The 110,596-nt window shown below is 65.0% G+C and carries 103 protein-coding genes, 2 tRNA genes, 3 pseudogenes and 1 other annotated feature (1 of these 109 cut by a window edge); of the genes and pseudogenes, 36 read left to right on the top strand and 72 right to left on the bottom strand.

Annotation, left to right across the window (positions count from 1 at the left end; genetic code table 11):
• The 14 genes from AC3WLE_RS20325 to AC3WLE_RS20260 all read right to left on the bottom strand — a co-directional run.
• Positions 1–213, bottom strand: partial view of a hypothetical protein gene (locus AC3WLE_RS20325; protein WP_492356493.1) — the 5' end (the start) only. It extends 222 nt beyond the left edge of the window; only the first 213 of its 435 coding nucleotides appear in the window; the start codon lies at positions 211–213; the stop codon falls past the left edge of the window.
• Positions 200–1,585 carry a phosphatase PAP2/dual specificity phosphatase family protein gene (locus tag AC3WLE_RS20320; RefSeq protein ID WP_492356492.1) on the bottom strand — a complete coding sequence of 462 codons (1,386 nt, stop codon included), beginning with the start codon at positions 1,583–1,585 and terminating at the stop codon, positions 200–202. Before AC3WLE_RS20320 ends, AC3WLE_RS20325 begins: the two co-directional genes overlap by 14 nt.
• On the bottom strand, positions 1,582–3,351 hold the full coding sequence (locus AC3WLE_RS20315) for a bifunctional alpha/beta hydrolase/class I SAM-dependent methyltransferase (protein ID WP_492356491.1): 1,770 nt from the start codon (positions 3,349–3,351) through the stop codon (positions 1,582–1,584). Before AC3WLE_RS20315 ends, AC3WLE_RS20320 begins: the two co-directional genes overlap by 4 nt.
• A gap of 4 nt (positions 3,352–3,355) precedes the next feature.
• Positions 3,356–3,982 carry a CDP-alcohol phosphatidyltransferase family protein gene (locus tag AC3WLE_RS20310; RefSeq protein ID WP_492351149.1) on the bottom strand — a complete coding sequence of 209 codons (627 nt, stop codon included), beginning with the start codon at positions 3,980–3,982 and terminating at the stop codon, positions 3,356–3,358.
• 233 nt (positions 3,983–4,215) lie between these two features.
• Positions 4,216–5,286: a M14 family metallopeptidase gene (locus AC3WLE_RS20305; protein ID WP_492317866.1), complete on the bottom strand. Its 1,071-nt coding sequence runs from the start codon at positions 5,284–5,286 to the stop codon at positions 4,216–4,218.
• Positions 5,287–5,349: 63 nt separating this feature from the next.
• The gene (locus AC3WLE_RS20300) at positions 5,350–6,111 is read right to left on the bottom strand and encodes a hypothetical protein (protein WP_492356490.1); all 762 of its coding nucleotides are present in this window, start codon (positions 6,109–6,111) and stop codon (positions 5,350–5,352) included.
• Between the two features lie 79 nt (positions 6,112–6,190).
• The gene (locus AC3WLE_RS20295; protein ID WP_492356489.1) at positions 6,191–7,009 is read right to left on the bottom strand and encodes a M55 family metallopeptidase; all 819 of its coding nucleotides are present in this window, start codon (positions 7,007–7,009) and stop codon (positions 6,191–6,193) included.
• Entirely contained in the window at positions 7,009–8,055 is a 1,047-nt protein-coding gene (locus tag AC3WLE_RS20290; protein ID WP_492356488.1) for a DmpA family aminopeptidase, read from the bottom strand. The genes AC3WLE_RS20295 and AC3WLE_RS20290 overlap by 1 nt, the downstream gene beginning before the upstream one ends.
• A gap of 17 nt (positions 8,056–8,072) precedes the next feature.
• Positions 8,073–8,987, bottom strand: a complete 915-nt coding sequence (gene gsiD, locus AC3WLE_RS20285; RefSeq protein ID WP_010814210.1) for a glutathione ABC transporter permease GsiD — start codon at positions 8,985–8,987, stop codon at positions 8,073–8,075.
• A gap of 7 nt (positions 8,988–8,994) precedes the next feature.
• Positions 8,995–9,915, bottom strand: coding sequence for a glutathione ABC transporter permease GsiC (gene gsiC / locus AC3WLE_RS20280; protein WP_010814211.1), 921 nt, complete (start codon positions 9,913–9,915; stop codon positions 8,995–8,997).
• 236 nt (positions 9,916–10,151) lie between these two features.
• Entirely contained in the window at positions 10,152–11,708 is a 1,557-nt protein-coding gene (gene gsiB / locus AC3WLE_RS20275) for a glutathione ABC transporter substrate-binding protein GsiB (RefSeq protein ID WP_492356487.1), read from the bottom strand.
• 38 nt (positions 11,709–11,746) lie between these two features.
• Positions 11,747–13,630, bottom strand: a complete 1,884-nt coding sequence (locus AC3WLE_RS20270) for a dipeptide ABC transporter ATP-binding protein (protein ID WP_492356502.1) — start codon at positions 13,628–13,630, stop codon at positions 11,747–11,749.
• A gap of 56 nt (positions 13,631–13,686) precedes the next feature.
• On the bottom strand, positions 13,687–14,661 hold the full coding sequence (locus AC3WLE_RS20265; RefSeq protein WP_492317871.1) for an isoaspartyl peptidase/L-asparaginase family protein: 975 nt from the start codon (positions 14,659–14,661) through the stop codon (positions 13,687–13,689).
• Between the two features lie 8 nt (positions 14,662–14,669).
• Positions 14,670–15,632 (bottom strand): MurR/RpiR family transcriptional regulator, encoded by a 963-nt coding sequence (locus tag AC3WLE_RS20260; protein ID WP_492317872.1) that lies wholly within the window; start codon positions 15,630–15,632, stop codon positions 14,670–14,672.
• Between the two features lie 284 nt (positions 15,633–15,916).
• Between AC3WLE_RS20260 and AC3WLE_RS20255 the strand changes: the two genes are divergently transcribed.
• A complete protein-coding gene (locus AC3WLE_RS20255) occupies positions 15,917–17,851 on the top strand; it encodes an ATP-binding cassette domain-containing protein (RefSeq protein ID WP_492356486.1) in 1,935 nt (644 codons plus the stop codon).
• Between the two features lie 101 nt (positions 17,852–17,952).
• Positions 17,953–18,262: pseudogene (locus tag AC3WLE_RS20250) on the top strand (Tn3 family transposase); the annotation flags it as partial.
• 227 nt (positions 18,263–18,489) lie between these two features.
• On the opposite strand, the gene AC3WLE_RS20245 reads toward AC3WLE_RS20250, so the two are convergent.
• The 3 genes from AC3WLE_RS20245 to AC3WLE_RS20235 form a co-directional block, all read right to left on the bottom strand.
• Positions 18,490–19,290 (bottom strand): class I SAM-dependent methyltransferase, encoded by an 801-nt coding sequence (locus AC3WLE_RS20245; protein ID WP_492356485.1) that lies wholly within the window; start codon positions 19,288–19,290, stop codon positions 18,490–18,492.
• A 382-nt stretch (positions 19,291–19,672) separates the two neighbouring features.
• Positions 19,673–20,692 (bottom strand): ATP-grasp domain-containing protein, encoded by a 1,020-nt coding sequence (locus AC3WLE_RS20240; RefSeq protein ID WP_492317947.1) that lies wholly within the window; start codon positions 20,690–20,692, stop codon positions 19,673–19,675.
• Positions 20,693–21,121: 429 nt separating this feature from the next.
• A complete protein-coding gene (locus AC3WLE_RS20235; RefSeq protein ID WP_492317875.1) occupies positions 21,122–21,778 on the bottom strand; it encodes a sugar transferase in 657 nt (218 codons plus the stop codon).
• A gap of 270 nt (positions 21,779–22,048) precedes the next feature.
• Here AC3WLE_RS20235 and AC3WLE_RS20230 point away from each other — a divergent pair, with 270 nt between their 5' ends.
• From AC3WLE_RS20230 to AC3WLE_RS20220, 3 genes and pseudogenes are all read left to right on the top strand, one after another.
• Positions 22,049–22,351 (top strand): hypothetical protein, encoded by a 303-nt coding sequence (locus tag AC3WLE_RS20230; RefSeq protein ID WP_492317876.1) that lies wholly within the window; start codon positions 22,049–22,051, stop codon positions 22,349–22,351.
• 3 nt (positions 22,352–22,354) lie between these two features.
• Positions 22,355–23,782 carry an NAD(P)-binding domain-containing protein gene (locus AC3WLE_RS20225; protein ID WP_492356484.1) on the top strand — a complete coding sequence of 476 codons (1,428 nt, stop codon included), beginning with the start codon at positions 22,355–22,357 and terminating at the stop codon, positions 23,780–23,782.
• Between the two features lie 68 nt (positions 23,783–23,850).
• A pseudogene (locus AC3WLE_RS20220) lies at positions 23,851–24,027 on the top strand (transposase); the annotation flags it as partial.
• Between the two features lie 113 nt (positions 24,028–24,140).
• On the opposite strand, the gene AC3WLE_RS20215 reads toward AC3WLE_RS20220, so the two are convergent.
• The 4 genes from AC3WLE_RS20215 to alr form a co-directional block, all read right to left on the bottom strand.
• A complete protein-coding gene (locus AC3WLE_RS20215; RefSeq protein ID WP_010810635.1) occupies positions 24,141–24,626 on the bottom strand; it encodes a disulfide bond formation protein B in 486 nt (161 codons plus the stop codon).
• A 144-nt stretch (positions 24,627–24,770) separates the two neighbouring features.
• Entirely contained in the window at positions 24,771–25,334 is a 564-nt protein-coding gene (locus tag AC3WLE_RS20210; protein WP_492317878.1) for a GNAT family N-acetyltransferase, read from the bottom strand.
• A 3-nt stretch (positions 25,335–25,337) separates the two neighbouring features.
• Positions 25,338–26,699 (bottom strand): DNA repair protein RadA, encoded by a 1,362-nt coding sequence (gene radA / locus AC3WLE_RS20205; RefSeq protein WP_492317879.1) that lies wholly within the window; start codon positions 26,697–26,699, stop codon positions 25,338–25,340.
• Between the two features lie 95 nt (positions 26,700–26,794).
• Positions 26,795–27,916, bottom strand: coding sequence for an alanine racemase (gene alr, locus AC3WLE_RS20200; protein ID WP_492317880.1), 1,122 nt, complete (start codon positions 27,914–27,916; stop codon positions 26,795–26,797).
• A gap of 569 nt (positions 27,917–28,485) precedes the next feature.
• Here alr and lplT point away from each other — a divergent pair.
• On the top strand, positions 28,486–29,805 hold the full coding sequence (gene lplT / locus AC3WLE_RS20195; protein ID WP_492317881.1) for a lysophospholipid transporter LplT: 1,320 nt from the start codon (positions 28,486–28,488) through the stop codon (positions 29,803–29,805).
• A 15-nt stretch (positions 29,806–29,820) separates the two neighbouring features.
• On the opposite strand, the gene AC3WLE_RS20190 is transcribed toward lplT, so the two are convergent.
• Genes AC3WLE_RS20190 through tsaB form a run of 4 tightly spaced genes read right to left on the bottom strand, consistent with a single transcriptional unit; the run spans position 29,821 to position 33,113 of the window.
• A complete protein-coding gene (locus tag AC3WLE_RS20190) occupies positions 29,821–30,957 on the bottom strand; it encodes a DUF1853 family protein (protein WP_492317882.1) in 1,137 nt (378 codons plus the stop codon).
• Complete coding sequence (locus tag AC3WLE_RS20185) at positions 30,932–31,801, bottom strand: uracil-DNA glycosylase (RefSeq protein WP_492356483.1); 870 nt, start codon at positions 31,799–31,801, stop codon at positions 30,932–30,934. The genes AC3WLE_RS20190 and AC3WLE_RS20185 overlap by 26 nt, the downstream gene beginning before the upstream one ends.
• The gene (gene rimI / locus AC3WLE_RS20180; protein ID WP_492317884.1) at positions 31,798–32,358 is read right to left on the bottom strand and encodes a ribosomal protein S18-alanine N-acetyltransferase; all 561 of its coding nucleotides are present in this window, start codon (positions 32,356–32,358) and stop codon (positions 31,798–31,800) included. Before rimI ends, AC3WLE_RS20185 begins: the two co-directional genes overlap by 4 nt.
• Positions 32,355–33,113 (bottom strand): tRNA (adenosine(37)-N6)-threonylcarbamoyltransferase complex dimerization subunit type 1 TsaB, encoded by a 759-nt coding sequence (gene tsaB / locus AC3WLE_RS20175; RefSeq protein ID WP_492317885.1) that lies wholly within the window; start codon positions 33,111–33,113, stop codon positions 32,355–32,357. The genes rimI and tsaB overlap by 4 nt, the downstream gene beginning before the upstream one ends.
• A 130-nt stretch (positions 33,114–33,243) precedes the next feature.
• Between tsaB and AC3WLE_RS20170 the strand changes: the two genes are divergently transcribed.
• Positions 33,244–33,513, top strand: a complete 270-nt coding sequence (locus tag AC3WLE_RS20170) for an acyl-CoA-binding protein (protein WP_492356482.1) — start codon at positions 33,244–33,246, stop codon at positions 33,511–33,513.
• A 25-nt stretch (positions 33,514–33,538) separates the two neighbouring features.
• Here AC3WLE_RS20170 and AC3WLE_RS20165 read toward each other — a convergent pair whose 3' ends face one another.
• The gene (locus AC3WLE_RS20165; protein ID WP_492317887.1) at positions 33,539–35,020 is read right to left on the bottom strand and encodes a DHA2 family efflux MFS transporter permease subunit; all 1,482 of its coding nucleotides are present in this window, start codon (positions 35,018–35,020) and stop codon (positions 33,539–33,541) included.
• Positions 35,017–35,487, bottom strand: a complete 471-nt coding sequence (locus AC3WLE_RS20160; protein WP_037024113.1) for an SRPBCC family protein — start codon at positions 35,485–35,487, stop codon at positions 35,017–35,019. The genes AC3WLE_RS20165 and AC3WLE_RS20160 overlap by 4 nt, the downstream gene beginning before the upstream one ends.
• A gap of 141 nt (positions 35,488–35,628) precedes the next feature.
• Here AC3WLE_RS20160 and AC3WLE_RS20155 point away from each other — a divergent pair, with 141 nt between their 5' ends.
• The 6 genes from AC3WLE_RS20155 to AC3WLE_RS20130 all read left to right on the top strand — a co-directional run bounded on the left by AC3WLE_RS20155 (position 35,629) and on the right by AC3WLE_RS20130 (position 38,770).
• Positions 35,629–36,303, top strand: a complete 675-nt coding sequence (locus AC3WLE_RS20155) for an SGNH/GDSL hydrolase family protein (protein ID WP_492356481.1) — start codon at positions 35,629–35,631, stop codon at positions 36,301–36,303.
• Positions 36,304–36,418: 115 nt separating this feature from the next.
• Positions 36,419–36,826 carry a VOC family protein gene (locus tag AC3WLE_RS20150; RefSeq protein ID WP_010810622.1) on the top strand — a complete coding sequence of 136 codons (408 nt, stop codon included), beginning with the start codon at positions 36,419–36,421 and terminating at the stop codon, positions 36,824–36,826.
• A 165-nt stretch (positions 36,827–36,991) separates the two neighbouring features.
• Positions 36,992–37,240 (top strand): AbrB/MazE/SpoVT family DNA-binding domain-containing protein, encoded by a 249-nt coding sequence (locus tag AC3WLE_RS20145; RefSeq protein ID WP_340526238.1) that lies wholly within the window; start codon positions 36,992–36,994, stop codon positions 37,238–37,240.
• Positions 37,234–37,554 (top strand): type II toxin-antitoxin system PemK/MazF family toxin, encoded by a 321-nt coding sequence (locus AC3WLE_RS20140; protein WP_492317890.1) that lies wholly within the window; start codon positions 37,234–37,236, stop codon positions 37,552–37,554. The genes AC3WLE_RS20145 and AC3WLE_RS20140 overlap by 7 nt, the downstream gene beginning before the upstream one ends.
• Positions 37,555–37,757: 203 nt before the next feature.
• The gene (locus tag AC3WLE_RS20135) at positions 37,758–38,570 is read left to right on the top strand and encodes a MetQ/NlpA family ABC transporter substrate-binding protein (RefSeq protein ID WP_492317891.1); all 813 of its coding nucleotides are present in this window, start codon (positions 37,758–37,760) and stop codon (positions 38,568–38,570) included.
• 113 nt (positions 38,571–38,683) lie between these two features.
• Positions 38,684–38,770 (top strand) — tRNA-Leu (locus tag AC3WLE_RS20130).
• A 74-nt stretch (positions 38,771–38,844) separates the two neighbouring features.
• On the opposite strand, the gene AC3WLE_RS20125 is transcribed toward AC3WLE_RS20130, so the two are convergent.
• Entirely contained in the window at positions 38,845–39,669 is an 825-nt protein-coding gene (locus AC3WLE_RS20125; RefSeq protein ID WP_492317892.1) for a substrate-binding domain-containing protein, read from the bottom strand.
• A 121-nt stretch (positions 39,670–39,790) separates the two neighbouring features.
• Here AC3WLE_RS20125 and AC3WLE_RS20120 point away from each other — a divergent pair, with 121 nt between their 5' ends.
• Both AC3WLE_RS20120 and AC3WLE_RS20115 read left to right on the top strand, forming a co-directional pair.
• Positions 39,791–40,696, top strand: coding sequence for a LysR family transcriptional regulator (locus AC3WLE_RS20120; protein ID WP_492317893.1), 906 nt, complete (start codon positions 39,791–39,793; stop codon positions 40,694–40,696).
• Positions 40,697–40,801: 105 nt separating this feature from the next.
• A tRNA-Leu gene (locus AC3WLE_RS20115) sits at positions 40,802–40,888 on the top strand.
• A 62-nt stretch (positions 40,889–40,950) separates the two neighbouring features.
• Here the strand turns inward: AC3WLE_RS20115 and AC3WLE_RS20110 are convergent.
• A complete protein-coding gene (locus AC3WLE_RS20110) occupies positions 40,951–41,169 on the bottom strand; it encodes a hypothetical protein (RefSeq protein ID WP_492352641.1) in 219 nt (72 codons plus the stop codon).
• 358 nt (positions 41,170–41,527) lie between these two features.
• Between AC3WLE_RS20110 and AC3WLE_RS20105 the strand changes: the two genes are divergently transcribed.
• On the top strand, positions 41,528–43,078 hold the full coding sequence (locus tag AC3WLE_RS20105; protein ID WP_492356480.1) for a serine hydrolase: 1,551 nt from the start codon (positions 41,528–41,530) through the stop codon (positions 43,076–43,078).
• 42 nt (positions 43,079–43,120) lie between these two features.
• Positions 43,121–43,990 carry a metal-dependent hydrolase gene (locus AC3WLE_RS20100; protein WP_492317896.1) on the top strand — a complete coding sequence of 290 codons (870 nt, stop codon included), beginning with the start codon at positions 43,121–43,123 and terminating at the stop codon, positions 43,988–43,990.
• Positions 43,991–44,004: 14 nt separating this feature from the next.
• Here the strand turns inward: AC3WLE_RS20100 and AC3WLE_RS20095 are convergent, their stop codons facing one another.
• The 5 genes from AC3WLE_RS20095 to AC3WLE_RS20075 form a co-directional block, all read right to left on the bottom strand.
• Positions 44,005–45,108, bottom strand: coding sequence for a mandelate racemase/muconate lactonizing enzyme family protein (locus AC3WLE_RS20095; RefSeq protein ID WP_492317897.1), 1,104 nt, complete (start codon positions 45,106–45,108; stop codon positions 44,005–44,007).
• 107 nt (positions 45,109–45,215) lie between these two features.
• A complete protein-coding gene (locus AC3WLE_RS20090; RefSeq protein WP_492317898.1) occupies positions 45,216–46,202 on the bottom strand; it encodes a tripartite tricarboxylate transporter substrate binding protein in 987 nt (328 codons plus the stop codon).
• A gap of 90 nt (positions 46,203–46,292) precedes the next feature.
• On the bottom strand, positions 46,293–47,711 hold the full coding sequence (pyk, locus tag AC3WLE_RS20085) for a pyruvate kinase (RefSeq protein WP_492356479.1): 1,419 nt from the start codon (positions 47,709–47,711) through the stop codon (positions 46,293–46,295).
• The gene (locus AC3WLE_RS20080; RefSeq protein WP_492356501.1) at positions 47,708–48,958 is read right to left on the bottom strand and encodes a glycerate kinase type-2 family protein; all 1,251 of its coding nucleotides are present in this window, start codon (positions 48,956–48,958) and stop codon (positions 47,708–47,710) included. Before AC3WLE_RS20080 ends, pyk begins: the two co-directional genes overlap by 4 nt.
• A gap of 58 nt (positions 48,959–49,016) precedes the next feature.
• Positions 49,017–50,105 carry a tartrate dehydrogenase gene (locus tag AC3WLE_RS20075; protein WP_492356478.1) on the bottom strand — a complete coding sequence of 363 codons (1,089 nt, stop codon included), beginning with the start codon at positions 50,103–50,105 and terminating at the stop codon, positions 49,017–49,019.
• A gap of 124 nt (positions 50,106–50,229) precedes the next feature.
• On the opposite strand from AC3WLE_RS20075, the gene AC3WLE_RS20070 reads away from it, so the two are divergent.
• Positions 50,230–51,153, top strand: a complete 924-nt coding sequence (locus tag AC3WLE_RS20070) for a LysR family transcriptional regulator (RefSeq protein WP_492317901.1) — start codon at positions 50,230–50,232, stop codon at positions 51,151–51,153.
• Positions 51,154–51,802: 649 nt separating this feature from the next.
• On the opposite strand, the gene AC3WLE_RS20065 is transcribed toward AC3WLE_RS20070, so the two are convergent.
• Both AC3WLE_RS20065 and AC3WLE_RS20060 read right to left on the bottom strand, forming a co-directional pair.
• Entirely contained in the window at positions 51,803–52,468 is a 666-nt protein-coding gene (locus AC3WLE_RS20065) for a response regulator (RefSeq protein WP_492317902.1), read from the bottom strand.
• On the bottom strand, positions 52,449–54,119 hold the full coding sequence (locus tag AC3WLE_RS20060; protein WP_492356477.1) for an MASE1 domain-containing protein: 1,671 nt from the start codon (positions 54,117–54,119) through the stop codon (positions 52,449–52,451). Before AC3WLE_RS20060 ends, AC3WLE_RS20065 begins: the two co-directional genes overlap by 20 nt.
• A 436-nt stretch (positions 54,120–54,555) precedes the next feature.
• Here AC3WLE_RS20060 and AC3WLE_RS20055 point away from each other — a divergent pair, with 436 nt between their 5' ends.
• Positions 54,556–54,813: a hypothetical protein gene (locus AC3WLE_RS20055; RefSeq protein ID WP_010810608.1), complete on the top strand. Its 258-nt coding sequence runs from the start codon at positions 54,556–54,558 to the stop codon at positions 54,811–54,813.
• Positions 54,814–55,040: 227 nt separating this feature from the next.
• Here AC3WLE_RS20055 and AC3WLE_RS20050 read toward each other — a convergent pair whose 3' ends face one another.
• The 4 genes from AC3WLE_RS20050 to AC3WLE_RS20035 form a co-directional block, all read right to left on the bottom strand.
• Positions 55,041–56,156, bottom strand: coding sequence for a CaiB/BaiF CoA transferase family protein (locus AC3WLE_RS20050; protein WP_492356476.1), 1,116 nt, complete (start codon positions 56,154–56,156; stop codon positions 55,041–55,043).
• Positions 56,157–56,290: 134 nt separating this feature from the next.
• The gene (locus AC3WLE_RS20045) at positions 56,291–57,796 is read right to left on the bottom strand and encodes a winged helix-turn-helix domain-containing protein (RefSeq protein WP_492356475.1); all 1,506 of its coding nucleotides are present in this window, start codon (positions 57,794–57,796) and stop codon (positions 56,291–56,293) included.
• Positions 57,797–57,965: 169 nt separating this feature from the next.
• Complete coding sequence (locus AC3WLE_RS20040) at positions 57,966–58,985, bottom strand: hypothetical protein (protein WP_492352722.1); 1,020 nt, start codon at positions 58,983–58,985, stop codon at positions 57,966–57,968.
• Between the two features lie 30 nt (positions 58,986–59,015).
• Entirely contained in the window at positions 59,016–59,603 is a 588-nt protein-coding gene (locus AC3WLE_RS20035) for a hypothetical protein (protein ID WP_492356474.1), read from the bottom strand.
• Positions 59,604–59,805: 202 nt separating this feature from the next.
• On the opposite strand from AC3WLE_RS20035, the gene AC3WLE_RS20030 reads away from it, so the two are divergent.
• Positions 59,806–60,084 carry a hypothetical protein gene (locus tag AC3WLE_RS20030; protein WP_492352723.1) on the top strand — a complete coding sequence of 93 codons (279 nt, stop codon included), beginning with the start codon at positions 59,806–59,808 and terminating at the stop codon, positions 60,082–60,084.
• A gap of 276 nt (positions 60,085–60,360) precedes the next feature.
• Here the strand turns inward: AC3WLE_RS20030 and AC3WLE_RS20025 are convergent, their stop codons facing one another.
• From AC3WLE_RS20025 to AC3WLE_RS20015, 3 genes are all read right to left on the bottom strand, one after another.
• Positions 60,361–60,825: a ferritin-like domain-containing protein gene (locus tag AC3WLE_RS20025; protein ID WP_492317909.1), complete on the bottom strand. Its 465-nt coding sequence runs from the start codon at positions 60,823–60,825 to the stop codon at positions 60,361–60,363.
• 65 nt (positions 60,826–60,890) lie between these two features.
• The gene (locus AC3WLE_RS20020) at positions 60,891–61,322 is read right to left on the bottom strand and encodes a universal stress protein (protein WP_010810581.1); all 432 of its coding nucleotides are present in this window, start codon (positions 61,320–61,322) and stop codon (positions 60,891–60,893) included.
• 132 nt (positions 61,323–61,454) lie between these two features.
• Positions 61,455–62,438 carry a Bug family tripartite tricarboxylate transporter substrate binding protein gene (locus AC3WLE_RS20015; protein WP_492356473.1) on the bottom strand — a complete coding sequence of 328 codons (984 nt, stop codon included), beginning with the start codon at positions 62,436–62,438 and terminating at the stop codon, positions 61,455–61,457.
• Positions 62,439–62,696: 258 nt separating this feature from the next.
• Here AC3WLE_RS20015 and AC3WLE_RS20010 point away from each other — a divergent pair, with 258 nt between their 5' ends.
• The 3 genes from AC3WLE_RS20010 to AC3WLE_RS20000 are packed head-to-tail and all read left to right on the top strand — an operon-like array spanning position 62,697 to position 63,753.
• A complete protein-coding gene (locus AC3WLE_RS20010) occupies positions 62,697–63,020 on the top strand; it encodes a hypothetical protein (RefSeq protein WP_492317911.1) in 324 nt (107 codons plus the stop codon).
• Entirely contained in the window at positions 63,017–63,229 is a 213-nt protein-coding gene (locus tag AC3WLE_RS20005; RefSeq protein ID WP_492317912.1) for a hypothetical protein, read from the top strand. The genes AC3WLE_RS20010 and AC3WLE_RS20005 overlap by 4 nt, the downstream gene beginning before the upstream one ends.
• A complete protein-coding gene (locus tag AC3WLE_RS20000) occupies positions 63,223–63,753 on the top strand; it encodes an efflux RND transporter permease subunit (protein WP_492352724.1) in 531 nt (176 codons plus the stop codon). Before AC3WLE_RS20005 ends, AC3WLE_RS20000 begins: the two co-directional genes overlap by 7 nt.
• Positions 63,754–63,845: 92 nt before the next feature.
• Here AC3WLE_RS20000 and AC3WLE_RS19995 read toward each other — a convergent pair whose 3' ends face one another.
• Complete coding sequence (locus AC3WLE_RS19995; RefSeq protein ID WP_492317914.1) at positions 63,846–64,763, bottom strand: LysR family transcriptional regulator; 918 nt, start codon at positions 64,761–64,763, stop codon at positions 63,846–63,848.
• A 243-nt stretch (positions 64,764–65,006) separates the two neighbouring features.
• On the opposite strand from AC3WLE_RS19995, the gene AC3WLE_RS19990 reads away from it, so the two are divergent.
• The 3 genes from AC3WLE_RS19990 (at position 65,007) to AC3WLE_RS19980 (ending at position 68,440) form a co-directional block, all read left to right on the top strand.
• Positions 65,007–66,770 carry an ABC transporter ATP-binding protein/permease gene (locus AC3WLE_RS19990; RefSeq protein WP_492356472.1) on the top strand — a complete coding sequence of 588 codons (1,764 nt, stop codon included), beginning with the start codon at positions 65,007–65,009 and terminating at the stop codon, positions 66,768–66,770.
• 75 nt (positions 66,771–66,845) lie between these two features.
• Entirely contained in the window at positions 66,846–67,883 is a 1,038-nt protein-coding gene (locus AC3WLE_RS19985; RefSeq protein WP_492317916.1) for a transporter, read from the top strand.
• Between the two features lie 74 nt (positions 67,884–67,957).
• Positions 67,958–68,440 (top strand): DUF4440 domain-containing protein, encoded by a 483-nt coding sequence (locus tag AC3WLE_RS19980; protein WP_492352727.1) that lies wholly within the window; start codon positions 67,958–67,960, stop codon positions 68,438–68,440.
• Positions 68,441–68,518: 78 nt separating this feature from the next.
• On the opposite strand, the gene phbB is transcribed toward AC3WLE_RS19980, so the two are convergent.
• The 4 genes from phbB to AC3WLE_RS19960 all read right to left on the bottom strand — a co-directional run bounded on the left by phbB (position 68,519) and on the right by AC3WLE_RS19960 (position 73,531).
• Complete coding sequence (phbB, locus tag AC3WLE_RS19975; RefSeq protein ID WP_035828351.1) at positions 68,519–69,262, bottom strand: acetoacetyl-CoA reductase; 744 nt, start codon at positions 69,260–69,262, stop codon at positions 68,519–68,521.
• Between the two features lie 266 nt (positions 69,263–69,528).
• Positions 69,529–70,086 carry a TIGR01841 family phasin PhaP3 gene (phaP3, locus tag AC3WLE_RS19970; RefSeq protein WP_492317949.1) on the bottom strand — a complete coding sequence of 186 codons (558 nt, stop codon included), beginning with the start codon at positions 70,084–70,086 and terminating at the stop codon, positions 69,529–69,531.
• A gap of 301 nt (positions 70,087–70,387) precedes the next feature.
• Entirely contained in the window at positions 70,388–72,466 is a 2,079-nt protein-coding gene (locus AC3WLE_RS19965; RefSeq protein WP_492317950.1) for a copper-transporting P-type ATPase, read from the bottom strand.
• Positions 72,467–73,093: 627 nt separating this feature from the next.
• A complete protein-coding gene (locus tag AC3WLE_RS19960) occupies positions 73,094–73,531 on the bottom strand; it encodes a YciI family protein (protein ID WP_035828342.1) in 438 nt (145 codons plus the stop codon).
• A gap of 153 nt (positions 73,532–73,684) precedes the next feature.
• Between AC3WLE_RS19960 and AC3WLE_RS19955 the strand changes: the two genes are divergently transcribed.
• Positions 73,685–74,050, top strand: coding sequence for an ArsR/SmtB family transcription factor (locus AC3WLE_RS19955; RefSeq protein ID WP_492356471.1), 366 nt, complete (start codon positions 73,685–73,687; stop codon positions 74,048–74,050).
• Between the two features lie 55 nt (positions 74,051–74,105).
• Here the strand turns inward: AC3WLE_RS19955 and arsB are convergent, their stop codons facing one another.
• Genes arsB through AC3WLE_RS19935 form a run of 4 tightly spaced genes read right to left on the bottom strand, consistent with a single transcriptional unit; the run spans position 74,106 to position 76,517 of the window.
• Positions 74,106–75,182, bottom strand: coding sequence for an ACR3 family arsenite efflux transporter (gene arsB / locus AC3WLE_RS19950; protein WP_492317920.1), 1,077 nt, complete (start codon positions 75,180–75,182; stop codon positions 74,106–74,108).
• A gap of 16 nt (positions 75,183–75,198) precedes the next feature.
• Positions 75,199–75,693: an arsenate reductase ArsC gene (locus tag AC3WLE_RS19945; protein ID WP_492317921.1), complete on the bottom strand. Its 495-nt coding sequence runs from the start codon at positions 75,691–75,693 to the stop codon at positions 75,199–75,201.
• Positions 75,694–75,706: 13 nt separating this feature from the next.
• Positions 75,707–76,189, bottom strand: coding sequence for an ArsI/CadI family heavy metal resistance metalloenzyme (locus tag AC3WLE_RS19940; protein WP_492356470.1), 483 nt, complete (start codon positions 76,187–76,189; stop codon positions 75,707–75,709).
• A 13-nt stretch (positions 76,190–76,202) separates the two neighbouring features.
• Positions 76,203–76,517, bottom strand: coding sequence for an ArsR/SmtB family transcription factor (locus tag AC3WLE_RS19935; protein ID WP_492356469.1), 315 nt, complete (start codon positions 76,515–76,517; stop codon positions 76,203–76,205).
• Between the two features lie 121 nt (positions 76,518–76,638).
• Here AC3WLE_RS19935 and AC3WLE_RS19930 point away from each other — a divergent pair, with 121 nt between their 5' ends.
• Positions 76,639–77,283, top strand: a complete 645-nt coding sequence (locus AC3WLE_RS19930) for a glutathione S-transferase family protein (protein ID WP_492317923.1) — start codon at positions 76,639–76,641, stop codon at positions 77,281–77,283.
• Between the two features lie 15 nt (positions 77,284–77,298).
• Here AC3WLE_RS19930 and AC3WLE_RS19925 read toward each other — a convergent pair whose 3' ends face one another.
• The 3 genes from AC3WLE_RS19925 to AC3WLE_RS19915 all read right to left on the bottom strand — a co-directional run bounded on the left by AC3WLE_RS19925 (position 77,299) and on the right by AC3WLE_RS19915 (position 80,958).
• Positions 77,299–77,994 carry a hypothetical protein gene (locus AC3WLE_RS19925; RefSeq protein WP_492352734.1) on the bottom strand — a complete coding sequence of 232 codons (696 nt, stop codon included), beginning with the start codon at positions 77,992–77,994 and terminating at the stop codon, positions 77,299–77,301.
• 100 nt (positions 77,995–78,094) lie between these two features.
• Complete coding sequence (locus AC3WLE_RS19920) at positions 78,095–79,480, bottom strand: alkaline phosphatase (RefSeq protein ID WP_492317925.1); 1,386 nt, start codon at positions 79,478–79,480, stop codon at positions 78,095–78,097.
• Positions 79,481–79,506: 26 nt separating this feature from the next.
• Entirely contained in the window at positions 79,507–80,958 is a 1,452-nt protein-coding gene (locus AC3WLE_RS19915; RefSeq protein ID WP_492317926.1) for an alkaline phosphatase, read from the bottom strand.
• A 227-nt stretch (positions 80,959–81,185) separates the two neighbouring features.
• Between AC3WLE_RS19915 and AC3WLE_RS19910 the strand changes: the two genes are divergently transcribed.
• The 5 genes from AC3WLE_RS19910 to AC3WLE_RS19890 all read left to right on the top strand — a co-directional run bounded on the left by AC3WLE_RS19910 (position 81,186) and on the right by AC3WLE_RS19890 (position 87,992).
• Positions 81,186–81,584: a hypothetical protein gene (locus tag AC3WLE_RS19910; protein ID WP_492317927.1), complete on the top strand. Its 399-nt coding sequence runs from the start codon at positions 81,186–81,188 to the stop codon at positions 81,582–81,584.
• A gap of 69 nt (positions 81,585–81,653) precedes the next feature.
• Complete coding sequence (locus AC3WLE_RS19905) at positions 81,654–82,955, top strand: TolC family protein (RefSeq protein WP_492317928.1); 1,302 nt, start codon at positions 81,654–81,656, stop codon at positions 82,953–82,955.
• Positions 82,952–84,490 carry an efflux RND transporter periplasmic adaptor subunit gene (locus tag AC3WLE_RS19900; RefSeq protein ID WP_492352737.1) on the top strand — a complete coding sequence of 513 codons (1,539 nt, stop codon included), beginning with the start codon at positions 82,952–82,954 and terminating at the stop codon, positions 84,488–84,490. Before AC3WLE_RS19905 ends, AC3WLE_RS19900 begins: the two co-directional genes overlap by 4 nt.
• Positions 84,487–87,657, top strand: a complete 3,171-nt coding sequence (locus AC3WLE_RS19895) for an efflux RND transporter permease subunit (RefSeq protein ID WP_492356468.1) — start codon at positions 84,487–84,489, stop codon at positions 87,655–87,657. Before AC3WLE_RS19900 ends, AC3WLE_RS19895 begins: the two co-directional genes overlap by 4 nt.
• Positions 87,654–87,992 carry a copper-binding protein gene (locus AC3WLE_RS19890; protein WP_492317931.1) on the top strand — a complete coding sequence of 113 codons (339 nt, stop codon included), beginning with the start codon at positions 87,654–87,656 and terminating at the stop codon, positions 87,990–87,992. Before AC3WLE_RS19895 ends, AC3WLE_RS19890 begins: the two co-directional genes overlap by 4 nt.
• Before the next feature lie 41 nt (positions 87,993–88,033).
• Here AC3WLE_RS19890 and AC3WLE_RS19885 read toward each other — a convergent pair whose 3' ends face one another.
• Complete coding sequence (locus AC3WLE_RS19885; protein WP_492317932.1) at positions 88,034–88,360, bottom strand: hypothetical protein; 327 nt, start codon at positions 88,358–88,360, stop codon at positions 88,034–88,036.
• A gap of 325 nt (positions 88,361–88,685) precedes the next feature.
• Here AC3WLE_RS19885 and AC3WLE_RS19880 point away from each other — a divergent pair, with 325 nt between their 5' ends.
• On the top strand, positions 88,686–88,940 hold the full coding sequence (locus tag AC3WLE_RS19880) for a hypothetical protein (protein WP_492356467.1): 255 nt from the start codon (positions 88,686–88,688) through the stop codon (positions 88,938–88,940).
• Between the two features lie 138 nt (positions 88,941–89,078).
• Here AC3WLE_RS19880 and AC3WLE_RS19875 read toward each other — a convergent pair whose 3' ends face one another.
• From AC3WLE_RS19875 to AC3WLE_RS19845, 7 genes and pseudogenes are all read right to left on the bottom strand, one after another.
• On the bottom strand, positions 89,079–89,657 hold the full coding sequence (locus tag AC3WLE_RS19875) for an elongation factor P (protein ID WP_492317934.1): 579 nt from the start codon (positions 89,655–89,657) through the stop codon (positions 89,079–89,081).
• Positions 89,658–89,852: 195 nt separating this feature from the next.
• Positions 89,853–91,433, bottom strand: a complete 1,581-nt coding sequence (locus tag AC3WLE_RS19870; protein ID WP_492317935.1) for an isocitrate lyase — start codon at positions 91,431–91,433, stop codon at positions 89,853–89,855.
• A gap of 253 nt (positions 91,434–91,686) precedes the next feature.
• Positions 91,687–92,409 carry an AraC family transcriptional regulator gene (locus AC3WLE_RS19865; RefSeq protein ID WP_492317936.1) on the bottom strand — a complete coding sequence of 241 codons (723 nt, stop codon included), beginning with the start codon at positions 92,407–92,409 and terminating at the stop codon, positions 91,687–91,689.
• A 28-nt stretch (positions 92,410–92,437) separates the two neighbouring features.
• The gene (locus tag AC3WLE_RS19860) at positions 92,438–93,286 is read right to left on the bottom strand and encodes a class I SAM-dependent methyltransferase (protein ID WP_492317937.1); all 849 of its coding nucleotides are present in this window, start codon (positions 93,284–93,286) and stop codon (positions 92,438–92,440) included.
• Between the two features lie 142 nt (positions 93,287–93,428).
• Positions 93,429–93,839: pseudogene (locus AC3WLE_RS19855) on the bottom strand (transposase); the annotation flags it as partial.
• Positions 93,447–93,561 (bottom strand) — a sequence feature (AL1L pseudoknot). It overlaps the preceding pseudogene by 115 nt.
• A 214-nt stretch (positions 93,840–94,053) precedes the next feature.
• Positions 94,054–95,640: a malate synthase A gene (gene aceB / locus AC3WLE_RS19850; RefSeq protein WP_492356466.1), complete on the bottom strand. Its 1,587-nt coding sequence runs from the start codon at positions 95,638–95,640 to the stop codon at positions 94,054–94,056.
• Between the two features lie 50 nt (positions 95,641–95,690).
• On the bottom strand, positions 95,691–96,392 hold the full coding sequence (locus tag AC3WLE_RS19845) for a haloacid dehalogenase type II (RefSeq protein ID WP_035821522.1): 702 nt from the start codon (positions 96,390–96,392) through the stop codon (positions 95,691–95,693).
• Between the two features lie 281 nt (positions 96,393–96,673).
• Between AC3WLE_RS19845 and AC3WLE_RS19840 the strand changes: the two genes are divergently transcribed.
• Complete coding sequence (locus tag AC3WLE_RS19840; protein ID WP_492319988.1) at positions 96,674–97,624, top strand: LysR family transcriptional regulator; 951 nt, start codon at positions 96,674–96,676, stop codon at positions 97,622–97,624.
• A gap of 176 nt (positions 97,625–97,800) precedes the next feature.
• Positions 97,801–98,235 carry a universal stress protein gene (locus tag AC3WLE_RS19835; protein ID WP_010810522.1) on the top strand — a complete coding sequence of 145 codons (435 nt, stop codon included), beginning with the start codon at positions 97,801–97,803 and terminating at the stop codon, positions 98,233–98,235.
• Between the two features lie 80 nt (positions 98,236–98,315).
• Here the strand turns inward: AC3WLE_RS19835 and loiP are convergent, their stop codons facing one another.
• The 9 genes from loiP to AC3WLE_RS19790 all read right to left on the bottom strand — a co-directional run bounded on the left by loiP (position 98,316) and on the right by AC3WLE_RS19790 (position 110,468).
• On the bottom strand, positions 98,316–99,077 hold the full coding sequence (gene loiP, locus AC3WLE_RS19830) for a metalloprotease LoiP (protein WP_492319987.1): 762 nt from the start codon (positions 99,075–99,077) through the stop codon (positions 98,316–98,318).
• A 199-nt stretch (positions 99,078–99,276) separates the two neighbouring features.
• Positions 99,277–100,281 carry a type IVB secretion system protein IcmH/DotU gene (gene icmH, locus AC3WLE_RS19825; RefSeq protein ID WP_492356465.1) on the bottom strand — a complete coding sequence of 335 codons (1,005 nt, stop codon included), beginning with the start codon at positions 100,279–100,281 and terminating at the stop codon, positions 99,277–99,279.
• Positions 100,282–100,326: 45 nt separating this feature from the next.
• Entirely contained in the window at positions 100,327–102,570 is a 2,244-nt protein-coding gene (locus tag AC3WLE_RS19820; protein WP_492356464.1) for a T6SS phospholipase effector Tle1-like catalytic domain-containing protein, read from the bottom strand.
• Complete coding sequence (locus AC3WLE_RS19815) at positions 102,567–103,325, bottom strand: DUF3304 domain-containing protein (RefSeq protein ID WP_492356463.1); 759 nt, start codon at positions 103,323–103,325, stop codon at positions 102,567–102,569. Before AC3WLE_RS19815 ends, AC3WLE_RS19820 begins: the two co-directional genes overlap by 4 nt.
• A 147-nt stretch (positions 103,326–103,472) precedes the next feature.
• Positions 103,473–103,841, bottom strand: coding sequence for a DUF3304 domain-containing protein (locus AC3WLE_RS19810; RefSeq protein WP_492356500.1), 369 nt, complete (start codon positions 103,839–103,841; stop codon positions 103,473–103,475).
• 10 nt (positions 103,842–103,851) lie between these two features.
• On the bottom strand, positions 103,852–104,796 hold the full coding sequence (locus AC3WLE_RS19805; RefSeq protein WP_492356462.1) for a DUF4123 domain-containing protein: 945 nt from the start codon (positions 104,794–104,796) through the stop codon (positions 103,852–103,854).
• Positions 104,797–104,817: 21 nt separating this feature from the next.
• Positions 104,818–107,268, bottom strand: coding sequence for a type VI secretion system Vgr family protein (locus AC3WLE_RS19800; RefSeq protein WP_492356461.1), 2,451 nt, complete (start codon positions 107,266–107,268; stop codon positions 104,818–104,820).
• A gap of 599 nt (positions 107,269–107,867) precedes the next feature.
• Positions 107,868–109,163: an isocitrate lyase gene (gene aceA, locus AC3WLE_RS19795; RefSeq protein ID WP_010810514.1), complete on the bottom strand. Its 1,296-nt coding sequence runs from the start codon at positions 109,161–109,163 to the stop codon at positions 107,868–107,870.
• Between the two features lie 336 nt (positions 109,164–109,499).
• Complete coding sequence (locus AC3WLE_RS19790) at positions 109,500–110,468, bottom strand: alpha/beta fold hydrolase (RefSeq protein WP_492319980.1); 969 nt, start codon at positions 110,466–110,468, stop codon at positions 109,500–109,502.
• Between the last annotated feature and the right edge of the window lie 128 nt (positions 110,469–110,596).

The raw sequence follows: 110,596 nt of genomic DNA, 5'->3' as shown, positions 1-110,596 counted from the left end.
GGCAACGCGCAGCAGCAGCCAGAGCTGGGGCAACGCCAGCAGCAGCGAAGCGGCCGCCAGCACGCGCGGGACCGGCGTGGCCACCCCCAGCCATGCCGTGGCCACGCCGAAAGCCAGCCCGGCCGCGCCGATCCACACGGCGCCCGACAGCGCGCCGGTGACGGCGTGTGCGATCCAGGCATCAGTGCCTTGCGTGAACTCAGCGTCCATCATCGGGCTCCGGCATGGCGGGACGGTCCAGCCAGCGTTGCAGCGCCTGCGCATGTTCGCGCCCGAGCACCACCGCCGGGCGATGCTCGCGCAGCAACTCCAGCGCAGCGCCGGCGTCGCGCAGTCCCTGCCGGCGCGCCAGCCATGCGGCGGCAACCAGCGCGCTGCGCGAATAGCCGAGCGCGCAGCTGACCAGCACGCGGCGGCCCTGCCGCTGCCAGGCGTCGAGTTGAGCCACGGCCTGGTCCAACTGTTCCGGCGTCGGCACGGTCAGGTCCAGCACCGGCACGCAACGATACGCAAGCGCCGGGTCGGTGGCTGCGCGCGGCAGTTCGGCGGTCAGGTCGAGGACTGCGTCCGCCCCGATCGCGCGCAGTCCGGCGCGGGTCGGGAAGCGGCCAACCCAGATGCCGTCCGCGATGGCACTGGGCTGCGGCGCGCGCCGCGTCCACCAGCGCGAATTGAGGAAGGCGCCCAGCAGGTACGGCGCCAGCACCCAGCGCGCGGCCGGGGCCATCATCCCATCGCCGTCCTTCTGGAACCACGCCGGCGCGGCCAGCGCGTAGATCCGGGCGACGCAGGCCAGCGCCAGCGCGGCCCACAGCAGCAGCAGCGCCAGCGTCACCGACGCACCCACCGCCAGCACCGCGCACAGCAACCCCACCAGCGCGCCCACGGTGTAGCGGCGCGACAGCTGGCGCGTGCGCGCGTCCGGCGCACCGGCAGCGGGCCGTTGCATCGGGAACAGGTAAACGCACAGCCAGCCCACCAGCGCGCCGGTGGGCACATCGATCAGGTGGTGCTGCCAGGTGGTCAGCACCGAGACCCCGATCAGCGCAAACCAGCCGTGCAGCAGCCAGCGCCAGCCGCCGCGCAGGTGCGCCGCAAAGGCGACCCACAGGATCACCAGCAGGCTGATATGCAGCGACGGCGCCTGGTTGAACGGCAGGTCGAAACCGCCCAGCAGCGTGAACAGCTGGCCCGGCAGGCCGTCGGCTTCGGGCCGGGCAAAGCTGAAGCGCAGCGGGAAGGCGATAAAGCACGCCACCGACACCAGCTGCGCCAGCACCAACCGCCTGACGTGCGTGAGCAGCGCCGCGCGCGTGCGCCACAGGAAGAAGGAGATGCCGTACAGCAGGTCGATCGACCAGTACGGCACGATGGTCCACGGCAGGAACGGGATCCCCTGCTCCCATTCGAAATAGATCGCCGGCACGTTGGCGCGCTGGCTCGCCAGCCAGTTGGCAAAGCCGTAGCTGGAGAAAAAGAACGCGCCGGCCAGCGCCAGCAGCAGGCAGGCCAGCCCCCAGGGCCGGTTGCCTGCAGGCAGCTGCGAATGCGCCCCGGCGTCAACCTCCGTCGGCACCGTGCTCATGCGCCGTGCCTGCGCGCCAGGCTGACGGTGAAGATGCCCCACGGGTCGATGCGCTGGGTCACCTTGTCAAAGCCAGCGGCCCGCACCAGTTCGTCCATCTCGGCCTGCGAGCGGCGGCGCATCACCCAGGCGGCGCCGGCGCGGTGGCTGGTGAGCGCGCGCGCGATGAATTCCAGCTGCGGATGCCAGGGCTGGCCGGTGTAGACCAGGTAGCCGCCGGGCGGCACCGCGCGCGCCAGGCCCTCGAGCGAGCGCCGCACCATTGCGTTGTCGGGGAACAGTTCGTACAGGCCGGAAACCACCGCCAGTGTCGGCGCCGGTGCCAGCGCCGCCAGGCTGTCGCCGTCGAAGGCATCGCCCTGCTCGAAGCGGGCCACGTCCGCGAGATCCTTGGCGGCGATCAGGGCGCGGCCCTGCTCGACGTTCAGCGGGCTGTAGTCGCGCAACAGGATCGACTCGACCGCCGCGGCGCCGCCATCCAGCGCGCCCAGCGCCTCAAGCACATAGCGCCCGTGCCCGGCGGCGATGTCGACGATCCGCACCGGCATGCCGGCCGCGCGCAGCCGCCGCACGGCCTCGGCGATCAGGGCCTCGGCGTGGACCTTGCGCTGGCGGATGCCGCGCCAGCCGATCGCGTCCAGGTACTGCTGATCGGCCAGCCGGCCCAGCTTGCCGCGGCCCGAGGGGGCGTTGCGGTAAACATAGTCGAGCGTCGAGCCCGAGTCGAAGCCGGTCTCATGGCCCAGCCGCACCCCGTCCGACAGTATTCCGCCCAGCTTCAGGTTGGCCCGCGCCGCGCGCCAGTACCAGGCGGCCAGCCCGACAGGCGCCGACGCCAGGCGGTCGGATTCCTCGCGGAACGGGCCGATCTGGTCGGCATCGAGCAGCGAGCGCGGCGCCGACGGCGTGTCGAACTCGCGCAGGATAAAGCGGCGCGCGGCATCGACCGCCAGCTTGCGGTCGCGCTCACCGAGCGTGTCGTGATAGAAGCCGTCCAGCACGATGCGCTCCTTGGTGCGCGAACCCAGGCGCTCATAGAAGCGGTCCTGCGGCCCGCGATGCACGACCCAGTCGGCGCCGGAGATCAGCAGCTGCGTCGGCACCGTGATCGCCGCGGCATCGGCGACGATGCGCTCCGCCGTGTCGTACAGGTCCAGCAGGATATTGACCGCGATCGGGCGCGTGATCAGCGGATCGCTGTCGTAGCTGGCGATGCGCTCGGGATCGTGCGTGAGGAACTTGGCCTTGACGTAGCTGTTGACGAAGAACTTGCCGCGCAGGCGCTGCATCAGCTTCAGCCCCGGCCGCGCAAAGGGCACGTAGAGCTTGACCTTGAACGCGGGCGAGGCCAGCACCAGCGCGCGGATCGGCGGCGCGTAGTCGTGCACCCAGGTGGCGGCCAGCACCGCGCCCACGCTCTGCGCGATCACCGCGGTGCGTTCCAGCGGGATGCCGTGGACCTCGGCGATATGGGTGGTGAAGGTCTGGATATCGCGCACCGAGTCCGCCAGGCTGGGGCTGTAGCCGCGCTCGCCGGGCGAACGGCCGTGGCCGCGCGCATCCCAGGCAAAGATCTCGTAGCCGGGCAGGTTCAGTTCGTCGGCCAGGTGGGCGACCCGGCCGGAATGCTCATGGCCGCGATGGAACAGCACCACGGCGCCGCGCGCCGGGCCCTCCACCGCCGGCCAGTGCCGATAGAACAGCGTCTGGCGGTCGTGGGTCTCGAATTGCCGCTCTTGCGGCTGGCGCGTCGACGGTCGGTCCATCTCGCTACTCCGCTGTGCGGGACTGGGCCTCGGCGACACCGCGGCGCACCCGGTTGGCAATCGTGAACAGCGACAGCAGCGACAGCACCAGCCACAGCCAGCTGGCGGCCGCGCCAAAGCCCAGGCCAACACCGGCCCACAGCGCGATCGCGCCGACCGCGAAGGCGCGGTCGCTCTTGCCCAGCGGGCCGTCGTAGCGCCGGCTGGCCCCGGCCAGCGGGCCGATCAACCCGGCGGCCTCGACGATCACCGCCAGTAGCGCGAAGGTGCCGACCTGGCCCAGGCTGAAGCCCGGCAGCGCGGCCAGCGGCAGGATCAGCGCCAGGTCCGAGGCAATGTCGCCAAGCTCGTTCAGGTAGGCACCCAGCACGCTCTGCTGGCCGTGCTCGCGCGCCAGCATGCCGTCGACGGCGTTGAGCGCCATGCGCAGGAACAACCATAGGGGAAACAGCAGGAACAGCGCCGGGGTCTCGGCCACCAGCATGCCCAGCGTGGCCAGCACCCCCACCGCGAGGGAGCCGGCCGCGGCGGCCAGCGTCACCTGGTTGGCAGTCACGCCGCGCTGCGCCAGGTCTTGCACCATGGGGCGCAACCGGGCCTGGAACCTGGGCTTCAGTTCATAGAGGGTCATCGCACCGGCCTCCCTGCCGAGCTGATGCCGGAAGCGACGCCGTGCGCCAGGCCGCGGCGACGCGCAGGGTCATGCGCCCGGGCCTGCCCGACCTCTTCCGTCTTGTTTCTGGTAGTTTTCTGACCGCGGCGCGGCTGCTGCTCGTGCCGGCCAAGGCATGGCGGCAGTGCCTGGCTCAGCACTCTACCGCCAACGTCGAGACATTACCAGAAGGCGCTTGCGGCCAGAACCGGCTAGGCCGAGGCAATGGTGTCCCGCACTGCGTCGGTCACCTGCGCCACCACGCCCTCGCGCCAGTCGTCGGTATCGCCATAGAAGGCACGCCACATCGCCTGGCGGACCAGCGCGCGCTGGTTTTCGTCGGCTTCCGGGTGCTGGTGCAGCCAGTGGTCGCCGCGCAGCGCGTCCAGCACCTCGCCCACCGGCAGCGTGCCGAACTCAAGCGCGATGCCGGCATAGTCCATGGTGGGCAGGGTCTGCAGCACCGCGTGCCAGGCCAGGCCGGTGAGGTTGGCCGAGGTCGACGAGCCATCGTAGATCGAGGTCACGCGCGCGCCCCAGATCGCGCGCGTGCGCGTGAGCGATTCCGGCGTGTCCGGGCCCATGTGGATGGGCTCGCCATAGCCCCAGGGGCCCAGCCCGGTATGGACGTCGATCCAGCGCAGCGCCTCGCGCCCGGCGCCGAAGCGCGCCAGGATGCGGCACAGCGTGTAGTTGCTCCAGGCAGCCTTGTCGCCGCCGTAGAACATGCCGCCCGGGTCCTGGTACTGGCCGCGGCTGACCGCGGCCTGGTACCACGGCATGCCGCGCTCGGCCACGGCCTTCATCAGTTGCGCCTGGTCGGTGTCGGACGGCGGCCATTGCGCCGGCACCAGCAGCGGCGCGATCTCGGCATAGGCCTCGTTGTACGGCAGCGGCTGGGTGAAGTCCATGAAATTGCGGTTCAGGTCGACGTTGTCCTCGTTGACCCGGCGCAGGTGGGAAAAACCGTAGGGATTGATCGCATGCACCAGCAGCAGGCTGGTGTCGGCGGCGGCGCAATCGGCAAGCAGCGCGGCGTCGTGCAGCATCGTCACCTGCGCGCCGGAGCCGGCAAAGCCTTCGGCGCCGTGCGTGCCCGAGGTCACCATCAGGCAGCGGCGGGCCTCGGCCGGGCCGGCCAGCGCCACGTCGATCGCGAGGTCCTCGCCGGCACTGCCGCGCTTGGTGGGGTGCGGGAACTGGGCCAGCGCGGCCCCGGCCGTGCGCGCGGCGTCAAGGAACTTCTGGCGGGCTTCGGCGTAGCTGCGAGAAAAATGGCTCATGGCGTGACCGGCGGATGCGATGCAGGCATTAGACGCCAAATCCGCAGGTCTTGCCACCCGCTGCTAGAACAGCGACCCGGACGCATACCCGGGCGCCGGCGCGGGCTCCGTCCCCGGCCCCCAGATACCAGGCGAAGTGAACGCCTGCGGATGCATCTCGATCCCGGCCGCGGCCAGCTGGCCGGCGGTCAGCACCAGGTGACGGGCCAGCCAGTCGTGCAGGCTGCGCAGGAAGCGGATGTTGTCGACGCTGTTGGACCCCGCGATCAGCCATTCCAGCTTGATATGCGCGGTATAGACGTCGAGCAGGTTGGTGGCGCGCAGCCGCGGCGGGGTGGACGGGCTGCGTTCGATCGCCAGGATGCGGCGCACCTGCGCCATGCCGATGTCGCCGGTGCGCTGGTACTGCTCGTAGACGCCCTCAAGCGCCGGGAAGCGCACTGTCGGCTGCACGCGCGGCACCGCGGCCACCTTCTCCATGCGCAGCACCAGGTAGCGGATCGCGGCGGCGCGCTCGGCGGCCTGTGCCTGGGCGGGATCGCGCCGGCGGGCCGGGGGCGCCGCCTCGGGCAAGGCCGTGCGCGGCACCACATCGCGCTCGGTGTAGTCCGGCACCTGCAGCAGCAGGCCCGGATGCGGCACCGCGGCACGCGCGCAGTCATCGCCAAAGGGATATTCATGCCCTGCGGCGTCGCGCAGGATATAAGCCTGCCCGGCCGGAAAGCCATGGTGGCGGCGGCTCGCGCCCCGCGCATGGCAGCGCGTGGCGGGGTCGACGAAGTCCTTGCGCACGGGGATCCAGCCCCCGTCGTGTGCCTGGGTCATGCGTTGCGGCTCATGCCTGAATTGCTAGACCCGCCATTGTCGCCGATCTGCGCGCTCGCCCCGGCGAATCTGCCCGGCCCTACTTCAGCATGAACGACATCGCCGACAGGCAGTTCAGCATGCGCACCGCCGCCTGGACCGAATCGGCCTGGAAGGACAGCGTCACGCCGTCGCGGCGCTCCAGCGCCGGCCACTGGCAGAACAGGTCCGCGTGCGCGGGCGTCAGGGTCTGCAGGGTGCAAGTCACCGGCGCGGCGATGCGCAGGCATTGCGCCTGCGCGCGTTCGCGCACCGCGGTTGCAGCCGCTACGGCAATGGCCTCGCGCGCCGCCGCCGGCGACAGCGAGGTGCCGCTGCCGAAGCCGTCCGCTGACTTGGTCTCGACATAGCGCACCCACGGCATCAGCGCATGGGTTTCCTGCACGAAGACATCGTCGCCGCTGGCCATCAGCACCGGCGCGCCAAACTCGCCGGCCAGCGCGGCGTACAGGCCCGCCTCGCCCAGTTCCTTGCCGTTGAGCCAGACCCGCGCGAAGGCGCCGCTGTTGATGGTGTGCGCCAGCACGCCGCGGCTCTGGGCGCGGCCGTGGTAGCCGATCATCAGCACGCCGTCGACTCCGGCCTCGACGCCGGCCATCATGCCAAGGTAGCGCGGCTTGCCCAGCACCACCCGCGCGCGCGGATCGAGCTGGTCCGGCAGCAGGTTGCGGAAGCCGCCGTGCGAATCGTTGACCAGTACTTCAGTCGCACCGCCGGCAAAGGCGCCTTCGACCGCGGCATTGGCTTCGCCGGTCATCCAGGCGCGGGCGCGTTCGTATTCGCCGTTGCCGGGGCGGGTCTGTTCGGCGTGGAAGACGCCAGCCACGCCTTCGATATCGGTGGAAACAAGGATCTTCATCAGGCGGTTTGGCCCAGTTCGGGCATCACGTCCAGCAGTGCGCGCCGGCCGTGGCCGTCGCGGCCCTGCACCGGTGCGGCATGCCACAGGGCATGCAGGATGGCTTGCTCGACGCTGTCGGCCGCGGCGCGGAACAGCGGGTCGAGATGGGTTTCATGCAGCATGGCGACGGCCGGCATCGGCCGGGCGGTGTCGTGCGGCACGGTATACGCGCTCGAGAACGCGACTGCGATATCGCCCGAGCCATGCCCGAACACCGAGCCGGTACGCGCCAGCCCGGCGCCGGCGCGCAGCGACAGCCGGCGCAACTGGCGCGCGTCCAGCGGGGCGTCGGTGGCGAGGATCATGATGATCGATCCCTTTTCCGGTTGCGCCGCTGTGTCGGGCTGCGCCAGGCGCTGGACCAGTTCCGGACCGACCAGGCGGCCGGCAACGGTCAACGATTCCGGCGTGCCGAAATTGGCCAGCACCAGCGCGCCCACGCGATAGCCACCGGCCAGGCGTGAAGCGGTGCCGATACCACCCTTGACGCCGAATGCCGACATGCCGCGCCCGGCGCCGACCGCGCCCTGCGCAACCTCCTGGCCGGCACCGGCCAGGGCCGCCTCATAGTGGCTGCCCTCCACCGCCATGCGCTGGATATCGTTCAGGTAGCCGTCATTGCACTCGAACACCAGCGCATTGACGGTCGGCAGCGCGCGGCCGATCTCCGGATTGGCCGCCACCGCCGCACGGATCTGCGCCTGCGCGACCGCGCCGACCGAAAAGGTATTGGTCAGCGCCAGCGGCGTTTCCAGCACGCCCAGTTCGTCCACCTGCACCAGCCCGATGCTCTTGCCAAAGCCGTTGAGCACGGTGGCCGCGGCGGGCACCTTGTCGCGGTACGGATCGCCGCCATGCGGACGGATCACGGTGACGCCGGTCTGCACGGCGCCATCCGCCAGCGTGCAATGGCCGACGGTCACGCCGGCCACGTCGGCAATGCTGTCCAGCGGACCTGCCGGCAGGCTGCCGACACGCGGCACGCCCGTTGTCGATGCGGTCATGTTCAGCGGCTCAGGGTTCAACGGCGGTCGATCTTGGGGTCGAGCGCGTCGCGCAGGCCGTCGCCCAGCAGGTTGAAGGCCAGCACCGTCAGGAAGATCGCCAGGCTCGGGAAGATCGCCACGTGCGGCGCCGTCACCATGTCGGCACGGGCTTCGTTGAGCATCGCGCCCCATTCCGGCGTGGGCGGCTGCGCGCCCAGTCCCAGGAACGACAGGCTGGCCGCGGTGATGATCGAGGTGCCGATACGCATCGAAAAATACACCACGATCGACGACACCGTGCCCGGCAGGATATGCCGCATCAGGATGGTCCAGTCCGATGCGCCGATGCTGCGCGCCGCCTCGATATAGGTCAGACGCTTGAGCATCAGCGTATTGCCGCGCACCAGCCGCGCGAACGCCGGGATGCTGAAGATGGCCACGGCGAAGATCACGTTGGTCATGCCGTTGCCGAGGATGGCCACGATGCCGATCGCCAGCAGGATGCCCGGGAAGGCGAAGAGCACGTCGGAAATGCGCATCACGATGCGGTCCCACCAGCCTTCGTAGTAGCCCGCCAGCAGGCCCAGCACGGTGCCGATCAGCGCGCCGATGATCACCGACAGGAAACCCGCCGCCAGCGAGATGCGCGCGCCTGCCAGGATGCGGCTGAAGATATCGCGTCCGAGCGAATCGACGCCCATCCAGTGCGCGGCCGACGGGCCGGCGTTGAGCGCGTCGTAGTCGAAGTAGTTCTCCGGGTCGTACGGCACGATATGCGGCGCCACGATGGCAATCACCACCAGCACCAGCACGAAGGCGCCGGCGCCCAGCGCCAGGTGCTGCTTGCGGAATTTGCGCCAGAACTCGGTCCAGGGCGTGCGCACGGCCTCCGGCACGGGGGCGGTGGCGGGTGCCGCTTGCGCTGCGGCGGGCGTGGAAAGCTCAGTCATGCCGGCCTCACTTGTAGCGGATGGTTGGGTTGATCACGGTGTAGAGCATGTCCACCACCAGGTTGATCAGAATGAATTCGAGCGAGAACAGCAGCACCTCGGCCTGGATCACCGGGTAGTCGCGCATCTCGACGGCATCGACCAGCAGGCGCCCCAGGCCCGGCCAGTTGAACACCTTCTCGACCACGATCGAGCCGCCCAGCAGGAAGCCGAACTGCAGGCCCATCATGGTCACCACCGGGATCATGGCGTTGCGCAGGCCGTGCTTGGCCACCACCAGCGTCTCGCGCACACCCTTGGCACGCGCGGTGCGGATGAAATCTTCTTGCAGCACCTCGACGAACGAGGCCCGCGTAAAACGCGCCATCACCGCGGCCACCGCCGCACCCAGCGTGATCGACGGCAACACGTAGTGCTTCCAGCTGTCGGCGCCGATCGACGGCAGCCAGCCCAGCTGCACCGAGAACACTTCCATCAGCAGCATGCCCAGCGCAAAAGCCGGGAACGAAATGCCCGACACCGCCAGCGTCATGCCGAACCGGTCCGGCCAGCGGTTGCGCCACACGGCCGAGCCGATGCCGATCGCCATGCCGAACACCACCGCCCAGGCCATCGACGCCACCGTCAGCAGCAGCGTGGGCATGAAGCGGTCGCCGATCTCCTCGCTGACCGGGCGCTTGGTGCGCAGCGAATGGCCGAACTCGCCGCGGACCGCATTGGAGAAGAAGTTGACGAACTGCTCGTGCATGGGCCGGTCCAGCCCAAGGTCCTTGCGCACCAGTTCGACCGTGGCCGAATCGGCCTCCGGGCCCGCCGCCAGCCGCGCGGGATCACCCGGCAGCAGATGGACGAACAGGAACACCAGCACTGCCACGATCAGCAGCGTGGGGATCACGCCCAGCACACGTTTGAGGAAGTAATTCAGCATGACACACCAGAAGGAAATGCAGCAGCAGAGGCCGCAGGCCGCCCGCCCTGCGACCCCGCGACGCGGGCAAGGCGGCCACCTCGGCTTACTGCTTTACTGCTTACTGCTCGTTGAGTGGAGAAGGCAAAGCGGCTGGCATTGGTCCTGCACGCGCCCGCCCTCACCCCCGCCCCTCTCCCGCTCGCGGGAGAGGGGAGCAAACCACCAGCGGGAGAAGCGCCGCTGGGGGTCTCTCATCACTGCTTGATATCGATCTCTTCAAAATTGAACGACCCATCCGGCATCACATACGCACCGGTCAACCGCTTGCTGCGCGCAAACAGCACCTTCTCGGTCACCAGGAAGGCCCACGGCGCATCCTTCCAGATGCGTTCCTGGGCGTCCTTGTACAGGCGCGCCTTTTCGCCACGATCGGTGGTGCGCAGCGCGCCGGCGATATCGGCGTCGACCTGGTCGTTCTTGTAGTACGCGGTATTCAGCAGCTTGGGCGGCATCGACTCCGAAGCCAGCAGCGGACGCAGCGCCCAGTCCGATTCACCGGTCGACGACGACCAGCCCACGTAGTAGATGCGCACGCCGGCATCTTCCGGCTTGGGCACGCTCTCGACCTTTTCCACGCGCTGGCCGGCCTCGAGCGCCTGCACCGAGGCCTTGATGCCGACCTGCTGCAGCTGCTGCTGCACGAACTGGATCACCTTCTGCGCGGTGGTGTGGTTGTAGGCCGACCACAGCGTGGTCTCGAAGCCGTTCGGATAGCCGGCTTCCTTCAGCAGCGCGCGCGCCTTGGCCGGGTCATACGGCCACGGGCCCAGCTTCTCGGCATAGTCCACGCCCGGCGGCACCACGCCTTCTGCCGGCACCGCGTAGCCAGCGAAGGCGACCTTGGCCAGCGCGTCCTTGTTGATGGCATAGTTGATGGCCTGGCGCACCTTGGGGTCGTTGAACGGCTTGACCATGGTGTTCAGCGACAGGTAGCGCTGGATGATCGACGGCGAGGCGATCAGATCCACCTTGGCGCTGTTCTTCAGCACCGCGGCCTGCTCGAACGGGATGCTGAAGGCAAAGTCAGCCTCGCCGGTCTGCATGATCGCGGCGCGGGTGTTGTTGTCGACCACCGGCTTCCAGGTAATGGTGTCGATCTTCGGGTAGCCGGTCTTCCAGAAGCCTGCGAATTTCTTGCCCTTCAGGTGGTCGGGCTGCTTCCATTCGACAAATTCGAAGGGGCCCGTGCCAACCGGGTGGAAGGCGATTTCCTTGCCGTACTTCTGCAGCGCGGCCGGCGAGATCATCACCGCCGACGGGTGCGCCAGCACGTTGATGAACGGCGAGAACGGCTCTTTCAGCGTGACCTTGACCGTATTGGCATCGACCACGTCAGTCCTGGCGACACGGTTGAACAGCGTGTAGCGCTTGAGCTTGTTGGCCGGGTTGGTGACGCGGTCCAGGTTGGCCTTGACGGCGCCGGCATCGAAGGTGGTGCCGTCGTGGAACTTGATGCCCTTCTTCAGCTTGATCGTATACGTGAGGCCGTCCTTGCTGACGTCGTAGCTGTCTGCCAGCACATTGACCAGCTTCATGTCCTTGTCCAGGCCGAACAGGCCCTGGTAGAAGCTCTTCCCAACCGCCTGCGACAGCGTGTCGTTCGAATCGTACGGATCCAGCGAGGTGAAGGTCGAACTCACCGCCATCACGGCATCCTTGGCGGCGAAAGCCGGGGCCGAAACCAGCATGCCCAGCGTGCCGGCGGCAAAGGCGCCGGCCACCCATCGGGGCGAAACCATACGTGCAGACATCGTCGATTCTCCTTGGTAACTTGGTGACTTCCAGGACTTCAATAGGCGCCGCCGACGGCATGCCGGGCGACATAGTGGCCGAGCGATCCGCTGCCGGCGACCTGCACCAGCGGTTGCACCACCGGCTCGTCGCCAACCGCGCGGATCGGGCTGGGGATCTCGTCGTTGAGCGGCTCGCGCCGCAGGTGGCGCCGCGCCGGGTCGGCGATCGGCACCGCCGACATCAGCTTCTTGGTGTACGGATGCTGCGGATTCTCGAAGATCGCGCGGCGCGGCCCGATCTCGACGATCTGGCCCAGGTACATCACCGCCACGCGATGGCTCACGCGCTCCACCACCGCCATGTCGTGCGAGATAAACAGGAAGGCGATGCCAAGCTCGCGCTGCAGGTCCAGCATCAGGTTGACGATCTGCGCCTGGATCGACACGTCCAGCGCCGACACCGACTCATCGGCCACCACCACCTTGGGGTTCAGCGCCAGCGCGCGCGCAATGCAGATGCGCTGGCGCTGGCCGCCGGAGAACTCGTGCGGATAGCGCGCCGCGTGCGATGCATCCAGCCCGACCTTGTCGAGCAGCCAGGCCACGCGCTGCTCTGCCTCCTTGCCGCTGGCGACCTTGTGCACCAGCAGCGGCTCCATGATCGAGTAACCCACCGGCACGCGCGGATCGAGCGAGGCGAACGGGTCCTGAAAGATGAACTGGATATTGCGGCGCAGGGTCTGCAGCGCCGGCCCTTCCATCTTGCTGATGTTCTGCCCGGCAAACTCGATGGTGCCGCTCTGGCTTTCCACCAGGCGCAGCAGCGAGCGGCCCGTGGTGGACTTGCCGCAGCCGGACTCGCCCACCAGCGCCAGCGTCTCGCCGGGATAGAGGTCGAAGCTGACCTTCTCGACCGCATGCACGCGCCGCGTGACGCGGCCGAACAGGCCGCCGGGGACGTCGAAGCGCGTCACCAGGTCCTGCACGCGCAGGATCGGCGCCACGCCCGGGGTAACGGTGTCCTGCGCTGCGACCGGTTCAGGGTTGGCGCTGCCCAGCTGCAGCAACGGGAACTTGGCCGGCAGGTCGGTGCCGCTCATGGCGCCAAGGCGCGGCACCGCCGACAGCAGCGCGCGTGTGTACGGATGGGCGGGGGCACGGAACACATCGTCCGAGGTGCCCTCTTCCACCTTCTCGCCGCGGTACATCACCAGCACGCGGTCGGCGACCTCGGCCACCACGCCCATGTCGTGGGTGATGAAGACCACGCCCATGTGCATCTCGGCCTGCAGGCCGCGGATCAGCTGGAGGATCTCGGCCTGGATGGTCACGTCCAGCGCCGTGGTGGGCTCGTCGGCGATCAGCAGCGCCGGCTTGCACGACAGCGCCATCGCGATCATCACGCGCTGGCGCATGCCGCCGGAGAGCTGGTGCGGATAGCGCTCCAGCACGCGGCGCGCCTCGGGGATGCGCACCAGCTCCAGCATGCGCAGCGCTTCGGCGCGCGCCGAAGCGCGGCTCTTGCCCTGGTGCAGGCGGATCGATTCAGCGATCTGCTCGCCCACCGGGAACACCGGGTTGAGCGAGGTCATCGGCTCCTGGAAGATCATCGCCACGTCGGCGCCGCGCACGCTGCGCAGGGTGGCGTTATCCGCGCGCGCCAGCTCGATCACCTCGCCGCCGCGCCGGCGCAGCGCCATGCTGCCGGAGGCGATCTTGCCGCCGCCATGCTCGACCAGGCGCATCAGCGCCAGCGACGTCACCGACTTGCCCGATCCCGACTCACCCACCACCGCCAGCGTCTCGCCGCGGTCGACATGGAAAGACAGGTTGCGCACGGCCTCGACGGTGCGCTCGGACGTGGCAAAGCGCACGGTCAGCCCGTTCACCGAGACCACGCGCTGCGGTGGCAGCACGATGCCGGACTGGGAGGCTTGCATAGAGGAAGTGGCCACTGGAACTCCTTGTATTGCCGGGTGATGCAGGGGGATGGCGCTCAGCCGTAGATCGACACGTTCACGGCCTCGCCCACCCGGGCGAAACCGCGGTACATGCCTTCGGTGTTGAAAGGCAGCGTGACGTTGCCGGCGCGGTCCACCGCGATCAGGCCGCCGCGGCCGTTGATGGCCGGCAGCTTCTCCATCACCACGCGCCGCGCCGATTCCTCGAGCGACAGGCCCGCATAGCGCATCTGCGCGGCCACGTCGTGCGCGGCCACGGTGCGGATAAACATCTCGCCGGTGCCGGTGGCAGACACGGCCGCCACGTCGTCCGCATAGCAGCCCGCGCCGATCACCGGGGTATCGCCCACGCGCCCCACCTGCTTGTTGGTCACGCCGCCGGTGGAGGTGGCCGCAGCCAGGTTGCCGCGGCCGTCGCAGGCCACCGCGCCGACAGTGCCGAACTTGCTGTCCGGATCGATCGGGTCGCGCGCCAGCGGCTTGCCTTGCGCCACCAGCGCAGCGGCATCGTGGTCCAGCAGCGCCATGCCGGCGTTGCCAAGCGCACGCTGCCACTGGTCATGGCGGGCCTGCGTGAAGTAGTAGTCCGGGCCCACCAGTTCCAGCCCCTGCGCCTGCGCAAAGGCCTCGGCGCCGGCGCCGGCAAAGAGCACGTGTTCGCTGTGGTCCAGCACCGCGCGCGCGGCCAGCACCGGGTTGCGCAGGCGCGTGACGCAGGCCACGGCGCCGGCTTCCAGCGTGGCGCCGTCCATCACCGCGGCATCGAGCTCATAGGTGCCGGCATGGGTCAGCACGGCACCCTTGCCGGCGTTGAACAGCGGGCATTCTTCCAGCAGGCGCACGGCCTCGGTGACCGCATCGAGCGCGCTGCCGCCCTCGGCCAGGATGCGCTGGCCGGCTTGCAGCACGTGTTGCAGCGCTTCGATGTATTCGCGTTCGCGGGCGGCGTCCATCGCCGCGCGGGTGATGGTGCCGGCGCCGCCGTGGATGGCAATGACTGCTGGTTGCATGTGAATGCTCAGGACTTGCGGGTGTTGGAGGATCGGCCGCGCTTGGCGCCGGCCGTGGGTTCGGTGGGCTGCGCGGTGCCGGGCGCGGCACGGCCGGCGGACTCCGCGGCCGGCGCGCCGTACAGCCACGGCAGCAGGAATTCGGTCATTTCGGCGGCGGCCTTGACCGGGCGCTCGGCCCGGTGCGCCACCGCGCCGCACAGCGCCTCGATCAGCGCCAGCACGGTGGCATCGGAGTTGGCCGAGAGCCGGTTGCCGGCCTGCGCGTAAAGCGCGATATCAGCGAGCGGCGCCAGCGGCGAGGTCGGCCCGTCGGTCAGCGCCAGCACCTGGCCGCCGCGCGACTTGGCCCGCTCGGCCAGTTCGATGGTGTCCGTGACGTAGCGCGGGAAGGCAATCACGATCAGCAGGTCGCTCGGCTGCTGCTTGAACAGCTGCCGCGCCGCATGCGAGGCGCCGCCGGCGCCCGCCACCGAGGTCACCATGCGGCAGTGCATTTCCAGCCCGTGCTGCAGCAGGCCAGCCAGGAAACCGCTGGCACCGAAGCCGGCCACGTAGACACGCTGCGCCGCCAGGATCGCCGAGACCGCGCGCTCGCAGGCCTCCGGGTCGATGCCGCGCCGCGTGGCTTCGGCGTTGGCCGCGGCATCTTCGAGCGAGGCGGCAAAGACTTCGGCCGCGGTCGCGGGCCGCTCCAGCTCGCTGCGCAACCGCTCCACCGGAGCCAGCGTGGCCTCGAAGCCGCGCACCAGCTCGGCCCGGAACTGCGGATAGCCGTCGAACCCCAGCGCCCGCGCAAAACGGTTGGCCGTGGCCACCGACACCTCCACCGCCGCGGCAAATTCGTCGATGCGCATGGTCGCCGCGCGGAACAGATTGGCCAACACGTATTCCGCCATGCGGCGGTGCGCCGGCGTCAGCGTCGGCAGGCTGCGCGCAATGCGGTCTGAGATCGAGTGGCCTTTTTGCATGGTGGAAGCGGTTGGTCTGGACGTCGTCTGGTGCACGCCGTGTTCGTGAAAATGAATTTACACGCAACGCACGAACAAGAAAATAGAGTTTTGCGAGACCAAGGGTAATCCCTGAATCGCCGCGGCACGAAGGCACATTGGCGGTGCACGTTGCCGAGCTGTTTTGCACCGTCAAGGCGTGCGGCGCACCGGAAACGCTACAATGCCGGCCAGCGCACCAGGCCCGGCGGTTGCCCGCTTTCTGCGCGCTTTTTCTGTTTTTCACTCAGGCATTTCCCCCTCCCGTGATCCGAATCGACCAGCTAGTCCTCCAGCGCGGCACCAAGGTGCTGTTCGACCACACCAGCGTGACGCTCAACCCGGGCGAGCGCGTGGGCCTCGTCGGCGCCAACGGCAGCGGCAAGTCGACGCTGTTCGCGCTGCTGCGCGGCGAGCTGCATCCGGACGGGGGCGACGTCATCGTGCCGGCGCAGTGGCGCGTCGCGCACGTGGCGCAGGAAACGCCTGCGGTCAGCCGCACCGCCGTGGATTACGTGATCGATGGCGACACCCGCCTGCGCGAGATCGAAGCCGCCATCGCCGCCGCACAGGCCAGCGGCGACGGGAGTGCCGAGGGCGAAGCCCACGCCGCCTTTGCCGACGCCGACGGCTACACCGCCCCGGCGCGCGCCGAGGCCCTGCTACTGGGCCTGGGTTTCACGCTGGCGCAGGTGTCGCAGCCGGTGGCCTCGTTCTCCGGCGGCTGGCGCATGCGCCTGAACCTGGCACAGGCGCTGATGTGCCCGTCCGACCTGCTGCTGCTTGACGAACCGACCAACCACCTGGACCTGGACGCCATCGTCTGGCTGGAAGACTGGCTGGCGCGCTATCCCGGCACGCTGGTGATGATTTCGCACGACCGCGAATTCCTCGATGCGATCTGCAACGTCACCGTGCATATCGAGAACCAGCAACTGCGCCGCTACGGCGGCAACTACACGCTGTTCGAGACCCTGCGCCTGCAGCAGATGGCACAGCAGCAATCCGCCTACGTGCGCCAGCAGAAGGAAATCGCGCACCTGGAATCGTTCATCACGCGCTTCAAGGCCAAGGCGACCAAGGCGCGCCAGGCGCAGAGCCGCGTCAAGGCGCTGGAAAAGATGGAGCGGCTGGCGCCGGTGCACGTGGCCGCCGGCTTCGCCTTCGAGTTCCGCGAACCCGACGCCGCGCCCAACCCGATGATGGTGCTCGACGGTGTCGACTGCGGCTATGCCGAGGCCGAGCCGCCCGTCACCATCCTGCACAACCTGGCGCTGTCGATCCAGAACGGCCAGCGCATCGGCCTGCTCGGCGCCAACGGCCAGGGCAAGTCGACGCTGGTCAAGACGCTGGCGGGCACGCAGGATCCGCTCAAGGGCAACCTGCGCCTGGGCAAGGGCCTGCAGATCGGCTACTTCGCCCAGCACCAGCTGGAGACGCTGCGCGACCACGACTCGCCGCTGCAGCACCTGGCGCGGCTGGCACCCGATACCCGCGAGCAGGAACTGCGCGACTTCCTCGGCAGCTTCAACTTCCGCGGCGACATGGCCACTTCGCCGATCGAACCGTTCTCAGGCGGCGAGAAAGCGCGGCTGGCGCTGGCGCTGATCGTCTGGCAGAAGCCCAACCTGCTGCTGCTCGACGAACCGACCAACCACCTGGACCTCGACACCCGCGAGGCGCTGACCATGGCGCTGGCACAGTTCGAAGGCACGCTGATCCTGGTGTCGCACGACCGGCATCTGCTGCGCGCGACCGCCGACCAGTTCATGCTGGTGGCCGACGGCACCATCAAGCCGTTCGACGGCGACCTGGACGACTACCGCGACTGGCTGCTGCAACAGGCCGCGGCCAAGCGCAATGCCGCCACTGCCGCGCACCTGGCAGAGAACGCCGGCGATGCCGCGTCGGCGGTCAACCGCAAGGACCAGCGCCGCGCCGAGGCCGACGAGCGCCAGCGGTTGTCAGCACTGCGCAAGCCGTTGACGAAGGAACTGGAAAAGGTGGAAAAGCGCATGGCGGTACTGCAGGCCGCCAAGGAGGAGATCGACCGGTTCATGGCCGATGAAAGCAGCTATGCCGAAGCCAACAAGACGAAGTTGATGGAGATGCTCAAGCGCCAGGGTGAGGTCAATGGCGAGCTGGAGACGCTGGAGGAGAAGTGGCTGGAGTTGCAGGAGCAGATCGAGCAGATTGCGTGAGGGGACGATAGCACTGATGCGCGATGCCTCGCGGTCTGGGGGGGCAGGAGTTTGGCGCTGCTTGTCACGGGAACGGCCATGGACGTTCTGGCCAACATTATTCTCTGCCGGCGGGTTACCACTTGCGCCACCGCAAGATGGGAGCGGTGGCCTACCGCCATGTTGCCGACAACTACATCGCCCGGCGTCGGCGTGTGGGAGGCCTACCTCATCGAGGGCCCGCTCAAGACAGGCTTGAGCGTGGAGGCCGGCACCGTGCATGCCGACACCCAGGCGCAGTCGGCCGCCGTTTTCGCCTTTACCTACCTGCTTGGCATCAAGCTGATGCCGTGGATTCGCAACTGGCAGGACCTGAAACTTTACCGAGCCGATCCCACCTCCAGGTATCGTAACAGTGACCGCCTCTTTTCGGGCGCAGTGGGTACACGCTCATCGGCACAGCCAGCTCAGCGGCCTCAGCACCGAGACTACCCGCGCCAAGTGCTGGGCCGCATCGCCGATCATCCAATTAACCGGACCCGAACTGCCGCCTGGGCCGTCGCTGCCGAGCTGCCGGCCCTCGAACCGGCCCTGGTCTCCTACGTCAAAATCCCTTGCCACCGTCAAGGACGGCACGTTACATCTTGGCAGAGGTTCAGTTAGGTTTGCCGAGGCAGTTCGTACGCCATGGTACGAATGACGCCTACGTTGTCCTGCACCTCGCAGAGTATCCGCGTCGACAAGGCTTTCAGCTCGAACGGCGGCTCCGTCACCACGATCCCGCTTGGTATAGCCCCCCAAATCCGGAGACCAGGACCGATCGGCTTGTCGAGATTTGGCGGGAAATCGGGTGCCAGAGGCAAGTACTCAGTCAGAATCAGGCTCTTGTATGGCGTCAGGCTGGCAAGCACGCCGGCAATGCGTGCGTTGTCCAGATGATCGAGCACCTGGCGCAGGAAAACGACGTCACCTCTCGGCCAGGGCTCGCTTGTGATGTCGAGGCACCGGAAGTCCACATCAAGACTGGAGAACCTGGTGCGGTTCGACTGGATGACTGCCTCGACCACGTCGCAAGCAATGTAGCGTGCGCAAGCCGGCCGGATACGGCTGCCGACATTGAAATCGCCGCAACCGAGGTCAACCACGTCTGGCCGGTATGGCAACGAGCCGAGGTAGGCCGTTACGGCTTCGACATAGGTGTCGACGATCGCCGGATCATGAGAACTGCTCCCGCTGTAGAACCCGGAGTGGTCCTTCGCCACGCCCCACCCCCCGGTTTCGTAGACATGGGAAAACACCTCGCGAAGCGCCTTTCCTTGATACAGGGCGCGGTCTTTGCGGATGGTCCGGTCGTGGTGGTATTTCAGCAACCAGGCTGGCGTGTACGGCTTGAGCCGTTGTTTCAGCCGTTGCATCAACACAGTGCGCAAAGGCTTGGTCGGTATGCTTGAAGTGTTCACAATATGCCTCCTGCAAAGAGTGGCGAAATGTGGACGGCCCGGGGCGGGCGGGTCGCGAGCCCTCAATCTATCGGGTGTGCAAACCGCACAATGTCTGGTTTCGCACATCGGAATGTCAAAAAGGTCCAGTGTATGGCGCGTCGGCAAGCATCTGACCGATGACGCTCTTCACGAGGGGACGCATTTGGCCGGCACCTGTCGCCTGGCGGCTCCCGGGCATCTGCCTCGCTGTGCTCAGCTGCCGAATTGACCCGGCGCGCCATGGAAATGAGCGCGCAACCGCTCACGGAAATCGCCGCGATTTGCCGACAGTCTGGTTCAAGATCCATCTCGGACGAGTGTGGCTGCTCCGTCCTGTTGCATTGCTCGTTATCGCCTGCCTTTATCCCTCCTCAACCCATGCTCCCACGCCGACCGGGTAGTCGCACTTGGCCAGTTCGATACCGGCCTGATAGCGGACTTCCTGCCCTTGCTGCCCGCCGCGCACGCAATTCAGCAGTATCCGCACCAGGTTGGCTCCCGCTATATGGGTAAAGGGATAGCCTCCTCCGAATCTTGGATTCATCTCCAGCAGGTACTGACGCCCGTCGCGCTCGATCACATCGCAGTCGACATTGCCGATGTGCCGCAATTCGCGACTGATTCGCGTGGCCAGGTCGTTGAATGGCGCGCTTTCGACAGTGATCGCCCGGTCCGTCTCCCCCGCCCGCATCGACAGCTTCTTGCGGACCGCAAACCCGATCGGCCTCGCCTCAAGATCGTTGAAGATATCGAGCCCGTACTCCTGGCCCGAGATCACTTCCTGGATCAGCACCTCCATCCCTGGCTGTCCCATCTTTGCGAAAATCGATTTCAGCAGGATCCGCTGGCAGTACGCACGGGCGAAGCGAAGCTCGTTCAGGTCCTCGACCACGAAGATGCCAAAACTTGCGCTGCCCCAGCGGGGCTTGACAATCAGAGGGAAGGCTACCGAGCCCGTCGCAATGGCATGCTCTGCGCTTTCGAGGGTCGCATAGCTGCGCGGCGTGCACAGCCCGATTGATTCGGCGAACTGCGCAGTCAGGAACTTGTCCGCGCAAAGGTTAATGACCCCTGCCGACGAGATGACCGGTATCGTTCCGATTTCCCGAAACCGTTGAGCGTGCTCTGCAATGAGCGGGAGCTCCAAGTCATTCAGCGACAGGAGGGCCGAGACCCGATGCACCCTGCATACATCGATCAGGAAGTCGATGTAGTTATCCGCTAAGACGTCGGGGCCTACCAAGAACATGTCGCATGCGCTCGCGGCCGGCGCGCCGCGTTGCATGTCCACCCCAAGCACCATGCCGGTCCCGCTTAGCTCCGACTTGAAATACTCCACCAGATAGCGCCGTCTACCTATGCAGGTCAAAAGAACGTTCATCTTCACCCCAATGTCATTCCAATCAAAATGACCCTGCCATAGCCTCACAGGTCTTTCGATGCTTTCGTCGGACCGGATTTCGGCCCTGCGGCTGGAGCGCCGGCACTTTCTTCCTTGCAGTCCTTGAACCTGGGTTCACCGATCGCGCGAAGCCGTCCCGCCAGAACTGCGGCCATTGTCCTGCGCCCAACCGTACCACGTACCATCTAATCAGAATCACCGGCAGGAAAGAAGCACGATACGTGCGCCAATTCACGTAGTGGCAACACGCCTTTGAGCACCCACCGGCACAGCCTCTCACCAACGGCCGTCCCCTCCTGGTCCGGTAGTTTGTCTTGTTCGAGCTGAACTGCCACGATACGGCATCGATCTCTTCGCGAGAGAAGCATGGTCACAAGGAGAACATGCGGTATTCAGCATGAACACTCGTCATGCCGTGCGAATCGGAACTTCTTCTTTCTGCGCGGCCTCGGACTCGCTGGCGACGTACTGGGTGCCTGGGCTGCCTGTAAATGAAGGCACGGTCAGATCCCCCGCGGCGTTGATGCCCTGGCGGTCCATGACAGTGCCCACCGTGAGCCAGAGGATCTTCAGATCCAGCCAGAAAGAGCAGTGGTCCACATACCAGGTGTCGAAGTGAAACTTATCTTCCCAGCTCAGAGAGTTCCGCCCGTTCACCTGCGCCCAGCCGGAAATGCCGGGACGGACCAGATGACGACGTGCCTGGTCCGGTGAGTAGAACGGCAGGTACTTCATCGGCAAAGGCCGTGGACCAATGACACTCATGTCGCCCACCAGAACGCACCAGAACTGAGGCAGCTCATCGAGACTGGAGCGGCGCAGAAAATTGCCGAACGGCGTGAGCCTGTCATCATCCGGCAAGAGCTCGTCATCAGGGCCTCGCTCTTCCGTCATGGTTCGGAACTTCACGACTTCGAATGGCCTGGCACCCAGGCCTGCACGTGTTGCACGAAACAGCACCGGACTGCCCAGCTTCCATCGCACTGCGCCAGCCAGGATCAGCAACGGAATGGCCAGCACGAGCAATGCCATGGAGGCGAAAACTATGTCGAACAAACGCTTCATGATCGATCCGCCCAGTTCGTCCCGCAGCGGCATTCATGGCCATCCCCTGACAGACAATGGATTTCCGCTCCGGCGTCTATCTAACCAAAGCCGAGCCTCCGTGTGAAGGACCAAAATGTGGTCGAGGCCACGTTGCGCCGCGCCACCGGTGCTGGAACGGTTGCATCGCCAGGAATTCGACTATGTCCGCCATGGCATACATGGCTCTGACGACCTGCGCCTGCGCGCAAGCCGTGTCCGGCCACCCGAAAGAGAATCAAGAAAGCGAGTGTGCGCGCCCGTACAGATGACACGGCGGCCTGGTTCTGGATTGCCTTAATCTGGCTGGACGGCACGATAGAAGCAATCGGAAATCGCTGTGCAGCACGCCACGCTGATCTATTGGACACGCTGAATAGGGCGATCGCAACTGTTCAATTGCTTGGATTGGCGCGCCCGATGGTCAATCGTGAAGTCAATAGTGCGGTTGATCTCTCAAGGCGCCGCACTATGGTCGCGCCATGCCTGTGGTTATTTGGTTCGCACTTTCAGTGGCATGATTTTATCGAAGACATGACAGCACCGGAAAAATGATTCATGAATGATTTTCTGCACCGCAGCATCATGCGGTGGTCCGTACTGCGCGGCTCCGCAAGCCAGGCAAGTTTAAGGGGAAGAGCAATAATGATCTCGTCGACGGATACGGTTATCATCGGAGCTGGTCCCTATGGCTTATCGGTTTCGGCCTACCTGACCTCAGCTGGCGTGCCTCATCAAATTCTTGGGAAACCAATGCATGCCTGGAGGAATTTCATGCCTCCAGGCATGCTGTTGCGCTCGGAAGGATTTGCCTCGAATCTCTATGCGCCGCGGGAAGGCTATACGATTGAAGAATATTGCCGTCGCAATCGTATTGAATATAAACCGATTGGTATGCACCTGCCGCTCGAGCTCTTCGTGGAATACGGGCTTTGGTTTCAGTCGCAGTTGGTCAGTCATGTTCGCGCAGTGGAAGTTGTCGATATGCACCGCAAGGATGCATTCTTCCGGCTGGCCCTGGGCGACGGCAGTTCCCTGGCGGCGCGGCGCGTGGTAATGGCTTTGGGTCTGAAGGGATTTTCGCAAATGCCTCCGGCACTACAGGGCATGCCGACACCTTACGTGGTTCACTCCAGCGAATTCGGGAGTCTGGAATGGGCTAAGAACAAGAACATCGTCGTTGTGGGCGGAGGTCAGTCGGCAATCGGGCTCGCAGCACTGTTGAGCGAGATCGGAGCGCGGGTTCGCTTACTCGTGCGCGGTGCGACTGTGAATTGGAGTAATGAACCGCGTACCTCCCGCGGGGGTATCTCAAGGCTACTGAGATCGCACGTCGGGATAGGACGCGGTTGGCAGTCGAATACTCCGAGCGCTCTTTTGTCTTCCTTCTTGGTGTCCGAGTACCCTATTGTCTTCCACATGATGAATCTTGAGCGCCGCATGAGAACTCTAGAGACTGGGTGGGGACCGTCGGGTGCCTGGTGGCTGCGCAATCGCGTGGATGGCAAGATTGATATCTTGACTCAGACTGAAATCAGGCAGGCCGAAGTCAAGAATGGTCAGGTAGTTCTGCAGGTCGCGACCAGGAACGAAACGTCCTGCATTAGCGCTGATCATGTTGTTGTCGCGACGGGGTTCAAGGTTGACATGGCCAGACATTCCTTCATTTCCCAGGAACTCTTGAATTCGCTTTCACTCATTGACGGCTCGCCAAGTCTGACGCGCAATTTCGAAACCAATGTACGCGACCTATATGTGGTTGGGCCGGCCGCCGCGCTGAGCTTTGGGCCTGCTCTGCGTTTCATCTATGGCGCAAAATATGCGGCTCCACAGTTGGCACGGCACATCAGTAGATGCTTCAAGAATGAAACCAGGATTTCCGTCGCCCAGTCACAGGCCCTCCCTTCGGAGCTGGTCGAGGGAAGTGGTGGCAGCGGCCTGCATGGACAAAGCATACTTCAGGCCCCGGGAAATAATATCGAATAGTTTCAGAAGGCGCTCTCAACTTGCTAAGAGCGAGACGGAGTAGTGGCAAGCCGGACCACTGCACCCGGGATATCCTGACTGCGGTGGCAGACGGCCTCAAGGGCATGGAACAGGCCCTGAACGCCGTGTTCCCCCAAACGAGGCTGCAGTCCTGCATCGTGCATCTGATCCGCAACAGCCTGGAATACGCCAGCAGGAAGGAGTGCCGGGCCGTGGCGGCGGCGATCAAGCTACTGTGGCTGGCCCTGCGCAACAGGTACTACCCGACTACGTCAAAGCAAACCAGCGCTGCTCGAAAATCCGTTGCATCAAACAAACACCGGCGCCTGGTGCGCCGGTTTCCTTATCAGTTCACCACTCAGCGGAAATTCTTCTCGCGCCGGATCAACCCCACCGCCAGCGTCAGCGTCAGGATAAACAGCCAGATCAGCGACCATGCCGGCACCGACAGCCCCAGCACCGGCGGCAGCGGCGCGGTGCACAGGCCATCCGCGTAGAACACCTGCGGCAGCGCCTTGGCAGTCGGCAGCGCGTTGACCCAGTTCTCCAGCGGATCGATGCCGCAGCTGGCCTTGGGATTGAGCAGCAGCGACACGTGGTAGACCGCCACCGCAATCCCGGCGATGCCGGACAGCATGCCCAGGCCCTGCCACAGCGAGCGCGTGTTCTGCGCCACCGCGGCCAGCAGCGAGAAGATGCCGATGCCGATAAAGGCAAAGCGCTGCATCACGCAGAGCGGGCAAGGCTGGTAGCCCTTTTCAAACTGCAGGTAGAGCGCAACGCCGACCAGGCCGAAGGAAACGAGGGCGATCAGCAGGAAATAGGCGCGAGAGTTGGCTTGCATAGTGGGTGATCAGGTAATCCGGTAAGCGCTGCCGTCGGTTGATGGCGCGGCATTGCTGCGCATTATTACCTATTTTGCAGCGCCTGCAGTTGGCGTCACACGCAGCGCAAGCCCCCTGCCCTGTGGCGGATTGACGCAGGTGTGCTATGCGCCGGCTGCCTGCCACGCCGTGCGCGGCAAACGGTACAGGCAGTGGGGCCGCAAGGGGTGCCCTTGCGGCAACGCGGGATGCTCGAAACCCACGGCATCCTCACGCATGCCGAGCCTTTCCATGACCGCCCGCGAGCGGGCGTTGGCGAGTGTCGTGAAGGACACGATCTCATCCAGCCCCAGCCGCTCAAAGCCCCAGGCAAGCGCGCCGCGTGCCGCCTCGGTCGCGTAGCCGCTGCCCCAGGCGTGCCGCGCCAGGCGCCAGGCGATCTCCACGCAAGGCGCGAACGGCAGCGCCGCGGTGGGTTCGTGCAGTCCGACAAACCCCAGGAAAACACCGTCCGCCTTGCGCTCCGCCACCCAGACGCCCCATCCCTTCGCTGCGATCAGGCTGCGGCAGCGGTCGGCCATCGCATCGCTTTCAGCACGCGCCAGCGGCGCAGGGAAATAGCGCATCACCTGCGCATCGGCATTGAGCGCGGCAAACGGCGCATAGTCCGCCTCGCGCCACTGGCGCAGCCGCAGGCGTTCGGTCTCGAAGGCGATGCCGTCGTCCATGGCTCAGTCCAGATGGCGCACGCGGTCGATGGCCTGCTCGATGCGTTCCACCGCGATCACTTCGAGCCCGTCGATCCTCTGTTTGGGCGCGTTCGCCTTGGGAATCACGGCGATCGTAAAGCCCAGCTTGGCGGCTTCCTTCAGCCGCTCCTGCCCGCGCGGGCTGGGCCGGATCTCGCCGGCCAGGCCGACTTCGCCGAACACCACCAGGCCGCGCGGCAGCGGCTTGTTGCGCATCGAGGAATGGATCGACAGCAGCACCGCGAGGTCGGCGGCAGGCTCGGTGATCTTGACCCCGCCCACCGCGTTCAGGAACACATCCTGGTCAAAGCAGGCAATGCCCGCGTGCCGGTGCAGCACGGCCAGCAGCAGCGCCAGCCGGTTCTGCTCAAGGCCCACCGCCAGCCGGCGCGGGTTGGGCACATGGGCGGTATCGACCAGCGCCTGGATCTCCACCAGCAGCGGACGCGTGCCCTCCTGCGTCACCAGCACGCACGAGCCCGGCACGGTCTCTTCGTGCTGCGACAGGAACAGCGCCGACGGATTGCTGATGCCGCGCAGGCCGCGCTCGGTCATGGCAAACACGCCCAGCTCATTGACCGCGCCGAAGCGGTTCTTGAAGGCGCGGATCAGCCGGTGCGACGAATGGGTATCGCCCTCGAAATACAGCACCGTATCGACGATATGCTCCAGCACGCGCGGACCGGCCAGGCTGCCTTCCTTGGTCACATGGCCGACCAGGATGATGGTGATGCCGCTGCTCTTGGCAATGCGCGTCAGCTGCGCCGCGCATTCGCGCACCTGCGCCACCGAGCCCGGCGCGGAGGTCAACGCCTCTGAGTACAGCGTCTGGATCGAGTCGATCACCGCGACTTCGGGCTTTTCCACTTCCAGCGTGGCCTGGATCTTCTCCAGCTGGATTTCGGCGAGCAGCCCCAGCGACGGGCTTTCCACGCCCAGCCGCTGCGCGCGCAGCGCGATCTGCGCACCGGATTCTTCGCCGCTGACGTAGAGCACGCGGCGCTGGCCCGCAAGGTTGGCCAGGGCCTGCAGCAGCAGCGTGGACTTGCCGATGCCGGGATCGCCGCCGATCAGCACCACCCCGCCCGACACCAGGCCGCCGCCCAGCACGCGGTCGAATTCATCGATGCCGCTGGAGAAGCGCGGCACGTCGGCGGCATCGATCTCCGACAGCTTGCGCACCGTGGCCGAGGCGGCCAGCGGCTGGAAGCGCTTGTTCGCGGCGGACTCGGCCACCGTCTCCACCAGCGTGTTCCACTGCTGGCAATGCGGGCACTGGCCGGCCCAGCGCGGCGTGGTGCCGCCGCATTCAGTACACGTATAGACAGTCTTGGTCTTGGCCAACGGATGTCCTTGCAGGAAAAAACGAGCCGGGCCCACAAGTGGCCCGGCCGGCAGATGGTAAGTGCGCGGGCCTGCGCCCGCACCAGCGCCCCGGATCAGGCCACGGCAGGCGCGGCGCTGTCCGAGGCCGTGATCGTCGCCACCGAGGTCGGCACGCGCGGCGCCAGCGCGCACATCAGCTCATAGCCCACCGTGCCGCTGGCCTGCGCCACCTCGTCGATCGGCAGGCCCTGGCCCCACAGCGTGACCGGGCTGCCGACCCTGGCCTTCGGGCACGGGGTCAGGTCCACGCACAGCATGTCCATCGACACGCGCCCGACCAGTTCGGTGCGCACGCCATCGACCAGCACCGGCGCGCGCTGCTCGCCCCAGCCCGACGCATGGCGCGGGTAGCCGTCGGCATAGCCGCACGCCACCACGCCGATGCGCATCGGCCGCTCGGCGGTGAACAAGGAGCCGTAGCCGACGGTATCGCCCGGCTGCAGGTCCTGCACCGAGATCAGTTCGCTGTGCAGCGACATGGCGGGCTGCAGGCCGGTGCCGGCAATATCGGCATCGCGCCCGGTCGGCGAGGCGCCGTACAGGATGATGCCCGGGCGCACCCAGGCGCGGTGCGCCTGCGGGTGCCACAGCACCGCGGCCGAGTTCGACAGGCTGGCCTCGCCCGGCAGGTTGGCCGTGGCGGCGTCGAAGGCCTCGATCTGGTGGGCGATGCCTCGGGCACTATCCGCATCGGAAAAATGCGTCATATGGACGATACTGCCCACGCAGGGCATGGCGCGTGCGCGCTCCCAGGCGGTACGGTAAGCGGCCGGATGGAAGCCGAGCCGGTTCATGCCGGTATTGAGCTTGAGCTGGATTGCCAGCGGCCCCTTGGCGCGTGCGCTTTCCAGCATGCGCAGTTGCTCGTCGCAATGGATCGCGGTGGTCAGGCGGTATTGTTCGATGACGGCAACGTCCTGCGGCTGGAAGAAGCCCTCCAGCAGCAGGATCGGGCCCTGCCAGCCAAGGTCGCGCAGCAGCACGGCCTCGTTCAGGTCCAGCAGGCCGAAACCGTCGGCGCCCCGCAGGGCGGCAAAGACGCGGCGGATGCCGTGGCCGTAGGCATTGGCCTTGACCACCGCCCAGATGCGCGACTCCGGCGCCTTGCGGCGGATGATGTCGAGATTGTTGGCCAGGGCGGGTTGGTGGATGACAGCGTGGATGGGTCTTGGCATGGAAGTCACATCTCAGGAAGCGGACGAGCAAGCAGGCGGCGCTGACGGCATGGGCGGCCGCGCGGGCGCTGGAAGGACGGCTCTGTCTCAGTATCGATGGCGCAAACGTCACCTGTCGGTGTGCAGCAGCATGTTGCGGCGACTGGCATGCGGGAATGTGCGGAATTGGCAGGCCCGTGTATCCCAGTCACCATATCGGTTCGACCACGCACCAGATCAGGGAAGACCTGGTCGGCTGGTCGCGATCGCAGTCGTTATTTGAACACATTCAGATGCCGTTGCCGGGGGTCATTGGGGAATCGGCGCGGCAATCCGCTGTCAAAAAGAGCCCTTGCCGGGGTTCGGGAATGTCATGTTTTCGTGATATAAAGCCGGACGCTCCGGCCATGTTCTAAAAGCGAAGCATTATGTCAATGACTGTCAGGCAAGCCTCAAGGCGCCGCAGCGCAGCACCACAGACACAATTCGACACGGCCGCGGCACAAGGTTCCCTGCAAACCATGGCCTCCCCGGTGGGCGCCAGCCTGGCCAACCTGAGCGGAGCTCGCGATGGAGAAAAAGTCGACAGCATGAAGAAGGGTTTTTACACCATCATGGCCGCGCAGTTTTTTTCTTCGCTGGCCGACAATGCCTTACTGATCGCCGCCATCGCCCTTCTCACCGAATTGCATTCCCCGCAGTGGATGACTCCGCTGCTCAAGCTGTTCTTCGTTCTTTCCTACGTCGTTCTCGCCGCCTTCGTCGGCGCCTTTGCCGATTCCATGCCCAAGGGGCGGGTGATGCTCATCACCAACGCCATCAAGGTGGTCGGCTGCGCCATCATGATGTTCGGGCTGCACCCGCTGCTGGCGTATGGCGTGGTGGGATTCGGCGCGGCGGCGTACTCGCCGGCCAAGTACGGCATCCTGACCGAGCTGCTGCCGCCGGAGAAACTGGTGCTGGCCAACGGCTGGATCGAAGGCCTGACGGTGGGCTCGATCATCCTGGGCACCGTGGTCGGCGGCGCGCTGATTTCCGTGCACGTGTCAGGCATGCTGCTGCAACTGGATGTGCCGTTCCTGAACACCGGGATCGACACCCCGGCCGAGGCCGCGATGGTGGTGATCATGCTGTTCTACGTGGTCGCCTCGATCTTCAACCTGTTTATCCCCGATACCGGCGCCCGCTATCCGGCGCAGGAAAAGAACCCGATCAGGCTGATCGCCGAGTTCGGCGACTGCTTCGTGGCGCTGTGGCGCGACAAGCTGGGCCAGATCTCGCTGGCGGTGACCACGCTGTTCTGGGGCGTGGGCGCCACGCTGCAGTTCATCGTGCTGAAGTGGGCCGAGAAATCGCTGGGCCTGAACCTGTCCCAGGGCGCGCTGCTGCAGGCCGTGGTGGCCGTGGGCGTGGCCGTGGGCGCGATCCTGGCCGCGGCGCGCATCCCGCTGCGCAAGTCGCTGTCGGTGCTGCCCTTTGGCGTGGCCATGGGCGCCACCGTGATGATCATGGCGTTCTACACCAAGGATGCGATGCCCAATGTCACGCTGGACGTGCTGGGCATGCATATGCCGCTGTACATGGCCATCGCCTATGTATTCCTGATGGTGGTGGGCGCCATGTCGGGCTACTTCGTGGTGCCGATGAACGCGCTGCTGCAGCACCGCGGGCACGTGCTGCTGTCGGCCGGCCACTCCATCGCGGTGCAGAACTTCAATGAGAACGTCTCGGTGCTGCTGATGCTGTGCCTGTATGCGCTGCTGATCAAGCTGAACGTGCCGATCGGCGTGGTCATCGTCGCACTGGGCCTGTTTATCTGCGTGACCATGGCGCTGGTGCTCAAGCTGCACAAGTACAACGCGCGCACCTTCAACTCGCTGGCGATGATCGGCGAGGACAAGCACCACTAGCCGGCGCAGCGAGGGTCAGGCCGCGTCCTGCGCGGCCTGCGGCCCTGGCCTTGGCGGCTCCGCCGCCCGCGCCAGCGCCCGCTCCTCCCACCCCGGTGGCACCACGAACCCGCGCGAGCATTCGCGCCACCAGCCCGGCGCCTCCGGCCCGGCCGGTTCCAGTTCGCACAGCATCACCGGCGATTCGCGCCGCCAGCCGTGGTCATGGCGCGGGTCGGCAAAGCGCTGCGCCAGCATCGCGCGCAGCGCGCCGACTTCTTCCGTGCCGGATTCGGGCACCAGCGCGCCCGACAGCCAGCCGGTACGCGGCAGGCGGCACCAGCGCAAGCCGGGCCGCGCGGCAGCGCGGGCGGCCCAGTCATCGAGCGTGGACCACCAGCCGTGCAAATGGTCTGGCGCGATGCCCAGCGCATCCAGCCCCGGCGGCACCCGGCCATCGCGATAGAACAGCCAGCCCAGCAGGTAGACCTCGCTGCGGTCCACCATATGTCCCAGCAGGGCCTGTGCCTCCGCGGTGCAGCCAAGGGGGAGCTGGCGGTGCACGATGTGGCCCAGCTTGTCGCCAAGGCGGTCGACCAGGTTCGGGCCGACGAAATCCTGCGCCCGCGCCACCTGGCTGTCGCCAGGCGCCATCAGGTAGAACTTGGCCGCCATCTCCCAGTGGACCACCGCGCCCGACGCCTGCTCGCGCCAGATAAAGTCCAGTTCGCCCAGCGTGCGGATACCCTGCCGCCCGGCGCGCCGCACCGGCACGTTGGCGGCCAGCAGCGACAGCCCCTGCATATGGCGCAGCGCAAAATGCAGCAGCCGCTCGGCATGGCGGCCCAGGCGCAGGCTGCGGCTGGCGGGGTCCTGGTCGGGATCGTCGGCGGAGGGGGCGGCGTGGCCGTCGGCCAGTTCGTCGATGGTGGCGGGCAGCGTGGCGGGGTCAGCGGCTTCCAGCCAGTGTTGCCAGGCGGCCAGCGTGCCGGCGGGCCAGCGCGCCGGGGCCGCGCCCGGCACCGCCGCCAGCAGCGGCGGCGAGAGCGTGGTCCAGGCCAGGTCGCGCGTGCGCGCCGACGCAGCGCGGCGCCACAGTGGCGGGCCCGACGGCCTGTTGCCGTCGCCGCCGCTGGTCAGGGAGAGATCAGGCCCCAGCTCCCGCACGGTCATGGACCTCCCTGGCCAGGCACAGGTCTTCCCAGGCGCGCGCCTTGTCGGTCAGGGTGCGCAGCAGGTAAGCCGGATGGTAGGTCACCACCACGGGGATGCCTTCATAGCTATGTACGGTGCCGCGCAGCTTGCCGATCGGGGTGGTGGTGCGCAGCAGCGACTGCGCCGCAAAGCGGCCCAGGACCACGATCACCCTGGGCTTCACCAGCGCGATCTGGCGGCGCAGGAACGGCTCGCACTGCGCCACCTCCTCGGGCTCCGGGTTGCGGTTGCCGGGCGGGCGGCACTTGAGCACGTTGGCGATAAACACATTGCGCCCGCGCGCCAGCCCGAGCGCGCCGAGCATATTGTCGAGCAGCTTGCCGGCCTGGCCCACGAAGGGCTCGCCCTGCAGGTCTTCGTTCTCGCCGGGGGCTTCGCCCACCAGCATCCATTCGGCCTGGCGGTCGCCCACGCCGAATACGGTATTGGTGCGGTTCTGGCACAGGCCGCACGCGGTGCAGCCGGCCACGGCGGCGTCCAGCGCCGGCCATTCCATGCTGGCGATGACGGCTTCGCGGTCTGCTTGCGCCGAGCCGGGTTCCGGGCCAGCGGGAACCAGAGCAGGCGCAACCGGCGCCCGGGAGACCGGCGGCGCCACTGGCGCCGGCACCGGCACGGCGGGTTCCGCAGCCGGGCCGGCAACCACCGCGGCAACCTCGGCCACAGGCGCCTCGGCCACAGGCATCGCTGCATGCGCCACGGCCACCTCCGGCGCCGCCTCTGCCTGCGCATCCGCGCGCTCGCGCGGCACCCATTCGGTCGGGATGCCCAGGACTTCCAGGAACTGTGCGCGGCGGCTCATGCCCTGCCCTCCGTGCCTTCATTGGCGGCGGACTCGGCCGGCCAGCTGCGGCGCAGCACCAGCGCGTCCTCGCGCTTGCTGCCCAGGGCCGGGTAATAGCCCTTGCGGCGCCCGATCTCGGCAAACCCCGCCGCCTGGTACAGCGCGATCGCGCCGGTATTGGACGGCCGCACTTCCAGCAGCATGGTATGGATGCGGTGCGCGTGCGAGGTGGCCAGCACCACCGCCAGCATCAGCCGCCCCAGCCCCTGGCGCTGGCGCCGCGGCTCGACGGTGATATTGAGCAGGTGCATTTCATCGACCACCGGCATCAGCACGGCGTAGGCCACCAGCGTGCCGGCCGGGTCGCGCAGCGTCAGGCCGAGATGCCCGGACTTGACCGAGTTCTCGAAATTGCCGCGGGTCCACGGATGGCTGTAGGCACGTGCCTCGATGCCCGCCACGGCCGCCAGGTCGAGCGCGCTCATGCGGCCCAGCGCCCAGCCGTCCGGCAGCACCGGCATGGCCGGCACGGTCGGCCAGTGGTTGCGGGGATCGAGCGGATAGGCTGCACTCACGATGCGCTCCCGGCCTGGGCCGCGGCACGGGCGGCAGCGGCGGCTTCGCGTTCGGCGATGGTCTGGGCGACCTTGTCGCGCAAGTAGATCGGCATGGCCTGGTCGGCGTCGATGGCCTCGCCGCGCGCCAGTGCGCGCAGTGCAATCGCGACCATCGGCTGCGCGTCGGGCATCGCCTCCGGCAGCACGCGCGCGGCGCGCGCCAGGCCCGCCAGCCGCTCGCCGAACACCGTCGAGGCGTTGCCGGCCAGCCAGTATTCGCCGTCGGGCAGCGGCACGGTTTCCGGCGCGCTGACCTGCATCGGCGTGACTTGTGCCCATTCCCGCGCGCTGGCATGCCAGCGGAAAGCAGCGGAATAGGCTTCATCCATGCGCGCATCCAGCGCCACCAGCACCGCGGTGTCGTCCGGCAGCGCCGGAGTAGCGGCGCGCGCGCGCTCGGCGCAGGTCATCAGGGTATTGACCGGAACCACCGGCAGCCCGGCGCCGAAGGCCAGCCCCTGCGCCACGCCGCAGGCGGTGCGCAGGCCGGTGAACGAGCCCGGGCCGGCGCCAAAGGCAATCGCGGCGCAGTCCGCCAGCGCGATGCCGGCTTCGGCCAGCAGCTCGCCGGCAGCCGGCAGCACGCGTGCCGACGAGCGTGCACCAGTGTGCTCATGGCGCACCAGGCACTCGACTCCGGCACCCGGCACCGCACGTCCGAGCGCGACCGAGCACCACTCTGTAGAAGTTTCAACAGCAAGAATCCAGGACATGGCGCGATTGTATCCGGTGACGCCCGGAATCGAGGGCTTCTTCGGTTTTATACGGACGGCGCGGCGCCGCCGGGCGGCTATCATCGGCCTGCACTTTCGCAATCCAGACAGCACACACGGAGGAACCCCCATGAGCGACCTGCCGGCACGCTTCGACCAGGCCCAGATCAACGTCAAGCAACTGAGCGAGCGCCCCAGCAACATGTCCCTGCTGCGCCTGTACGCCCTGTTCAAGCAAGGCAGCGAAGGCGATGCCCACGGCGACAAGCCCGGCATGACCGACTTTGTCGGCCGCTACAAGTTTGAAGCCTGGGAAGCCCTGCGCGGCACCGCGCGCGAACAGGCGATGGAGCAGTACATCGCACTGGTGGAAGAACTGCGCAGCGGCGCAGCCAGCTAAGCAAGCGCAGCCAGGCCCGGCGGCCTCAGGCCGCCGGCACCGGCCGCGGCCGGATCCGCCACGCCGCGATCATCGCACTGGCAATCACCACGCCCACGGCCAGGAAGGTTTCATCGAAGGCACGGATGCGCGCCGCCTGCACGGCGGCGTCGCCGGCCTGGCCCAGCACCGCGCCGTGCTCCGCCAGCCGCCATTGCAGGCCCACGCCCGCCAGGCTCACGCCGATGGCGCCGCCCAGCTGGCGCAGGAAGTTGATGCAGCTCGAGCCCTGCGCGATCAGCGTGAAGTCCACTCCCCGCATTGCCCCCAGCGTCAGCGACGGCAGGATGCAGCCCAGCCCGATCCGCCCCAGCACCGCCAGCGCCACCAGCACCAGATATGGCGTGGAGCGCGAGCCCAGCGCCATCAGCAGGAACGACAGCGACAGCAGCGCCAGCCCGAACGACACCTGGATATGCGGCGCGATCTTGTGGGTGAAGCGCCCCGATACGGCAATCGTCAGCGCCAGCATCACGCCCGCCGGGAACAGCACCAGGCCCGCGCGCGACGGCGTGTATTCCAGCGCCATCTGCATATAGACCGGCAGCAGGTAGGTCGAGCCGAACAGCCCCGCGCCGTAGATAAAGGCCACCACCGCGCCGGCAGCGAACTGCCGGTAGCTGTAGAGCCGCAGATTCATCAGCGGATGCGCCGCGCGTAGCTGCCACAGCACGAACGCCGCCAGCATCAGCACGCCGAAGCCCAAAAGCGCCAGGCCCGCGGGCACGCTGTCGCGCATCTCGACCACGCCGTTGAGCAGGCTGACCGTGGCAATGCCGGCCAGGCCCAGCCCGCGCCAGTCCAGCGGCTGGCGCTCGCCCATCATGATCGAGTCCACCGCCATGAAGCGCCGCGCCATCAGCACGCCGATCAGCGTCAGCGGCACCACCACGAAGAAGATCGAGCGCCAGCCGAAGGCCTCGACCAGGAAGCCGCCCAGGCTGGGCCCGAGCGCCGGCGCCAGCACCACGCCAAAGCCGAACATGCTGATCGCCTTGCCCTGCTCGCGCTCTTCGAACACGCGCAGGATCAGGATATTGGGCAGCGGCTGCATGATGCCCGCGGCGACGCCTTCGGCCACGCGCATCGCGATCATCACGCCGTAGGTCGGTGAAAAGCCGCCAAAGAGCCCGCCCGCGCCCAGCAGCAGCGAGGCCCCCAGGAAGGTGCGGCGCAGCCCGTAGCGGTTCAGCAGCCAGGGCGTCAGCAGCATCGACAGCGTCATCGCAATCATGAAGCTGGCCGCCACCCATTGCGCGCGCTCCTGCCCCAGCACGAAATGCCGGCTCAGGTCCGGAATCGCTACGTTGATGATGGTGGACGAGACGATCGACGAGATCGTGCCCAGCATCAGCGTCACCAGCACCAGCCAGCGCAGCCGCTCGCCGTAGCGCGCACGCAGCGCCAGCCGGGTCGGCAGACCCGGCCGCTGGCCGGAACCCTCCGGCGTGGCGGGACCCTCGCTCACCCCAGCCGTCCGGTGTCAGCGATCTCGCGGATCTTGCGCACGGTGTCGATATCGGCCTCGTGGTAGGCGGACTTGACGATCTCGGCATAGCGGTCATCGCCGCTGGCGTCGACCGCCGGCATGGTGGTGTTGTAGACAAAGCGCAGCAGCAGCGCGCCCGGGCCCGGGGTCTCGATCGCCATGGTCAGCGTGCCGCCGGCATGCTCGGCCGTGGCCGCGGTTTCATAGCGCACCTGCCGGCGCGGCTCGAACACCACATGGTCATGGATCGACGCCTCGCCAAAATGCAGCACGCGATCGATCCAGTTGTCGCCGCGGCCGACTACCTCGGCGCGGTCCAGCCCCAGCACGAAGAGTTCGGGCGACTCGGCGCGCAGCACCAGCCCTTGCCACAGCTGGTCAGGCGTCAGCGGATCCAGTTGAGGATTGCCTGGATCGTTGATCTCAACCAAGTGCTCGAAACGCAACTTCACTCTCCCGATCGTCAGTAAGTCGATATTATGAAGTCTCCGCGTATTCGGGAGACCTTTTTGTCTGCGCGGTGCAACATGGCTTGACACGGACCATTGCCCTTTATCGACCAATATCCACGCCAACTGGAGTCCCGCATGACCGCCGCGCCGCTGGCCGAAACCGATCCCCTGCAGATCCTTGTCTACGCCGACTCGCTGTCATGGGGCATCGTGCCCGGCACGCGCCGGCGCCTGCCCTTCCCGGTGCGCTGGCCCGGCCGGCTGGAGCTGGGCCTGAACGCCGACGGCGGCGCCCCGGTGCGCGTCATCGAAGACTGCCTGAACGGCCGCCGCACGGTCTGGGACGACCCATTCAAACCCGGCCGCAACGGCCTGCAGGGGCTGGCGCAGCGCATTGAAATCCACGCGCCGCTGGCGCTGGTGGTCCTGATGCTGGGCAACAACGATTTCCAGTCGATGCACCCGCACAACGCCTGGAACGCCGCCCAGGGCATCGCCACGCTGGTCCAGGCGATCCGCAGCGCGCCGATCGAGCCGGGCATGCCGGTGCCGCCGGTGCTGGTCGTCACCCCACCCCCGATCCGCACCCCGCGCGGGCCGCTGGCGCCCAAGTTTGCCGGCGGCGAACATAAGTGGACGGGCCTGCCGCAAGCCGTGGCCGAGGTCTGCACGCAACTGGGCTGTCCGCAGTTCGACGCCGGCACCGTGATCCAGAGCAGCGAGGTCGACGGCGTGCACCTGGATGCCGACGCGCACCTGGCACTCGGCGACGCGCTGCGCCCGGTGGTGCGGGAGCTGTTGCGCGGCTAGCGCGCCGTTCCTGGCACCTGCCTGGCCGGCTGAAACATCACTCCTGACAGCAGTTGTCAGGAGACCCGGCGCACAATGCGGCCGCTCTCACACGGAACGCCGCCAGGAGGCTGTCATGGAGTTGCTGATCAATATCGATGTCGACGATTTGCCGCGCGGCATCGACTTCTACGCGCAGGGGCTTGGCCTGAGGCTGAACCGCAAGCTGTTCGACGGCACCGTTGCCGAAATGCTGGGCGGCAACACCCCCATCTACCTGCTCGCCAAGCCCGCCGGCACCCGCCCCACCACCCGCGCCGATACCCGGCGCGACTACCGCCGCCACTGGACCCCGGTCCACCTCGACTTCGTCGTGGCCAACCTGGAACAGGCCATCGAACGCGCGCTGGAAGCCGGCGCCGAGATCGAGGACTGGCCGCAGGATTTTGACTGGGGACGGCAGGCAAGGCTGTCGGACCCGTTCGGCCATGGCTTGTGCTTTATCGAGTGGAAGGGCCAGGGATATGGGGCGGTGGCCGGCTGAGCCAGTGGCGCCGGCGGTGCGGGAGTCTTCGGACGATTCGCGTTCCCCTGGCGTCGCCAGGATGTCACATTTCCATGCGGCATCGCGCTTGCCTGTTTCCTTGACGCCCGCGCGGTAATAACATTGTGCTGACGTCAACACTGCTCACCACCATGAGGGACAAGCATGAAAGCGACGATCCGCAAGATGGGCAACTCACAAGGTGTCCTGATCCCCAAGGCAATCCTGGCACAGCTAGGTCTGGAGAATGAAGTGGAAATGGAAATCGTGAATGACGCGCTGGTGCTCCGGCGCCCCAAGCAAGCACCGCGGCAAGGCTGGGCGGAAGCCAGCCAGGCCATCGCCGCGGCCGGTGACGACGCCCTGGTACTGGGCGATTTCCCCAACACCGACGACGCGGAGCTGAAATGGTAGCGCGCGGCGACGTCTGGCTGGTTGCGCTTGACCCGACCGTCGGCAGCGAGATCGAGAAAACGCGCCCCTGCGTCATCCTCTCGCCGCCGGAGATGCACGACTACCTGCGCACCGTCACCGTGGCGCCAATGACTACCGGCAGCAGGCCGGCACCGTTTCGTGTCCCGGTAACTTTTCAGCGCAAAACTGGCCTGATCCTGCTGGACCAGCTCCGGACCGTGGACAAGTCCCGGCTGGTCAGGCGGGCCGGCGGCCTGAGTGACAGGCTCGTGGCAGACACCTTGCGGACATTGCGCGAAGCCTTTGCAGACTAAGCCGTGGCACAGAAGCATTTAATGCCGTCAATCTGGCGTCATTTAGATTCATAAGCATATGAAAAAGAAATAGACGCCAGATTCATTCCCGCTGCGCCATCTGAACGCAATTGCGTTAATCTGTGGCCCTCGCCCCGGTCAGGCGATCCCTGCCCAGGCGACTGTCTCACTCGCCACATAACCAGAATATTTCCAGAACTCCTATGCGCAGCACGTCTCTCATCAAGCGTCTGGCGGTTGCAGTGTCCGCCCTTGGTCTTATCGCCGCCGGCAGCGTCTCGGCCCAGGAACAGACCATCCGCGTCGGCACCGTCAGCGGCCCCGATGCCGAAGTCTGGCAAGTCGTCCAGAAGGTGGCCAAGCGCAATGGCCTGAACGTCAAGGTCGTCGAGTTCAACGACTACGTGCAGCCCAATGCCGCACTGGATGCCGGCGACCTGGACGCCAACAGCTTCCAGCACCAGCCCTACCTGGACAGCCAGGTCAAGCAGCGCGGCTACAAGATGCAGAGCGTGGGCTACACCTATATCTCGCCGCTCGGTATCTACGCGAAGAACCTGAAGTCGCCGAAGGACCTGCCGCAAGGCGCCAAGGTGGCCGTGCCCAACGACCCGTCCAATGAAAACCGCGCCCTGCTGCTGCTCCAGTCGCAAGGTGTGATCAAGCTGAAGGCGGGCGCCGGCACCAATGGTGTCAATGCCACCCCGCTGGACGTGGCCGAGAACCCGAAGAAGCTGAAGCTCGTGGAACTGGATGCAGCCCAGCTGGCCCGTGCCCTGCCCGACGTCAGCGCCGCCGTGATCAACACCAACTATGCGCTCGCCGCCGGCCTGCAGCCGACCAAGGACGCGATCGCGCTGGAAGACATCCACAGCCCGTACGCCAACATCATCGTCGTGCGCACGCAGGACAAGGACAAGCCGTGGGTCAAGAAGCTGGTGGCAGCGTACCAGTCTGAAGACGTGCGCCAGTTCATGAAGGCCCAGTACAAGGGCGCGATGGTGCCGTCGTTCTGATTGCCCGTGGCGCATCCGGATCGCCGTAACGCGGTCCGGCCAGCGATGCTGCGTGTGCCCGCCGGAGGTGCTTGCAAATTTGTGAACCTTCGGTAAAATGCGCCGCTCACCTTGCCCAGGTGGCGGAATTGGTAGACGCACTAGGTTCAGGTCCTAGCGGTGGCAACACTGTGGAGGTTCGAGTCCTCTCCTGGGCACCAAGTTTTAAAGCGAGAAGCCCGCACGAAAGTGCGGGCTTTTTGTTTTTGCGGCCGCCAACCGGTATTGAAGCGGCTTAGCGTTTTTGCGGCTGCCCCAGAACCGGGGGCGCCGGTGGCGGCAGCGGCGTGGCAACCGGCTCCAGCCCGGTCGTTCGCACGATGGTGGCTGCCGCCGGGGACGCCAGGAACTGAACAAACCGCGAAGCCGCCGCGCTCTGGTGGCCCGCCACCATCCCGGCGGAGAAGAAGACCCGCTGCTGCAGTTCGGCTGGCAGCGGGCCGACGAAATCCAGCTCCCTGAACGGCAGCAGCTCGCTGACTTGCTGAAAGCCGATTTCCGCATCGCCACGGGCCACCACGGCGCCGACGCGCTCGCTGTTGATCTTGCGGGCCTTGTCCTTGATCTGGTCCGCGACGCCGAGCCGGTGGAACAATTCACCGGACAGGTAAGTTCCGCTGGCGCTGGCTGAATACGCAATCGATTTAGCGTTGAGCAAGGTCTGCTTCAAGCCCTCTGCGGTGCTGATATCGGGCTTGGGCGTGCCCTTGCGGACCGACATGCCGATCAGCGACTGCGCCAGGTCCACCCGGCTGCCCGCTGCCACCTTGCCCTCCGATATCAGCTTGTCGAGACCCGAGTCCGCCAGGATCACCACATCGAAGGTCTCGCCGCGTGCCAGCCGGCTGGGGATGGAATCGGGTGCATTGCCCATCGACGCGCCGTAGGCGGTGATGATCCGGTCCTGCGTGGCGGCTTCATACAGCGGCACCAGTTGCTGGTATGCCGCGGTGAAACCACCCGAGGTAATCACTCGGATATCGTCGGCCCAGGCGGGCGCGGCCAGCCATAGCAGGAAAACCAGTGCGGCCTTTCTGGCGGCCAGGGCAGTCAGCTTCATTTTCGTCTCCGTGATCTCGTTGCTGGCGCCGCAAGAGCGCCAGTCTTCCTCGTTCTTCTGCGTTGCCAGAGTATTCTCGTAACACTATTCTGTGAATTGCAATGTTCTGATGGTTTCATGCATGTCACGCATCAATTTCGCCCTTGAGGATTTGCAGGCATTTATCGCCACGGCGGAGAAAGGCAGTTTCCGGGTGGCCGCCGAGACCCTGCATATCTCGCAACCCGCGCTGAGCCGCAGGATCGACAAGCTTGAAAAGACGCTCGGCTCACGCCTGCTGGAGCGCACCACCCGCCGCGTGGAGATGACACACGTCGGCAGGCAGTTCCTGGAGGAAGCGCGGACTGCCCTGGATATTCTCGACAGCGCCGTATTCCGCCTTGGTGACGAAGCCGCGCTCCGGCGCGGGCTGGTGACGGTGGCGGCGATACCGTCTGCCGCGGTGCATCTGCTGCCCGAAGCCATCAGCGTGTTTGCCGCCCGTCATCCTGGCGTGCGCGTGCGTGTGATCGACGAAAGCGCCAACGCGGTGCTGTCCAGCGTGCTGTCGGGCGAATCGGACTTCGGGCTCAACTTCATGGGTTCCCAGGAACCCAATATCGAGTTCCGCCCGATCCGTATCGAACCCTACAGGCTGGTGTTGCGGCGCGACCATCCCTGGGCCCAGCGCAAGTCGGTCGCGTGGGCGGACCTGGCGGGGCAGCGCATGGCCGGCGTGTCCAGGCAAAGCGGCAATCGCGCCCTGATCGAGAATGCCATCGCCCATCTTGAACAGCGCCCGACCATCTATTACGAAGCCAACCACGTGGTTGGCGTGCTGGCGCTGGTGGAAGCCCGCCTCGGCATGGCCGTGCTGCCGGGCCTGGCACTGCCACGCGATCATCCCCGCCTGTGCGCCATCGCGCTGACCGAGCCTGCCGTGGACCGTATCCTGGCGCTGATACGACGTCGCGACCGGGCGTTGCAGCCTGCGGCCAAGGCGCTGTTTGACATCCTCACTTCCGACGCTGACGTGTCCACCGATTGACCAGCAACAGCGGCCTCACCGCAGCTCAAACTGGATTTCTTGCGCCAAAGCCGGCCGAGGGACTTGCAAAATCCGCAGCGCGCTGTAAAATCCGGCGCTCACCTTGCCCAGGTGGCGGAATTGGTAGACGCACTAGGTTCAGGTCCTAGCGGTGGCAACACTGTGGAGGTTCGAGTCCTCTCCTGGGCACCAGAGATTCAAGCAGAAAGCCCGTACGAAAGTGCGGGCTTTTTGTTTTTGCCGCGGCGAATGCTTCAATCATCCGCGCACAGCTTTGCCGCCGTATGGTCCAGCTGCGCCTTCACCATTGCCAGCAACGAATACACGTTGTGGCAGCCCTCCGACCGTTCGCTCTCGATTTCAACCAGCAACAGGATGGCACTCAGCCCGGCGCTGATTTGCTCAAAGGACTCGATGGTGCCGGCCGGGACGATATGCCGGACATCTGCAGGGTGATGAGTAGACATTTGCATCGCGCTTTTCTCCTTTAGAGAACGCCCGCCTGCCCAAGTGTGAAGAAGGTGGCGGGCCAGACAACGGGGGTGACATTGCCGGTGCAACAATGACGGAAAACCGGCCAGCCATAAGGCTGCCCCGCCCGGCCCGCCGTGGAAAACGGCCTGCCCGCGGATTTTTTTACCTGGTCATTGTTGCTTTGCCGGGTTGTCACCCCCGCTCACCGAACCCTTCGGTGAGGCTTGCAGTTTCCCGCTCCCGCCATCGTGCTGCGATAAGACGTTTCGCATTCGCCACTCCCCGCCCTATCGCCTACAGTATTCCTATCCAAGGGCGCGGCCGAGCCGCCTGACCGAAGAACTGCGGAGAACCACCGTGGGCAAACTGCAAGAGCGTCGCCGTTTCCTGGGAGCCGCGCTGGGCGGCCTGCTGGTCCCTGCCCTGCCCGCCTGCGGCGGGGATGATGACGATCCGCCCAAACCGCCCGATCCAGTTCCCGAATCCCAGATCACCCAGGCCATTGCCCAGGTCGACAAGCTGGCCGCTGACCTGATGGCCAGTTCCGGCGTGCCGGGCATGGCCGTCGCCGTGGTGCGCGGCAATCAAACCGTTTACGCCAAAGGCTTTGGCCGCAGGCTGGTAACCGACCCCGCGCCGGTCGATGCCGACACTGTGTTCCAGCTTGCGTCGGTGTCAAAGCCTATCGGGGCAACCGTGGTGGCCCGGCAGGTCGGCCGCGGCGGCATCAGTTGGGATACGCCGGTGCGCGCGCACCTGCCGTGGTTCGCGCTCGCGGAACCGGAAGTCACGGAAGCCGTCACCATTGGCGATCTCTACGCCCATCGCTCCGGCCTGCCCGACCACGCCGGCGACCGCCTTGAAGACATGGGCTACGACCGCCAGCAGGTGCTGACGCGCCTGCGCTTCCTGCCGCTGCATCCGTTCCGGGCGGTCTATGCGTACACCAACTTTGGCATGACCGCCGCCGCCGAGGCCGTGGCCACCGCGGCCGGCATCGACTGGGCCACGCTGTCCGAGCAGGCCATCTACCAACCGCTGGGCATGGCGCGCACCAGTTCGCGCTACGCCGACTTTGCCGCGCGCGACAACCGCGCCCTCGGCCATATCAGGATCAACGGCGCCTGGGTGCAAGGCATGGGCACGATGCCGGATGCGCAGTCGCCCGCCGGTGGCGTCAGCTCATCCGTCAACGACATGGCGAAATGGCTGGCGATGCTGCTCGCCAAAGGCGAGTTCGCAGGCCAGCGCATCGTCGACGCCGCCGCGCTGGCACCCGCGCTGGGCCAGCAGATGCAAAGCAGTCCGCCCGTCAGCGGACGGCCGGCCGGCTACTACGGCTATGGCTTCAATGTCGGCACGACCGAACTCGGGCTGACCTCCTATAGCCACTCCGGTGCGTTCGCGGTGGGCGCGGCCACCAACTTTACCGCGGTGCCGTCGCTGAACCTGGCCATCGTGACGCTGACCAATGGCTATCCCATCGGCGTCCCGGAAACCCTGAACGCACAATTCTTCGATCTCGTGCAGTACGGCGCCATCCGGCGCGACTGGGGCAAGATCTACGGCGATGCGCTTGCGCCGCTGCTGGCACCGGAAGGCCGGCTGGTGGGCCAGGCACCCCCGGCCAACCCGCTGCCGGCGCGCGCACTCTCGGCTTACACCGGCACCTACCAGAACGACTACTACGGTCCGCTGCAGGTGGCCGACCAGGGCGGCACGCTGGTGATGACGCTGGGCGCCACCCCTCTCACCTTGCCGCTGAACCACTGGGACGGCGACGTCTTTACCTTCACGCTCAATAGCGAGAACGCGACGCCGGGCACGATCTCGCAGGCGGCGTTCTCCAGCGACCGCGTGTGGCTGGAGTATTACGACCACGAAGGATTGGGCATGTTTGTCCGCTAGTACTGCAAGTTGCCAGGCCAATTCATCCAGGGAAGAAAGACCATGACCAGACTGCGCGCCGTTCTCCTCGCCACCGGCATCGCCCTGCTCGGCGCCTGCGCCGCGCCCACGCCGCCAGCGGAGGCCCAGCGCCCGATGCCGGCCGGCCAGCCCACCGCCGGCAAGGCCGAAGTGCTGTGGCTGGGCCAGGCCGCCACGCGCATCACCACGCCCGGCGGCAAGGTCATCGTGGTCGACCCATGGCTCACCACCAATCCCAAGACGCCGCCAGGCTTCAAGCAGCTCTCGGCGCTGGGCAAGGTCGACCTGATCCTGGTCACGCACGCCCACAGCGACCACCTGGGCGATGCCCCCGCCCTGGCCAGGCTGACCAACGCGCCGATCTACAACGGCGGCGGCCTGGGCCAGGCCCTGGTCAGCCTGGGCATGGTCCCGGCCGCGCAGGCGCAGCGCTTCGGCAAGAGCGGCACGGTCATGCCCTTTGGCCCGACCGGCCCCAGAATCACCGCAGTGCATGCCGAGCACTCGTCGGAACTGGCGCTGAAGAACCCCGCCACCGGCAAGGACGAAACCCACTACGGCGGTGAGCCCGTCGGCTACATCATCGAGCTGGAGAACGGCTTCAAGATCTGGCACATGGGCGATACGGGACTGTTCGGTGACATGCGGCTGATCGGCGAGGTCTACAAACCCGATCTCGTGCTGATCCCCATTGGCGGCCATTTCACCATGGGACCGCAGGAAGCCGCCATCGCGGTGCGCGACCTGATCCGGCCGCGCTTTGCGATTCCGATCCACTATCAGACCTCGCCGCAGTTGAGCGGGACACCGGAGGCGTTCAAGGCGGCGCTGGGCGCTGGCGCCGCGGCAAGCGTGATCGTGCCGCAGCCGGGGGAGAAGGTGGATTTCTGATGCCGGGATGATGCTCACGCAACGCGATAGCGCCGGATGACCTCCGGATCCGGGTCGATGCCCAGGCCCGGGCCAGCGGGTACCGCGATCATGCCATCGCGCGGCACCACGGCATCGCCAAGCACCTGCGCCTCCATGTCGAAGTAGCGCCATTCGATCATGGCCGCGGCATCCCCCAGCGCTGCCGTGGCATGCATGCTGGCCAGCAGCCCCGGGCCGTCGTAGAAGGTATGAACCATCACTTGCGTGTTGTGCGCCTCGGCCAGCGCAAAGACGTTGCGCAAGGCGCTGATGCCACCCATCTTGGCCGGGCTGGGTTGCACCACATCGACGGCGCCCACGCTGAGCAGGTGCTGGAACTCCATCAGCGTGGTGGCATTCTCGCCGGCGGCGACCGGGATGGCGCACTGCTGGCGCAGGGCGGCCAGTCCGGCGTAGTTCTCCGGCGGCCACAGGGGCTCTTCCAGCCACCGTAGCGACAAGGGTTCCAGCGCGCGCGCCATGTCGATGGCCTCATGGAGCGGCCACGGGCAGTTCGTATCCAGCGTGATCTCGATGTCCGGGCCCGCCGCTTCGCGGGCGGCGCGGATGACCGCGAGGTCGACCTCATGCAGCTTCAGGCTCCGGTAGCCATCGGCGATGGCGCGCCTGACATTGACCGCTATCGTTTCGGGATCGGCATACCGGATCAGGCTGGCATAGGCAGGCAGGCGGTCCCGGCGCGCGCCCCCGAGCAGCTGGTGAACGGGCAGCCCGGCCGCTTTGCCGCAAAGGTCCCACAGGGCGATATCGAGCGCGGACAGCCCGTAGAAGATGGCCCCGCTGCGCCCGAAGACATGGAACCTGCGTTGCAGGTCCAGGCCGATGGCATCGATCCGGGTTGCGTCCCGGCCGATGCAGGCAGGCGCCAGCATCTGTTCGATGGCCGCCTTGACCGCCGGAATCCCCACGAAGCCGAAGGTCTCGCCCCAGCCGACCAGCCCATCGTCGGTCGTCACCTTGAGCAGCAGCGAGTCGGCGGCCTGCATCCCGGCGCCGCCCCAGACGCCCGCGGCGGAAACGCCGCCCACCGTGAACGGAATGCGCAGGACGATGGCTTCGATGCTCGCGATCTTCATGGCGCCCTCCCTCCGTTACCCGCAGTCCGCCCGTGCAACGCATAAGGCGATGCCGGGCAGAGTTCAATATAGGCGAGAAGGCAAGCAACCGAATGAGCGCGGGTCGCCTACTCGATCGTCACCTTCCCGTCCTTCACCAGCCTGGCGAACTTGACCGTCTCGTCCTGGATCCGCTTGGCAAACTCCTGCGGCGTGCTCGCCATCGGCTCGGCCCCGACCGCCACCATGCGCTGCTGGAAGTCCGGCGATTTCACGATCTTGACGATCTCGGCGTTCAGCCGCGTCACGATGGGCGCCGGCGTGGCGGCCGGCGCCAGCACGCCGAACCAGGTGCCGATATCGAAGCCCTTCAGCCCCGCCTCTTCCAGCGTCGGCACATCAGGCAGGACGCTGGAGCGCCGCGCGGTGGTCACGGCAAGGGCGCGCAGCTTGCCCGACTTGATGTGCTGCAGCACCGGCGTCAGGGTATCGAACGACATCGTCACCTGTCCGCCGAGCAGATCCGTCGTCAGCGGACCACTGCCCTTGTAAGGCACGTGCAGCAGCGGCGCACCGGTCGCGGCCTGGAACTGGGTGCCGATCAGGTGCTGCGCGGTGCCGTTGCCATTGGAGCCATAGGCAAACTCCGGCGCTGCCTTCTTCGCCAGGGCCACCAGTTCACTGACGTCCTTCGCCGGCGTCTTGGCGGCATTGATGACCAGCACGTTGGGCACCATGGCGACCGTGGCGATGGGCGCCAGGTCCTTCTGGAAGCTGTAGGGCAGCTTCTTGTAGACGCTGCTGGCAATCGTATGGTGGACCGCGCCCATCAGCAGGGTGTAGCCGTCCGGCTTGCCCTTGGCGACGTAGTCCGCGCCCACCGTGGCGCCGGCGCCGGGCCGGTTCTCGACGATCACGGGCTGGCCCAGGCTCTTCGACAACTGGTCGCCCAGCGCGCGGGCCAGGACGTCGGTAGTCCCGCCCGACGGGAACGGCACCACCAGGGTGATCGGCTTGGCCGGCCATTCCTGTGCCAGGCAAGTGCCGCTTAGGATAAAGCCGGCTGCCAGCACGGCCACACCGGAAATACGACGCACGAGTTCAGTACCACGCATGCTTTGTCTCCTGAATGTTCTATGTTTGCAGCCGGTTTTCGGCTGATTGATGCCTTGATGGCTCCTTGGTCCCCCTGCCCGATGCCTGCCTTACTGGACCTGCGCGATGCGCAGCAGGTTGGTGGTGCCGGCCACCGTGAACGGCAGGCCGGCCGAGATGACGATCTGCTGCCCGGCCACGCCAAACTGCTCCTTCAGCACGGTGCGGCTCGCCAGGTTGGTCATCTCCAGCACATCGACCACTTCATGACAGAGCACCGCGTGCACACCCCAGGCCAGCGCCAGCCGGCGCGCGGTGGCGATCCGCGGCGTCATGCCCAGGATCGGCACTTCAGGCCGCTCGCGCGCCATCCGCAGCGCGGAGTAGCCTGAGCTGGTGTAGGTGACCGCGGCCGGCACGCGCAGCAGGTTGGCCACGTGCCTGACGGCATAGCCGATGGCGTCGGCGGCTTCCGCGCGCGGCGCTGAGTGCGATGCCTGGATGGCTTCGTGGTAATGCGGATCCGATTCGGTGCGCGTGATGATGCTGTCCATCATCCGCACCGCTTCCACCGGATAGCTGCCCGATGCCGATTCCGCGGACAGCATCACGGCGTCGGCGCCGTCGTAGATCGCGGTTGCCACATCGGACGCTTCGGCGCGCGTCGGCACCGGCGCGGCCACCATCGACTCCAGCATCTGGGTCGCGACGATCACCGGCTTGCCGGCCTTGCGGCAGGCGCGCACGATGCGCTTCTGCAGCGACGGCACCTGCTCCGCCGGCATCTCGACGCCCAGGTCGCCGCGCGCGACCATGACCGCATCCGATGCCGCCACGATCGCTTCCAGGCTCTGGATGGCGGCCGGCTTTTCCAGCTTGGCGACGATGCCGGCGCGGCCGTCCACGATCTGCCGGATCTCCTCGATATCCTCGGCGCGCTGCACGAACGACAGTGCAATCCAGTCCACGCCCAGCGACAGCCCGAAGTCCAGGTCGCGCCGGTCCTTCTCGGTCATCGCCGACAGCGGCAGCACTACGCCGGGCACGTTGACGCCCTTGCGGTCGGACAGGGTGCCGCCATTGATCACGGTGGTTTCCGCGCACTCCGGGCCGCAGCGCTCGACGCGCAGGCGCACGCGCCCATCGTCGACCAGCAGCTCCACCCCGGGCTGCAGCGCCGCGAAGATCTCCGCATGCGGCAGGCTGACCCGCTTCGCGGAGCCCGGCACGCTGGCATCGAGATCGAGCCGGAACGCGGCCTGCGCGGCGAGTTGCACCGGGCCGTTAGCAAAGGTGCCGATGCGCAGCTTGGGCCCTTGCAGGTCCAGCAGCACGCCGATGGGCCGGCCACGCGCTTGCTCGATGGCGCGGATGCTTTGCAGCCGATGCTGATGGTCTGCTTGGGTGCCGTGGCTGAAGTTGAGGCGGAACACATCGGCGCCCGCGTCAAAGAGGCGCTCGATCATGGCCGGGTCGGTACTGGCCGGACCCAGCGTGGCCACGATCTTGGCATTGCGAAGGCGTCTCATGCGGAGGCTCCGGAAGCGCGCGTCAGCAAGATCGCGCGGAAGTCGTTGACATTGGTCAGCGTGGGACCGGTGATCACGGCATCCCCCAGCGCCTCGAAAAATCCATGGCCGTCGTTGGCGGCGAGCGCATCCTGCGGACGCAGTCCGGCGCGCCAGGCGCGTTCCAGCGTGTCGGGGCCGATCACCGCACCGGCGATCTCTTCCTGGCCGTCGACGCCGTCGGTGTCGCCCGCAATCGCATGGAGGCCGGGTTCTCCGCGCAGCGTCAGCGCCAGCGACAGCAGGAATTCCACGTTCCTGCCGCCCCGGCCCGCGCCCCGCACCGTGACCGTGGTCTCGCCGCCGGACAGCAGCACGCACGGTGCCGCAAACGGCTGGCCATGCCTGGCCGCCGCCAGCGCGATACCGCCCATGACCTTGCCGACATCGCGGGCTTCGCCTTCGATGGCGTCGCCCAGGACGTGCACCGCGAAGCCCGCGTCGCGGCCCACCTGCGCGGCCGCTTCCAGCGCCAGCCGGGGCGTGGCGATGAACTCGGTGCGGATGCGCGGCAGGCGCGGGTCGCCGGGCTTGAGCGTCTCGGCCGCGTCGGACGCCAGCACGGCCATCACATTGGGCGGCAGGTCGATCGCATACCGTTTGACGATGTCCAGCGCATCGGCGCGCGTGGTCGGGTCATGCACGGTCGGGCCCGAGGCGATATCGATGGGGTCATCGCCCGGCACATCGGAAATCAGCAGATTCAGCACGCGCGCCGGATGGCACGCGGCTGCCAGCCGGCCGCCCTTGATGGCGGACAGGTGCCGGCGCACGCAATTCATCTCGGAAATCGTCGCGCCGGACTTGAGCAGCGCGCGATTGACGCGCTGCTTGTCGTCAAGCGTGATGCCGGCAAGCGGCAGCGGCAGCAGCGACGATCCGCCGCCTGAGACCAGGCAGATCACCAGGTCGTCCTCGCCCAGGCCCGCCACCATCGCCAGCATGCGCTGCGAAGCGGCCAGCCCGGCATCATCCGGCACGGGATGAGCGGCCTCCACGATCTCGATGCGCGAGCACGGCACCGCATAGCCGTAGCGGGTAACGACCAGGCCTTCAAGCGGCCCGTGCCATGCCGCTTCCAGCGCGCTCGCCATCGCCGCCGAGGCCTTGCCCGCGCCAATGACGACGGTGCGTCCGCGCGGCGGCGGCGGCAGGTGCCGCGCCAGGGCCCTGGCCGGCTGGGCGGCGGCGACCGCCGCATCGAACATGCGCCGCAGCAACACGCTGGGCTCGGAATATTGCAGGCTCACGAAACCGCCCTTGCGCTCAGGCGGCCTTCGCTTGCTGGCCAGCGGCAAGCAAGTCGCACACCGCCCTGGTCACTTCAGCGGTAGTCGCCTTGCCGCCGAGGTCGCCGGTATGCAGCGCGGGGTTGGCGGTGACGGTTTCGACGGCCTGCATCACGCGCTGCGCCGCCTCGTTCTCGCCCAGGTGTTCCAGCAGCATGACCACCGACCAGAAGGTGCCGACCGGGTTGGCCAGGCCCTTGCCCATGATGTCGAAGGCCGAGCCGTGGATGGGTTCGAACATCGACGGGTAGCGGCGCTCCGGATCGATATTGCCGGTCGGGGCGATGCCCAGGCTGCCGGCGAGTGCCGCCGCCAGGTCGCTCAGGATGTCGGCATGCAGGTTGGTGGCGACGATGGTGTCCAGAGAGGCCGGACGGTTCACCATGCGCGCCGTGGCCGCATCGACCAGTTCCTTGTCCCAGGTAACGTCCGGGAAGTCCCTGGCCACCTGCACGGCCACCTCGTCCCACATCACCATGGCGTGGCGCTGCGCGTTGGACTTGGTGATCACCGTCAGCAGCTTGCGCGGACGCGACTGGGCCAGCTTGAAGGCAAAGCGCAGGATGCGCTCCACCCCTACGCGGGTCATCATGCTGACGTCGGTGGCCGCCTCGATCGGGTGGCCCTGGTGCACGCGGCCGCCCACGCCCGAATACTCGCCTTCCGAGTTCTCGCGCACGATCACCCAGTTCAGGTCTTCCGCGGCACAGCGCTTGAGCGGCGCATCGATGCCGGGCAGGATGCGCGTCGGGCGCACGTTGGCGTACTGGTCGAAGCCCTGGCAGATCTTCAGGCGCAGGCCCCACAGCGTGATGTGATCCGGAATATGCGGGTCGCCGGCGGAGCCGAACAGGATGGCATCCTTGTCGCGCAGCGCATCCAGGCCGTCGGCGGGCATCATCACGCCGTGCTGGCGGTAGTAGTCGCCACCCCAGTCGAAGTCTTCGAACTCAAAGCGGAAGTCAGCACCGGCAGCCGCCAGCGCCTCCATCACTTCACGGCCGGCCGGCACCACCTCCTTGCCAATGCCATCGCCGGGGATCGTTGCAATGCAGTACGTCTTCATCCGTATCTCCTGGTCCAGATCGATTCAAATACGAGTTGAGTGCATGGGGCGGATTCTGGGCCGTGGACAAGGTTTTGGATCGCTTGTAGAGTTAAACCATTGTTAACCTCAAATTAAAGATGGAATGGCGCTATCGTCCGGCATCCAACCGTCAGAACTGGGATTCTTCACGTCGGTGGCCACGGCAGGCAGCCTGAGCGCGGCCGCGCGCGACCTTGGGATCACTACCGCCGCGGTCAGCAAGCGGCTGGCGCAGATGGAGGCGCGCATCGGCATGCCGCTGGTGACGCGCACCACGCGGCGCATGAGCCTGACGCCGGAGGGCGAGGTCTACCTGGAGCACGCGCGGCGCATCCTCAGCGAGATCGACGACCTGGACCAGATCCTGACCCGCTCAAAGGGCCGGCCGAGCGGCCTGCTGCGGGTCAATGCCACGCTGGGGTTCGGGCGCATGCATGTGGCGCCGGTGATTTCCGAGTATGTCGCCACCTACCCCGAGGTCGATGTCCAGCTCCAGCTGTCCGCCGACCCGCCGCCGCTGACCGAAGATGCCTTCGACGTCTGCGTCCGCTTCGGCCAGCCGCCCGACGCCCGCATCGTGGCCCGGAAGCTGGCGCCGAACCGGCGCCTGCTATGCGCCTCGCCCAAGTACCTGCGCAGCCACGGCACCCCGCACACGCCCGCCGACCTGCGCCAGCACAATTGCATCGGCATCCGCCAGGGCAGCGACGCCTATGGCGTGTGGCGCCTGACCTCAGGCAAAGGAACCAAGGCGCGGACCGAATCGGTCCATGTGCGCGGCAACCTCACCACCAATGACGGCGAGATCGCGGTCAACTGGGCGCTGCAAGGCCACGGCATCCTGATGCGCGCCGAGTGGGACATCGAGCGGTTCCTGCGCAGTGGCCGCCTGGTGCAGGTACTGCCGCAATACGCGACGCCGGAGGCGGACATCTATGCCGTCTACCAGCAGCGGCACCAGTTGTCGTCCCGGATCCGGCTGTTCGTGGAGTTCCTGGCGGCCAAGTTCAGTGAGTTTGGGAAGTAAACGCAGCAGGTTGTTTTCCGGCGTCCGGGCCGCCAGGCGTGGATTCGAATCAATCGACCGGAAAGGGACAGAAGCGCCCCAACCTCGGGCCCGCGCCGCGACACCCCCTGTGGAATCCCACAGGGTGCCCGCTCCACCACCCTGGCCTTTCACTATTCTCGCCCAAGGCAATTCGCGCGCCGGGGCTGGCATGGTCGCCATTGCCATGGTGCAGGCAATGTGCAAAGTATTTCATCGGTGCCAGCGTCGTGCGCAGCGCCCGCAGATCTGTGGTGGCATCCGTGGTCAGGGTCATGAAGGCCCAGTCGATGCCCGGCGTCCACAACGGGATGGTGAGGCCCGATCTCAGCTTCCGATGGCTCACCATGACCAGAGCGCACAGCAATGCCTGTGCTGGCCGTCGGTCCATGAAGTGGGCGAGTGTATGCAAATTCCGCCATGGGCGGAACGCCCCGTTCGGGGAAAAAAGAGACTAACGAGATTTGCTGCGGTACCAGAGGCGGACTGCGGTGCGGGCCCGGACCCGCTAAAACGATCTGAACGCAGCTTATGTGTGGCCTTCCCCGCCCTTGACACGCGCAACCAGGCTTCTGTCTGGCCCAGGGCGGCGAGCAGTCGAGCGTTCAAGCAGGCGAAAGCAACTCAACGCCTATTGGCTCTCGATCCACTGAATCGCGAAGCGCATCAGCTCCTTGCCGTTGGGAATGTCCAGCTTTTCCTTGATGTTGGCCTGATGCGCCTCGATGGTCTTGACGCTGCGATTCAGCTTCCCGGCGATCTGGCGGGTGCTGAAGCCAAGCCCGATCAGGTGCAGGACTTCGAACTCCCGTTCCGACAGGCTCGCGATCGAGCCCGCGCGGCTTCTTTGAGGAGCCTTCAGGGCCCGCGCCAGCTTGTCATGCATGGCGGCGCTCAGGTAGACATTGCCGGCCAGCACCTCGCGGATGGCATTCACAATATGCTCCGTGGCCTCGAGTTTCATCAGATACCCGTTGGCGCCTGCCCGCAGCGCGCGTTCGGCAAACAGTGTTTCGTCATGCATGCTGAGGACAAGGATTGCCAGCTTTGGATAGTGTTGCCGCAGCGTCCTGACAAGATCCAGGCCGGAGTTCGAGTGCAGGCTGAGGTCGACAACGGCCACGTCAGGCTGGCAGGCCATCAACGCCAGAGCATCTTCGGCACTGCCGGCCGCACAGCAGACGTGCAGGTCCTCATGCAGATTCAGCATTTGGCTTAACCCCTCCCGGATGATGGGGTGGTCATCCACGATCAGGATCTGGGTTGCGCGGCCCGGGCTAGATGGCTGCTGTTGCATGGCCCGGACTCTCTGGTATCGGATAGCTGATGGCAACCGTGGTGCCGCCCAGAGCATTGCGGGTGATCGTGCAGGAGCCGCCCAGGAGGCTCGCCCGGTGACGCAGGTTGTGAAGTCCCAGTCCCGAGGCACGCTCCATTTGCTCCGGGTCCACCCCCACCCCGTCGTCACTGATGGAAAGCCGCTGCATCCCGCCTTCGCGCTCAAGGTCGATCCCGATGTGGTGTCCCTGGCTGTATTTCAGCGCGTTGTTCACGGCTTCCTGCGCCGCACGGTAAAGGTTGATCTGCATCGGCGGATCGAGCAAGTCCACGTCCGACCCGATGCGCAGCGTGCAGTCAATGCCATCCAGCGCGCAGGTCGTCTGCGCCAGCCTCTGCAGGGCGAGCGCAAGGCCACCGGATTCCATGGCGACCGGGTCCAGGCCGTGGGCAATCTTGCGAGTCATCAAGGACGCCTGCTTCACCAGTCCGACGATGGTAGCCGCGTCCGCCGCGGCCGGGTGGCCAGCCTTCTGCAGTGTTTGATTCAGGGTCGTGCAGTAGAAGCCCAGGCTGGTGAGGTGCTGCCCGAGGCCGTCATGCAGCTCCCGGCCGATGAGTCTCTGCTGCTGGTCGCCGATCCGGATCAGCTCCGCTTCCAGCAGGCGACGCCGCGCCATCTCCTGCTTCAGTTCATGGTTTGCCCGCTGCAGGTCCCGGGTTCGTTCCTGCACGCGCCGCTCCAGTTCGACGTGCGATGCCTGCAGCAGGCTATGGACGCGCTTCTCCTGGGCATGTGCCGCCACCAGCAGCAGCCCGGTGACTGCCACGACGTTCGCGAAGGCGCACCATCTCACAAGGCTATCCACTGGAGACACTGCGGCAAAGGGACCGGTGCCGTTGGTGGTGCCCCAGATGGCTACGATCGAGACCAGCAAGGTTGCGAAGGTGGTGCCCAGGTGATCGAAGCGCAGAGCCGCCCAGATGATGAACGGAAGAATCGCCAGGGCTGAAGGATAGTAGCCGTGCCCGGCAAGCTCGGGGGCGCCGAAGATGAGGTAGCTTGCCCAGAGGATGGCAACGGTCAGTCCGCACGCTTCCACGGCCTGCCTTGCGGAGCGCACAGGCTCGGGACTCGCAAGCAGGCTGAGCAGGGGCGGGGCCACCACCAGCACCCCCATCATGTCACCGAGCCACCATTCCAGGACTGCGTTGCCGTACTCGGAAGCCGACACCCGGCCCGCGCCAAGGAGAGCAGTCGCACCAATCAGGGCACTCACTGCTGTGCTGACTGTCGCGGCCAGGATGATGAAGGCCAATACGTCCCTGATGCGGTCGAGGCTGATCCGGAACCGGGCCACGCGCGTCAACAGCAACGTGGCCGTCAAGGCTGCAGCCGTTGCGCCGAAGCCAATCAGCGCGGCCATTGGCAGTGGCACGCCGACCGACATATTGGCAAGAAAGGAGCCAATGGCAATTCCCGGGGCAGCTGCGAAACCCATGACAAGGAGCGCAACGAGGGCCACGCCGCTGGCAGGCCACACCAGAGACACCGCACCGCCCACTACTGCATAAGCCAGTCCCAGTTTTGCACTTGCGAAATACGCCAAAGCGACAAATCCGGTATGGACGAAAAGTCTGAGCCTTAAGTTGCGCGAGACAATAAACATGGTTCGCTTCAACCCCCCGGGAACAGACACTTTCACATCCAGTCATTTCTATTGTTAAACGGAATGACGACACTCTTGCGAAAGTGAATGTTCCATGCACCTGCGGCAAATCACGAGCCTGCACCGAATCGATGCAAGGCGAAGCGCTGCAAAACCATGGTGCCACAACACTACTATGAATCTACGCCAGAACTACCTTGCGCGGTAAGAGTTGCCGGATGGATTCGATTGCTACCGTGCAGTAATGCAGGACTGAATCTGCCTGCCCACCGGCTAGGGCAATCCCCTAGCCTCTTTTCGGAAAAAAGCCCGATTCATATGCTTGCCGCCAGGGCCTACATTTCATTGCACTTGTGCGAAGTTGCGACCCTCAAACTGAAGCGAAAGAAGAATCGTTTCGGTGTTTTTGCAACGACCTGAAGTGGAGGTAAGAAAAATGGTAAAGACAGTCATACTGCTCGCTGCGGCGGGTGCGGCGCTTAGTGCCGGAATTGCCTATGCCGGCATCGGGACGCGGGATGTCTACACTGACGGCGCCAGCGTGATGGGGCCGCGAGACCCATATTCCGATGGGGGCAAGACCACAAAGTTTGACGTCTATTCAGACGGGGCGAAAGTCTCGGATAGGCGCGACGTGTACACCGATGGCGCGAGGATCACCAACCGCGATGGACTCGTTGACCACAGCATGTAAGGACCTACAGAAAAGAGTGTCCCCCTCAAAAAATTCGTGGCCGGGACTCAGCGTCTCCGGCCACAGACCCGCACCTCCCCCGAGTCACAGCCTCGGGGGATTTTTTGCGGTGAGCGGAGCGGCATTGCCGAGGCCGCCGCAGCAGTCAACAGAAAGAAGCGCGCTTCGACGGACGGCCGAAGCTCAATCGCTGCGGCGGGACCCGGCCCTCGCCCCCGCATCAACCCTCAGTCAGTTGTCCAGAATGCGCCGGGCTGGCCGGATTTCAGTACGGCCATAATCTCGCCAGTGTGCTGGCCGCGCCGTGGAATCGCGCCCGCCGCCACGGCCTTGCCATCGAAGCGCGGCGCGGGGGCGGCCTGCAGATGGCCCTCCGCTTCGAAGTAGACGCTCCGCGCGGCAAGGTGCGGATGCCCGGCGGCCTCTTCCGGGCTCAGCACCGGGCCGAAACACACGTCGGTGTTTTCCAGCAGAGCGCACCATTGCGCGCGAGTCCTGGTGGCAAAGAGTTCTTCGAAGTGCCGATGCAGCTCCGGCCAACGCTCGCGGTCCCATTGCCGGGCGAAACGCGGATCCTCGGTCAGGCCCAGCTTTTCCAGCAGCAGCGCGTAGAACTGGGGCTCGATCGAGCCGAGCGTGACGAACTTCCCGTCCGCGCAGCGGTAGGTCGAATAGAAATGAGAGGCATCGTGGATATTGTTGCCGCGCTCGCCGGTGATGAAGCCCTTGCGGCGCGTGGACAGCAACAGCTGCAGCATATGGGCCGAGCCATCCACGATGGATGCATCCACCACGGTTCCCTTTCCCGTGGCGCGGGCGTTGAGGATGCCTGACAGCAGGCCCACCGCCAGGTAAAGCGCGCCACCGCCGACGTCGCCCACCACGGTAATGGCCGACGATGGCGGCTCTGCCGGTGTGCCGTGGTAGTACAGCGCGCCGGAAAGCGAGATGTAGTTGTTGTCATGCCCCGCGGCCTGCGCCATCGGGCCGCTCTGCCCCCACCCTGTCATGCGCCCGTAGACCAGGCGGGGATTGCGTTGCAGGCAGACATCCGGGCCCAGCCCCAGGCGCTCCATGACGCCGGGGCGCATGCCTTCGATCAGCGCGTCGGCATCCTGGATCAGTGCCAGCACCAGCTCACGCCCTTCGGCCGTCTTCAGGTCGGCAACCACCGAGCGCTTGCCCCGGTTCAGCACGTAGCCTTCCGTGGACGGCGCCGCACCGTTGGCCGGTGCCGCGCGTTCCACGGCGATCACATCGGCGCCGAGATCGGCGAGGTGCATGGCGCAGAACGGGCCTGGACCGATCCCGCAAATCTCGACAACTTTTACACAGGAAAGCATGAACGATCCCCCTGATTCAGCATGAAAGTGAAGGTCTTCCGTACAGTACGTTGGAGCCTCGGAGGCTAGCAGCCGTCCGGCCAGGCGCGGCCTCCCCGGAACAGGGAGGGGGCGCCCCCGCCTGGCGACAGCGATCAGTCAAGCGTGAAGTCGCCCGCATCAGCGGGCACGCACTCCAGTTCAGGCAGCAAGGCCGCCGCCGCGCCGATGTCATCCCGCATCAGCGCCATGCCGCCGCGCAGCACCGTGACCGCGTAGCGCTCGCGCTCGCCCAGCGCGGCGGCTTGCGTCGCCAGCCGTCCGATCGCTTCAGCCGCTGCGTCGAGATGGCAGGCGCGCAGGTCGATGTGCGCTTGCATCATTTGCAGCGCAAAGCGCGACTCGACCTGCCTGGCGGGGAGCAAGCGCAGCAGGCTGGTAAGCCGGCCAAGACCGTCGCGCGCCAGCAGTTCGGACGCGCGGGCCTGGATCGCGTCCGCGGCAGCATCTTCCTCGCCGGCGAGCACCGCGTGCCGGACCGCTTCGTCAACGTACTCGCGCTGCGCGAACCAGCGCCAGGCAGCCGCGTGCAGCGCTTGCTGCTGCGCGCGGGACATGGCCGCAACACGCGCAAGCAACACTTCGCGCAGCAAGGGGTGGAGGCGATACCAGCTCTCGTGGTCGTGGCCACTCACGTGGATCAGGAACAGATTGCTGCTGTCGAGCCTGACCAGCCGTGTGATCATGCGCGCCACCGCGCGCGGCTCGCCCACCAGCGTTGCGCACAAGTGCGCGCTGAAGCGGCTGCAAATGGCCACGCAGGTCAGCAGCTTCTGGTCGTCGGCGTCGAGCTGGCACAGTACCTCGCGTTCGAAATACTGGGCGAAGGCGCTCGCATCGCGCAGCGCAATCGGCGCGAAGCCGGCGCCGTGCTTGGCCTTGATATCCAGGGCAAACAGTTGCAGCCCGGCGACCCAGCCTTCGGTCAGCTCATGCAGCCGCCGGGCGTCGCGCGGGCTGACCTCGCCCAGTTGCTCGCGCAGGTAGGCCTCCGATTCCTCGAGGCTGAAGCGCAGGTCACGCAAATCGAAGACGGCAAGCAGCCCTTGCGACTGCATGCGCGCCAGCGACAGCGGCAACTGGCCGCGCGAGCACAGCACCAGGTGCAGCTGCGGCGGCGCGTAGTCAAGCAGCCATTGCAGCGCCTGCCAGATGCGGCCATCCTCGATATGGTGGACGTCGTCAAGCATCAGGACCAGGTCGCGCGGTTGGCTGGCAATCGCCTCGATCAGCGTCACCACCCAATGCTCTACCCGGGAAGCGTCGCTGCCGTCCCCGGTCAGATCGGCGGCCTTGGCCGCGATATCGGCGTCGACCAGCGCAATGCTGGCGAGCAGGCAGTCGAAGAAGCGCGCAGGTTCATTGTCCTCTTCGGCCACCGACAGCCACGCAACCTCAAAGCCGACCGAAACCAGTGCCTTGCGCCAGGTCACGAGCGTCGAGGTCTTTCCGCATCCGGCCGGCCCCTGGACCACCACACAACGCCGATGCCGCGCTTCAAGCAGGCGTTCGGCCAACGCATCGCGGACCAACGGCCGCCGTGCAAGGCGCGGGGGCACCAGCTTGGTACCGGCAATCGGCTCTGGATGATGCGAAGACATGTGTGGGTTGCGCCGGCCTGATCACCCCGGCAGCGCTTTGCATTGGGAACGAAGCATTATAGGGCTGTGGTCTGCGGGGGAGCCATCAGGAGGTTTGCGGGCGTCGCCCGCGTAGCCTACGTGGAGCGACTGCAGGGTCCGGGCCTGCGCAAGAGAACCATCCCCGCTGTCACAGCAGCCGCTCCGCCTCCTCGATCAGGGCGGTGGGCGACAGCATGTCGCCACGCGCGAAACGCACCAGTGCGATGGATCGCACCAGCGGCGGATCGCCCGGGACCTGGGCAGTGAGCAGGTCGATGTCGTATGCCGGCCCCGCGCTGTCCGCCGCGAGCAGCACGTTCATGGCACTAAGCCGCAAGTATCTTTGCTCGATGGAAAAGCAGGAGCGTGCATCCGCCAGGACTTCGGCCAGGCATTCCAGTTGACGGTCAAGCGCCCCGGTTTCGGGGCCGAGCTGCGCAAGTTCCTGCTCGTTCGCGGCAATCTGCCCGCCCAGGGCGGCCTGCTCGCCGGGACTTGCGTCGGCATCGCCGCCGAGCACCGAACGCATGCCAGTGCCTTGCTGCTGGAGCAGGCGCAGGCGCGCCACCAGCAGCGCCTGCTCGCGCGCGAGCACGTCGCGGCGTGACTTGCCGGCAGCGAAACGGGCGAGACCCTCCATGCTGAACTGATCGAACATGCGCCGGACAATTTCCTCGCGCAGCGCGGCCTCGCTGCGAGCGATGATCCTGACCTTGTGATCGCCGAAACTGACGGTGGTTTGCGGCACTTCCGTGCGCATGACATCCCCTTCCAGCGCAACCCCCAGCGTGCGCCGCTCGGTCATCGCCATCCCCAGCACCGCAAACGCCTGCGGCGCATCGGGCGACTGTTCGAAGAACGCTCGCAGTTCAGGAGAGCGGCTGAAGGCCAGCTGCACGTCACGCGCCGTGCCGAAGAAGGCGTGAACATAGGGATCGTCACCCCATGCCTGCATGCTGGCTTCCCGCGGCGCGGGAAGCCCCTGGACGAGTTCGCGCACGTAGTCCTGCGCTTGCTCGAGCGCAGGCCGAAGCCGCTGCTGGTAGCGTGACACCAGCCGCAAGCGCGGATAGATCCGGGTCACGCGCTCGGCCAGCTCGGCAATCTCCTGCTTGCCGTGCGCATGGACTTGCGCATTGCGCCGGTGCAACCACCGCAGAAAACCCATCGGCATGCTCCCACCCGGCGTCCGCCTTGCTCAGCGGGCCTGCTTGGGCGTGACGGATATGGCAAGGGCTTCGGTGTAGACGGCCTGCACCTGGTCACCGCGTCGAACCGCCTTCAGCTGCTTCGGATCCTCGACATGCACGTCCACCGTCTTGCCTCTTGGGCCCTTGAGCGTCACCATGCCGGTCTTGGCGTTGACGGCCACCACATCGGCAGTGACCGTCACCTCGCGCCCGACCGTGCCGCCGGGCTTGGCGCCAGGAACGGCCCGGTCGGCGGTCTCGCGTTCGGTGCTGGAGCGCATGCCGCTCTGCTTGGCGAGAGCCACTGACAAGGCCTGCGTGTACTCGACGGTGACCGTGTCGCCCACGCGGAGCTGCTCGAAGTTGCGCACGTCCTCGCCGACCTGTACGTCCGTGATCTTGCCCTGCTTGTTCTTGAGCGAAATGGTGCGCGTGGCGGCATCGATGGCCACCACCGTGGCGGTAGCCTTGACCGTGCCGGTGGTCCTGGTAGCCCCGACGCCCGACACCGTGTCCACGCGCGTCTCGGGCTGTGCCAGCGCCGGAAGAGTTGCCGCGGCAAGTGCCGCCGCCACGATTAGCTTGCTGGGATTCATGACGTACCCCTCGATCCATGCGTGCAATATCGAGCACTTTTCCCCAATCCCTGATGGTTGGAGCACCTCGCCCCAATCGGGCATCCCTGCCCGGCTGCCGGCGTTTTAACAATAGCTTACATACACGGACATCCGCTTGATTTACCCTCCGCTGCCTGAACCTTGCCCCGCCCGGGGCCCACTACACGAAAAACAGGCAAACATGAGGAAGATCCACGCGTACCCGCTGATGGCAATCGCCATGCTGACTACCACCTCGGGGGCCGCCTTTGCGCAGCATGTCGTCGGGGGGATGGGCGAGGAAGTCAGGATCGGCGCGTTCTCCGGTCCGACGCACCGCACCGACAGCAATCGCGGCACGCCCACCGGGCGCAGGGACAATACGGCGAAGCCAGGCCGGCAAGCCGCCGACCCGCGTGGCGCGCGCCCGGTCAGCACGCGCGGACCTGCACCCGCGCTCCCCGGCAAGCATTTGCCATAGCCGCCCGCATGCGAACCTCACCGAAGCCACCTGGCGCAGAACCAGTTGCTGCTGGCACGGAACGCGTCAGCCGACGCTTATAACGGGGCGCTCGCCGCCGCGGCGACATTGGCGCTGGCGACCGGCTCGGTCGGTACGGTGCGCGATGTGGGTAGATGGCCGGCGCGGTGACGCGGCCTGGGCCGCGCTCCCGGCGTCGGGGACGAAAGCAATGGGGGCGAAACCTTGTGGCACGCGCGCTTTTGCACGCACGAGAAGGCAGCGGGCCGGCCCAGGTCAGCCCTGCCGCGGCTGCACCGTCGCCGCAAGGCCGGGCTTGCGCAGCATTTTCTCGACCTCTCCCGCATGCAGTTCCTCCAGCTGGATCAACTGCCGCGCATACTCCTCCAGCGCGACTGAGCGCCCCTCGACCAGGCTTAGCAGCTCACGGTACAGGTCCAGGGCCTGCATCTCGGTCGCAAGCGATTCACGCAGGATCGCGCCGATATCGGTCGTGTGGCTGTCCAGCAGCTCGCCGATGCCAAGCGAGGGATAGGCGCCGAGGGTCGTGATCCATTCGCCGGCCTGGTGCGCGTGCAGCAGCGACTCATTCGCCTGCTCACGCAGCCACGACACGATGGGAATGCGGCCGAAGCCGAATATCAGGAACGAATAGTGCGTGTAGCGCACAACCCCGGCGAGCTCGGCTTCGAGTATTCGATCCAGCACAGCGACGACTTTCTCCTGTTCGATTTCCGTCATGGCAGGTTCCTCCGTGAGGTGGATTCGACAGTACGCCAGCACCCGCGGGGCACGTCGCGCAGTGTCTAGCGGTAGACGAGGACAGGAACCCGGCAGTGGGTAAGTACCTTCTGGGTTTCACTGCCGACCAGCAAGCCCTCCAGGCCCCTGCGGCCGTGCGAGGCCATGAAGATCACGTCACACCCGTGCCTTGCCGCCGCATCGATGATGCCCTTGTAGGGCACCGAGGTCGTCATATCCGTTTCGCATGTGACTCCCGCGGCCCTGGCCGCAGCGACAACCGCTTCCAGCCTGGCGCTTGCATGGGCGGCCTCTTGCTCTTCGAAGGCCTTGCGCCTGGGATGGCCGGCATCGCCTGACGCCACATACGGATACTCTTCCATGCACGTATAGGCCGTCAGCCTGGCGCCGCCGGCTTTGACAAAGCCAATGGCCGCATCCATTGCCATTTTTGATAGCTCCGAGCCATCGGTGGCCAGCAAGATGTGCTTGAACACGATTCTTCTCCTTGGGCGATTGATCCCGGCGGGCAGCGACAGCCCGCCAGTCAAAGTTCAGTATGGACAAGAATCCGCCTCTCGCCACCCACGCCGATGCCTCTGCGCACGCCAACGCAGCCGCGGCGCCCCTCACCCATCGATCTTGAAGCCGATATCCTTGATGAACTGCCCCCAGCGCGCATGATCGGTCCGGATCTGCGCGGCGAAGGCCTCAGGCGTGACCGCCTGCGGCGGCAGCACGCCAACGCCTGCCAGCCGCTTCTGGTAGGCCGGGTCGGCCAGCACCTTGCGCACCGCAGCAGAGACCGCATCGACCGTGGCCTTGGGCATGGCCTTGGGGCCGAACAGCGCGAAATAGCCGCTGAGCTGCTCCATCTCAGGAAAGCCCTGCTCACGGAAGGTAGGCGCCCCGGGCGCCAGATCAGAGCGTTCCGGGATGGTGGTGGCCAGCGCCTTGGTCTTGCCGGCCTGGTATAGCGGCACGCCGGTGGTCAGGCCGTCGATCATCAGCGGCACCACGCCGCCCACGAGGTCCTGCGTGGCCGGCGCCGAGCCCTTGTACAGCACCGGTTCTAGGTTGGTGCCGGCCAGCCGGTTGAACAGCAGCGGACCGAAGTGCGACGACGTGCCCGGACCGTACGAGGCCGAGTGGATCGGCTTGGTCGGGTTCGCCTTGGAATAGGCGATCAGTTCCTTCAGCGTGGAGTACGGCGCATCCTTGTTGGCCACCAGCAGCACCGGGGCGCGGCCAAGTTCCGCCAGCGCGGTGAGGTCGGTCAACGGGTCGTAAGGAACGCGATTGATATGCGCGCCCGAGGTGGCCGAGGAACCCAGCGTCACCAGCAGCGTCTGCCCGTCATTCTTGGCGCGGATCACATCCTGCGTGGCGGGAATGGTGGCCCCGCCGGGCTTGTTCTCCACCACCACCGACTGCCCGGTCACGCGCGTCAGGTAGTCGGCAAACAAGCGTGCCACCACGTCGGTGCCGCCACCAGGCGGATAGGCCACGACCAGCCGGATGGCGCGCGCCGGCCACTGCTGCGCGATGGCGTGCGGCGCGACGCCGGCGGCCGCCGCGATGGCCGCGGCGCTCAGGAACTGTCGACGATCCATGTATGAAGTCTCCGCGTTATCGTTGTACGCCGCGCTGGCGGCGGGTACTTCATGTTAGAGGCTGTTTCGCCGCGGGACAGGCCCGGGTTTTCCACCATGCGCAACCGGCAAAGCCGTCAGCAAACACGCCGCGACTACCGCACGCGCGCGCCGCGGCCTTCCTGACAGCCCTGACAGGCTGGCGTCACCGTTCCAACCGCCTCCGTTGGCTATAAACCAGCATGCCAATGGCTTGTGGATCCGGCGGATCCGACTGCCATGCCTGCGTTCTCCCTCACCTCATATCTGCTCACGGCGCTCGGCCCTTATGCGCGACGGTTGTGGTTTGCAGCCGCGGCGCTCTGCGTGCTCGCGCTCGGCACGCTCGGCCTGGTCCGGCGCAGCCACAACCTGGTGCGGGTCGGCGATGCCGACGGGATCTTCACCGTCACGCAGCTGTCGCCCATCACCGTGGAATTCACCATGCCGCAGTCGGCGCTGCCGGTGCTGCAACACCTGAGCGCCGGCGGCGCGAACGCGGCCGTGCACGCGCATGCACGCGACGGCGGCGCGCCGCTGGCGCAGGGGCGCCTGCTGGGGTGATCGACAGCCGCGTGGGCACCGGCAATGGCGCGGTCCGGGTCAAGGCCGAGTTCGACAACCGCGCCGGCGAGCTGTGGCCGGGCCAGTTTGTCGCGGTGCGGCTGCAGACCGGGCTGCTGCGCGATGCGCTGGCGGCGCGGCCCGCCGTGCTGCGCTACGGCGAACAGGACCAGCCTAATGTGTTCCGCGTCAGGCCGGCTTCGTGCTGATCCCCAAGGGCTTCTTCCCGCTGCAGGACACCGCATTCGTGCTGGGCACCTCGCAGGCGGCGGCGGATATCCCCAATGCGGACACGGTCGCCAAGCATCGCGCCCTCGCCGACATCATCGCTGCCGACCCGGCCGTGCTGACGGTCAACCATTCGGTCGGCATGACCGGCGGCAGCCAGGCCCTGGCCAACGGCCGCTTCTGGATCGTGCTCAAGGACCGTTCCGACCGCGACGTCTCGGCCAGCGGCCTGATCGACCGCCTGCGGCCCAGGCTGGCCGCGGTGCCGGGCATCCAGCGCTACCTGCGCGCAGCGCAGGACATCAATATCGGCGCCGGACAGCCGCGTGCCCAGTACCAGTACGTGCTCAAGGGCAACGAAACCGCCGAACTGTATGCGTGGTCGCAGCGGCTCACCAGCGCGCTGCAAGGCGAGCCGCTCTGGCCATCGTCAAGGCAATCGCCACCATGCACGGCGGCAGCGTGTTCGCGCAGGTGCAGGCGGACGCGATCCGGATCGGCATGACACTGCCGGTCAGCGAGCCGGCGCAAGCCGCACCCGCGCCGGCACGGCCGGTGCCGCGCCCCGCGGCGGCCTGATTGCGGCGCGTTGGTGCCTCAGGCCGCGCCCCGGAGCGGCCCGAACCGCTCCACGTACAACCCCGCCACCCAATCGACAAACACCCGCACCCGCGGTGCCAGCTGCCGGTGGAACGGATACAGCGCCGACACCGGCAAGTCCGGGCACGGCCAGGCCTCAAGCACCGGCACCAGCCGTCCCGCGCGCAGGTGCTCTTCCACGCGGAAGCGCGGCACCTGGATCAGGCCGCAGCCGGCCAGCGCCGCGCTGGTATAGCACTCGGCATCGCTTACCGAGATCCAGCCGCGCGCCTTGAACTCCCGCACCTCGCCATCGACGGTCAGCGTGAAGGGATAACGGTGGTCATGGTTGCGCGAGAAGAACCCCACGCCGATGTGCTGCGCCAGCTCAGACGGGTGTTGCGGCGTGCCGTGCGCGGCCAGGTATGCGGGGCTGGCGCACAGCACCTCCGGCATATCCGCCAGCCGCCGGGCCACCAGCGAGGAATCGCGCGGCCGCCCGGCACGCACCACGCAATCGATGCCCTCCCCGACCAGGTCGACCAGCCGGTCGCCGCTGCTGACGATCAGGTCGATATGCGGATAGCGCTCCCGGAACTCGCCGATGCGCGGCAGGATGATCATGGTGGCGTGGGTGCCATGCAGGTCCAGCCGCAGCGGGCCGCGCGGGTTGGCCACCTGCGTGCTGAGCGAGGTCTCGGCGTCTTCCAGGTCCTGCAGCACGCGCTTGCTGCGCTCATAGAACGCCTGCCCGTCCAGCGTGGGGCGCACCTGGCGCGTGGTGCGCTCCAGCAGGCGCGCGCCGACGCGGGCCTCAAGTTCCTTGATGGCGTGCGTGGCGGTGGCGCGTGGCATGTCCAGCGCGCTGGCGGCGCCGGTGAAGGAGCCCAGTTCCACGATCCGGGTAAAGAGTTGCAGCGCGTCGAAGCGGTCCATGCGGAGGGGCTGTCATAGCGGAAAGGTCACTTCCGGATTGGAATCAGGTTCCGGGCGCGCGTCAAGCCAGATCTCCGCTCGCCTGTCCGGGGTCGGGTCCTTGACTGCGGGCAGGGACCACGAATCAGCCAGGCATCGATTCTGCTAGCCTATATTTCATTAATAGTCTTCTGCCGTTCTCCCACGTGTCCCGCGCCGGGCATGTGGCGAGTATGCAATCCGGTTAGTGCTGGGAGATGGGATATGAGCGCCGTTCCTGAGTCGCGGGTCACCGGCACCACTTCGGCCCCAGGGAAAGGTCCCGTCACTTCCACCCGGCATGTGTGGACCCGATACTGGGCCATTGCAAAACTTTACTGGTTCTCGCGGGAAAAATGGAAAGCCTCCGGCTTGCTGGTCCTGCTGATCCTGCTGCTGTTGGGCCAGACCCAGTCCGAGGTACTGATCGTCCAGCAAACCGGTGAATTCACCTCGGCCCTGGCAGCGCAAGACGCGGATCGTTTCTGGGCCTCGATCAGGAAGTGTCTCTATATCCTGATGGTGGCAGTCCCCATCTACGCGGTCTATTACTACCTGAGGAACAAGCTGGGCCTGCTCTGGAGACGCTGGCTGACGTATCACTATCTGGACGGGTATTTCAAAGGCCGGGTCTACTACAAGCTCAATTCAGATGCCGCGATCGACAATCCGGACCAGCGCATCGCCGAAGACATCAATACCTTCACGCGGCAATCCCTGTTCTTCCTTTCAATCGGTATCGGCGCGCTGCTGCAGCTCATCGCCTTCAGCGCCGTCCTGTGGTCGATCTCAAGAGAGCTGGTCTACTTTCTTGTCATTTATGCCATCGCCGGTACATTTATCTCCATCTTCTTCTTCGGCCGCGTCCTGATCGGCCTGAACTTCTTCCAGCTAAGGCGGGAGGCGGATTTCCGCTTCAGCCTGATCCGGGTGCGTGAGAACGCCGAGTCCATTGCGTTCTATCGCGGCGAGGCGCTGGAGTCATCCCATGTGAGCGGCCGTTTTGGCAAGGCCTTCCAGAATTTCGACCGGCTCATCAAGTGGCAACTGAGCCTGAACATGTTCCAGTATGCCTATGGCTTCCTGACCATCCTGCTGCCCAGCGCCATCGTCGCTTCACGCGTGCTTTCCGGAGAGCTTGAAGTCGGCAGCGCCATCCAGGCGGCCGGCGCGTTCGCCGCCATCCTGAACGCGCTGACCGTGATCGTCGACAACTTTGAAGACCTGAGCCGCTTCGTGGCGGGGCTGGATCGACTGGACACATTCTCCATCTCGCTGACCGGTACGGCAGCAGCCTCCGTGAAGCCGGCCACCACGATCGAGTCCATCCATGACTCCCGCCTGGCGCTGGAACATGTGACCTTGCGCACGCCGAATCAGGAGCGGACGCTGGTCACCGACCTGACGCTGTCGGTCAACCCGGGAGAGGGCCTGCTTATCGTCGGCGCCAGCGGCGGCGGCAAGAGTTCGCTGATGCGCGCGATCGCCGGATTGTGGAACAACGGCACGGGATGCATCGTGCGGCCAATGCCGCAGGAAATGCTGTTCCTGCCGCAGCATCCTTACATGGTGGTCGGCAGCCTGCGCAGCCAGTTGCTGTACCCGAACCACATTGGCCAGCGAATCCCTGACGAGGAGCTTCTGAAGTTGCTGGAAACGGTCAACCTGAAGGACCTCGCTGGCCGCTTTGGCGGCCTGGACACGGAAGTGGACTGGGGCAAAGTCCTGTCCCTTGGCGAGCAGCAGCGGCTGACCATCGCCCGCGTACTGCTGTCAAAGCCGCGCTATGTCATGCTGGACGAAGCGACCAGTGCCCTGGATATCAGCAATGAGGAAGCCATGTACCAGCTGCTCGCCGACATGCAGTCGACGCTTGTCAGCGTCAGCCACCGGCCCACGCTGCTGAAATTCCACCACCAGGTGCTGGAACTGCCCGGGAACGGAAAGTGGTGGCTGCATCCGACCAGGGACTATCGTTTTGGCTGGTAGGCATCCGGCGGCCCTCTACTATCATCGTGCTGTGCTAACGTCGCGCAAGGCACATTTGATGTGGAGGGCGTTTGCATGCAAGCGGGCATTGTCGAGGCCGGCTATGGGTCGGACCCGGTCGGTCTGGTCAGCGGTTTCCTGTTCGAACCCGGCGGGCCGGTGCGCGAGATCGATTCCCGTGCCGCGGCGGCATGGCTGCAGCAGATGCCGTCAGAACCGCCGGACGCCGTGCACCATCGCCCGTTCCTGTGGCTGCATTTCAACCTGTCGCACAGCGCGTGCGAGCGCTGGATGAAGGGCCAGCTGGCCCTGCCTGACGAATTCTTCGAGGCCCTGCGGCAGGGTTCGCGCTCGACGCGGATCGAGCGCCTCGACGCCGCCCTGCTGGCCGTGGTCAACGACGTGATCTACAACTTCGGCGTCACCTCGACGGATATCTCCACGCTCTGGGCCCATGCCGACCACCGCCTGCTGGTGACGGCCCGTGCCAGGCCGCTGCGTTCCGTGGACCGGCTGCGCGAGGCGGTGCGGCGCGGCGAGGCCTTCCGCTCGCCACTGGACCTTGTGGTGCACCTGCTGCGTGACCAGGCCGACGTGCTGGTGCAGATCGTGCGCGAGACCGGTGTGAACGTCGACCAGATCGAAGACCAGTTGCTGTCGCAGCGCCTGCAAGGCAACCGCGCCGACCTGGGTTCGATGCGGCGCGGGCTGGTGCGGCTGCAACGGCTGCTGGCGCCCGAGCCCGGCGCCCTGTTCCGGCTACTGAACCGGCCGCCGGCCTGGCTGCAGGAATCGGACCTGCAGGAGTTGCGTGAATCGACCGAGGAATTCTCGCTGGTGCTCAACGACCTGGCGGCGCTGGTCGAACGCATCAAGCTGTTGCAGGAAGAAATTGCCGCCAAGCTCAACGAGCAAACCAACCGCACGCTGTTCACGCTGACGCTGGTGACAGTACTGGCGCTTCCGATCAACATCGTGGCCGGCTTTTTCGGCATGAATGTGGGCGGCATTCCGCTGGCCGAACACCCGCACGGCTTTTGGGTACTGGTGGCGCTGGTGGCAAGTTTCACGGTGCTGGCCGGGCGCTGGGCATTCCGCAAGCAAGCGGGGTAGGTAACGCTTGCGGGATGTACCATACTTCAGGCAGTGTCCCCTGGCTCTCGCCCCCTAACCTGAGGAGCCCTGCCATGAAGCTATTTCGCATTGCTGCCCTGGCGTTCGTGCTTGCGGGATGCGCCATGAACCAGGGCACGCCAGGCACGGCGCAGGCATCGCGCACGGAAAGCTGCAAGGTGACGTCGGAGCAGGAGATTGCGGCGTTGTTTGATCGATGGAACCGGTCACTGCAGACAGGCGATCCACACAAGGTGGTGGCCAACTATGCGGAACGGTCCATTCTTCTGCCGACGGTATCCAACAAGCCCCGCTTGACCGTCGCGGAGAAAGAAGACTATTTCCATCACTTCCTGCAAGACGGTCCATCCGGGAAGATCGACTTCCGCAGCATTGAACTGAGATGCAATTCCGCCGTGGATTCCGGGCTCTACACCTTCACCTTCGCACGAACGGGAACCGTGGTGAAGGCCCGCTATACCTACACCTATCACTGGGATGGCAAGCAATGGCTGATTACAAGCCATCACTCGTCAGCCATGCCGGAGAAGAAGTAACTGAGGCATAAGCCTCAGTTACCGGGGGGCGGGGGCCTACGGCCGCGCATTCACCTGGCGGCGCCTGGCCCAGCGCCCTTACTGCATGTGCTGCCCGCCGTTGATGGCGATATTGGACCCGGTCACGTAGGCCGCTTCCTCCGAGCACAGGTAGGCAACCAGCGCTGCGACTTCTTCCGGCTTGCCGACGCGGCCGACCGGAATCTGCGGCAGGATCTTGGTCTCCATGATTTCCTTGGGCACGGCGTTGACCATCTTGGTGGCAAGGTAGCCCGGAGAGACGGTGTTGACGGTCACGCCCTTCCTTGCCACTTCCAGCGCCAGCGACTTGGTGAAGCCGTGCATCCCGGCCTTGGCGGCGGCATAGTTGGTCTGTCCGAAGGCGCCCTTGGATGCGTTGACCGACGAGATGTTGATGATGCGTCCCCAGCCGCGTTCGACCATGCCTTCGCAAAGCGGCTTGGTGAGATTGAATACCGAGTCGAGATTGGTCCGCATCACGGCGTCCCAGTTCGGCTTGTCCATTTTCTTGAAGGCCATGTCGCGGGTAATGCCGGCGTTGTTCACCAGGATATCCACGCGGCCTACGTCAGCCAGGATCTGCGCGGCGCAAGCCTGGCAGGCATCGTAGTCGGATACATCCACCTCGTAGGCGCGCATCTCGCGGCCGCTGGCGGCCATCGCGGCAAGCCAGTCCTGGGCGGTCGCATTGCCCGGCGAGTGCGTCACCACCACCGCATAGCCTGCGTCGTGCAGCTTGATGCTGATGGCTTCTCCCAGCCCACCCATACCACCTGTTACCAGTGCAATTCTCTTCATCATCCTGCCTGCTTCATTCTCGTAAAGTTGAAAGACCCCTGCCTTGCCGGGACGGGCTCTTGCCTGATTGTCCCGAGCACATTCCCGCTGCCCTGGCGCGAACAAAGCGAGGGCGAGCCGGGCTGGATGACTCCGGGCCCAGCTTGTATGCCGATGCGGGAAGATTGGCGTCGCAGTGCTGCAAGCCAGGACAGCTGATGCCCCTGGCCTGCAAGCCTGCGATCTATGTTCAGCGCGCTGGCCTGGCCTGCTTGGCCAGCCGCACGCCGTTACTGCTTGGAAGCGCGGGGCGCCGCCTGCTGGGCCGCGCCGGAGGCAGCTGCGGCGGTCTTGGCAAAGTTGGCCTTGGCGGCTTCAGCCGTCTGCTTGGCGGCGTCCTGGAAGGATTGAAAGGTGCTGCTGGCGGCTGCAACGCTCGATTGCAGCAGCGCGGTGATCGCTTCAGACCCGGCCGGCGCGTTCTTCACGAAGTTGTCAACGAAGGCTTGCACATTGCGGTTGTGCTGTTCGTACTGGCCCTCGACTGCCTTGGTCAGTTCCACCTGCGTGGTCGATGCGATTTCGTACACATGGCGTGCATATGCAACCGCCTTCTCCGCGGCAGGCTGTGCCAGATTGCCCTGCACGGCGAACACTTCACGCAGGTCCTTTCCGGCCAGCACCGCTTCGATATTGCCCTGGCCTTCGGCAAGCGTCGTCCGGACTGCCTGCAGGTTCAACTCGGTCAACTTCTGGAAGCCGTCAAAAGCCATGTTCGTCAGCGCGAACAGTTGGTTCAGACTGGACTTTTGCGCTGCAGCAAATTGCTCGGGCATAAAAGGGGACATGCAAAATCTCCTGTGGATTGATCGAACGGATTCGCGCAACAGGTTTGCAACGTGAATCCGCCTCGGTTTGGCTTCCGGATTGGCAGCGCCACCAATCCTGCAGCGCAGCATCCGAGTGCGAATCCTAGAGGCTTTCTTCTAATTCAATCCCTAGGTACATACCCAAAAAGTCTTTAAAACATGACAATAAAAGTGCTTTATACGCCTCTATATTTACATGTGCTTACGCAGAAATGTTGCAATGCATGACATTTGCATGACATGTGTAGGGCCCACTTCACCCCAGAACTGCCGGCACGCCTCACGTAGCAGCCTTCCTGAGCCGCAGCGCATTGGTAATGACCGAGGCAGAACTCAGGCTCATCGCCAGCGCCGCAATCATGGGCGACAACAACAGGCCTGTCATTGGATACAGAACGCCCGCCGCCAGCGGAACGCCCAAGGCGTTATAAGCGAACGCAAAACCGAGGTTCTGCTTCATGTTTCGAATGGTCGCTTGCGAGAGTTTCCGGGCACGGGCAATGCCGCGCAAATCCCCCTTGACCAGCGTGACCTGAGCGCTGTTCATCGCGACATCGGTGCCCGTGCCCATGGCAATACCGACGTCCGCCTTCGCCAGCGCCGGCGCGTCGTTAATGCCGTCGCCCGCCATCGCCACCACCGCGCCTGCCTGTTGCAGCGAACTGACAAGTTCAAGCTTGTCCGCCGGCTTCACCTCGCCGTGGAACTCGTCAATGCCAAGTTTCCCGGCCACCGCCTTCGCCGTCGCAATCCCGTCGCCGGTCGCCATCACCACACGGATACCTTCTTCCCTGAGATGCGCCAGCGCCTCCGGCGTGGTGGCCTTGACCGGATCCGAGACGGCGAGCAGGCCGGCAAGCTTGCCTTCGATGGCGAGATACATGACGCTGGCGCCTTGCGCACGCAGCGCATCAGCCTGCGCCACTTGCCGATCGATGGGAACGCCTTCGGCTTCCATGAGCGCCGTGTTTCCGATCGCGACCTTCCTGCCGCCCAGCTTGCCTCTTACCCCGATCCCGGAACTCGATTCGAAGCCCTCCGGCTTTTCCAACTGCAGGCCGCGCTCACGGGCTGCTGCAACAATCGCGGCAGCCAGAGGATGTTCGCTGCCCTGATCCAGGCTGGCAGCCAACCGCAGCACGTCCTCCTCGGCATGGCCATTGGTGCCGATCGCGCGCTCAAGAGCCGGCCGACCCTCGGTGAGCGTCCCGGTCTTGTCGACAATCAGGGTATCGACCTTGCGCAGGTTCTCGATTGCAGCGGCGTCGCGGAACAGCACGCCGTTGGAAGCGCCCTTCCCGCTTGCAACCATGATGGACATCGGCGTGGCGAGACCCAGCGCGCACGGACATGCGATGATCAACACCGCGACCGCATTGATCAGCCCGAACACCCAGCTCGGCTCGGGGCCGAAGAGTCCCCACGCGACAAAGGTCAGCACCGCAATGCCGATGACACCGACGACGAAGACGCCGGCAACCTGGTCGGCCATCCGCTGCATCGGTGCCTTCGATCGCTGCGCTTGCGCCACCATCTGGACAATCTGGGACAGCACGGTCTGGGAGCCGACCTTTTCGGATTGGATGACAAGGCTGCCCGAAGTGTTCATCGTGGCGCCGATGACGCGGTCGCCGACGCGCTTGGTGGTCGGAATGGGCTCGCCAGTGATCATCGATTCGTCGACCGCGCTGGTGCCTTCCGTTACCACGCCATCGACCGGCACCTTCTCGCCGGGCCGCACGCGCAGCAGGTCGCCCACGTGGACATTGGCGAGCGGCACGTCCTCTTCGGCGCCGTCGGGACCGATACGCCGCGCCGTCTTGGGCGCCAGTCCCAGCAGCGACTTGATGGCGGCGGAAGTCTGGGAGCGGGCCTTGAGTTCAAGCAACTGACCCAGCAGCGTGAGGGAAATGATCACCGCCGCTGCCTCGAAGTAGACACCGATACGGCCATGCTCGGCGAACACCTGCGGAAATGCGCCAGGTATGACGGTCGCGATGACGCTGTAGACATAGGCCGCACCTGTGCCGATTCCGATCAGCGTCCACATGTTCGGACTACGGTTGACGATCGACTGGAAACACCGCACGAAGAACGGCCAGCCCGCCCACAGCACCACAGGCGTAGCCAGCGCAAGCTCGACCCAGCTCTGGGTCGACACCTCCATCCAGCCAAGGCGATGCCCGAACATGGCCATGACGAACACCACACCGGTGAGCGGTAGCGTCCACCAGAAGCGGTGACGGAAATCCACCAGCTCGGGATTCTCGCCTTCATCCAGTTCCGGCAACAACGGTTCCAGCGCCATGCCGCACTTGGGGCAGTTGCCCGGATGATCCTGGCGGATCTCCGGGTGCATGGGACAGGTATAAATCGCTCCCTCGGCAGCTGGCTGCGCCGCCCCGGCGCCAGTGCCAGCCGGTTCATGAACATGGTCATGGTGATGCGCATGCTCGTGATGAACAGGACCGGACTGGTCCTGAGTCGAGCCATGTGCACCGGCGCTGTGGCGGCCAGGCTCGGTTGCATCGCGTTCGTTGCTTGTCCTGTTCATCCTGGCTGCTTCCTTCAGTTGCCGGCCGGGCATCCACTGCGTCATCCGGCGTGCCTTTTACCTTCATGACACGCTCATGATGCGAAGACGACGGCCATTCGCGGTGGGACGTCCATGTCACGCCTGATGACCCCAGCTTAGAGGTTCCCATCGTTGGAAGGTCAAGGCCAAGAAAGCAACGGGACTGTTCTCAAAGGCCAACGCGCCTGGGTCCAGGATCAGTTGGCCGCCAATGAGAAGTCGCCTTCAGGGGCGAGGTCAGCCGCCGAAGAGATGACTACGGTCGATGGACGCGCACACCTTTTGCATTCGGCGCGCCCCGCAAGAGGACACCCAGGTCTACGGTGCGCCATGCCTTGGAGATGGACAACGCCGAAAGAACCAGCGTTGGGCGGCGAGGCAACCGCCTCGCCCTGTGCGTTTGGGCTGCCGTCAGCGCGCCTTGTTCGCAAGCCCTTCAACTTCAGCGCGCAGCCGCTCTTCCTGCTCCCGCAGTTCTGGCGTGAGTTCAGCACCGAAGTCCTCGACCTCGAACAGCGGGCGAATTTCGATTTCGGACTCGCTTTCCATGGGGTTGGGGCAGCGCCTGACCCATTCGACAGCCTCATCCATTGACTCGACTTGCCACAACCAGAATCCGGCAACGAGTTCGTTGGTCTGCGGGAACGGCCCGTCCGTCACAGTCCGCTGATCGCCCGAAAAGCGCACCCGCTTTCCCCTTGCGCTAGGGTGCAAGCCCTCGCCCGCAAGCATGACGCCCGCCTTGACGAGTTCTTCATTGAACTTGCCCATTGCCGCAAGCAACTCCGTGCTTGGCATCTTGCCGCTTTCTGATTCGCTCGTGGCCTTCACCATCACCATGACACGCATTGTGGTTCTCCTTGAAGGAATCGTTGGCGCCACAAGACCCCGAAGCGGGAGCCGCGGCGGCGGCGGGCGCCGGAAGCAGGATCCAATCAGAATAGTTGAATTCGGCAGCACCTGACTTGCGCGGGCCGTGCCGGTACCTCTACAGTTCGAGCCATGAAGAATGAAACCGCCGTAGCAGCGCTCGCTGCACTTGCCCAGGATTCCCGATTGGCGATCTTCCGCTTGCTGGTCCAGGCCGGCCCGGACGGCGTCAGCGCGGGCCGAATCCGCGAAGCGCTGGGTGTCGCACCCGCGACGCTGTCCTTCCATCTGAAAGAACTGGTCCACGCGGGTCTCATCAAGAATGCGCAGGAAGGCAAGTTCGTGATCTATCGGGCGCAATTCGAGACGATGAACGCGCTCATTGCCTTCCTGACGGAACATTGCTGCCAAGGCAATCCGCAGGGCTGCGGCGTGCCGGAAGTGGCATGCAAGCCGGCGGCCACCAAACGCCGCGGCGTCTCGTCCGAAGCGGCCTGAGCCATGGCGGCCTGAGCATCACGGCCGCCGGGATCGGAGCGCCTTGGGGCGGGCGTCAGGCCTTGCGCCCCGCTTCATACCAGCCTTGGGTCCGATTGACGATGCTGACCACCAGCAGCATGACCGGCACTTCAATCAGCACGCCGACCACCGTTGCCAGCGCCGCCCCGGACTTGAAGCCGAACAGGCTGATGGCCGTCGCCACGGCCAGCTCGAAGAAATTGCTGGCGCCGATCAGCGAGGACGGGCCCGCCACGCAATGCGCCACACCCAGTTTCCGGTTCAGCAGATACGCCAGGCCGGAGTTCAGGAACACCTGGATCAGGATGGGCACGGCCAGCAGCGCGATCACCAGCGGTTGCTCGATGATGGCCTGGCCCTGGAAGGCGAACAGCAGCACCAGTGTCAGCAGCAGCGCGGCGATTGAATACGGTCCGAGCTTGCCCACGACCCGCTGGAAATGCGCCACGCCCTTGCTCAGCAGCAGCTTGCGCAGCACCTGCGAAATCGCCACCGGCACCACGATATACAGCGCCACCGACGTCAGCAGCGTATCCCACGGCACCGTGATCGACGACAGGCCAAGCAGCAACGCCACCACCGGCGCGAACGCCACCACCATGATGGCATCGTTCAGTGCCACCTGCGACAGCGTGAAATACGGGTCACCCTTGCAGAGCTGGCTCCACACGAACACCATAGCCGTGCACGGCGCCGCAGCCAGCAGGATCAGCCCGGCGATATAGCTGTCGAGCTGCTCGGCGGGCAGCATGGGCGCAAACAGGTGCCGCACGAACAGCCAGCCCAGCAGCGCCATCGAGAACGGCTTGACCGCCCAGTTGATGAACAGCGTCACACCGATGCCGCGCCAGTGGGATTTCACCTGACCCAGTGCGCTGAAGTCGATCTTCAGCAGCATCGGGATAATCATGATCCAGATGAGGATGCCGACCGGCAGGTTCACCTGGGCGTACTCCATGCTGCCGATCGCCTGGAACGCGCCCGGCATCGCCTGCCCCAGCGCAATCCCGACGACGATGCACAGGGCCACCCAGATGGTCAGGTAGCGTTCAAAGAAGCCAATGGCGGGCTTCGTCGAAATGGGGGCGTGGGTGGTTGCGTTCTGATTCATTGGAGTTCCGGCGCCTTCAGTTCTTCGCGATCGCGTTGAGCGCGTCCTGCAGCTGCGCATTGCTCATGCCTTGCAGCGGCAACGCCAGCAGTTGCAGCATGCGGTAGCCAATGGCCTCGCGCGTCAGCTCGAATGCCAGCCGCTTGCCTTCGTCGCCGCCCAGGGCGTTGGACGGATCGGCATAGCCCCAGTGCACCTTGACCGGGCTGCCCGGCCAATACGGGCACTGTTCCGCCGCGGCGCTGTCGCAGACCGTGATCACGATCCGCATTTCCGGCGCGTTGTCGCCGACAAATTCGTCCCAGCTCTTGCTGCGATAGCCGCTCACGTCGACGCCGGCATTGGTCAGCGCTTCCAGTGCGAACGGGTTCAGGCGCCCGCTCGGTGCGCTGCCGGCGCTGAAGGCGCGCACATCCTTGCCGAGCTTGCTGGCCCAATGGTTGAGCATCCCTTCGCTCAGCACGCTGCGCGCGGAGTTATGGGTGCAAAGGATCAGAACGTTGGTGGTCATGGAGAGAGCGTGCTCAGCAGCACGACGAGTTGGAGTTCACCGCAATCCCGATCGGCTTGCCGCGCGGGGCACGCGGGGCACAGCAGGCGGAGCCTTCGGCGGACGCCGCTTCGGCGTTGCCTTCGCCGAATACCGGGACGTTGCCCAGCGTATGGAAGTGTTCCCAGGCAATGCCCTGCGGATCGGTGACCCAGTGTTTTTCGCTGCGCGCATAGCAGCAGGTGGTTTCACCCTGGTCCAGCAGCGCCATGTCGGCCGCCTCGGCGCGCGTTTTCAGTTCGGCAAGCTCGGCGGCGTCATCGGTCTGGAAACCGAGATGGTCGACGCCCGTCCCCTGCCCGCGCGTGGAGATCGCGAAGTTGATGCGCGGATCCTCGAGCATCCATTTGGCGTAGTCGCTCTCGACTCGCGTCGGTTCAGCGGCAAAGAGCTTTGAATAGAAGGCAATGCTCTTGCCAAGGTCGTCGACATGGACGTGAACGTGAAAGCGCTTCATCGGAACATCTCCATCAGCAGTGACAGGAAACCGCGGCTTCCTCGACGCCTTCGCAGCAATTGGCGGTCAGGTAGCCGAGCAATGCATTCATATGCGCGAAAGCGGCGCGGTAGATCAGGTTGCGTCCGTCGCGCTCCTGCGTCACCAGGCCGGCGTGCGCCAGTTCCTTCAGGTGGAACGACAAGGTGGCCGCAGGCACGCCCAGCCGCTCGACCATCGCGCCGGGTGTCATGCCACCCGGGCCGACGACGACCAGCATCCGAAAGACCTGGAGGCGCAGCCCGTGGGCCAATGCAGCAAGGGAGCGGACAACATCATTCTCTTCCATATTTCTACAATACTGGAAATATAGGATTGATGCAATGCCTGATTCTGCGAAGCGCTGCCGGCACCGCGTTAGAATGTCGCAACTCTTCGCAGCACGGCAGCTTCAACCAAGGAGCGTCTCCATGCTCAAGCTCTACGGCTTTTCGAAGGTCAATGCTGGCGCGCGCGGCCACACCCGCGACCTGCGCGTGCTGTGGGCGCTCGAAGAGATGCAACTGCCGTTCGAGCTGGCCGGCATGGACCATCCTGCACACGACCTGAGCACCGACGCCTATCGCCGGCTCAGCCCGTTCGAACAGATCCCGTCGATCGACGACGACGGCTTGGTGCTGTCCGAATCCGCCGCCATCCTCGTCTACCTGGCGAAGAAGTCCGGCCGCCTGATCCCCGCCGACCGCGCCGGCGAGGCGCAGGTGGTGCGCTGGTGCTTCGCCGCGATGAACTCGGTCGAGCCGCCGCTGCTCAGCCTGATGGTGCTCGACTGGACGGCGGATGGCAGCTGCGGCAAACACCGCGAGTTCCTGGTCGGCTGGGTGAATCGGGTGCTGACGAACCTGGAGCGCTGGTTCGATGACCGCGACTTCGTCGCGACCAAGGATTTCACCGTTGCCGACATCCTGATGGCGCACGTGCTCCTCTCTGGCATCAAGGACCAGGGATTGATCGCGCCGTATCCGGGAGTCGCGTCGTATCGGGACCGGTGCCTGGCTCGGCCCGCATGGAAGCGGACCATCGAGGCGTACTGCGCGCGGGTCGAGGCGGGATAGGTCGCCATCGGCGTCCTAGTCCATCAGATCCGTGTACTCACCTTTTGCATAGGGCCGGGTGCGGTTCCACGGAGCGGGTTGCGGCAAGGCAGCGGCGGTCACGCGCGTGATCTTCTTCTGCGTGCCGCTGGCATTGCGCGACTGGACCAGGCGCGGATACTGGCCGGCCACGTCCCACTGGACCGTCACCTGTTCATCGCCGCGCTTTGCGCGGTACTCCTGCACACCGCCGCGCGCAGGACCGCTCGCGCTCATGGTCTTGAGCGCTGCCGGATCCAGCAGGTGGTAGGCGGTCGCCCATGAGCCGTCGAAGCCGATGTTGCCGTATTCGGCCGGGCTGACTTCGAAGGTCTTGCGCATGGCGTCGCTGACCAGCCGCACCGACAGCTTGCCGGACGGCTGCCGCTCGATCCAGCGTGCCGCGGCCGACATGTCCATGTGCTTGTGGCCCTTGTCTGCCTTGGCGTGTTCGGCTTCGTCATGCGCCCCGTGCGGGATCTCGCGCTCGATCCAGACCGTGCCGCCCTCGCGGTAGACACGTTCGGTGAAGTAGATGTCGCGGCGCACGCCGTCGGCCCCGAGCGCCGACAACTCATGCTGCACGCGCAGCGCCAGCGGGCCGGAGGCCCTGGACGGCTCCGCCGCCACGGCGGTGAAAGCTGCCGAAACCAGCAGCAGTGCGAGGACGGGAGTGGCTTGCTTGGTTTTCATGAAATCCGTTCAGAAAGCGAAAATGCGCACGCCGGCAACCGGCGCGCGCATGGCATCAAAAGACCCTGTGCTCAGTCGTGCAGCAAGGCCGCGGCCGGCATCACAGGCCCAGCGCGGACTTCACGACGCTGAACACCTTGGTGTTGTCGATGGTGCCCTTGAGCGCGGCGTTGCCCGGCCCCGTCGAGAACAGCATCACATCGCCGCCGCCGTGGGTTTCCGAGCCCGGCGAGCCAAGGTTGACGCCAACTTCCTGCAGGTAGCCGTCGGCCGTGGTGTCCACCAGCGCGGGGTTGTCGCGCGGGGTCTTGCGCGGACCGCCGCCGTTGCCGAACACCAGCGTGGTGTAAGGCAGGCCGTCGGCCGCCGTGGCCGGCTGCCTGGTCTTGATGTCCGTTGCCGTGCCCAGGATCGGGTTGCCGCGATGCGAGTAGCCGTTGATCGTCATCGTATGGTCGTGGTCGGCAGTGACCACGATCATCGTGTTCGACAGGTCCACCATCGACAGCGCACGCTTGATGGCATCGTCAAACGCGATCGTGTCTTCCAGCGCGCGCTTGGCGTTGGTGCCATGCAGCGCATGGTCGATCCGGCCGCCCTCCACCATCAGGAAATAGCCGTTGCCGTTCTTCTGCAGGATACGGATGGCCTTCTCGGTCATGTCGGCCAGGCTGGGCTCGTCGACATTGTTCTTGACGCGGTCCAGCTCGTAGTTGAGGTGGTCCATGTTGAACAGGCCGAGCAGCTTGTTGGTCGATGCCGGGTCCACGGCCTTGAACGCGGTGCCGGTGGTCACGTAGGTGTAGCCCGGGAACTGCGTGGTCAGGTCGACGCCATCGGTGCGCTTGCCACCCGAGGCGCTGGGCAGGAACTGGCGGCGGCCGCCGCCAAGCAGCACGTCCAGGCCGTCCTTGAGCGCGGTGTTGTAGCCGGCGTTGCCGGGCGTTGCCTGCGCGGCGATATTGTTCTCGCCGTCGCGGTGGCAGACGTGCGAGAAAGTGGCCGCCGGCGTTGCGTGGGTCACGCGCGTGGTGGTCACCGCGCCGACCGACTTGCCGGCGGCCTTGGCCAGTTCCAGCACGGTCACGACCGGCGCGCCGTTGCCGCTGGGACAGGTGCTGTCACCGGCGCTGGTCACATAGGCCTTGCCGGTGCCGTCGCTGGCCTTGGTATCGGCCGACATCGAGATGACTTCGTTGTTCATCTTCACGCCGGTCATGTAGGCCGCCATCGACGGCGCGCTGTCGGTGGTCTGCGCGTCGTTCGAATACGTCTTCACGCGCGCGGTGCGCTTGAGCGACTCCATGTTGAGCTTGCCGGTCTCGCCATACTTGTAGATGCGCGAAGCGGTGACGGTGGTCGGGCCCATGCCGTCGCCCAGGAAGAAGATGACATTCTTGGCCTCGCCCGCGGCTTGCGCAGGGAAGGCAATGCAGGCGCAGGCAGCCGCGGCTGCGGACAGGCCGGTACGAATGATGAGTTTCATGGCGTTATTCCGTCAGCGATAGTGGCTTAGAGGCCGATGGCCGTCTTGATCAGGCCGAACACGTCGGTGTTGTCCATCACACCGGTGAAGGATTCGGCGCCGTTGCCCAGTGCGCCGATAAAGACATCGGTGCCGCCATGGGTCTCGCCACCCGCCGCCATCGGGATCGCCGCTTCCTGGTGATAGCTCTTGTCGTAGACCTGTGCATCGGTCAGCGCGGTGCGCGTGGCCGGGCGGTTCTCGCCGGTGCCGAAACCGATGATGGTGAAGGGATTGCCGCCGGAGTCCGTGGACAGTGCGCCGGTCACGTAGTTCTTCAGCAGGCCCAGCACGCCGGGGTTGCTGTCGCTGGTGGGGCCGGTGCGCTTGGCGTAGCCGTTCAGCACCAGCGTGTGGTCATGGTCGGCGGTGACGACGATCAGCGTGTTCTTCAGGCCCGGGTCGATCACGTTGAGCTTGTCGATCGCAGTCTTGATCGCGGTGTCGAAGGCCACGGTGTCCTGCAGCGCCTTGCGCGCGGTGGTTTCATGCAATGCGTGGTCGATGCGGCCGCCTTCCACCATCAGGAAGAAGCCCTTCTTCTTCGCGGCAAGCACGTCGATGGCCTTGCCGGTCATCTCCGCCAGGCTCGGTTCATCGCCGGGCACGCGGTCCAGGTCGTAGGCCATATGGCTGGACGTGAACAGCCCTGCCACCTTCTTCGCGCTGGCGGCGTCGATCTTGTCGAACTCGGCCTTGCTGGAAGCGTAGGTATAGCCGGCCTTGGTCAGTTCGCCAACCAGGTCGCGGCCGTCGGTGCGGGCGCCGCCCGCGGCCTTGTTCTGGAAGTGCTTGCGGCCGCCGCCGAAGATCACATCGACGCCATCGCCAAGCGCGCTGTTGTAGCCGGCGCCGTTCGGCACCAGTTGCGCGGCGATGGTGTTCTCGGCGTCGCGGTGGCACACGTGCGCGTAGGTCGTGGCGGGGGTTGCGTGCGTGATGCGGGTGGTGGTGACCACGCCGGTGCCGTAGCCTGCCGCCTTCATCTGCTCGAGCAGCGTCGGCACGCTCTGGCCGTTGCCGGAAGCCGGACAGGTGCTGTCCGCGCCGGACAGGTAGTCCTTGCCGCTGGCGTCGAAGGCATTGGTCTCCGGCGTCATCGAGATGACTTCGTTGTTCATTTTGACGCCGGTCATGTAGGCCGCCATCGACGGCGCGCTGTCGGTCACCTGCGCGTTGTTCGAATAGGTCCGGATAAACCCGCTCTCGGGGAGCGTGTCCATGGTCAGGTCCCCATCCTCGCCGACCTTGTAGATCCGCGCCGCGGTCATGGTCGTCATGCCCATGCCGTCGCCAAGGAAGAACACGACGTTCTTCGTGGGCGCGGTGCTGCCGGCAGCCGGCGGCTGCGTGACCGGCGCATTGTTGTCATCATCGCTGCCGCACGACGCCACGGCCAGCGCCAGCAGCGGGGCTGCCAGTATTGAAAGACGCCTCATATTTCCTCCCCGTTGGTTTTGGCGGGAGGATGCACGACGAATATTTCGGCACCGTGACGTGTCACAGGACGGCAACGTTGCCGCTGCAGGCAAACATGCGAAAGTGCAGCATCAGGCCGTTCGCTATGTTCGCGAACGGCCCACCTGTGCGGCAAGCTGCCGCAGTAGCGATGCTGCCTGGTGGCGCCGAACACTGATATATTGTCGCCAAAACAGGCACCGCTCTCGTGGGCAAATCGCATCGCCGGCCATGGTTCGCCGGCTTCCTCCTCGTTGTCTTCCTGGCAGCCCAGCTGGCAGTGGCGGCGTACGCCTGTACCGGCAGCCGCTACCAGGCGGAACACAGCGGCACGATGGCGGCGATGACCGAATCCTGCGCCGATATGGCCGCCAGCGACACCCAGCAGGGCATTGACCAGGGCGGGCTTTGCCTGGCGCATTGCCAGGCCGATTCCAAGAACGCCGACCATGCTTCGCCGCAGCTTCCGGCCTTCATGCCGGTGCTGATGCGCGTGCTTGAGCCAACGCGCGTGGTCCTGGCGGAGGTTCGCGTTGCGCTGCGCGCCGAAGCTGAGGCGCGCGCACCGCCTCCCCTCACCGTCCTTCACTGCAGTTTCCAGACTTAGCCTCCGGCTCGACGTCACCTGGTGCTGCCTGCTTCCATGCGGGCAGCAGTCGTCGTCCCTGGAGGTTTTATGCTTTTTTTACGTCACCTGACCGTGGCGCTGCTCAGCGCGCCCGCAATCGGCCTGGCTGCGCCGCAAGGCGCGCCCGGACCATCCGCCCCGTCCCTCTCCCTTGAGGAAGCCGTCGCGATCGCGAGCGCCCATGCCGGCGACGCCGAATCGTCGCGCGGCGCCGTGGAGGCCGCGGGGCAAATGGCGGTCGCCGCCGGCCGCCTGCCGGATCCCGTGGTCAAGCTCGGCGTCAACAACGTGCCGGTCAACGGCTCGGACGCGTTCTCGCTGAGCCGGGATTCCATGACCATGCGCTCGATCTCGGTGATGCAGGAATTCACGCGCGCGGACAAGCGCCGCGCCAGGGCCGCGCGCTTCGAAGCCGAAGCCGCCGCTGCCGACGCGCAGCGCGCGCTGGGGCTGGCAGGCGTGCAGCGCAATGCGGTCAATGCCTGGCTCGACCGGTGGTATGCGGAGCAGGCCGGCGTGCTGCTCGGCCATCACGGCGATCCGCTTGAACTGGCGCTGCAGGCCGCCACCGCGGCCTACCGCAGCGGGCGCGGCTCGCGTGCGGAGGTACTGGCGATGGAGCTGGAAATCCAGAAGCTGCACGACCGCGAGGACGAGAACCGCGCCGCGCTGGCAACGGCCACGCTGAACCTGGAGCGCTGGGTCGGCGCCGCTGCGCGGCGCCCGCTGTCGGAGCGGCCACCGCTTGAAGTGCCGCCAGGCGCCCGGCAACTCGCCCGGGGCGAGTTCGAGGCCGTGCCCGAACTGTCGGCTGCGCAGCGCGACGTGGCGCTGGCCGAATCGGAAATCCAGGTGGCAACCGAAGCCCGCAAGCCGGACGTGACGGTCGAGCTGATGTACAGCCAGCGCGGCTCGGCCTACTCGAACATGGGCTCGCTCAACGTCAGCTTCCCGCTGCCGTGGGACCGGGGCAACCGCCAGGACCGTGAAATCAGCGCGCGGCTGGCGCAGGCCAACGACGCGCGGGCCAGGCTGGAAGTGATCCGGCGCAATACCCAGGCCATGGTCGGCGCCAGGCTGGCCGAGCTGCAGCGCAACCTTGACCGGCTGCGGCGCTACGACGACAAGACCTTGCCGCTCGCGCGGGCACAGGCGGATGCGGCACTGACGGCTTACCGCGCCAGCACGGGCAGCTTGGCGGCCGTCGCCGAAGCCAACCATCGCGCCATCGACACCGCCATGGATCGCCTGCTGCTTGAGGCAAAAACCGCGAAGCTGTGGGCGGACCTGAACTACCTGGTGCCATTGCCGACCGCCCAGACCGAAGCCGCAGTGAGGGAGGCAAAATGAAGAAGCACATCATTGCAGCAGCAGCCGGGCTGGTCGTCGCCGGCATCGCCCTCTACGGCGCTTACCACTTCGGGTTCACGCGCGGCACACAGACTGCGCAACCGTCGAGCACGGCTGGCGCGCAATCCACCATGCTCAAGGCCGGCGACATCGACCCGAAGACAGGCAGGAAGATCCTGTACTGGCACGATCCCATGGTGCCGGGCCAGCGCTTCGACAAGCCGGGCAAGTCGCCCTTCATGGAGATGCAACTGGTGCCGGTCTACGCGGACGATGGCGGCGGCGGTGTCACCGTCGACAGCCATGTCGCGCAAAACCTCGGCATTCGCACCGCCGAAGCAAAGCCTGGGCGGCTGGCCGCGATGCTGCAGGTGCCCGGCAATGTCGCCATCGACGAACGCAGCGTGCAGGTCATCCAGGCGCGCACCAACGCCTTTGTGCAGCACGTCGCGGTCCGCGCGACCCTTGACCCGGTCCGGCGCGGACAGGCGCTGGTCACCCTGTACTCGCCCGACTGGATCGCGGCGCAAGAGGAATACCTGGCCGTGTCGCGCATGGCAGCAAGCGAGCATCTGGGCGACCTGCGCAGTGCTGCCAGGAATCGCATGCTGCAGGCGGGCATGACACCGGGCCAGGTCAGTGCGGTCGAAAGATCCGGCAAGCTGCAGCCCGGTGTTGCCATCGCCAGCCCGGTCGATGGCCTCGTGACCGAGGTGGCGGTGCGCGAGGGCATGACCGTGTCGCCGGGCATGACGCTGTTCCGCCTGGCTGATCTCAGCCAGGTGTGGGTGATTGCCGAGGTACCAGAGGGCCAGGCCGGCACCATCCGACCCGGCGCGGCGGCCACGGTACTGCAGGGCGGCACGGCCAGCCCCCTTGGCGGCAAGGTCGACGCCATCCTTCCCGACGTCAACCCGGCGACCCGCACCGTCAAGGCCCGCATCGTGCTGCCAAACCCAGGCAGGCGCCTGCTGCCGGGCATGTTTGTCACGGTCGGCTTCGACAGTGGCGCGCAGAAGGAAGCGTTGCTGATCCCGTCGGAGTCGGTCATCCGCACCGGTCAGCGCAGTATCGTCATGGTCGATGCCGGCCAGGCAGGGTTCGTTGCCACCGAGATCAAGACCGGCCGCGAGGCCGATGGCATGGTCGAGGTGCTGGACGGACTGGCGCCGGGACAGAAAGTGGTCACGTCCGGCCAGTTCCTGATCGACTCGGAAGCCAGCCTGCGCGGCAGCGCGCAACGCATGTCCGCCCCGCCTGCGGCCTCCGCACCTGCCGCACCATCGACCGAGCATGAAGGCACAGGCCGCATCGAAGCCGTGCACGGCAGCGAGAGCCTGACCATCTCGCACGGCCCGATCCCGTCGGCACAGTGGGGTGCGATGACCATGGATTTCGCCGCGCCGCCGACAGGCCTGCCCAAGGGACTGAAGCCTGGCGACCGCATCCGCTTCCGCTTCCGCCTGGACCGCGACGGCGCGGCCATGCTGTCGTCAGTCGAGCCCGCCGGCACCGCCCAGGGAGCCAGGCCATGATCGCGCGCCTGATCCTCGCCTCGATCCGCCACCGCATCCTGGTCCTGCTGGCCACGGTGATGCTGACCGCATGGGGCCTGTGGGCGGTGCGGAGCACGCCGCTCGACGCCCTGCCCGACCTGTCCGATGTGCAGGTGATCATCCGCACGCCCTTCCCCGGCCAGGCGCCGCAGATCGTCGAGAACCAGGTCACGTATCCGCTGACCACCACCATGCTGTCGGTGCCCGGCGCCAGGACGGTCCGGGGTTACTCTTTCTTTGGCGATTCGTTCGTCTATGTGCTGTTCGAGGATGGCACCGACCTGTACTGGGCGCGCTCGCGCGTGCTGGAATACCTGAACCAGGTGCAGTCCCGCCTGCCCGCCGCGGCCAGGCCGGCGCTGGGCCCGGATGCCACCGGCGTCGGCTGGATTTACGAGTACGCGCTGGTGGACAAGACCGGCCAGCATGACCTCGGCCAGTTGCGCGCGCTGCAGGACTGGTTCCTGCGCTTCGAACTGAAATCGCTGCCCAATGTGGCCGAGGTCGCTTCGCTGGGCGGCATGGTGAAGCAGTACCAGGTGGTGCTGCTGCCGGACCGGATGCGCGCCTACAACCTGTCGCAGGGCAAGGTGCTGGCGGCGCTCAGGGGCGCCAACCAGGAAGCCGGCGGGTCGGTGCTGGAAATGGGCGAGGCAGAGTATATGGTGCGCGCCAGCGGCTACCTGAAGACGCTCGACGATTTCCGGCAGATCCCGCTGGTGACCAGCGATGCCGGCATTCCGGTGCGGCTGGGCGATGTCGCAGTCGTGCAGCTTGGGCCGGAGATGCGGCGCGGCATCGCCGAACTTGACGGCCAGGGCGAGGTTGCCGGCGGCGTGATCGTGATGCGCTCAGGCAAGAACGCGCTGGAAACCATCGAGGCGGTCAAGGCAAAGCTAGCCACGCTGCAGAAGAGCCTGCCTGCCGGTGTGCAGATCGTCACCACCTACGACCGCTCCGCGCTGATCAAGCGCGCGGTGGAAAACCTGACGCACAAGCTGGCCGAAGAGTTCGCCGTGGTCGCGCTGGTGTGCCTGCTGTTCCTGTTCCACCTGCGTTCCGCGCTGGTGGCGATCGTGTCGCTGCCGCTGGGCGTGCTGGCCGCCTTTTTGGTGATGCGCTACCAGGGCATCAATGCCAACATCATGTCGCTGGGCGGCATTGCCATTGCCATTGGCGCCATGGTCGATGCCGCGGTCGTGATGATCGAGAACGCGCACAAGCAACTGGAACACTGGCATGCCGACAACCCCGGCCAGACGCTGGCAGGGGACGAGCGCTGGGGCGTGATCGGCCGGGCCGCCACCGAGGTCGGGCCGGCGCTGTTCTTCTCGCTGCTGATCATCACGCTGTCGTTTATCCCGGTCTTTACGCTGGAGGCGCAGGAGGGCCGGCTGTTCTCGCCGCTGGCCTTTACCAAGACCTATTCCATGGCCGCGGCGGCGGGCCTGTCGGTGACGCTGGTGCCGGTGCTGATGGGCTATCTGATCCGCGGCAGGATTCCCTCGGAGAAGTCCAACCCCCTGAACCGATGGCTGATCCGCGCCTATCGGCCGGTGCTGGCACGGGTGCTGGCCTACCCGAAGACCACCCTTGCGATCGCCGCGGTGCTGCTGGCCGCGACGGCGTGGCCGATGCTGCGTACCGGCGCCGAATTCATGCCGCCGCTCGACGAGGGCGACCTGCTCTATATGCCATCGGCATTGCCGGGCCTTTCCGCCGGCAAGGCGGCGCAGCTGCTGCAGCAGACCGACCGCCTGATCAGGACCGTGCCCGAGGTGGCGACCGTGTTCGGCAAGGCCGGCCGGGCCGATACCGCGACCGATCCGGCACCCCTCGAGATGTTCGAGACCACCATCCAGTTCAAGCCGCGCGACCAGTGGCGTGCCGGCATGACCACCGACAAGCTGGTGGAAGAGCTCGATCGCGTGGTCAAGGTGCCGGGCCTGTCCAACATCTGGGTGCCGCCGATCCGCAACCGCATCGACATGCTTGCCACCGGCATCAAGAGCCCGGTCGGCATCAAGGTGGCGGGCGCGGACCTGAAGGAAATCGACCGCCTGGCAACGCGCATCGAGGAAACCGTCAGGACAGTGCCGGGAGTGACGTCGGCGCTGGCCGAGCGGCTGAGCGGCGGGCGCTATGTCGATATCGACATCGATCGCGTGGCGGCGGGCCGCTACGGGCTGAACATCGCGGATGTGCAGAGCGTGGTGTCGTCGGCCATCGGCGGCGACAATGTGGGCGAGGTCGTCGACGGGCTGGCGCGCTTCCCGATCAACGTACGCTACCCGCGCGACTACCGCGACTCGGTGGAGCAACTGCGCAGCCTGCCCATCGTCACCGACAAGGGCCAGCAGATCGTGCTGTCCGACGTGGCGCGCATCCAGGTGGTGCAGGGAGCGCCGATGCTGCGCAGCGAAAACGCGCGCCTGTCGGGCTGGGTGTATGTCGACATCCGCGGGCGTGACCTGCGCTCGGCCGTCCGGGACATGCAGGCTGCCGTCGCGAAAGCGGTGCCGATGCCGGCCGGCTATTCGCTGAGCTGGTCCGGGCAGTTCGAATACCTGGAGCGGGCCGCCGCAAAGCTGAAGGTGGTGGTACCGTTCACGCTGCTGATCATCTTCGTGCTGCTGTACCTGGTGTTCGGCCGTCTCGATGAAGCCCTGCTCATCATGGGCACGCTGCCGCTGGCGCTGATCGGCGGCTTCTGGCTGCTCTACCTGCTGGGCTATAACCTGTCGGTTGCCGGCGTGGTCGGCTTCATCGCGCTGGCGGGCGTGGCGGCGGAATTCGGCGTGATCATGCTGCTCTACCTCAAGCAGGCATGGACCGCGCGCGCGAACCAGGGCGAAGCCAGCCTGTCCGCGCTGCTTGAAGCCATCCAGGAAGGCGCGGTGCTGCGCGTACGCCCCAAGGCAATGACCGTCGCCGTCATCCTGGCCGGCCTGGTGCCGATCATGTGGTCGCATGGCACCGGCTCCGAGGTCATGCAGCGCATTGCCGCGCCGATGGTGGGCGGCATGCTCACCGCGCCATTGCTTTCGCTCTTCGTGGTGCCGGCGGTGTATTTGCTGATGCGCCGGCGCCAGACCAGACCTCAATCTGTTTCCGTCCACCCATCACTGCAAAAGGAACCGCAATGAAATCCATCAAGACGCTCGCCCTCGTCCTTGCCTTGACCACCACGCCGGCCGCATTCGCAGCGGGCTCGATGGACGGCATGGACATGAAGCCGTCCGCACCCTCGCAGCAGGCGCCGCAACCCGTCGCAGCCGAGATCAAGAAGATCGATGCGCAGGCCGGCAAGGTCACGCTCAGGCACGGACCGATCGCCAACCTCGGCATGGGCCCGATGACCATGGCGTTCCCCGTCAAGGAACGCGCATCGCTGAAGGATTTCAAGGAGGGCGACGCAGTTTCCGTGACCTTCGACAACGTCGATGGCAAACCAACGGTCGTGGAAATGCGGCGCAAGTGAGCAATCAGCCCCGGCGGGTTGGACCGGGGCTGTCAGATTGGTTAGTGCACTTGGCGCTTCAGGTCAGAAAGTTCCGAATGCATCGAACTGACTGCATCCTTGACCTTTGCATCGAGACCGCCGGCCTGCTGGCAAGCGCGGTCTGCACGATCACCGATCCGTTCGAGATCATCGACCCACTGCCGGATCCGATCCTCATCCTTGGAAGACACGACCTTCGATGCCGCTTTGCATTCCTTGTCGAGCTCATCCACGCAGTTCATCAAATCTTGTGGAATCCCCGCATCGGCATGACAAGTGCGTGATGTCTCGCTGATGGTTTGCTGCAGATGACTAAAACGTTGCTGCATTTCACTGGCTTGCAACATGATGCCCCCTTCGTGAACATCAATTCACATGAATTCAGGTAGCCTGTGCCATTGTCATTCGCCCGCATTATCGGCTGCCAGTGAAGCTCCATTGCGCAGCCCCGAAGCGCGCGAAGGGCACTTTTTCAGTCTAGGTCAAAATCGACCGCACGCTCCGATGTGATCCCCGGGGTTCCTGTTGCCGAAATCCGCCACTGGTCACTCCCATGCCTGGGCACTGGCCGCGGCATTACTAGGCTTTCGCCGCGCCCCGCTATATCGTGAACTCAAGACAGTCCGGCGCTCGTGCTGAGCCACGGACCTGCATAAATTTTCGGAGGCTGAAATGCTGGAAAAAGAGCGGTCTTACAAGGGATTCCACGTTGCCCTGTTCGTGCCGGAGGTGATTGAGCCAGGCAAGCCATGCGGGCGAGTCCAGATCTCCACGCGCAATGAGGACATGGGCATCCGCTTTACGCCGGACTGGCCCCACCCGCCCGCATCGCTGCTGGAGGCAGAGGACTGGCTTTTTGCCTACGCCGCCGGGATCATCGATTGTGAACTGGCTGGCGGCTTCGGCATTGATCTCAGGAACGAGTAAGTCAGCTCGGCGAGGAAGGATCTCCAGCGTAGCGCGCCTGGGCAATCGCATTTGGCGCGCACAGTTTGCTGCCGGCCAAGTTCCAGCGAGACTGTACGCGGCGCTGCGCATGCAGGGAGCGATGGCGCGGCACTGGCGTCACGACTTTCGCGTCCCTCGCCTTATCCGCTCCAGATATTTTCCTGAAGCGACCTCGATTCGCACCGTGTCCCCTTCCTTGACGAACTGAGGAACGAGAACTTCCATGCCGTTCTCCAGCGTGGCAGTCTTGAAGGTAGAGGTTTCATGCTCGTGCAGTCCTGGCGGCGTGGACATGATGGTTACCTCGACCGCCGGCGGGAATGCGATGGTGACTGGCTCGCCCTCATAAAGCTGCACCGGGATTCGCATATTGGGGTGAAGAAATTTCTGGTATGCACCCATGGTTTCCGCAGGAAAACTGATCTGCTCGAAGGTGTCGGGATTCATGAAGAAAAAGGCGACACCATCGGTGTACAGATATTCCATCTCCTGGTGATCAAGCTCGACCTCTTCGAGCTTGTGGCCCGGGTGTAACCGCAACTCCTTGATGTGACCAGTCTTGAGGTTCTTGAACTTGGCGAAAACTGCGCTCCCCTGTTGGCCGCCGCCGGCGTGGTACCCGGCGCTGGTAACGCTATGAAGTTCACCCTCAAGCATGATGACCATGCCCGACTTCAGTTCGGAAGCTTCGACCATTGGTGTCTCCGCCTGGGCGGCAAGATCTCGCCTTCAGCCTAGCACCGCAGCGCGCCTTCAACAAAGGCCGGCGGCGACAGCGGGATGCTGCAGCGCCGCATGCATAAGGCTGAAGAACCCCGCGAGCTATCTCGCCGAACAAAAAAAACGCCAACCCCGTGTGGGTTGGCGTTTTTGCTTGGGGTACTACTGGTATCAGAACTGGTTCATGGTGTTGTCCTTACCCGCCGCCTTCAGGGCCGCTTCGCCGCTGAAATACTCCTTGTGGTCGTCGCCGATGTCCGAGCCGGACATGTTCTGGTGCTTGACGCAGGCGATGCCCTGACGGATTTCCTTGCGCTGCACGCCAGCCACATAACCCAGCATGCCCTGGTCGCCGAAGTATTCCTTGGCCAGGTTGTCGGTCGACAGTGCGGCGGTGTGGTAGGTCGGCAGGGTAATCAGGTGGTGGAAGATACCTGCTTCGCGCGCCGCGTCGGCCTGGAAGGTCCGGATCTTTTCGTCGGCCAGCTTCGCCAGTTCGGTCTGATCGTATTCAACGCTCATCAGTTGCGTGCGATCGTATGCCGACACATCCTTGCCTTCGGCCTTCATCGCGTCATACGCCTGCTGGCGGAAGTTCAGGGTCCAGTTGAACGACGGGCTGTTGTTGTACACCAGCTTCGCGTTCGGGATGACCTTGCGAATCTCGCTGACCATGCCGCCGATCTGGGCGATATGCGGCTTTTCGGTTTCGATCCACAGCAGGTCAGCACCGTTCTGCAGTGCGGTGATGCAATCCAGTACGCAGCGCGCTTCGCCCGTGCCGGCGCGGAACTGGAACAGGTTGCTGGGCAGGCGCTTGGGACGCAGCAGCTTGCCGTCGCGCTTGATGACGACATCACCATTACCCAGTGCGTCGGCCGACAGTTCCTCGCAATCGAGGAAGGAGTTGTACTGGTCGCCCAGGTCGCCCGGGGTGTTGGTCACGGCGATCTGCTTGGTCAGGCCGGCGCCCAGCGAGTCGGTACGGGCCACGATAATGCCGTCGTCCACGCCCAGTTCCAGGAAGGCGTAGCGGATGGCGCGGATCTTGGCCAGGAAGTCCTCGTGCGGCACGGTGACCTTGCCATCCTGGTGGCCGCACTGCTTCTCGTCGGACACCTGGTTCTCGATCTGGATGCAGCATGCGCCCGCTTCGATGAACTGCTTGGCCAGCAGGTAGGTGGCTTCGGCGTTGCCGAAACCCGCGTCGATGTCCGCGATGATGGGCACGACGTGGGTGACGTGGTTGTCGATCTTCGCCTGGATGGCGGCCTTGGCGGGGCCTTCGGCCGCGTCCAGCTCGCGGAACAGGCCGCCCAGTTCACGGGCGTCGGCCTGGCGCAGGAAGGTGTACAGCTCGCGGATCAGCGCGCTGACGGAGGTTTTTTCGTGCATCGACTGGTCCGGCAGCGGGCCGAACTCAGAGCGCAGCGCGGCCACCATCCAGCCGGACAGGTAAAGGTAGCGACGCTCGGTGCTGTTGAAGTGCTTCTTGATGGAGATCATCTTCTGCTGGCCGATAAAGCCGTGCCAGCAGCCCAGCGACTGGGTGTACTTCGACGAGTCGGCATCGTAGGCGGCCATGTCGGCGCGCATGATCTTGGCAGTGTACTTGGCGATGTCCAGGCCAGTCTTGAACTTGTTTTGGGCACGCATGCGGGCGGCATACTCGGGATTGATGGCATTCCACGCGCTGCCGTGGTTCTCTTTCAAACCGGCAACTGCCTTGATGTCGTCTTGATACTGGGCCATGGGAAATTCCTAAGAAGAAAGCGCGTTTGAAAAAAGTTGAGTGTGCTGGCGGATGTCGAAGCGAGCAGCGTGGGTTCATTGTAGGGCCTTCTTGATGCGTCGCGACAAAGTCTTATATAAGACATAAGAGTTCATTTCTCCTTATTTTTCAATGAGATAGGCGCTAAATTTTGTAATGTGGAAAGCTTTTTCAGAGAACGAAAGCTAGCGCCCGGGGAAACACGCAGCAAATTCCACAATGTGAAACGCGCTTTCAGTGCTCGGAGGCAGGGGCGAGCAGGATGGCTAGAGCAACGATTAGCCGGTGGGATTTGTAGATCTGGTCCGACGATCGGTGCCATGAACCGGCACAGCAACGTGTCGTCGTGCCCGCGTCGGTCATTCGATCACGAGCGATGGTCATCGGAAACTGGCCCTGGTGTGGCGCCTGCCTGCCGAGATGCGATGCGCGCAGCGTCTGGCTGGGCAGCACGCCGAACAGCCGGCGGTACTGCATGGCGAACCGGCCGATGTCCCAGACCCCGAAGCGCATACAGATGCTCGTGACCGTCTCGCCTGCCTTGGCATGCTTCAGCGCATGGCGCGCGTGGTGCAAGCGGTGGAGCACCAGATACCGGTGGGGGCTGATGCCGACGTACCGGTTGAACACGTTGCGAATGGTACGTTCCGAGGCACTGGTAGCTGCGCACAGGTCTTCAAGCAGGATGGGCGTGTGCCGCGCCGCTGCCGGCAAGTCCATTGCCTGGCTCAGGATGCGCCGGTGATTCTGGTGCCTGGCAGTGTCAGTGCTACGCGCGGCTGGCGGCAGCAGGGTGTTGAACGCGAGCCGGAGGAGTTCGCTGCGTGCGGTCTGCTCGCCAGCCGGGTGATGCAACTGGGCAAGCTGGCGATCATCGATAAAGAGCAGGCGCCGGGTCAGCGCAAGCAGGGCGCCCAGACTTGGACCGCCGGTCAAGACAAGATTGCGGGCGAGCAATGACAAGTCGGCATGGAACGGGCGAAAACTATCCTGGCTTGGTGCCTGACCCGATGATGAGTTCAAGCTCGGTCTTGAAGCCTTCACCGACGTCGAACTGCTTAAGGCATTCATAAACCTCGTTCCAGGCCCTCAATCTCGCCGCGACGTCGAGGTCCGCTACCACAGCCCGGTATGCCCCCGCGGCTTCCTGCATCAGTTGCAGAGCATCAGACGCACTCGGCAAGACGAGCTGCGCTCGAACGTGCTGTGTTTTCACATCGCCAAGACCGCTGTCGTTCATCAGGCGCTCCATCACGCCATCGCCGCCCAGTGCGAAGATTCCAGGTTGTCCGGGGGCGGGCGGAGACTTGCCCGCGTGGCGTAGAAGGATCGCCATCGGCTGGGCCATAAAGGGATTGTTGGCCGGCGTCGTGAAGACTAGCGCCGCGAAACGCGCGCCAGGCTTGAGTACGCGTCGGACAGATTCCAATGCCTCTCCAGGTGACGGGAAAAGCATCAATCCCAATCGACACATCGCCGCGTCGAACGGCGCCAGTGTCTCGTCCAATTCGTCTACTGCGCATTCCAGCGTTTCGATATTCTGAAGGCCGGCACGAGCGGCATTTCGGCGGACATGCTCCAGCATGGTGCCAGATATATCACTGGCGACCACTTCGCCGCCGGCACCCACTCGCATCGCTGCCTGGATGCTCTGGCTGCCGGCACCGCAGGCCAGATCGAGAACGCGCATGCCCGGCCGGATACCGGCCATATCGATGAGCGTGTCCGTGGCGCCCGAAAGATTGGTGGCAAACACATGCTCCCACTTCGCCCAGCCGGGTGCTGCCGACTCCCACGTATTGCGAAGATTGGATTTCACGCTGCTGTCGGTCATCTGGAGACTCCCTCAGGACGCCGCCTGTACAGGAGCATTGTAGTGCGCAAGCGATGCGTGTGGCCTGCTGCTCAAGTTGCTGATAGTAGTTGGCCTCGTACTCGGCCGGCGGCACATATCCCAGCGGCGCCATCAGACGGTGATAGCGGCGATAGCCCGACGGGGCGACCTGCAGCACCCTGCAAATCGGTTCGACCCCAAGGGCCTCGGTACGCGTCGATGAAGTCCCTCAAGACTTGAATCGGCGGTCGAGCTCCGCCTGGGCGAAAAACGCGCCGGCCAGCTTGAGAATTTCGTTGGCCTTGCGCAGTTCGCGGACCTCCCGCTCCAGATCCTTGATACGCTGGGCCTCTGCCGTGGTTGTGCCTGCGCGCTGACCGGTGTCGCGCTCATGCTGGCGAACCCAAGCCAACAAGGTCTGCGCGGTACAGCCAATCTTGGCTGCGACCGACACCACGGTAGCCCACTGCGATTCGTGCTCGTCACGATGCTCGAACACCATGCGCACGGCGCGCTCCCGGACTTCCGGGAAAAATTTGACTGACTTCCTCATGGACTCCATTCGCTCAAAGAGTGGAGCCTCCTCGAAACCCGGGGCGGTTCAGACCTGCCCCACCGCTCCCGTCAACTCAGTTCAGACACGGAAGACCCCGTGGAATCCAAAGGCGTCGCCCTACCCCATAGCCACACCGCCGTCCTGACGGACCCCCAAAAGAAAAAACCGCAGCCAAAGCTGCGGTTTTTCATCCTACAAGCACCCTACCCGCTCAAACTTCCTCATACAGCGGCAGCGTCAGGAACTCAGCAAAATCCTCCGACGTAGCCATCTGCTCAAAAATCTCAGCAGCCCGGTCATACGTCTTGGTATCGCCACCCACCAGTTCCTTCACCTTGGCCAGCTCTTCCGGAATCAGCTTGCGCACCAGCTCGGCCGTCACCTTGGTGCCGTCTTCCAGCTTGCCCTTCGGCGAGCGGATCCACTGCCATACCTGCGAGCGCGAGATCTCGGCGGTAGCAGCATCTTCCATCAGGTTGTGGATCGGCACGCAGCCGTTACCGTCCAGCCAGGCGCCCAGGTAGTGGATGCCGACGTTGATGTTCATGCGCAGGCCATGCTCGGTGATCGGCGTTTCCGGCTTGAAGTCGAGCAGGTCGGCGCCCTTCACTTGCACGTCGGGGCGTTGCTTGCCGAACTGGTTCGGCTTGTCGCCCAGCACTGCCACGAATTCCTTCATGGCCGGCTCGACCAGGCCCGGGTGGGCCACCCAGCCGCCGTCGTAGCCGTCGGTGGCGTCGCGGCGCTTGTCGCTGATGATGCCTTCCATGGCGATGGCGTTCTTCTCCGGATCGTTCTTGATCGGGATCAGCGCGCTCATGCCGCCCATGGCGGGAGCGCCACGGTGGTGGCAGGTCTTGAGCAGCAGCAGCGCGTAGGCGCGCATGAACGGCGCGGTCATCGTGACCTTGGCGCGGTCGGCCAGGCAGAAGTCCTTGTCGTTCTTGAACTTCTTGATGCACGAGAAGATGTAGTCCCAGCGGCCGGCGTTCAGGCCAGCGCTGTGCTCGCGCAGTTCATACAGGATTTCGTCCATCTCGAACGCCGCCAGGATCGTTTCGATCAGGACGGTGGCCTTGATGGTGCCTTGCGGCAGGCCGATCTCGTTCTGCGCCATCACGAAGATGTCGTTCCACAGGCGCGCTTCCAGATGGCTTTCCATCTTGGGCAGGTAGAAGAACGGGCCGGCGCCGCGGGCGATCTGCTCCTTGGCGTTGTGGAACAGGAACAGCGCGAAGTCGAAGATGCCGCCCGAGATGCGCTTGCCGTCGATGGTGACGTGCTTTTCATCCAGGTGCCAGCCGCGCGGACGCACTTGCAGGGTGGCGATCTTGTCGTTCAGCTTGTATTGCTTGCCCTTGGATTCCAGGGCCAGCGTGCGGCGCACGGCGGCCTTCAGGTTGACCTGGCCCTGCAGCTGGTTGTGCCAGTTGGGGGTGTTGGAATCCTCGAAGTCGGTCATGTAGCTGTCAGCGCCCGAGTTGAAGGCGTTGATGACCATCTTGGCCTCGACCGGGCCGGTGATTTCCACGCGGCGGCATTCCAGGGCCTGGGGGATCGGGGCAACTTTCCAGTCGCCTTCGCGGATGCTCTTGGTTTCCGGCAGGAAGTCGGGGATCTCACCGGCGTCCAGGCGCTTGGCGCGTTCCACGCGCGCGGCCAGCAGTTCCTGACGGCGCGGTTCAAAGGCGCGGTGCAGCTTGTCTACCAGGGCCAGGGCTTCCGGCGTGAGGATATCTTCGTAGGCCGGCAGGATCTCGCCGGTAATCTTCATGCCCGCGGGCAGCGTGATAGCCATCAGTCTTCTCCTGTGATCGATAGCGGTAAGGCTTGGTTGAAGGGACCCTGCTACACCGCCACGCCACGGGCGCGGACGAATTCAAGCAGGTCGTTCATGTCGTGCCCGGTGCCGGAGGGGGCTACGTCGAGCCGCTCCGCCGGATGGCCGGCACGGTTGATCCAGAATGTGGTGTAGCCGAACCAGGTGGCGCCGCAGGCGTCCCAGCCGTTGGACGAGACAAAGAGCATCTCTTCCGCGGGCAGGCTGAAGGCTTGCGGCCCCAGCGCGTAGGCGGCCGGCGCGGTCTTGTACTGGCGCACGGCGTCCACCGACAGCACGTGGTCGAACAGGCCATGCATGCCGGAGCTCTTGACCGAGATGTCCAGCATCTCGGCATTGCCGTTGGACAGGATGCCCAGCGGCAGCCCGGCGCGGCGCAGGCGCTTGAGCGCTCCCAGGTTCTCCGGGAACGCGGACAGGCACGCATATTCCTTGAGCAGCTGCGCTTCGGCGGCTTCATCCAGTGTCAGGTTCAGGCGCTCGGCGGCGTAGCGCAGCGCGTCCACGGTGATCGCCCAGAACGGCTTGTAGCGCGAGCCATCGGGCGCGGCCATGGTGCGGATGCGCGTGTAGTCGATCTGCCGGTCCCGCCACAGCAGCGCCAGCGCCTCGCCGCGGCCCGGGAACAGTTGTTCCGCGCGCGCGGTGACGGAATACACGTCGAACAGCGTGCCATAGGCATCGAAGACGACTGCGCGGATCTTGTTCATGAGGGCCTGGGCAACCTGCAACGGTACGGGCGACTGGGTGGATGGACGAGCAGACCACAGCTGCGTGGCTCTGTACACCATTGAATGCATCGAATTGTAGGGAGACGCTGCAGTGCGGCAAAGTGGTCGCGGGTCACTTGATCTTTTACTTTTAGGCAACTAATCTTGGCTGACTAAAACAAAACTCCGCACCAAATCCTCCTCACTGCCGGCCATATGGACGCAACGCCACCGATTGCGTGACCGTGCCGGCACACCGCAGGCACATCAGGCAAACATTTGTGGACCATTTCAAACAACTGGAGACCTTTGTATCCGTCGCGTCGCGCGGCAGCCTTTCCGCAGCGGCGGCGGCTGAAGGCGTGGCGCCGGCCATCATCGGGCGGCGCATCGACGCGCTGGAGGAGCGCCTGGGCGTCAAGCTGCTGGTACGGACCACGCGCAAGATCAGCCTGACCTTTGAAGGCTCTGCCTTCCTGGAAGACTGCCAGCGCATCCTGAACGACCTGCACAACGCCGAGGCCAGTGTCTCTGCCGGCGGGGTCAAGGCCAGCGGGCACCTGCGCGTGACCGCGCCGGCGGGCTATGGCCGCAAGCACGTGGCGCCGCTGGTGCCGCTGTTTATTGAGTCGCACCCGGACGTTTCGATCACGCTGGACCTGTCTGACCGCGTGGTCGACCTGGTCAATGAAGGCTTCGACTGCGCCATCCGCCTGGGCGACCTGCCCGACTCCAGCCTGGTATCGATCCGGCTGGCGGAAACACGCCGCGTGGTGGTGGCCTCGCCCGAGTACCTGGCGCGCGCCGGGCGCCCCATGGCGCCGGAAGACCTGCAACGCCACAACTGCCTTGCCTTTGGCGCCAGCGCCAATGTGCAGCGTGGCTGGGTGTTCCAGGAGGAAGGCCGCGCGGTCACGGTCAAGGTCGGCGGCACCATGGAATGCAGCGACGGCGCGGTGCTGCATGAGTGGTGCCTGCAAGGCAACGGGCTGGCGTGGCGCTCCTGGTGGGAGGTCGGCAGCGAGATCGCCAGCGGGCGGCTGGTGACGGTGCTGGATGAGTTCCAGGCGCCGCCGATCGGCATCCATGCGGTGTTTCCGCAGCGCAAGCACCTGCCGCTGCGGGTGCGGCTGTTTATCGATCACCTGAAGAACACCTACGGCAACCCGTCCTACTGGCGCCGGGCCGAACGGGCCGCGGCCATGCCGGTTGCCGAGGTCCTGGCGGACTGAAGCATGGGGCCCCTGCCGGTATGCAGAGACGCTTTCATTGCAATTGATTCCGCGCAATGCCCTTCTCGGCACACTGACTACAATGGATTCGTGACAGGCGCGTCCCGGCGCCCCGGCATCCGCCGATGCCAGCTGGCTGCCCTGCCCCGATCCCCTAGTCAGAAAAGGAGCCCCGCATGTTCCAACATATCCTGCTACCCACCGACGGCTCGGAACTCTCCAAGAAAGCCATCAACGGCGGGCTGGAGCTCGCCAAGGCCATCGGCGCGCGCATCACGGCCTATGTCTGCCTGGAGGAGTACCCCTACACGCCGTTCAGCGAAATCGTGGTCGAAGCCCCGCAGGCCTTCAAGGACCGCATCGAGAACCAGGCCAAACTGTATCTGAAAGAGGTCGAGAACCTGGCCACGGCGGCGGGCGTGACCTTCGACGCCGATATGTCGACCTTTGCGGTGCCCTACCTGGGCATCATCGACGCGGCCGAGCGCCATGGCTGCGACGTGATCTTCATGGCGTCGCACGGCCGGCGCGGGTTGTCCGGCCTGCTGCTGGGCAGCGAGACGCAGAAGGTGCTGACGCATACCGACATCCCGGTGATCGTCTACCGCTGACCCCCGGCGCAGCGCCAACCAAGCAAAACCGCCCGCACCGGCATGACCGGTGCGGGCGGTTTTTTGCTTGCGCAGGCCGCTTACGAAGCCTTGCTGATGCGCTGCTCGATATGCTTGGCGCGGTCTTCCGAGCCCGGGTGCGACGAGAACATGCTGGACTTGCCGCCGTCCAGCTTGGCCAGTTTCTGGAACGCCGTCACCAGGCCACGCGTGTTGGCCTTGTTCTTGGTCAGCAGGTCGAAGGAATAGTCATCCGCCGCGCTTTCCTGCGACTGCGAGAACTGCGCGTTGATCAGCTTCTCGCCCAGTTCGCCCAGTTGCGACTGCGACAGCGCCGCCACTGCGCCATTGCCGGCAGCTGCCGCCGCGCCGCGTGCGGCCGTTGCGGTGTACGCGACTTGCATGGCCTTCTTGGTGTGGCCCAGCGCCACGTGGCCCAGCTCATGGCCCAGCACGCCGCGCACTTCATCGTCGGTCATCATGTCCATCAGGCCGCTGTAGACGCGCACGCAGCCGTTGGCCATGGCCCAGGCGTTGACGTCCTTGGTCATGTAGACCTTGGCGTTGACGTTGGGCACATCGCTGTTCTTCAGCCCGCTCATGATCTTGACCAGGCGCTTGTTGTAGGTGGTGTTGGCAGCGGCGATCTTGTTGGTCTTGTCCGATTCAGCGCAGGCCTGGTCGGACAGGCTCTTGACGTCGGCGTCGGACAGCGTGGCAGCCTTGGCCAGGGAAGTGCCGGCGCTCATCACGCCATCGAGATTGGTGGGCATGCCGCCGGAACAGCCGGCCAGCAGTGCCGCCGCGATGGCGCAGGAAGCGAGCGAGAGAGATGCTTTCATGATGTTGTTCTTGGTGGGTAGCTCGGAAGTGCCGATAAAGGCCCCGGCACTTTAAGCCATATTGCTTACGGCGGGAATCACCCAAATGCTGCAAGTTGCCAAAAATGACAATTTATTGAGTTCCGGCAAATTCGCGCCCGCCGCGGGCCCAGTGATGTCGGCTCAAGCGGGGCCGCCTCCCCAACGTGTTCGCGGGCAATCACTGTTTGCGACTGCCATCTCCCGATTCATTGCCGCCAACCTTGACATCTGGTGGGGGTAGCGCCCGAGGCAGCGCTGACGCCGCGGCGTCCCCAATCGCCTCGATCTCCCGCGCGACTTCGTGCGCGCGGGTCGATAGTTGATATTTGAAATATCCAAAGGCAACAAGCGCTGCAAGCGCGTATGCGGTGACTGCCATCCATACTGGAATACCCCGCAGCGGCCGGAAGTTCCGTTCTTTGGAGACCTCCAGATCGCCGGATAGTGCATCCCGCACCGGCGGACGTTGTGACTTCAATAGTTCGTAGAGCTTCTGCCGGATATGCTCATGCTGCCGGTCTCCTCCGGCTTCCACCCGATAGCGGCCCATGAACCCAAGGCTCATGACGAGATAAAACAACTCGATCAGGTCGTATTTGCCGTGCGGGTCCTCAATGGCGCGGGCCAGCAGTTGGTAGACCTTGATGCCGCCTTCGCGGTCTCCGTGGAACTGGCTGGATAACGCCATCTGTGCCCAGACGCCGGTGCCGTCTTTTCCGCCGCCCCATTTCGAATGCTGTGCCGCCTCGTCCAGTGCCGAACAAAGCGTGTAGCTTGCAATGGTGATATGGTCGGCCTCGATGTTCGCCTGATGGCAAAGCGTCTTGAATGCGTGAACTTCGCGCTCCAGCAAGGCGTGCAACTGCTCCACCTGCCTGCGCTGAAGCTTCATCTTCGGCTTCAGGTCACACATCGCCCGCAGTAGTGGTCGAGCTGCCTCATGGAGCGGATTGGGAGCGGCCTGAATGGCCTTAAGTCGCTTCGCAAGCGCCGCTTCATCGTAGGGGGCGACCGTGACCGGTTCCGCATCCTTGCCCTGGATAGCTGCATCGATGTCCTGGGCGAATTTCCGCTTTGCCTTCGGCTTCGGCCTGGGGCTCGGTGATGACTTGCCGCCCGCTTGGCCGCCCTGTTTCGGCAACCAGGATGGGGCTTTGCGAGGGGTGGGATCAGTCTCCAACATGTGCCGTTACCGATGTCATGATCAACTTAGCCAATCGCTGTATTGTTAATCATGCATCGCCATTTCCGCAGGCGTAGGCTTTGGACCCGTATTGACACTCTTGACCAGCGCATCCGTGCCAAATCCCAGATGCCGCACGCAGTTGTCATGGCCGATGAAGAACACGCGCGCCCATCCATAACCACCGGGCGCATATTCATGGAAGTCGGGCACGCGGAACCAGGCCCGGCTGTCGTGGATATAGTTGTCGAACAGGGCAATGGCTGCCTGCTCCTGGCGGGCGAATTGGTCGACCACCGCTGGCGCCGTCCAGGCGCGCAATTGATCGAGCATGTCTCTGGCTGGCAGCACCAGGACATCGAACTTCTCCGCGTCGAATTTTGAAAATACCGCGGTCTGGACGTAGAAGTCCTTGGGGATCAATAGCACGCGCTTGCTGTCGGGGTTGCTCTCGCGCGGCACGCAGAGGTATTGACCAGTAGGGTTGGTATATGCCGCCAGCGGAACGCGTAACGGGCAAAGCATGTGAGCGCCCACCGCTGGCGGTCGCGGCGTCATGGGCGATAGCTCCACGCCGAGGCTTGCCCGCTGCTCGGGATGGAGATAGCCCAGCAGCAGCCGGAATTCCTCGGCAGCTTCGCGGAGATCGTGCTGGTCGTTGGTCACCGTCTCAGCGGCCCCCTCTCCGGGCCGGGTCTTATCTTTCGCTCGTGCAACCTCCTGGTACTTCTGCTCTCGACGCCGCTGGAGCGCATCCCAGGCCTGCCTTGCCTGCTTGTCCAGCTTCTCGCCCTCCTTCATCTGGTCTGCGCTGATGTATCCTTCCTGCGCGATCCCGGCCAATCCAAGCGTCGTGCGGGCAGCGGCCAACGCATCGATGCGCTTGCGAATCTTGATCGCCTCGGCATCGGTTTTCATGGCCTTGTCAACCTGCTGCTCCAACTGATGCGGCGTCATGCCGTCCTCATGCGCTGCCAGGAAGAACGGCTGGTTGGTCACATAGTCGCCCTTGTTCCATCGGGCACGCAGGGTGCGCCACGCAAGGCTCTGGCGCATGCCGAATCGCAAGGCATCTTCCACGCGCGAAATTTCGACGGTCCTATCTAGCCACCGATTGAAGGCGTCGATCAAAGATTTTTCCAATTGGAAGTCATGCCGGTCACCTTGCTTGCGGATGATTTCCTCTTCCAGTTGCAGAGGCACCCCGGCCCGCAGGGCTTCGATATACATCTGGTGCAACGGAATCTGGCTGAGCTTGCTGGCATCCCCGTTCCGTGCCTTCCCTTGGTCTTCTTGTGGATAGCCGCCCCCCACGTCCGAGTGCACCCCCGGGAAGGCCACCTCCAGCCGTTTGCCTGGACCACCCGGATAAACGCTGCCTTCCCGGATGGTATCCAGCGGGAAACTCATGCGCTGCTCGTGGATGGAAAAGAAATGCACGCAGCGCTGCACGTCCTTGGGAATGTTCATCAGCCCATCATTCGACCAGGCGAAATGCCCATCAAACACGCTGATATCGAGGGCGGCCTTCACCGAATCGGGCGGCCCCACCGACGCGACCGTATCGAACAGCCCCATGAAGTTGATCCTGTAGGGAATCTCGCCGGCAATCTTGCCGCCTGGCGCCCAGTCGCGGGTCAGCTTGCCGACGAATGACCGTGCCCCGGCGGCCCCGCGCGAGAAGCCGAAGACATTGATCCAAACCTGCTTTACCACCTTGTTGCGCTGGCTGTCCCGCTTGCGATCCCGCTGCATGCCGGCCAGCTTCTTGTGCTTCATGTTGAAGACACTGGAGAACGACCGGAAGCCATCAGCAGCGGCAAGGCAAAGCGCCTTGGCTTCATCATTGGGAATCAAGCGATCCTCCTCACCGCCCGCAATTGCCTTATATACGGCATTCAAGACACGTGTATAGCCCCACACGCAGCGACGTCCGTAGCCCACGGCAAATCCCTTACCGGAAGAGGAATACTCCATCTCCCCGATTTTTTTGAAGACGGTTCCGACGCCAGCGATGTAATATCGAAAAATACCATTCAATGGATCATGGCGTGCGGCCCGGGATAGACGCGCCACATTCGTGTGAGCACCCCACTTGGAGTCCCGAAATTCTTGATTATCCTCATCGTCGTTGTTGTTGGTACCATCAAAGAACAGGCTGATGTGCAGCGTCTGTTCGCAGCCCGCGTCGTGATCGCGGACTTTTCCCTTGCCGAGGTCGTAAGCCACCTTGGCCTTTGGCAGCAGACCGTCGTCCGGCATTTTTTCGGGCCAACGTAATACGCTCATTGTTTCACATCTCCAATTGATGGGTCCGCCTTCAATATTCTTCCGAACCTTCTTAAGCTCGCCGCCTCTTCCTTACGATTCGCTTCGTCATCCACCACACCAACTGCCACATAAGGATCGTCGTCGGCAGGTCGAGCCATTACCTTGTTGTTGCCATTCGCATTTCCATCCATGACCATGACTTTGACGCGATCTCCAGGCAGAAAGATGACCCAAATGCCATAAGTGGTTGTGCCATATTGAGGAATTTCCGCCTCTGCCTTGTACCAAGAACCCCATGCGTGACCATCGAGCTTCTTGTTTGCGATCCAACGCACCGTGACCTTTAACCCCGAGCGCCAGTGGACCGGAAACGTGCCACAGCAGGCGCCACCGGCCTCCATCGGTATATCGCTCGATCTTGCCGGCGAGATGTTCTGCCCACCACCTCCAATGCCATTATCGGGACCCGTTAAATTGAAGGTATCAATGTAAAAGGGAGTGTAATTCCGTCCATCAACATCGCCGGACATCATGGCGTCAGGATCGTCGTTTGAGTGAGTTCCAACGATAGAGCTTTCATTGCAGCCTGACAGAATCGCTAGGCATACCGCCATCAAAGCCCACACGAACAGGGATTTAATGCGCTGATCTCCCGTTCCGAATCTTCTTCCAATTGCTCCCAGGCGGATGGATGCACCCCATCCGCGCAGGCGATCATAATTCCCCCGAAACGAACACTCGCTTCCAATTTCAGGCCATCGCGATATGCTCATTGCCTTAAATCTCCAATTGATGGGTCTGCTTTAATTACGCTGCCAAAATTCCTGAGGTGTCTTTCCTCTTCCTCACGGTTCGCCTCATCGTCCACCTTACCAACGGCAAGGTAGGGATCATCGTCAGCCGGCCGAATTGCAACGCTGTTATGGCCGTTCGCATTTCCGTCCCCGTACCATGACCTTGATGCGGTCCCCTGGCAGGAAAATGACAAACATGCCGCCTGTGCGCGGGCCATACTCTGCGATCTCGGCATCAGCCTTGTACCAGGAACCCCACGCGTAACCGTCGAGCTTCTTGTTGGCAATCCAACGGACACTAACCTTAATGCCGCGCCGCCATTTCTTCGGGTACGAAATGCAGCACTGTTCTGCCCCTCCACCCGCTGGTGTGATGTCTGGAGTCGCCGGTGATATGTTGGGGCCGCCGCCTGATATGCCGTTATCTCCGGTAATGTCAAAGGTAGCAATGTAGTACGGGGAATAGTTCAGCCCACTAACGCCGCCCGAGAGCATCTCCTCCGGATCAGCAGCTGTCTGCACCGCACGGGGCTCGCAGCCTGATAGGCAGGCCAAGCATCCCGCCATCAATGTCGAAACGGGTAGCAATTTCATACTTTGCCCCCCCTTCGGCATGCTTCGTCAGTTGCTCACAGACGGATGGATGTACCCCATCCGCGCAGGCGATCATCGTTTTCCCGGAACTGCCACGCTCTTCTAATGCACGTCGTATGTCATCGTGGGCATCGAAGTCAGGGCCGTATCGGTATGAAAGTTCGCAGAAGTACATTCGATCCGCTGGCTCTGTCAGCCCCCACTCGGCGGCACGCTGGTAACGGGGCAGAAAATCCATGAAGCGCGTGAGATAAGGACCTGCCCCATCAACCACGCCGCCCTCCACAAGCGCCGCAAGCAACTGATCCGGCTCGCAGTGTTCGGTCAGTCGGTCCACTTGCTCCTGGCTGAGCTGGATGGAAGGCGGCGTGTTTTGCGTGCTCTCACCCTCCATCGGCCCATCAATGCACTGCCATTCGTCGCTGTAGCCACGGTGTTTCCATTGCTGAATGGGTCGCATGATCCGTTCCACGATGTCGTCGCCCCAGACTTCCATCGTCACCAGCAGGTTGCGCGGGTCGTAGTAGCGAATCAGGGCGGTCATGCCTTCGCCAATGTCCGCAACGAGAAACTGATGCAAATGACGGGCGAGGCGGTCAATGTCCACCCGGCTCCAGATGAGCGTGATGCATGGCGCCCGCAAATCCATCGCGTCGAATTGCGCTAGCCAGGGCGCTTTGGGATCGTCCACCCGCGCCAGGAACAGGCAGGCGTCGCCAGCATCGGCTTCGGGCAGGCCGGCATACACATTTCGAAAGTCGGCGCCCGATTCGCGCAGCAATGCACCAATGCGAGTCGGGTGCACGGCGCCATCGGCCAGCACGTAGATTTGAACTGCGCTTTCGTCTTCTGTCATCGAACTGCTGTTCCTGGTTATTTATCGAGGAACCACGGCGGCATTGCGTGCGGCCGCCTTGAGCAGGCATTCCAGGCAAACTTGTCTGGCCTTTAGTTCCACCGGAAGACTGCTGGGGCCGGTCAGGTTCTTGCTGGCCGCGTGCACGATCCACCCGCCATTGGTGCCGTTCTCAATGCCGCCTTCGGTCAGCTTGATGTAGCTGCCGCCGCCATCCAGCAGCACTTCCTTTGCCTTGAAGGTAATCTTCTCTGCGGTTGCGTTGATCTGGAGTCTTGCCAGCAGGTTGATATTGTTCTTCAGGGCTTGCAGGTCGATGTCGCCCATGTTGGCAACCAGCTTCATGCCGGCTTCATATACGAACAGGCGCAGTGCCTTGCGAATGCTGGCAAAAAGGCCCCCGCCCGTGGTCACGGACAGGTGCTCCCCGGTAGTCAACGCGGTATGCGTGCCACTGGCGATGTGCGTGGAACCCGCTGCGGTGGCAACAATGCCGGCGGGGCTGGCTGATACCAGGTGCGGCGCCGTGAACTCCTTGAGCTCGCCACCGCCCTTGATTTGTTCAAGCTGCCTCTCCAGCAATTTTGCGATGTCGGGCTGTTCGCCATCTTGCGCCTGCGCCTCGGTCGCCTTGTCGCCCATGGTGCTGGCGATATCCAGGGCCTGTTGCATCAGCTGAATGACGTCGCTGACATTCATCATGTTGCCTTCGGCGTTCCGGCGCGAGAAGGTGGTGATAAGCATGCCGAGTGCGGCGCGCAGTGCTCCATGCGCATCGGTTCGAAGCTCAAAGCCTTCGCCGCGCTTGTCCTTGCGCCCCTCCCAGTCGTTGACGCGGACGTTGTGGCCCAGCGCCAGCAGGCTGTTCTGGTGGTCCGAAGCGACCTGCACCTGCTGCTGGCCTTGGGTATCGTCGTAAAGCGTGTGGTTGCGCCCCTCGCCGAACAGTTCCTTGCTCTGGTAGCCGGACAAGGCATGCTGGCTCGGCAGATCCCACGGCGGCAGGTTCAGCCGGTTGTTGACCGGTCCCAAGATGAGGGGCCGGTCCGGGTCGCCACCCTCGTAGATGACAATGACTTCCTGGCCGATGCGAGGCAGGTGCGTGTTGCCGAAGCGGTCGCCGGAGGCAAAGCCGGTGACGCGAATCCAGCAGGAGCTATTCTCGTCGTAGGTGCCATAGCGGTCCCAGACAAATTGACAGCGCACCCTTCCCAGGTCATCACACCAGATTTCCTGATTGGCTGGACCGACGACCCTGGCTTTGTGATGACCGCCGATGTAAGGCTTTTCGACCTGCTCAGGCCGGAAGATTTCGCTAGTGGGCTGCGCCTCGAATTCGACCTCGCAGCGCCAGGACTGGCCGCTGCCAGCGAACTCGCCCACGTCCTCGATCAGCAGGTGCGTGGCAAAAATCAGGTACTCGCAGTTTGCCTTGGTGCGCAGGAATCGCTTGAGGGTGAAGGTGTGTCCCGGCGCCATCGCGCGCACATTGCCCTTGCCGCGCGCCCGTACGCCGTGCTGCCGCAGGCGTTCCATGTTGATGCGCGCCAGCATGTCGCCTTTCTTGCGGGCGTCGTTGCCGCTCTTGGGTTCGGCGTAATCGCCCGGCCAGTGATACAGCTCATAGGTTGCGTGGCTGGTGTCGCGCGGGTCGGTGGCGCAGACATTGAGGTTGGCGCGCGGTTGGTTGTGGTCGTAATCGCCTTGCGCCCAAGCCCCTGAGACGAGCCGGTCGCGCACCTCGAATTCATGAAAGTGTTCCTCATCCACCCGGTCCGAGGACGGATACCAGCTGATGGCATGGTAGGCAGGGCTGGGGATATTCCGGAAAGCGCCATTGCCATCGGTCAGCACCATGCGGTGGTGGCCATCCGAATGCTCCCAGTGGAAATTCACGCCCCATTCCGCGAGCAGGCGGCGCACGAACTGGTAGTCCGTTTCGCCGGCCTGCATCTGAAATCGGCGCTTGGGATACTGGCTATCCAGCAGGCGGCGCTCGACCGGGAAAGTGTATTTGCTGAGCACCGCCTCTACGATTTCCAGCACAGTCATGTTCTGATAAGGCCGGATGGTGCTGGTGAGCGTGGCCAGCCACAGCCACGGGCGCAGGGTCAGGCGGTACAGGATGCGTTCGTGTTCGTAGTAGGGGCCGCGTACGTCCGTGACGAGGCCGGTAATCTCTCTCTTGCCGCTGCCGAAGCCGCCATCCAGATCGGTGCCGGAGCCGTCCAGCTCGATGCTGACGGTCAACTCCTTGCCTTGCATGGCCTCCATATCGAAGCCACCCGCCGGCCCGTATAGCACGTTGCGATCGTCGGGTGTCTTCAGTTCCAGTTCGTATTCGAACAGGGAATTGATACCCTCGGTGCCAAACAGTTTGGAGAACAGCAGCAGTGGCTGTCCCAACAGTTCCGGCAGACCGTCGCCGGAAACGGTGACGGTACGAAAGGAAAACCGCAATCGGCTACCCATGCAATCACGCTCCGTGGAAAGTGGACTGTCGCCGCCGTCAGCAGCCAGTGGCTCGGTCGTCCATCGACCAGCCAATGAGAGTGCAGCAACGCGGCCTCGATAATAGGAGCAGCGAAGTGGGGAATAAATCAGACGATTCCTAATTACGCAGCCCAAAACGCCTGAAAACAGAATTAAGCAAGATTGAAATCGCGCTAAGATCCCTACTCCGTAAAGACGTGCGGACACATGGACTGCGCTGACGCTTCAGAACTTTCCAATTGTGAAGAATTGAAAAGGCGGTAAGGCACGAAGCAAAAGAGGCGGCACACATAACTTGAGAATGCGCGCCGCTCTGGAAGATGCGGGCATTGACCTGTCCCGCGTCAGGCTTCTAAATAGCCGGCGTGAGCCCGGCCAGGCTTGGGCGGTAACTCTGCATGGAGTTTGAGTTTTGAACACCCGTTGAACAGCTACCCGCTAACCCGCCCCAGCATTGGAAAACAAAAAAACGCGCCGTCCCTGAGAGAGAACGGCGCGGCGCCTAAATCAGAAGGCGTGATGGTCGCACGCCTTCCTTAACCGCCGGACCCACGTTCCGGCAGGGGTGACCAGGAGAGTCAGGCCACTTTCTTGTCTTCGAAGAACTGCTCGTCTTCGGTCGAACCCTTCAGTGCGGTCGTCGACGACTGGCCGCCTTCGATGGTCTGGGTCACGGCGTCGAAGTAGCCGGTGCCGACTTCGCGCTGGTGCTTGACCGCGGTGAAACCCTTCTCGGCGGCCTTGAATTCGGCTTCCTGCAGTTCCACGAACGCGCTCATCTGGTTGCGGGCGTAGCCGTAGGCCAGGTTGAACATCGAGTAGTTCAGCGAGTGGAAGCCGGCCAGCGTGATGAACTGGAACTTGTAGCCCATCGCGCCCAGTTCCCTCTGGAACTTGGCGATGGTCGCGTCGTCCAGGTTCTTCTTCCAGTTGAACGACGGCGAGCAGTTGTAGGCCAGCATCTTGCCCGGGAACTTGGCGTGCACGGCTTCGGCAAACTTCTTGGCGAACTCGAGGTCCGGCTTGCCGGTTTCGCACCACACCAGGTCAGCCACTTCAGCGTAGGCCAGGGCGCGCGAGATCGACTGCTCCAGGCCGTTGCGCACGCGGTAGAAACCTTCCACGGTGCGCTCGCCGGTGCAGAACGGCTTGTCGTTGTCGTCCACGTCCGAGGTCAGCAGGTCCGCGGCCTCGGCGTCGGTACGGGCGATCACCAGGGTCGGCACGCCCGAGACGTCGGCGGCCAGGCGGGCAGCGGTCAGCTTGGCAACGGCTTCGCGGGTCGGCACCAGCACCTTGCCACCCATGTGGCCGCACTTCTTCACCGAAGCGAGCTGGTCTTCGAAGTGCACGCCGGCGGCGCCCGCTTCGATCATCGACTTCATCAGTTCGAACGCGTTCAGCACGCCGCCGAAACCGGCTTCAGCATCCGCCACGATCGGGGCGAAGAAGTCGGTGTCGCCCTTGCCTTCGCTCCACTGGATCTGGTCGGCGCGCTGGAAGGTGTTGTTGATGCGCTTGACGACTTGCGGCACCGAGTTGGCCGGGTACAGCGACTGGTCGGGGTACATTTCACCGGCCAGGTTGGCGTCGCCTGCGACTTGCCACCCCGACAGGTAAATAGCCTTCAGGCCGGCCTTCACTTGCTGCATGGCCTGGTTGCCGGTCAGCGCGCCGAGCGAGTTGACGAACGGCTCCGTGTGCAGCAGGTTCCACAGCTTCTCGGAACCGCGGCGGGCCAGGGTGTGCTCGACCTGGACCGAACCACGCAGGCGCACCACGTCTTCGGCGGTGAAATTGCGCTTGATCCCTTTCCAGCGGGGATTGGTATCCCAGTCTTTCTGCAGGGCCTGGATCTGTTCTTGGCGGGTCATGGTCACTCTCCTGATGATGCGGGGATGGCTGAGAATCTGTTGATCACCTGAGCTGGGCTGCGTCGTGGGGCTGCTGCGTCCGCTGCCGTTTCTCGCGTCTCAGGTCATGAGTCTTATATAAGAGTGTAGAGAACCCTCCCGCGTTGCAACAACCTGGATCCGCAATTTCCCTTTAGTTTTTTCTTTCAATAATTCAATGACTTATCTATTTTATTTCACGATGCGGGACATAATCTTCCATCATGAGAAATGGTGTTGTGCTACGCAAACCATGTATTTTTGCGGTCCAAAACATCTTTCCACATCGTGAAAAATGCGCAGGATGCGCCGCCTCCGCTAGCGCAGGCGCGCGGCGAGCAGCGCCGGTGAGGCCGGCTCCCCTTCCATATGCTCGACAAATTCCCGCACCATGATGGCAAACCCCTGGGCGTCGGCCAGCGGCAGCCAATGGTGCGCGGGCACGGTGCGGCGCCAGAGTTGCGTGGTCCAGCGGTGCACGTCTTCAGTCAGCGCCGGCTTCACATACCGGTCATGCAACGGCACGATCACCTGCACCGGCGCATGGGCATGACAGTGGCGCGGGGCACGCAGTACGGGCAGGAAGTTGGCACGGTACAAGCGCACACCATGGCAACCGTCGGCGGTTTGTGTGAGGCTGGGCCCCGTGCGCAGGCCCTCGGTCAGGCGCAGGTAGCGCGGCCACGCACGGCCGAGCCACAGCCGCCAGGTCAGCTCAGGCAGCCACGGCAGATGGAAGGCGCCGATATACCAGGATGCCGCCAGCTGCCTCAATGTCTTGCCCAACGCAGCCAGCGACCGCTGCCCGCGCAGTTCGCGCAGGCCGATTGCCGCGTGGTCCAGGCAGGGACCGGAGCATGAGGTGAATGAGGCGATGCGACCTTGCAGCCGAGCGTCGGTCACGAACTCCCAGCTCTGGATCGAACCCCAGTCGTGGCCGACAAGGTGCACCGGGCGCTGCGGCGAGACCGCGCCGATGACTGCGATGAAATCATCGGCAAGCTTCTGCAGCCGGTAAGCGTCAGTCGCGCACGGCGCGGTTGAGCGCCCTGCCCCGCGCACGTCATAGGCCACCACATGGAAGCGCCCCGCCAACTGCGCCGCCACGCCGTGCCAGACCTCGCTGCTATCGGGATAGCCGTGCACCAGGACGATGGTGGGCCGCCCTGGCCCGGGCTCGCCCCAACTGGTGGCGCACAGCCGCACGTCGCCGGCGTGGATAAAGAACTGCCGGGGGAAGACCTGCGGCGGCAGGGATTGCGGAGCGTTCATGGCCGTCGATTCCATTGTTCGATGTCATCGCCGGCCATGCTACGCAAAAGCAAACGGCGCCGCGAATTGAACTGCACCCCAAAAGTTGGACGTTGATCCAATCTTTGGGGTGTTTTTCATGACGAAGTACGACGAGGCATTCA

Source organism: Cupriavidus sp. FW306-1B-F12B, assembly GCF_058781795.1.
This window is presented reverse-complemented; position numbering and strand designations above follow the sequence as displayed.

What these genes read in the sequence shown, in the direction of transcription:
- loiP (WP_492319987.1), bottom strand. Translation starts at nt 99,077, where the DNA reads ATGAAAGCATCTCTCTCGCTCGCTTCCTGCGCCATCGCGGCGGCACTG.
- AC3WLE_RS19915 (WP_492317926.1), bottom strand. Translation starts at nt 80,958, where the DNA reads ATGAGGCGTCTTTCAATACTGGCAGCCCCGCTGCTGGCGCTGGCCGTG.
- AC3WLE_RS20225 (WP_492356484.1), top strand. Translation starts at nt 22,355, where the DNA reads ATGAATGATTTTCTGCACCGCAGCATCATGCGGTGGTCCGTACTGCGC.
- AC3WLE_RS20055 (WP_010810608.1), top strand. Translation starts at nt 54,556, where the DNA reads ATGGTAAAGACAGTCATACTGCTCGCTGCGGCGGGTGCGGCGCTTAGT.
- AC3WLE_RS19905 (WP_492317928.1), top strand. Translation starts at nt 81,654, where the DNA reads ATGCTTTTTTTACGTCACCTGACCGTGGCGCTGCTCAGCGCGCCCGCA.
- AC3WLE_RS19820 (WP_492356464.1), bottom strand. Translation starts at nt 102,570, where the DNA reads ATGAGCGTATTACGTTGGCCCGAAAAAATGCCGGACGACGGTCTGCTG.
- AC3WLE_RS20270 (WP_492356502.1), bottom strand. Translation starts at nt 13,630, where the DNA reads ATGCAAGCCTCCCAGTCCGGCATCGTGCTGCCACCGCAGCGCGTGGTC.
- AC3WLE_RS19955 (WP_492356471.1), top strand. Translation starts at nt 73,685, where the DNA reads ATGAAGAATGAAACCGCCGTAGCAGCGCTCGCTGCACTTGCCCAGGAT.
- AC3WLE_RS20170 (WP_492356482.1), top strand. Translation starts at nt 33,244, where the DNA reads ATGAGCGACCTGCCGGCACGCTTCGACCAGGCCCAGATCAACGTCAAG.
- gsiC (WP_010814211.1), bottom strand. Translation starts at nt 9,915, where the DNA reads ATGCTGAATTACTTCCTCAAACGTGTGCTGGGCGTGATCCCCACGCTG.
- AC3WLE_RS20300 (WP_492356490.1), bottom strand. Translation starts at nt 6,111, where the DNA reads ATGACCCAGGCACACGACGGGGGCTGGATCCCCGTGCGCAAGGACTTC.
- AC3WLE_RS19875 (WP_492317934.1), bottom strand. Translation starts at nt 89,657, where the DNA reads ATGGTCGAAGCTTCCGAACTGAAGTCGGGCATGGTCATCATGCTTGAG.
- AC3WLE_RS20185 (WP_492356483.1), bottom strand. Translation starts at nt 31,801, where the DNA reads ATGAGCCGCCGCGCACAGTTCCTGGAAGTCCTGGGCATCCCGACCGAA.
- AC3WLE_RS20065 (WP_492317902.1), bottom strand. Translation starts at nt 52,468, where the DNA reads ATGCAACAGCAGCCATCTAGCCCGGGCCGCGCAACCCAGATCCTGATC.
- AC3WLE_RS20110 (WP_492352641.1), bottom strand. Translation starts at nt 41,169, where the DNA reads ATGCAAATGTCTACTCATCACCCTGCAGATGTCCGGCATATCGTCCCG.
- AC3WLE_RS19920 (WP_492317925.1), bottom strand. Translation starts at nt 79,480, where the DNA reads ATGAAACTCATCATTCGTACCGGCCTGTCCGCAGCCGCGGCTGCCTGC.
- pyk (WP_492356479.1), bottom strand. Translation starts at nt 47,711, where the DNA reads ATGAGACGCCTTCGCAATGCCAAGATCGTGGCCACGCTGGGTCCGGCC.
- AC3WLE_RS19930 (WP_492317923.1), top strand. Translation starts at nt 76,639, where the DNA reads ATGCTCAAGCTCTACGGCTTTTCGAAGGTCAATGCTGGCGCGCGCGGC.
- AC3WLE_RS20045 (WP_492356475.1), bottom strand. Translation starts at nt 57,796, where the DNA reads ATGTCTTCGCATCATCCAGAGCCGATTGCCGGTACCAAGCTGGTGCCC.
- AC3WLE_RS20060 (WP_492356477.1), bottom strand. Translation starts at nt 54,119, where the DNA reads ATGTTTATTGTCTCGCGCAACTTAAGGCTCAGACTTTTCGTCCATACC.
- AC3WLE_RS20125 (WP_492317892.1), bottom strand. Translation starts at nt 39,669, where the DNA reads ATGAAGCTGACTGCCCTGGCCGCCAGAAAGGCCGCACTGGTTTTCCTG.
- AC3WLE_RS20025 (WP_492317909.1), bottom strand. Translation starts at nt 60,825, where the DNA reads ATGACGGAAATCGAACAGGAGAAAGTCGTCGCTGTGCTGGATCGAATA.
- AC3WLE_RS20290 (WP_492356488.1), bottom strand. Translation starts at nt 8,055, where the DNA reads ATGACCGCATCGACAACGGGCGTGCCGCGTGTCGGCAGCCTGCCGGCA.
- AC3WLE_RS20095 (WP_492317897.1), bottom strand. Translation starts at nt 45,108, where the DNA reads ATGAAGATCGCGAGCATCGAAGCCATCGTCCTGCGCATTCCGTTCACG.
- AC3WLE_RS20315 (WP_492356491.1), bottom strand. Translation starts at nt 3,351, where the DNA reads ATGGACCGACCGTCGACGCGCCAGCCGCAAGAGCGGCAATTCGAGACC.
- tsaB (WP_492317885.1), bottom strand. Translation starts at nt 33,113, where the DNA reads ATGTCCTGGATTCTTGCTGTTGAAACTTCTACAGAGTGGTGCTCGGTC.
- lplT (WP_492317881.1), top strand. Translation starts at nt 28,486, where the DNA reads ATGAAGAAGGGTTTTTACACCATCATGGCCGCGCAGTTTTTTTCTTCG.
- AC3WLE_RS20090 (WP_492317898.1), bottom strand. Translation starts at nt 46,202, where the DNA reads ATGCGTGGTACTGAACTCGTGCGTCGTATTTCCGGTGTGGCCGTGCTG.
- AC3WLE_RS19935 (WP_492356469.1), bottom strand. Translation starts at nt 76,517, where the DNA reads ATGGAAGAGAATGATGTTGTCCGCTCCCTTGCTGCATTGGCCCACGGG.
- AC3WLE_RS19885 (WP_492317932.1), bottom strand. Translation starts at nt 88,360, where the DNA reads ATGTTGCAAGCCAGTGAAATGCAGCAACGTTTTAGTCATCTGCAGCAA.
- AC3WLE_RS20240 (WP_492317947.1), bottom strand. Translation starts at nt 20,692, where the DNA reads ATGAACGTTCTTTTGACCTGCATAGGTAGACGGCGCTATCTGGTGGAG.
- icmH (WP_492356465.1), bottom strand. Translation starts at nt 100,281, where the DNA reads ATGTTGGAGACTGATCCCACCCCTCGCAAAGCCCCATCCTGGTTGCCG.
- AC3WLE_RS19900 (WP_492352737.1), top strand. Translation starts at nt 82,952, where the DNA reads ATGAAGAAGCACATCATTGCAGCAGCAGCCGGGCTGGTCGTCGCCGGC.
- AC3WLE_RS19980 (WP_492352727.1), top strand. Translation starts at nt 67,958, where the DNA reads ATGAAGCTATTTCGCATTGCTGCCCTGGCGTTCGTGCTTGCGGGATGC.
- AC3WLE_RS20080 (WP_492356501.1), bottom strand. Translation starts at nt 48,958, where the DNA reads ATGTTCGATGCGGCGGTCGCCGCCGCCCAGCCGGCCAGGGCCCTGGCG.
- AC3WLE_RS19985 (WP_492317916.1), top strand. Translation starts at nt 66,846, where the DNA reads ATGCAAGCGGGCATTGTCGAGGCCGGCTATGGGTCGGACCCGGTCGGT.
- AC3WLE_RS20295 (WP_492356489.1), bottom strand. Translation starts at nt 7,009, where the DNA reads ATGAAGATCCTTGTTTCCACCGATATCGAAGGCGTGGCTGGCGTCTTC.
- AC3WLE_RS20035 (WP_492356474.1), bottom strand. Translation starts at nt 59,603, where the DNA reads ATGAATCCCAGCAAGCTAATCGTGGCGGCGGCACTTGCCGCGGCAACT.
- AC3WLE_RS20120 (WP_492317893.1), top strand. Translation starts at nt 39,791, where the DNA reads ATGTCACGCATCAATTTCGCCCTTGAGGATTTGCAGGCATTTATCGCC.
- AC3WLE_RS20190 (WP_492317882.1), bottom strand. Translation starts at nt 30,957, where the DNA reads ATGACCGTGCGGGAGCTGGGGCCTGATCTCTCCCTGACCAGCGGCGGC.
- AC3WLE_RS20010 (WP_492317911.1), top strand. Translation starts at nt 62,697, where the DNA reads ATGCCTGCGTTCTCCCTCACCTCATATCTGCTCACGGCGCTCGGCCCT.
- AC3WLE_RS20210 (WP_492317878.1), bottom strand. Translation starts at nt 25,334, where the DNA reads ATGGACGACGGCATCGCCTTCGAGACCGAACGCCTGCGGCTGCGCCAG.
- AC3WLE_RS20155 (WP_492356481.1), top strand. Translation starts at nt 35,629, where the DNA reads ATGACCGCCGCGCCGCTGGCCGAAACCGATCCCCTGCAGATCCTTGTC.
- aceA (WP_010810514.1), bottom strand. Translation starts at nt 109,163, where the DNA reads ATGACCCGCCAAGAACAGATCCAGGCCCTGCAGAAAGACTGGGATACC.
- AC3WLE_RS20235 (WP_492317875.1), bottom strand. Translation starts at nt 21,778, where the DNA reads ATGAAGCGTTTGTTCGACATAGTTTTCGCCTCCATGGCATTGCTCGTG.
- AC3WLE_RS20260 (WP_492317872.1), bottom strand. Translation starts at nt 15,632, where the DNA reads ATGCAAAAAGGCCACTCGATCTCAGACCGCATTGCGCGCAGCCTGCCG.
- AC3WLE_RS20030 (WP_492352723.1), top strand. Translation starts at nt 59,806, where the DNA reads ATGAGGAAGATCCACGCGTACCCGCTGATGGCAATCGCCATGCTGACT.
- AC3WLE_RS20320 (WP_492356492.1), bottom strand. Translation starts at nt 1,585, where the DNA reads ATGAGCACGGTGCCGACGGAGGTTGACGCCGGGGCGCATTCGCAGCTG.
- AC3WLE_RS19965 (WP_492317950.1), bottom strand. Translation starts at nt 72,466, where the DNA reads ATGCACCCGGAGATCCGCCAGGATCATCCGGGCAACTGCCCCAAGTGC.
- AC3WLE_RS20140 (WP_492317890.1), top strand. Translation starts at nt 37,234, where the DNA reads ATGGTAGCGCGCGGCGACGTCTGGCTGGTTGCGCTTGACCCGACCGTC.
- AC3WLE_RS20305 (WP_492317866.1), bottom strand. Translation starts at nt 5,286, where the DNA reads ATGAGCCATTTTTCTCGCAGCTACGCCGAAGCCCGCCAGAAGTTCCTT.
- AC3WLE_RS19990 (WP_492356472.1), top strand. Translation starts at nt 65,007, where the DNA reads ATGAGCGCCGTTCCTGAGTCGCGGGTCACCGGCACCACTTCGGCCCCA.
- AC3WLE_RS19845 (WP_035821522.1), bottom strand. Translation starts at nt 96,392, where the DNA reads ATGAACAAGATCCGCGCAGTCGTCTTCGATGCCTATGGCACGCTGTTC.
- AC3WLE_RS20310 (WP_492351149.1), bottom strand. Translation starts at nt 3,982, where the DNA reads ATGACCCTCTATGAACTGAAGCCCAGGTTCCAGGCCCGGTTGCGCCCC.
- AC3WLE_RS20050 (WP_492356476.1), bottom strand. Translation starts at nt 56,156, where the DNA reads ATGCTTTCCTGTGTAAAAGTTGTCGAGATTTGCGGGATCGGTCCAGGC.
- AC3WLE_RS20135 (WP_492317891.1), top strand. Translation starts at nt 37,758, where the DNA reads ATGCGCAGCACGTCTCTCATCAAGCGTCTGGCGGTTGCAGTGTCCGCC.
- gsiD (WP_010814210.1), bottom strand. Translation starts at nt 8,987, where the DNA reads ATGACTGAGCTTTCCACGCCCGCCGCAGCGCAAGCGGCACCCGCCACC.
- AC3WLE_RS19860 (WP_492317937.1), bottom strand. Translation starts at nt 93,286, where the DNA reads ATGACCGACAGCAGCGTGAAATCCAATCTTCGCAATACGTGGGAGTCG.
- gsiB (WP_492356487.1), bottom strand. Translation starts at nt 11,708, where the DNA reads ATGTCTGCACGTATGGTTTCGCCCCGATGGGTGGCCGGCGCCTTTGCC.
- AC3WLE_RS19880 (WP_492356467.1), top strand. Translation starts at nt 88,686, where the DNA reads ATGCTGGAAAAAGAGCGGTCTTACAAGGGATTCCACGTTGCCCTGTTC.
- AC3WLE_RS20265 (WP_492317871.1), bottom strand. Translation starts at nt 14,661, where the DNA reads ATGCAACCAGCAGTCATTGCCATCCACGGCGGCGCCGGCACCATCACC.
- AC3WLE_RS19800 (WP_492356461.1), bottom strand. Translation starts at nt 107,268, where the DNA reads ATGGGTAGCCGATTGCGGTTTTCCTTTCGTACCGTCACCGTTTCCGGC.
- phaP3 (WP_492317949.1), bottom strand. Translation starts at nt 70,086, where the DNA reads ATGTCCCCTTTTATGCCCGAGCAATTTGCTGCAGCGCAAAAGTCCAGT.
- AC3WLE_RS20070 (WP_492317901.1), top strand. Translation starts at nt 50,230, where the DNA reads ATGGCGCTATCGTCCGGCATCCAACCGTCAGAACTGGGATTCTTCACG.
- AC3WLE_RS19895 (WP_492356468.1), top strand. Translation starts at nt 84,487, where the DNA reads ATGATCGCGCGCCTGATCCTCGCCTCGATCCGCCACCGCATCCTGGTC.
- AC3WLE_RS19890 (WP_492317931.1), top strand. Translation starts at nt 87,654, where the DNA reads ATGAAATCCATCAAGACGCTCGCCCTCGTCCTTGCCTTGACCACCACG.
- AC3WLE_RS19810 (WP_492356500.1), bottom strand. Translation starts at nt 103,841, where the DNA reads ATGCTCTCGGGCGGCGTTAGTGGGCTGAACTATTCCCCGTACTACATT.
- AC3WLE_RS19805 (WP_492356462.1), bottom strand. Translation starts at nt 104,796, where the DNA reads ATGACAGAAGACGAAAGCGCAGTTCAAATCTACGTGCTGGCCGATGGC.
- alr (WP_492317880.1), bottom strand. Translation starts at nt 27,916, where the DNA reads ATGCCAAGACCCATCCACGCTGTCATCCACCAACCCGCCCTGGCCAAC.
- AC3WLE_RS19790 (WP_492319980.1), bottom strand. Translation starts at nt 110,468, where the DNA reads ATGGAATCGACGGCCATGAACGCTCCGCAATCCCTGCCGCCGCAGGTC.
- AC3WLE_RS20040 (WP_492352722.1), bottom strand. Translation starts at nt 58,985, where the DNA reads ATGGGTTTTCTGCGGTGGTTGCACCGGCGCAATGCGCAAGTCCATGCG.
- AC3WLE_RS19960 (WP_035828342.1), bottom strand. Translation starts at nt 73,531, where the DNA reads ATGCGTGTCATGGTGATGGTGAAGGCCACGAGCGAATCAGAAAGCGGC.
- AC3WLE_RS19925 (WP_492352734.1), bottom strand. Translation starts at nt 77,994, where the DNA reads ATGAAAACCAAGCAAGCCACTCCCGTCCTCGCACTGCTGCTGGTTTCG.
- AC3WLE_RS19815 (WP_492356463.1), bottom strand. Translation starts at nt 103,325, where the DNA reads ATGAGCATATCGCGATGGCCTGAAATTGGAAGCGAGTGTTCGTTTCGG.
- AC3WLE_RS19940 (WP_492356470.1), bottom strand. Translation starts at nt 76,189, where the DNA reads ATGAAGCGCTTTCACGTTCACGTCCATGTCGACGACCTTGGCAAGAGC.
- AC3WLE_RS20145 (WP_340526238.1), top strand. Translation starts at nt 36,992, where the DNA reads ATGAAAGCGACGATCCGCAAGATGGGCAACTCACAAGGTGTCCTGATC.
- AC3WLE_RS19870 (WP_492317935.1), bottom strand. Translation starts at nt 91,433, where the DNA reads ATGGCCCAGTATCAAGACGACATCAAGGCAGTTGCCGGTTTGAAAGAG.
- AC3WLE_RS20150 (WP_010810622.1), top strand. Translation starts at nt 36,419, where the DNA reads ATGGAGTTGCTGATCAATATCGATGTCGACGATTTGCCGCGCGGCATC.
- AC3WLE_RS19995 (WP_492317914.1), bottom strand. Translation starts at nt 64,763, where the DNA reads ATGGACCGCTTCGACGCGCTGCAACTCTTTACCCGGATCGTGGAACTG.
- aceB (WP_492356466.1), bottom strand. Translation starts at nt 95,640, where the DNA reads ATGGCTATCACGCTGCCCGCGGGCATGAAGATTACCGGCGAGATCCTG.
- AC3WLE_RS20100 (WP_492317896.1), top strand. Translation starts at nt 43,121, where the DNA reads ATGACCAGACTGCGCGCCGTTCTCCTCGCCACCGGCATCGCCCTGCTC.
- AC3WLE_RS20215 (WP_010810635.1), bottom strand. Translation starts at nt 24,626, where the DNA reads ATGCAAGCCAACTCTCGCGCCTATTTCCTGCTGATCGCCCTCGTTTCC.
- AC3WLE_RS20015 (WP_492356473.1), bottom strand. Translation starts at nt 62,438, where the DNA reads ATGGATCGTCGACAGTTCCTGAGCGCCGCGGCCATCGCGGCGGCCGCC.
- phbB (WP_035828351.1), bottom strand. Translation starts at nt 69,262, where the DNA reads ATGATGAAGAGAATTGCACTGGTAACAGGTGGTATGGGTGGGCTGGGA.
- AC3WLE_RS20075 (WP_492356478.1), bottom strand. Translation starts at nt 50,105, where the DNA reads ATGAAGACGTACTGCATTGCAACGATCCCCGGCGATGGCATTGGCAAG.
- AC3WLE_RS19945 (WP_492317921.1), bottom strand. Translation starts at nt 75,693, where the DNA reads ATGACCACCAACGTTCTGATCCTTTGCACCCATAACTCCGCGCGCAGC.
- AC3WLE_RS19835 (WP_010810522.1), top strand. Translation starts at nt 97,801, where the DNA reads ATGTTCCAACATATCCTGCTACCCACCGACGGCTCGGAACTCTCCAAG.
- arsB (WP_492317920.1), bottom strand. Translation starts at nt 75,182, where the DNA reads ATGAATCAGAACGCAACCACCCACGCCCCCATTTCGACGAAGCCCGCC.